This is a genomic window from Streptomyces sp. PL-29, from assembly GCF_058344425.1.
This window is the reverse complement of the sequence record NZ_CP136996.1, coordinates 3365052-3478484: the sequence shown is the minus strand read 5'-3', so window position 1 is coordinate 3478484 and position 113433 is coordinate 3365052. Positions and strand designations below refer to the sequence as shown.

Below are 113433 nucleotides of genomic sequence, written 5' to 3'. Positions count from 1 at the left end.
GTGCCCGACCATGCCCCGGTCCAGGACCTTCGGCTTGCTGATGCCCTCGGCCACCGGGACCTTCACGTCCAGCTTGGGGATGTGGAGGATGGCGAAGCCCTGGCCCGGCTCGAAGGCCGTCACCGGCGGGGCCGTCCCGCCGCCGTCCGGTTGCCGCTCCCAGGTCTGCAGCAGCGAGCCTGCGGCGCCGTTCGCCGTCCGCTCCGCCACCACGTTCGTGTACCAGAGCTGATAGGCGACGAACAGCAGCATCACCAGGCCCGCCGTGATGAACAGCTCCCCGCCCAGCCGGCTCGCGATGACCACCGGGCCGCCCGACGCCGGCCGCTTGCGCCGCCGTCCGCCCCGCCGCCGTCCGCCCCGCCGCCGGGTGTTCCCGGCGGCCCGTTTCGCGGCCTCCTGAGCTGCCCTGCGTCGCGCGGCCCGGCCCTCCGTGGGCGCGGACGGCGCGACCGTCGTCACGCGACGGCCTTGCCCACCACCGGGGCCAGCCCCACCGAGCGCTCCACCGCGCCGGCGTCACCGCACCGGACCAGCCAGTTCGCGAGCATCCGGTGGCCCCATTCGGTCAGCACCGACTCGGGGTGGAACTGCACGCCCTCGACGTCGTGCTCCCGGTGGCGCAGGCCCATGATGATCCCGTCCTCGGTCCGTGCCGTGACCTCCAGCACGTCGGGCAGGGTCGCGGGCTCGGCCGCGAGGGAGTGGTACCGGGTCGCGGTGAAGGGCGAGGGCAGTCCCTCGAAGACGCCGAGCCCGCCGTGCACCACGGGCGAGGTCTTGCCGTGCAGCAGCTCCGGGGCCCGGCCCACCACGCCTCCGTAGGCCACCGCCATCGACTGCATGCCCAGGCACACGCCGAAGACGGGGACGCCGGTGCCGGCGCAGTGCCGGACCATGTCGATGCAGACGCCGGCCTGCTCGGGCGTGCCCGGTCCGGGGGAGAGCAGCACCCCGTCGAAGCCGTCCTGCGCGTGCGCGAGGGCGACCTCGTCGTTGCGCAGGACCTCGCACTGGGCTCCCAGCTGGTAGAGGTACTGGACCAGGTTGAAGACGAAGCTGTCGTAGTTGTCCACGACCAGAATGCGTGCGCTCACGGACTGGCTCCCGATCCCTCGTCCACCGTCACATCGTTGAACGGAAGGAGTGGCTCGGCCCACGGGAAGACGTACTGGAACAGCACGAAAACCACGGCGAGGACCAGTACGAGGGAGATCAGGGCGCGCACCCACGCGTTGCCCGGCAGATGCCGCCAGATCCAGCCGTACATGCCGCCTGATTCCTTTTCGTCCATATTCGTTCAACGCACCGCGGGGGCGGTACGCGAACAGACTAAAGGCAGCGGCCCGGCGGAGAGGGTCACCTGGACGAACCCCCCGGCCCGCTCTGCGCCGCGGGGTGCGTTCCGGTCAGTTCCGCCCAGACCACCAGCCGGTGGCTGTGTCCCCACTCGGGGTCGCAGGTGGTCAGCGTCAGGTACCGGCCCGGCGCCGTGAAGGGGGACCCGCCGGGGACCGGGTCGACCACTCCGACGTCGGTGGGCAGGATGCGCAGGGGCCCGCCCCGGATCGTGTACGTGTACCGGGTGCCCGCGTCCTTGAGGATCACCTCGTCCCCCGGGCGCAGCTTCGGGAAGTCCTTGAAGGGGTCTCCGTAGGTGCGGCGGTGGCCGGCCACGGAGAAGTTCCCGACGGCCCCGAGGGGGGCGGTCGCGGTGTAGTGGCCCAGGCCCTTCTTCAGCAGCTCGGGGTCCGTGCCCTCCAGGACCGGCCGGACCCAGTCCGGGCCGAAGCGCGGTACGTACATCTCGGCGAAGGCCCGGCCCGCGGGGTGGCGGGGCGGCGGCTCGGCTGCGGTGGACTCCGGCGGCAGCGGGGCGGCCCCGGGCGCGGCGGCCAGCGCCGCCCGCGGTGCGCCGGCCGCCCAGCTGTCGCGCAGCCGGGCCATCTCGCCGGCTGCGGCCCGGTCCGCGGTGACCCCGGTCCACAGCAGGACGTAGGCGACGAAGAGCACGATCAGCGCGCCGGCCGTCAGGCACGCCTCGCTGAACGTCCGTACCGCCAGCCGCAGTACGGCGTCGGAACGGACCCGGTCACGGGGTGGCGCCCACCGGCTTCGCATAGTGGAGGTCCACTGTGCCGGAGTAGGCGGGAAGTGTCAGCGCCTTGTGCTCGTCCACTTTCCAGCCCAGGCCGTAGGCGTTCACGTACGCCTGGTAGTTCTGCAGGGCCGGGGAGGCGGCGAGGGCCTTCTTGAGCGCCGCCGGGTCGCCGACGGCGGAGATCTTGTACGGGGGCGAGTAGACGCGGCCCTGGAGGATCAGGGTGTTGCCCACACAGCGCACCGCGCTGGTGGAGATGAGCCGCTGGTCCATGACCTGGATGCCCTGGGCGCCGCCCTGCCACAGGGCGTTCACCACGGCCTGGAGGTCCTGCTGGTGGATCACCAGGTCGTTGGGCTGCGGCTCGGGCACGTTGGGAATGCGGGCGGTGGCGTTGGGAGGGGCGTCGTTGAGGGTGACGGTCAGGCCCTTGCCGGAGAGCTCCTCGGTGCCCGAGGCGGCCCGCAGGGCGGCCAGCTCGGCGTCCTGTGCCCGGCTGCTGCCGTTGTCGCGGGCGGCGAGGGCGTCCACGCGGCGGCGGGCCGCTCCGGTGCTCTCCTCCAGCTCCGCGTTGTCCTGGCTGCGCTCCTCGATGAGATCGGACAGTTTCAGGAGGGAGGCGTCCGTCCGGATGTTCGTACCCTTGGAAGTGTTGAAACTGGTGACGAAGAGCAGCCCGGCCAGGGCGAAGACGGCGGCCGTCAGCAACCGGACCGGCCTGGCCCGGCGGCGGGTACCCGCGGAGGAGTCGTCTGAATTGCTCAACGTACCCTTCTCCTTCAACGCCACAGGTCCACTACGCTAACGGACGCCCGGGGCAGGCAAGGTCCCCAGCGCATCGACAGGAGAGCCCCTCGTGCCGAAGTCACGTATCCGCAAGAAGGACGACTACACCCCGCCGCCCACGCGGCAGCCGCAGAGCATCCGGTTGACGAACCGCAGCTGGGTGGCCCCGGTCATGTTGGCGTTCTTCCTGATCGGTCTCGCGTGGATCGTCGTCTTCTACGTGACCGAGACCCAGCTGCCGGTCGAGGCGCTGGGCAACTGGAACATCGTGGTCGGGTTCGGCTTCATCGCGGCGGGATTCGGCGTTTCCACGCAGTGGAAGTAGCACCCGGCCGTCCCTGACGGAAGCTCTCCCCAGGAGTTATCCACAGCGTCATCCACAGCTGAGGAAAAGGCAGAAGATCTGTGGATAACTCTGTGGAGAGTTGACGCCGGTGTGATCAGGTGAGTTCCGCCGTACGGAGCATGATCAGCGCTGCTGCCAGCAGGAACACCGCCGCACAGGTGCCCCACTGGACGAGTGCGCGATGCCGGGCGGCGGTCGGCGTGAGCATGCCGAGCCCGACCAGCGCGCCGGTGACCAGACCGCCCACGTGGGCCTGCCAGGACACGTTGAGGGCACCGCCGAAGGGGAAGAAGGTCAGCACCAGCATCAGCACGACCATGACGATCACCGGCCGCATCTCGTACCGCAGCCGTCGCACCAGCACCACCGTGGCGCCGAGCAGGCCGAAGACCGCTCCGGAGGCGCCGAGGGTCGGGGTGTTCGGCGGGGTCAGCAGGTAGACGAGGACGCTGCCGCCCAGGCCCGAGAGCAGGTAGACGGCGAGGTAGCGGGCGCGGCCCAGGGCCGCCTCCAGAGGGCCTCCGATCACCCACAGGCCGATCATGTTGCCGGTGATGTGCCACCACTCGACGTGCAGGAACACCGAGGTCAGCAGCCGGTGGTACTGGCCGGTGGAGACCCCTTCCAACGGAGCGCCGAAGTACTCGACGTAGCGGCCGAGCAGTTCGAGCTGGATCACGATCGCGGGTGCTGCGAGGCCGGCGAGGAACACCGCCGCGTTGATCCCGATGAGGATCTTGGTGACCAGGTGGGGATCGTCGGCGACCACCCCGCCCGCGAGGGTGCGGGGCGCGTTCGCGGCGGGCCGGTGCCCGGTCCCGGAGCCCTCGCGTACGCACTCGGGGCACTGGAAGCCCACCGAGGCGCTGATCATGCACTCGGGGCAGATGGGGCGCTCGCAGCGGGTGCAGCTGATCCCCGTGTCGCGGTCCGGGTGGCGGTAGCAGCCCGGCAGACGGTCGGTGTCCATCGGTCCCCTCGGTCGGCGGCAGGGCAGGCGGTGCGACCCCGCCGGTCCGGTACGTATCCGGTTCCGGTACGTATCCAGGACGGACGGGCGGGGCGGAAAGGTTCCCGGGGGCCTGGCGGAGCGGGCGGAGGGGTCAGCGCTTCTCGACGACGACGGACTTGATGATCACGTCGTCCAGCGGCCGCTCGGTGCGCGGGTTGGTGGCACTGGCGGCGATGGCGTCCACGACCTTGCGGCTCGCCGGGTCGGCGACCTCGCCGAAGATGGTGTGCTTGCGCGTCAGCCAGGCGGTCGGGGCGACGGTGATGAAGAACTGCGAGCCGTTGGTGCCCGGGCCGGCGTTGGCCATGGCGAGCAGGTAGGGCTTGGTGAAGGCCAGATCGGGGTGGAACTCGTCCGCGAAGGCGTAGCCCGGGCCGCCGGTTCCGTTGCCCAGCGGGTCGCCGCCCTGGATCATGAAGCCGCTGATGACGCGGTGGAAGACGGTGCCGTCGTAGAGCGGGTCGGTGGTCTTCTGGCCGTCCGTGGGACGGGTCCACTCGCGGGCGCCCGTGGCGAGCTCGACGAAGTTCCGAACGGTCTTCGGAGCGAAGTTCTCCAGCAGCTCGATCTCGATGTCGCCGTGGGTGGTCTTCAGGGTGGCGTAGAGCTTCTCGGCCACGGATCTGCCTTCCATAGTCATCACTGTCGGTCCAGATGGTCGCACGGAGCGCTCCGCGGCACTGAAATCGTCCACCCGTATGCCCTGTCGCGCATGCCGCTCGGCGCTGTGGCAGGCATGATCCGACAAAGGGTGGAAAGGTGAACTGTGTCCGCCACCGAGGAGGAGGATCCCGTGACCGGCAAGGACAGCGCGCGCCTGGCAGCCGAGAGCGCCAGGGAGAGCGTGCGGTACGCGGCTGAAATGGTGGCGCCGTACGCGGAATCCGCCAGGGACGCTGCGGTGCACTACGCGCACGAGGCCAACGAACGGCTGACGCCGATGATGTCCCAGGCTGCCACCGGCGCGGCGCGCCAGGCCCGGATGACCTACGACTGCCATCTGCACCCGCGGCTGAAGGCGGCGCGGGCGCACGTGCCGCCGCCCGTGGACCGGGCTGCGACGAAGGCGGTCCACCAGACGCTGCTGGCGGCCCGTCAGGCGGCCGACTACACGCAGCCGAAGATCGAGAGCGCGATCGCAGCCGCCACGCCCGTGGCCGAGGAGGCCGCGTCGCGTTCGACGGCCGCCCTGGCGGCGTTGCGCGGCCAGGTGACCGCCAAGGAAGTGCAACGGCTGGTGCGCAAGCACGAGCGGGCACGGCGCCGCGGCAAGGTGCTGCGCGGAGCCGCGCTCGTCGGCCTGGTCGCCGCCGGCGCATACCTGGCGTGGCGGTGGTGGGACCAGCAGTCGAACCCGGACTGGCTGGTCGAGCCGCCCGCGGCGACCGAGCTGTCGGACCGCGATGCCGCACCGGCGAGCTTCGACGACGAGCTGGCGGAGAAGGAGCGCGAGGCGGGGTCGGGAACCGACCCGCTCGCGTAGCGGCTTCGCGCGGAAGGGGCGGCGGCCGGACCATCGGTTCCGGCCGCCGCCCCTTCCGCGCGTGCTCAGGTGGGGAGGGTCAGGACCATGCCCGGGCTGACGCGGTCCGGGGTGTCTCCGATGACGCCCCGGTTCATCGCGTAGAGCTCGCGCCAGCGGGCCTCGTTGCCGAGCTCACGGTGGGCGATCCCGGCCAGCGAGTCACCGGCCCGGACGGTGTACGTGCGGTGCCCGGCCGAGACGGGAGGCCTGGCCACCGGAGCCGCGGGCACCGCCTTGTGCGCGGCCGAGTGCGGTGTGGGGGTGTGCGCGGCGCCGCGCGCCGTCGAGAGCGGCGCCGGCTTCGGCCTCGTGGCCGGCCTGGGGGCGGCCGGCACGGCCTTGTGGGCCGCCGAAGCGGGCGTGGGGGTCGCGGGGGAGGGCCGGGCCGGCGCGGCCGCCGCCATGCGTTCGGCGGCGGCCTTGGTGGCCGCCGCGGCGTCGGCCGCCGAGCCCGCCGGGGGCCGCGCCGCCGGGTCCGGCTGCTGGACCACCTGTTCCCGTGCCTTCGCGGCCGCCTCGTCGGCCTTGTGCCTGTCGGACTTCAGGAAGTCGAAGAGTCCCATGTGCATACGCCTCCGGCGTGCTGGTCCCCCCTGGTTCGGTGCCCTTCCCCACTGTCTGCCACCCGGCGCCGGCCGGCCCCGTGGCGGGGCCGTCCGGGGGACGTGGGCCCCCGCACCCCCATGGGAACACGTCGGGAAGGAAGCGGGAAAGCACGCCGCGAACATCGTGGGACACGATGGAGGAGAATTCTGTGATCATCAAACAGGCCGCGGAGCGGGTCGTACTGGTCGGGCCCGGGCCCGGGCTCCTGGACGCCGCGGTCACGGCGGGTTTGGACGTCTGGGTGGTGTCGGACACCGGCTCCGGCCCCCCGCACCCGCAGCCCCCCGCCGGCCTGCCCGCGCACCGGCTCCTGCGGGTCGACTTCGCAGACCCGCTCGCGCTGCGGGACGTGCTGGCGCGTGCGGTCGCCGAGCACGGCATCGGCCACGTCCTGTACCTCGCGAGCGACCTGGAGAGAGGGCTCGGGAGCGGCGCCGCCGCCGCCGAGGACCTGCTGCGGGAACTGTCGCCGGCGGTCGGGCAGCCGACGGGCCGGCTGCCCGACGCGGTGGCGATCCGGCGCATCCTCAACCAGAGCCGGACCTCCGCGGTCCGCGCGGAAGAGGCCCGTTCCATCGCCGAGGCGCGCACCCTGGCCGAGGACTTCCCCCTTCCGGTGGTCATCAAGTCAGCTGACAAGGCGGGCTGTTGGTGGACCGTACCGGTGCACGACCGCTCCGGACTCGACCAGTGGGCCGAACGGGCCGTCACCGCACGGCATTCCGCCCCCTACCTCGTCGAGGAGCTCCTGACGGGAGCCAAGTTCCAGGTGGAAACGCTCACGGTGGACGGCATGCACCTGGTCGCCGGGATCACCCCGGAGGGGAACGCGGCGCCGCTGCCCGACGGCGAGCAGGCGGGCGTTCGCGCGACCGTGCGCGCCCTGCTCGACCTGGCCGGGTACGAACGGGGCACCACGAGGACGGACGTGCTGGTCGGAGCCAGGGGATCGCGGATCGCGGCGGCCACCGAACCCGACCGGGAACGGACCGGGAACGGCCGTTCCCGCCCGGCCGTCACGAGCGGTATCGAGAGGGGAACGGACCGGTAATCGCCTCGACGAGTCTTTGTCCTGTCGAGAGCGGCCACCGCACCACACGGGAACCGCGCACCGGGCACCACACACCAGGGGGTTCAGAACATGCGCAGCAAGCTGGTCGGACTGATCGGGATCATCGCGGCGGCCCTGGTGATCGGCACCGGCGTGACGGTCGGTACGGCGGACGCCGGCCAGCCCTCCGGGTACGAGGTGCTCGCGGACGACCGGGGTCCCGGCCTCCCCTCCCCGGGCCCCACCGGCAAGTGACCGGCCTGTAGCGCACGCGACGGAAGTGCCCCGCACCACATCCCGGTGCGGGGCACTTCCACGTGCGGGGTCAGTAGGCCCTGCGATGCGCCGGCAAATCCATGAAGTCGAACAACTCCTCGGCGGCCGCCCGGTATTCGGCCGACGCCGCGGAATCGCCGAACACCTCGGCCGCATGGGCGAGGCCGACGAGCGCGAAGGCCTCCTCGGCCCGGAAGCTCATCGACGAGGCGATCGTGCGGGCATGGGAGTGCATCGCCATGGCCGCCTCGTGTTCCCCCCATCTCATGTGCAGCTGGCCGACGATGTTCTCGACCTTGGCGAGCCGGATCGGTGCTCCGCTCGCCCGCCCGAGGACCAGCGCCCGCTCGGCGAACGTCCGGGCCTGCGAGGTGTCGCCCCGTTCCATGGCGACCCGGGCGGACAGCGCGAACACCAGGGCGACGTCGCCCGGCGACCGGGTCTCGTCGCACAGGTCGCGGGCCCGCTTCAGGCCCGCGTCCGCGTCCGCGTACTCGCCGAGACCCACCTGGGCGAAGGCCAGATCGGTCAGGGCCATGATCTCGTTGCCCCGGCCGTGGGCGATCTCCAGCGCCTCACGGGCTGCGTCGGCCGCCTCCGGATAGCGTCCCCACCGCTCGTACAGGGTGCTGAGGATGGTCAGCGTCTCGGCGGCCGTCGCGGGGCCGCTCAGCTCCTTGGCCAGGCGGACGGCCCGCTCCAGGATGGGCAGGGCCTCCGCGTACCGCCCGAGCATCGTCATCAGCAGCCCGATGGTCGACTCGCTGTGCCCCTCGGTGTGCCGGTCCCCGGCGCGGATCGCCGTGTCGCGCGCCTCCGTGGCGACCTCCAGTCCTTCCTCGAACCGCCCCAGCTTCCAGCAGGCGGCTCCCAGGTTGGACAGGCTGATGCCGAGGAGCGAGAGGTCGTCGAGCCGCCGGGAGGCGGCCACCGCGAGATGCCCGACGCTCCAGAACGCGTCGAGCTGCCCCTGTGCGTACAGGTGGAAGCCGACGTTTCGGCTGAGGCAGGCCGCGTACCGGTCGTGACCGGACCGCTCGGCGAGGGCCACCGCCGCGAGCAGTCCCGCCTGCTCGCGGACGAACCAGTTCAGGGCCTGCTCGGCATCCCTGAAGACGGGCCGTTCACCCTCGTACGGCGCGATGCCGCTCGGCCTGCGCTCACGGCCCGGGAACAGCACCTCGCAGGCCGCGTCCGAGGCCGTCATGTAGTAGCTGAGCAGCCGCTCGACCGCCGCCGCGTCGTCGTCCGCCGTCGCCGGACCCCGCAGGCTCTGGGCGAAACTGCGCACCAGATCGTGGAAGGTGTAGAGACCGATGTCGGGCTGACGCACCAGGTGGACGTCGAGCAGGAACTCCAGCGCGTCCTCGGCGTCACGGACCGACGTCCCCAGGAGCGCGGCCGCCGAGTAGACGTCGGTGCCCGCGCACGGGTACAGGCTGAGGATGCGGAACGCGGTCCGGTACTCCTCGTCCATGGCCAGGTAGGACAGGCGCAGGGTTGCCGCCACGCTGCGCTCGCCCGAGCTCAGCTCGTCCATCCGGCGCGTCTCGTCGCGCAGCCGCTCGACCAGGTACCGCACCGTCCAGCGCGGCCTGTTGCGCAGCCGGGCCGTCGCGATGCGCAGGGCGAGCGGCAGGTGGCCGCAGAGCCGGGCCAGTTCGGCGGACGCCTCGGGCTCGGCCGCCACCCTGGCCTCGCCGAGCGTCTCGGTCATCAGGCTGGTGCTGTCCTCGGGCTCCATCATCCCGATGGACACCCACTCGACGCCGTCGAGGTCGAGGAGCCGGCCGCGGCTCGTGATCAGCGTCAGGCTGCCGGGCGAGACCGGCAGGAGCGGCCGGATCTGCGCGGCGTCGACGGCGTTGTCGAGCAGCAGCAGCATCCGCCGCCCGTCCAGCTTCGTCCGCCACAGTGCGCTGCGCCCCTCCAGGTCCTCCGGGATGCGGTCGCCCGGGGTGCCCAGGGTGCGCAGGAGGCTGTCGAGGGCGGCGGCGGCCGACACCGGCTTGCCGCCGGGAGTGAATCCGTGCAGGTCGATGTGGAGCTGCCCGTCGGGGTACCGGTCGGCCAGCTGGTGGGCGGCCCGCACCGCGAGGGTGGTCTTGCCCATGCCGCCCATGCCGTCGACGGCGACGACGCGGGCGTACCGGTCGCCGCCCCGGCCGCTGCCCCGGGCGTAGTCGAACAGCTCGGCCAGTTCGCGGGTGCGGCCCGTGAAGTCCGGCAGGTCGTAGGGCAGCGTGCACGGGGCATCCCCGGAGGTGGCCGCGGCGTGCGGTGGCGCCTGCGGCTGTCCGGGAACCCGCTCCGCCGGGGCCGGCGGCCCGACGGCGGGTACCGGGACCGGGAAGGCCGGTTCCGGTGCCGCCGCCGGTGCGGGAACATCCGGTTCGGGCACCGCGCCGGCTGGTGCCGCGGGCTCGGCTGCCGGGCGTTCCGGAGCGGCCAGTTCGGGGCTGTCCCGCAGGATCGCCTCGTACAACCTGGCCAGCCGCGGGCCCGGATCGATCCCGAGCTCGTCCACGAGCAGCTCGCGGACCTCCCCGTACTCCTTGAGCGCCTCCGCCTGCCGCCCCGACCGGTAGAGGGCCAGCATCAGCTGCCCGCGGAGCGTCTCCCGCAGCGGGTGCTGCGTGATCAGCGCGCGGAGGCCGGAGATGAGATCGCCGGACTCCCCCAGGGCGAGGCTGAGGTCGAAGAACTGGTCCGCCGCGGCCAGCCTGCGCTCTTCCAGCGCGGTCGCCGCGGCTTCGATCACCCGGCCGCCCATACCGGACAGTACCGAGCCCCGCCACAGTGCGAGGGCGCTCCGCAGCGCCTCGGCGGCCGCCGGGCGGCGACCCTCCCGCAGGGCCTGGCCGGCCTTCCCGGTCAGCGCGTCGAACTCCAGGAGGTCAACCTGGTCGTCCGTCACCACCGCCCGGTAGCCGGGCCCGTCGGTCGCGATCACCTCGGTGCCGGCCGGTATGCGCCTGCGCAGGTCCGCGACGGCCTTGCGCACCTGGTGCGCGGCGGTCACCGGCGGGTCCTGCTCCCACGTCGCCTCGACGAGCCGGGTGACCGGCACCACCCGGCCGGATTCCAGCAGCAGCATGCAGAGGACGCGTTCCTGAATCGCTCCCCCCAGCCTCAGCCGTGCCTGTCCGAACCACCCCTCAAGGGATCCGAGCACGTTGAACCGCAGCAGAGTCCCCCCTGCCCCGTCCGTTGGTCTCTCACCTGACTCCGCATCCGCCCCAGGCATGGGACATCCACCCCCCTCAACAGACCCCTGGCCAGGCCATGTCAACCGGATCATAGGGGTTACTCCTCGCTGGCGGTAAGCATCCGGTAGCAGATCAGGAAGCACGGCACGGACAGTTCACGGGCCGGCCTCGACGGGCCGCGGACAGAGCGAGTGCCAAAGGAGACGGGTGTGGGAAGACTGGAGCGACCGCTGGCCCCCGATGCCGGACCGGTCACCGCGTTCGCCCGGGAGTTGCGCAGTCTGCGTGCCGCGGCGGGCAGCCCCGGCTACCGCGACATGGCCATGCGGGCCCGGTTCTCCGCGTCGGTGCTCTCCGACGCGGCCGCCGGATACCGGCTCCCCACCCTCCAGGTGGCCCTCGCCTTCGCCGAGGCCTGCGGCGGTGACCGCGCCACCTGGGAACGCCGGTGGCACGAGGCGGCCCGCCCCGTGCCCAAGGACGGCAACCCCCGCCCCGCGGCCAAGGCCGTACAGCAGCACCAGGAGAACGAACTGCGCGCCGCCGACGTACGAGCCGTACTGCCCCCGCCGGCCCAGCTGCCGATGGCGCCCCGCGCCCTGGTGGGACGCGTCGAGCTGATCCAGCAGGCCAGGTCGCTGACCGCGCCCGCGCACGGCGGCCAGCCGGCCGCGGTCCCCCTGCTAATCAGCGGTCAGGTCGGTGCGGGCAAGTCCGCCTTCGCCCTGCGGCTGGCCCACGAACTGGCGACGGCCCTGCCCGACGGACAGCTCTACGCGAACCTCGACCCCGCCGCGGACGGCCGCAAGGACGCCGCGGGTATCGCGGGCGGTTTCCTCGAAGCGCTCGGTATCCCGGCCGACCGGATCCCGAACGACCCTGGGCAGAGAATGGGCTTGTACCGGTCTGTGCTCGACCGCCGCAGGATCCTCGTGCTGCTCGACAACGTGCAGCACGAACGCCAGGTGCGCGAGCTCCTGACCGCCGCGCCCGAGAGCCGCGTCGTGATCACCAGCCGCTCCCGGCTGCTCGGCCTCGACGGGGTGTGCCGGCTGCGGATGCCCGTCCTGGACCGCGACGAGTCCATGCACCTGCTCGCCCAGTCGCTGGGCGCGGACCGGGTCGGCACCGATCCGCGCTCCTGCCTGCGGCTGGCCGAGGCCTGCGGAGACCTGCCGCTGGCCCTGAACCTGGCCGCGCGCCGGCTGGCGGCCCGTCCGGAGTGGATGCTCCAGGACGCGGTGTCCGACCTGGTCGGCGAGGGGCCCGGGGAACCGGGCCGGTTCCTGGGCCGGCTGCAGGTGGGCGACGACGCCCTCGTCACCCGCCTGGACAGCGCCTACCGCCAGCTGACCCCGTGGGCCCGCCTGGTGCTGAGGCAGTTCGCCGGGTCGGACGGACCGCCCTCGGTGGACAACGTCGTGTACGAGTCCGCGGACGCGCTCGCCGTCCTGGTGGAGCGCTCCGCGCAGCCGGTCGAGGACCTCCTCGAACGCCTCCTGGACGCGGGCCTGCTGGACCACTCCGACGTGCCCGGGGAGTACGGGCTCACGCCCATGGCCCGGGCCTTCGCGCTGACCCAGCCGGACCCGACGGACGAGTCCCCGGCCGGGGCGCCGCGGTCGGCGGCGCAGGTGCCCGCACGGGCGGCGCGGTAGGCCGGCGCCCGCGGTCCGCGCCGCAGGCCGCGCCGCGGGCCTGGCCGCCCGGTCCGCGGGACCGCGCCGTTCTCAGCCGGCGGCTCCCGCCGGGGGCGGCGTCCGCGCGCCGTGGGTGATCGTCACGTACAGGTACTCGTCGAGGATCTTGGCCAGGGACACGTGCGGCCTGCCCAGATCGGCGCAGACGGAAGCCTCGGGCAACCCTCCGGCCTCGGCGAGCACTGCGCGCGCCCAGGCACCGCCGGTCCGCAGGTGGCGGGCGAAGGCGTCGCCGTCCCGGGCGCCGTGGAGTCGCTCCGCGATGGCCGCGTCCCAGGGCATGACCGAGGCGGGGCGCAGCGCGTACAGCGCCTTGGAGGCGGCGGTCGGGCCGAGGCTGCGGCGGCCGACCGGTACGGCCGCCAGCTCCGCGTAGGCCTTCGCGAGCCGGGAGATCTCGCGGGGGCCGAGCGCCGCCAGCGGCGCGTCCGGCATCCCCCGGTGGCGCTCCCACCAGGCCGCGAGTCCCGCCCCGAAGGCGTCGGGCTCGCCCTCGCGCGGGTAACGGATGCGGCATCCCCAGGAGTTGAGCCAGCGGTGCAGGGCGGTGCGGTGCGCGGCGGCGGAGAGGTCGAGGGCGCCGGTCTCCTCGCGCAGTGCCAGCCAGCTGCGGTCCACGCCGGCGAATCCGTTGAACACCTCCGCCGCGGCATGCAGCCGGGCCAGCGTGGGCGGTGACGGGACCGGGGCCGGGCCCGCCGGGTCTCCCGCCGCGGTCCCCGCCGGGGGTCGGTCGAGGTGTTCGCGGGCCACCCTCGCCGGCACCACCATCCGCCAGGCCTCGGTGACCAGTTCCGTCAGCTCCTCGCGGTCCAGGGCGGCGAGGTGGGCCTGCGCCCAGTGGAAGCGCAGATCCGACTCCCTGGGCAGGAAGAACTTCGCGGGTTCGGCGGCGACGAGCGCCGCCCGCTCCTCCTTGGGGAAGGCGAAGCCCAGTTCGCTCTCGTCCCGGGAGAGCGCGAGATAGACGATCCTGCCGATCCGGAACTTCACCCGGTCCCGGACGAGATGCTCCTGGGTGCGCGGCAGGGCGAGCGCCAGCCGACGCACGTCGTCCACCGTGACCGCGGCCCGCTCCTTCGGTGTCACGCCGGCCCCCCGCTCACAGGCCCGCGAGCTGCGGGGCGTGGACGTCCAGCGGCCCGTCGAGCGCGCCGACACCGATCGGTGCGGGGCTGCGGCCGCCCAGCCGGTCGGCGAGCGACCTTGCGATGAGCGGCGCGAACTTGAAGGACGTCCCGCCGCAGGCCGCGTACGCGTATCCCGCGCTGCCGAGGGCGACGACCAACGGGCCGCCGGTGGGCGCGAACGCCGAGTAGTAGGCGTCCTTGGCGGTGGCGACCCAGGCCGGCCCGAAGCCGGGGAGGACGTCCCCGAACTCCTTCTCCAGCTTGCGCTGCCAGTACGGGTCGGTGGCGTAGTCGGTGATCGCGTCCACCGCCCGGCAGGCGGTGGCCGAGGTGAGCTTGAGGGCCGTGCCCGCCACCGGGGGGATCAGCCAGGCTCCGCCCCTCGTACCGAGGGCGGGCACGGCCGGGGTGGCGGCCCAGGCGGCCGCCTGCCGCCGCGGCACCCTGCAATACAGGAGGGACTGCCGGTAGAGCGTGAGCTGTTCGGACATGCCCGCCGGCAGCAGGTCCCGCGACCAGGGGCCGACCGCCATGAGGACCGCGTCGCCGTGCAGCACCTGCCCGTCCACCAGCCGTACCGTGCCGCTGTCGGCGTCGACGGCGGTCACGGGCCGGTGTTCGATCAGCTCGATGCCGCGCTGCCACTTCAGCCAGCCGACGCATGCCGCGAGGACCCGTTCGGCCAGCAGGACGCCCGCCTCGGTCTCCAGCACCCCGCCGAGGCCGCCGTCCAGGTGCAGGTGCGGGTAGCGGTCGGCGAGGCCGGCCGAGGTCAGCTCCGTCGCCCTCCCCCCGGCCCTGACGATCATGGCTGCCCCGTCCGCGGCCGCCGCCGGCGGCACGACGGTGAGTGCACCGACCTGCTCGTAGAAGCGCGTCACGAGGAGCTCTTCCAGCTCGATCCACCGCCGGTGTGCCCGCAGGGCGGCGCCGGTGGTCTGCGGGTCCGCGGGATGCAGGGCTCGCAGGATCCGGTGCTGGTCGAAAGAGGTGGCCCGGCTGTGCGGGATGGGCCCCTGGTCGACGATCGTGACCCGGTGTCCGTCGAGCACGCACTCGACCGCCGTCAGCAGCGCGATCACGCCCGCGCCCACTACCGTTACCCTCGCCGACATCACCCTCCTCCTTTCTTGGTGTCCGGTTCCCGACGCGTCAGCTGTCGAGGACGATGGTGGTCAGCGCCTCGGCCTTGGCGAGGGACTCCTCGCAGCTCAGGAAGTCGTCGCCGGCGCAGATCAGGTTGGCGTAGCGGCTGAGGTAGCCGTCCGGCGGCAGCAGCAGCTCCGTGCCGGCGGGCACCATCACGTTGGCCTCCAGCAGCCCCGGCACGTCCGTGACGGCGGGTGCGTCGATCGACCGGACCGTGCCGTTCCGTGGCGGGTAGAGGAAGCGGATGCCGACCGTGCGGGACAGCGTCGGCTCCCGTTCCGGCAGGGTGCCCGAGGCGATCTCCGCGGCCAGTTCGCCCGGCTCGACGCCGGTGGCCAGGCTGCCCAGGTAGGGGATCAGGTCGCCGCCGAGGCGGGCGTTCACTTCGATGATCACCGGACCTCGGGTGGTGAGCTTCACCTCCGTGTGTGTGATCCCGTAGCCGATGCCCAGCTCCCGGTGTGCGGCCCGCAGCACGCGCAGCAGCTCCTGGTCGGCGAGCAGCGGGTCGGTGGCGCTGACGGTGTGCCCGGTCTCCTCGAAGTAGGGCGCGAGGCCGACTTCTTTGCGGGCGAGGAAGAGCGGGCTCCAGGCGCCGTCGAAGACCGTGCCGTCGATGCTGATCTCGGGGCCCATGACGCACTCCTCGACCAGCACCCCACCCTCGTAGTCGCTGTTCCCGCCGCGGCTGGCGGCGTCCGCGACCTCGAAGGCGGCACGGACCCCCTCGGGGCCGTCGACCTTGATGACGCCGATGCTGGCGCCCATGCCGCGGGGCTTCAGGACGACCGGGTAGCCGAAGGCGTCGGCCGTCGCGAGCGCCTCGTCCGCTCCCGTCACGTAGGCGAAGTGCGGCTGGGGCAGCCCGGCGGCGGTCAGCATCTGCCGGGTGTTGTGCTTGTTGCGGCAGTTGTCCGCCCCCCGGAAGGTCAGTCCGGGCAGGCCGAGCCGCTCGGCTATGAGGGCCGTGGTCACGACGAGCGTCTCGTCGTAGCTGAACACGCCGACCACGCGGTGCTCGGCGGCGACCGCTTCGGCAGCCTTGATCAGGCCTTCCGTGTCGGGCACGAGGCGTTGCGGGTCGAGCAGCTCCACGGTGGTGGAGCCCAGTACGTGGTCGCGCTGCCAGGTCGGTTCGGCCGCGTCCAGGATCCAGATCGGGCGCCGGCGGGCCGCGCCCGCGAGCAGGTACTCGCGGTAGGCGCGCTGTCCGCTGCCGACCAGGATCACCACGCCGTCATCGGTCGTGTGGGCGTCATCGGTCATGTTCGTCACCTCGCGGAGTTGGTCAGGACCCGGTCCCCGGCCGTCGCGATCGCGGCCAGCACGGGCTTGGCGATGGCGAGGTAGTCGGAGGTGGACAGGGCCACGGAGCGGTCCAGGCGGGCCGCGTTGAAGTAGATCTCTTCGGTGAGTGCCAGGCCCTCGTCCACGACGAGGTGGAGGTCGGGGTGGAAACTGAGCGGCATCACGGTGCCGCAGACGCTGCCGGCCAGCCGTTCGGCGATCTCCGGGGTGGCGAAGGCGGTGCGGCCTCCGCCGAACAGCGCGGCGACCGCGGCCAGGTCGACCTGGCGGTCTCCGGGGACCACCGCGAGCACGTACTTGCCGACCCGCTTGGTGATGCTGACGCGGACGATGATGCACTTGGCGGCCTGCTCCAGCGGGTGCCCGCGCAGCACGCTGGCGAGGTCCGTGCGGCCCTCGGCCGGGTGGTCGATCAGGCGGTAGCGGGCCTGGTGCAGGTCGAGCAGGTCGAGCAGCGTCCGGTACATCAGTGGGCCTCCGCCTCTTCCGCGGCCGTGCCGGCGTAGTGCCAGTCCTCGGGGTTGATCAGTCCGAAGGGGTTGATCGGGGCGACGCCCTGGAGGCCCTTGGCGACCTCCAGCAGGCGGAAGGGGAAGTTGGGCATCCAGATCACCGGAACCTGCTGTGCGATGTAGTCCTGGTAGGCGTACAGGTCCTCCAGGTCGTCGCTGACCACGGTCCGGGCGATCAGCTCGTCCGCCTTCGGGTCGCTGTAGCTGCCGAAGTTGACGGAGGATCCGCTGGAGTAGAGGGCCTCACCGGTGGGGTAGAAGCCCGGGCCGTAGCCCCAGCCGCCGTTCCAGTCGCTGAACTCCCACAGGCACGGGCTGTCGGGACCGGGGGTGCAGGTGGTGTCCTCCAGGACCAGGACGCTCGCCTCGACCTCGGTCAGCACGATCTCGATGCCGGCCCGTGCGGCGTCGGCGGCGAACTTTCGCATGACCTCGGTGAGGGTCTCGTGCCCCGCGGCGTAGCGCATCGAGAACCGCAGCGGAGTGCCGGCCGGGATGCCTTCGCCCGCCTCACCGGGGCCGGTGCCCTCACGGACGCAGACGCCCGGCGTGGAACTGATGTCCCACCCGTTCCCGGTCAGGAAGGTCCGGGCCGCCTCGACGTCGAAGGGGTACGGGTCGTCGTGCGCGGCGGGGGAGAGCAGCGGGCTGTCGGGCAGCGCCGGGATGGGCCCGGTGGTCGGGTAGCCGTAGCCCTTGTAGACGTCGCGGATGGCGCCCCGGGAGTCGAGGCAGGACTGCAGTGCCTGGCGGAAGTAGAGCTGCTTGAAGATTTTTCCGGCAACGGTGGGGTTGTTGAAGTTGATCGGGAAGTAATGGATTTTGTAGGTGAGCTGGGGGACGAGGTCGTAGTGCTCGCCGAGCGGGTTCGGCCCGCCGGCCAGCAGGTCCTCGGCCGGCTCCGTGACCTCGTCGAAGGGCAGGAATCCGACCTGTACGCCGTCGACCGCCTCGGGTCCGCGGCGCAGCATCTCGTACTGCTCGGTGTCCGAGCCGGTGGGAATCAGCCGGAACTCGTCCAGGTAGGGCTTGTTGGGGCCGCTGTAGCTCTCGTTGGGCGTCAGGACCGCTTCGCCCGACACCCCGTCGATGGTGTAACGCGTCAGCTTCCAGGGGCCGTTGACCACACCCCAGACGGGGCTGGTGTCCCAGCTCTTGCGCTCGTCGTTGCAGGCCCTCAGGTAGGCGTAGACCGCCGAGGCCTGGGACGGGTCGTGGGTGGCGTCGGCCGGCCGGTCGTCGCCGGTGCGGTCCCACGCCCTGGGCAGCGGGGTGATGGTGCTGAACTGGTTCATCAGGACCCAGTTGTGCGAGTAGGCGCGGTCGAAGGTGAAGCTCACCTTGTCCTCGGCGACCTTCTCGTAGCCGGTCAGGTTGTCCGGGAAGAAGCCCGGCGTGTATCCGCCGAAGCTGTCCTTCTCAGCCTCCAGCAGGTGCATCCACAGCATCACGTTGTCGGCGTTGACGGTCTCGCCGTTCGACCACCGGTAGGGCTTGACGGTGATGGTCGCCGTGCGGCCGTCCTCGCTCCACACCGGGGGCTCGGCGAGGCTGCGCTCGTAGTCGACCGTCGGCTGGCCGCCGGAGCCGTACCAGTAGAGCGGGCGGTACATCAGTGTCTGGAACTCGTGCAGGTTGGCCACCCCGTAGTACTCGCCGGGGGTGAAGGGGAAGATGAAGACCGGGCTGAATCCGCTGGTGCAGGCCCAGGTCACGCTCCCCCCGCGGAGCGGGGTCGTGGGCGGGGTCATGTCCGTACTTCCTCCAATGCGGATTCACCGCTGTCCGAGTGGGCCCCGTAGCGCTCCCAGCGCTCGTTGAGCCGGATCCGTCCGTCGTCGAGGAACTCGGGGGTGCTCCAGCACCTGCCCGCGATCACTTCACCGCTCGCGAGGACCATCGTGTAGGCGAATTCGAGGTTGCCGTCGGGCTCCACGCGCCCGTTGAGCGAACCGCGGCGGACGGGCCCCCCGTCGAAGTCGGCCCAGAGCAGGTCCCCTTCCTGGCGGTAGTGGCCGACGGGGGCGTCCTCGTCCTTCGGGTATCCGGTGTTGCGGAAACTCCTGCCGTCGTAGTCGATCACGTGGCCCGTATCTCCTGACTGCAGCACTTGACCGCGCCGCCGGCCTTCAGCAGCTCCGACATGTCCACGCCGTGGGGCTCGAATCCGCGGGCCCTCAGCTCATCGATCAGGCCGGTCGCGGTCTCCGTCAGGACCACGTTCAGTCCGTCGCTCACCGCGTTGAGGCCGAAGGCCTCGGCATCCTCCCGGGTCGCGAGGATCGCGTCCGGGTACAGCTCCCGCAGCACGGCCCGGCTCTCGTCGGAGAAGGCGGCGGGGTAGTACATCACCAGGTCGTCGTCGAGGACGCACAGCGCGGTGTCCAGGTGGTAGAAGCGGGGGTCGGTCAGGGCCAGGCCGACCACGGGCAGGCCGAAGAACGCGCGGAGCTCCTCGAACGCGCCGGGGTCGCTGCGGAATCCCGCGCCGGCCAGGATCCGCCGGCCGGCCGGGGCGAAGTCGCCCTCGCCCTCGTTGACGCGGTCCGGGACCTTGATGTCGGTGTAGCCGTGTTCCTCGAACCAGGCCCGGTAGGCGTCGGCCTCGGCCGCCCGTTCCTGGTGGCGGAACTTCGCGATCAGGACCTTCCCGTCGACCACGGTGGCGCCGTTGGCCGAGAACACCATGTCCGGCAGGCCGGGCACCGGGTCGATGTACGAGACCTCGTGGCCCAGGCCGAGGAACAGGTCCCGGACCCGCTCCCACTGGGCCAGAGCCAGAGCCGCGTCCATCGGCTTGTCCGGGTTCATCCACGGGTTGATCGCGTAGCTCACCTCGAAGTGGGTGGGCCGGCACATCAGGTAGTGGCGCCTGGTGGCGGTGCGCCGGACGGTCTCAGCCATGCTCGGGCCTCATCTCGGTACGGATGCGGCCGGCCGCGACGTGTGCGGCGGTCAGCGCCTCGGTCAAGGAGGTGCCGGTGGCCCCGATGAAGCCGAGGATGTTGTTGCCCGCGGGCGGCCGCTTGATGACGCTGCCCGGGGTGGCGGTGATCTTGAGGAAGAACAGCGCCGGGTCCTCGGCCACCTCGCTCGGCACGTCGATCGACTCGACCGTGCCGGCGCCGCTGATCAGGCACATCGCGGCGGTGTGCACCTCGGTCGGCGCGTAGTGGGAGACATCGGGCCGGATGCCGCGGGCCACGTCCGACACGCATTGGATGGGGTCGTGGCCGGCGCTGATGCGGGCCATGTGGTCGAGCCCGCCGCCTCCGGGGCGGATCGCGATCTCCAGGATGAAGGGCCTGCCCTGGTGGAAGCGCACCTCGGCGTGGAGCACCGACCGGCGCAGTCCCTGCGCGTGGGCCGCGTCCCGGACCACCTCGTGGACGGCGGCGACCTGCTCCGGGGTCAGCGAACTCGGCGCGTGGTGGACGTCGTCGTCGAAGGTTCCGCTCTCGACGGTGATCCGGTCCACGATGGAGCCGAGGTACACCTCCTCGTCCCAGGCCAGCGCCTCGATGAGGTGCTCGTGCCCGTCGAGGTAGCCCTCGACGATGATCCCGTGCGGACCGAGGTCCAGGCCGTCGGCCTCCATCAGCGCCCAGGTCATGGTCTCGATGCCCGAGGTGGCGTCCGCGAAGCGGGCGCGCATCTCCTCGGGGTCGTCGACCTTGAAGACGAAGTTGCTGGCGGCGCCGAGGGTCGGCTTGAGGATCAGCGGGTAGCCGAGCTCCTCGCCGGCGGCCAGGGCCGCCTCGACGTCGGGGGCGTAGCGGAACCCGGGATGCGCCGCGCTGCCGCGCTCGTGCGCCTGGCGCATGAGCAGCTTGTTGCGGCTGGTGCGGGCGGCCTCGAAGCCGATGCTCGGCAGTCCGAGCGCCTCGGCGACGACCGCCACCGTGACGACCCCGGACTCGGAGAAGGTCAGGACCCCCTCGAAGTCCTCCTCCGCGTGCCAGGCCTTGGCGGCCGTGACGATGTCCTCGATGTGCTTGGATCCGGCGATCCGGTAGCGGTCCGCGTCCCAGAAGTCCTCGGTTCCGATGCCGTTCAGTACGAAGACCTGGGCGCCGCGTTCCTCGATCTGCTGGTAGCGGGAGACGTAGTAGGTGGCGTTCTGGCTGGCCTCGATGGCGAGCAGCTTCATGTCCGGTCCTCCTCTCAGACCCTGGCCGGGACGGACTCGCGGGCCTCGGCCCCGGCCGTGACGGGCTCGGCGGCCTCGGCGGCCGCGACGGGCTCGGACTCTTCGGCGGCCTCGGCGGCCTTGGCGGCGGCCTCAGCGGCGGCGACCTCACGGTCGTGCTTGCGCAGCGACAGGATGGTGAGCGAGGCGATGACGACGACCAGGACGGAGAGGGCGTAGAAGCCGTTCTTGACGTTGGTGGAGTCGACGAGCAGGGAGATCAGGACGACGGCGGCGGTGCCGGCCGCGAGGCCGAAGGCGTTGGTGGCGCCGAAGACGAAGCCCGTCTTCTCCTCGGGGGCCGCGCTCATGAGGGCGGTGCGGGCGGAGATGCGCGCCACGCAGAAGGCGATGGCGGCGAAGGGGATGACGGCCATCATCGCGTAGAGGTGCAGGGACTCCAGCGACAGCAGCACCGCGAAGGCGAGGTAGCCGATCAGGGCCGTCTTCAGCACGGTGGCCCTGGAGCTGATCTTCTTGAAGGCCCAGGCCGCGAAGAGCGCACCGATGCCGAACAGGGCGTCGACGATGCCGAGGTAGCCGGCGTTGGACTTGAAGCCGTCGATGACCAGGACCAGCATGATGCTGTTGCCGACGATGATGACGATGTTGCCGATGATGTAGAGCAGCGCCAGACGGGCCAGCGGCGGGCGGGTGGCGGAGGCGGCGACCGTCGCGGCGGCGGCCTTGGCGGCGGCCTCGGTGGCACGGGTGGCCTCGCCCGCCGGACGGCGGCCGATGAAGAACAGCAGGGCGGCCGAGACCAGGAAGGTGATCGCGTTGAAGTAGAAGAGCGACGTGGTGCCGACCCAGACGATCACCCAGCCGCCGAGGGCCGCGGAAGCGAGCGTGCCGGCCTGGATGGCGATCTCGGAGTTGCCGTTGAACTGGGCGAGCCGGGACTCCGGGATGCGCTCCTTGATCAGCGCGTTGCTGGCCGGGAAGAAGAGGGCCGCGGAGATCGACAGGATGAAGCTGGCGACGTAGCTGACCGTCGAGGGGTTCCCGCCGAGGGCCAGCCAGACGGGCAGGCCGATCGCGGCGGCCGCGCTGGCCAGGTCCGAGATCATCGCCAGGGTGCGGCGGTCGAAGCGGTCGGCGAGCTTGCCGAAGAACAGGGACAGCGCCACCTGCGGAATGGTGACGGCGATCATCAGCCAGCTCACCGCGAGCATGGTGTTGGCTTCGGTGAACACCAGGTAGGAAGCGGCGGTGAGCTGGATGCCGTTGCCCAGGTTGGTGATGAACGTCGCGGGGATGAGCAGTCGTTCTGCCCGATTGGGTCGGGGCGGGGCGATCGTGGACACGGGTGCTCCTCGGGAGGTCAGGCTCGGACGTCGACCGGCACGGGCAGGGGCTCGAAGGCCCCCACGACGGTGGACAGGAGGGGGAGTCGCAGGGGCGCGACGGTGGTGGCCGCGGTCGTGCCGGCCGGGAGGGTCAGATCGGCGCCGGCCTGCTCGGCACGGGCCGCGAGGTCGACGAGCAGCGGGGCGGCGCACGCGATGAGGGTCCGGACGGCCAGCACCAGGTCGCCCAGGTCGGTGGGTACGTCCACCGCGACGCGGTCGGCCTGCTTCAGCAGCCGGTCCAGGTGGACGACCAGGAGGTCGGCGGCCCGGTGGAGGCTGAAGCTCTCCAGCTCGTAGTGGGAACGGAAGCGCTCGACGACGATGGCGGCGTGCTCGGCGCCGGTCTCGGACAGCGGCAGCACCGCGTCGGCCGGTGTTCCGGCCAGCATTTCCTCCAGGCGGCCCGCGAGCCGGTTCCACGGCTCGACCAGGCGGTCGGCCGACAGCTGTTCCAGCGCCTCGCGGCTGAAGTTCGTGCGGGAGTGCTCCGGAGCGGTCAGCGCCAGGTAGAAGCGGACCAGGTCCCGCGGTACCTCGGCCACCAGGTCGGCGGCCCACACCACGTGGCCCTTGCTCGTGGAGAACTTCTGGTTCTCCAGCTCGTAGAACTCGTTGGAGATGATCGCGTGCGGCTCGACGTACCGGTCGCCGTGCGCCATCAGCAGCGCGAGGTGCGTCATCCCCCAGAAGTAGACGTTGTCGAATCCGAGGAAGTAGACGAGCTCGATGCCGTGCTCGGCGAGCCAGTGCTCGTCGTAGCGGTCGGCGTGCTCACCGAGCTGCTCGGCGGCCCACCAGGTGCAGTACATCGAGGCGGCCATGCCCTCGGCCCAGGCGTTGAGGACCTGGTCCGGGGTCTCGGTGAAGGGGGCCGGGATGCCCCAGCCGGTCGGGTAGGTGATCGGGAAGTCCGGCAGGGGCCGGTCCAGGGCCTCCCGGATGAGCTGCGCGGTGTGCGGGCGCAGCATGTCGCGGTGGCGGACGTAGTAGTCGGCGAGCCGGTCGCGGTACTCCTCCATCGGCAGCACCAGGATCTGCGCCTCGCGGTGCGTGACGACGGCGTCCGGGTCGACGGTGGAGCGCGGGCGCAGCAGCTCGTCGAAGTTGTTGGGATGGCCGCAGGACTCGCAGAGTCCGCCGCGGCTCTCCACCAGGCAGACCGGGCAGTCGCCGGCGACGAGGCCCTCCATGAGGTACTCGCCCGTCGCCTCGACGTAGGGCAGCCGCACCGTCTTCAGCCGGAACGCACCGTCGGTGTGGAGGTCGGTGACGAAGTCGACGACGGTCTGTCGGTAGCCCTTGTCGAAGGGCGCGAAGCCGTCCACGGAGATCCCGGCCGCCTCCAGGGTGGCGCGGATCTGCGTCGCCGAGCGCAGCGCCAGCTCCTCCGGGGTCAGACCGGCGCGCGCGGCGCTGGAGACCACGTAGGTCTGGCTGTCGTCGGTGCCGCTGGTGAAGACCACCGGACGGCCGGACGCGCGCAGGTAGCGCGCGTACACATCGCCGGCGATGTACGGGCCCGCCAGGTGCCCGGTGTGCAGGTCCCCGTTGGGGGTCGGTGGGGGCGCGATGATGACCGTACGGGGTGTCATGCCGGGGCTCCTTCGTGGCGTGCTGCGAACCGCTGTGTCATGTCGAGGTCCCACCAGACCGAATACATTTCGAAGTCCGCGTCCGACTCGTTGATCACCCGGTGTGCGGTGCCGGGGGTGAAGTGGACGATGTCCCCCTTCACGAAGGGCTTGCGGACGCCCTCCGACTCCAGGACGGCGGAGCCGGCGACGGCGATGAAGATCTCGTACTCGTGGTGGGCGTGGGCCGTCGAGGCGGTTCCGGGGCGGATCACGCACCAGGAGCCTTCGAAGGGGGCGTTGAGTTCGGGCCAGGGCAGCAGGCGCTGGGCGTCCAGACCGTTCTCGTGCGTCAGTGCTTCGCGGTCGAGTTGCTTGGTGAGCATGTGGTTCGGTCTCTCCTCGTCATGCGGTGTGGCTCGTGGGGGCGTGCGGTGCTCAGACCGCGCCGGCGAGGGCGAGCTCCCGCGCCTCGGCCGTGAACTCCGCCGACCGGGAACGGCGGTGGGTGAGGATGTCCTGGGTGATCTCGGCGGAGCGTCCCGCGAGCACGCTGAGCAGCGAGTCGGCGATGCCGTGGGTGGCCTCGTTGACGCCCTGCAGGTAGACGGCGGCGGTCGCCGGGCGGCCGAGGTCGAGCCGGTAGTTGCGGCTGACGTTGATCTCGTCGAGCCCGATCGCCGCGGCGAGGGCCTTGACCGCCCACGGCATCGCGCGGACGAAGCCGGTGCCCAGCAGCACCAGGTCGGTGCGCATCTCCCGCTCGGTGCCCGACTTGCGGTCGACGAGGGTCAGGACGACCTCCTCGCCGTCCATCCGCGCGGCGGCCACGTCGGTCATCGGCTGCATGCCCAGGCGCTCCTCGCCGCTGCGGCGGTCCTGGTAGAACTGCCGGTAGAGGCCGTCGAGGGTGGCCGGGGCCAGGCCGCCGTAGTTGGAGCGGTACATCTCGGCGAGCAGTTGCTGACGGGCCTCGGGCGAGGACTCGTAGAACTCGTCGATGAAGGACGAGTAGTACAGCTCGTTGGTGAACTTGCTGCTCTCGTAACCGTTCAGGCCGATGGAGCGCATGATCATCGTGGGCTTGCACTCGGGCAGGTCCCGCAGGGCGGCGCCGAACAGCTCGGCCGCGCTCTGCGCACCGCCGACTACGGCGACCCGGTGCGGCAGGTCCTTGCGCACCTCGCCGATCCGCTGGCTGTACTGCGTGCTGTGGATGACCCGGTCGGCCGGCAGGCCGGCGAACACCTCGGGGACGTGGGCGTCGCGGCCCGCGCCGATGACCAGGTAGCGGCAGCTGATGGTGTCGCCGTCGGCCAGCGTCACCACCCAGCCGGAAACCTCCCCGTCCGTTCCGGTGACCGGCTCGACGGACGTGCATTCACGGCCGTATTCGACCTTCACCGTGTCGAGTTCGTCCGCCACCCATTGCAGGTACTCGGATATCTCACTGCGATAGGGCACGAAGCTGGCGAGATTGACGAAGGCGTCCAGGCGCTCCTGCGCGTGGAGGAAGTTGACGAAGGAGAAACGACTGGTCGGATTGCGCAGGGTGACCAGGTCCTTGAGGAAGGAGACCTGGCTGAGGGCATCGGGCAGGAGCATGCCGCGCTGCCACACGATGTCGCGCTCGCGCTCGATGAGCAGGGTGTCGCCGGCCAGCTCGGGAGCGAGCTCCTCGACGGCGATCGCCAGCGCCAGGTTCGCCGGACCTGCACCGACTGCGAGCAGTTCGACGTTGCGATGCGCCATGGAAGTACCTCCAGATGGAACAGGTGGACAGGTTGGTACGGTCAGGCAGGAGGCCTCGGGCCGTTGTGCGGCTCCGTTCCCCGCCTTGCGAAACCGGTTGATGACCTCATTCCACGGCGCCGTGCGATTGCCCGGAACACATCACCGGCACGGACAATCAACTCGGGTGCGGACCTGGTGAGGGGCGTTGATTGGCCGGTGTCCTCCGAGCCTTCCGGTCAATGCGGAGGCGTTTTTCCATGGGACGGAGCGATCAGCCGCTTCAGACGTATCCGGCCGGCCGACCATCCCTCGGCCGCCGGGCTTCCATCACCACCCCATGAGAAGGAGCCCTCCGTGCCGCTCACCGAGGCCATCACCCCCGCCGGCGCCCCGCACCTTTCCGGGTCCACCGCCCGTGTCGCCACGCGCCGCCGCCTGCTGATGTGCCGGCCCCGGCACTACGACGTCACGTACTCGATCAACCCGTGGATGAACCCGCAGCACGCCACGGACAACGCGCTGGCCGTGAGCCAGTGGGAGGGCCTGCGCGACCTGTACCTCGAACTCGGCCACATGGTGGAGGAGATAGAGCCGCTGGAGGGCATGCCCGACATGGTGTTCGCGGCCAACGGCGCCACCGTCGTGGACGGCAAGGTCTACGGCGCCCGCTTCCGCCACGCGGAGCGCACGGCGGAGGGTCCGGCGTACCTGCGGTGGCTGGAGGGCCGCGGCTACACGGACACGCTGTGGCCGGAGTACGTCAACGAGGGCGAGGGCGACATCCTCACCGTCGGCCGGCGCCTGCTCGCCGGTACGGGCTTCCGCACCGACCCGCGCTCGCACGCGGAGGCCCAGGAGTTCTTCGGGCTGCCCGTCACCTCGCTGACCCTGGTCAACCCGGACTACTACCACCTCGACACGGCGCTGTCCGTGCTGTCGGACGACGAGGTGATGTACTACCCGGCGGCCTTCTCCCAGGGCAGCCAGGCCGTGCTGCGCGCGATGTTCCCCGACGCGATCCTGGCCTCCGCCGAGGACGCGGCCGTCTTCGGCCTCAACGCCTTCTCCGACGGCCGCAACGTGCTCCTTCCCGCCGCGGCCACCGGCCTGCACGCGAAGCTGAGGGCGCGGGGCTTCGAGCCGATCGGCGTCGAGCTGTCCGAACTCCTCAAGGCCGGCGGCAGCGTGAAGTGCTGCACCCTGGAACTGCGCGACCGCTGATCCCCGCACGGCACGGCGAAGACCCCTTCCGGCCCCCCTCCCACGGGCCGGAAGGGGTCTCTCGTCGTACGGGGCCCCGCGCGCCGGTCAGAGGTTGGTGCGGATCAGCGCCAGCAGGCCGGGGAAGCGCTCCTCCAGGTCCTCCCGGCGCAGGGTGGCGGCCCGGCTGTTGCCGCGGTCCACCTGCCGCACCAGTCCGGCCTCGCGCAGGATCCGGAAGTGGTGGGTGATCGTCTCGACCGTCTTCGACGGCCCCGCCCGCGCCACCGAGATGTCCGGCGCCGTGGACACCGAGGCGTTCGGCCACTTCCTGGCCCAGTCCTACGACTCCGCCTTCCACACCGTGCTCTGGGGCCTCGCCGTGGTCTGCGTCGCCCTCTGCGCCGTGGTCGCCGCCCTGCTGCGCGGCGGATCCGCCGAGCGCACGGCCTGACGGCCGGCCCGGCGGGCCCGTGAGCCCGCGGCCGAAACGACCCGGCCAAACCGTCGCCGCCCCCGTCGACTTGGGGACGGGCGCCCTGCACACACCCCCAGGCATATAGATGCATATACCATACAGATGGTCGCCCCGAGGGCGCGCAAAATGCCCCCCGACCTGCGTTTCCGCAGGTCGGGGGGCATGTGGTGTGGAGCCTAGGAGATTCGAACTCCTGACATCTGCCTTGCAAAGGCAGCGCTCTACCAACTGAGCTAAGGCCCCGTGGAACTGGACGCACCTGTCCCGTGTGAGGGATGCGGTCGTTCCGCAGAACAGAGTACCGGGTTTACCCCCTCATCTCGCAAAATGATAGGGACTCCCGCCTCACGACCACTCTCCGTAAGATGCTCGCGAGGTTCGCACCAGCGAAGGGGAGTAGTAAGAGTGGACGCAGTACAGCAAGAGGCCACGGCCAGAGCCAGAGAGCTCCAGCGCAGCTGGTACGGAGAGCCGCTGGGAGCGCTCTTCCGCAGGCTCATAGACGACCTCGGCCTGAACCAGGCCCGCCTGGCTGCCGTACTCGGCCTGTCGGCGCCCATGCTCTCCCAACTGATGAGCGGCCAGCGCGCCAAGATCGGCAACCCCGCGGTGGTCCAGCGCGTCCAGGCCCTCCAGGATCTGGCCGGACAGGTGGCCGACGGCAGCGTCAGCGCCGCCGAGGCGGCCGACCGCATGGACGAGATCAAGAAGACCCAGGGGGGATCCGTCCTCAGCAGCAGCGGCCAGACCACCACCGGGTCCGGCGCGCCCACCGTCAAGCGCGTGGTCCGCGAGATCCAGTCGCTGCTGCGCTCGGTCTCCGCGGCCGGCGACATCATCGACGCGGCCAACAGCCTCGCCCCCAGCCACCCGGAACTGGCAGAGTTCCTCCGGGTGTACGGAGCCGGCCGCACCGCGGACGCGGTCGCGCACTACGAGGCACACCAGAACTGACGCGCACGGGGGCGGACGACAGGTGACGGGGGACAAGGCGTGACGGGGGACGGGCGCAGCGATGGGTGAGGTCTTCGCCGGCCGGTACGAGCTGATCGATCCGATCGGGCGCGGCGGCGCGGGTGCCGTGTGGCGGGCCTGGGACCACCGCCGTCGCCGGTACGTCGCGGCGAAGGTGCTTCTGCAGAGCGACGCCCACACGCTCCTGCGGTTCGTACGGGAGCAGGCGCTGCGGATCGACCACCCGCACGTACTGGCACCGGCCAGCTGGGCGGCCGACGACGACAAGGTCCTCTTCACCATGGACCTGGTCGGCGGCGGCTCCCTCGGCCATGTGATCGGGGACTACGGTCCCCTCCCGCCCCGCTTCGTGTGCACGCTGCTCGACCAGCTCCTGTCGGGCCTGGCGGCGGTGCACGCGGAAGGCGTCGTGCACCGGGACATCAAACCGGCCAACATCCTGATGGAGGCGACCGGCAGCGGGCGGCCGCACCTGCGGCTGTCCGACTTCGGCATCTCCATGCGCAAGGGCGAGCCCCGGCTGACCGAGACCGACTACGTGGTCGGCACGCCGGGCTATTTCGCGCCCGAGCAACTCATGGGCGCCGAGCCCGACTTCGCCGCGGACCTCTTCGCCGTCGGGCTGGTCGCGCTGTACCTCCTCAAGGGCAGCAAGCCCGACTCCCAGGCCCTGGTGGACCACTTCCGCGCGCACGGGACCCCGGACGCCCCGCAGGGCGTCCCCGGCCCGCTCTGGGAGGTCGTCGCGAACCTCCTGCAACCCGACCCCCAGAACCGCTTCCGGACGGCCACAGGGGCGCGCAAGGCCCTTGCCGGGGCCGTTGAACTCCTGCCCGCGCCCGCCCCCGGCGAGGAACCGGTGGAGGTGTTCGACCAACTCGGTCCGCTCCCAACCGGATTCGGCCCCGACGGCCCGACGGGCACGGCCCGCTCGGAGCCCGCTTCCGCTCCGTCCGCTCCGTCCACGGCCTCCGCGCCGTCCGCTTCCGGAGCGGCTTCCGGCGCGGGCCCTCAGCCGCCCACCGCGGCGCCGGGCGGCTCGGCCGCCACCTGGGCGGCGGAGCCCACCCGTACCGACCCCCGCGGCGCTTCCGCCACGGCGCACCCGGTCCCTCGGCAGGCCGCGGCCCCGGTCCCTCCGCCCGCATACGGGCCGCCCGCCTACGGCCCTTCGGAGACGGGCAGCTTCCACCTGCCCCCGCCGACCGCGCCGGGGACCTCGGGGGCGCCCACCACGGTGGCCCCGGCCTCCCCGGCCGGCGCGCCGGCCGGCAGGCGCGGTGGTATCGCCCCGCCTCCGCCGAAGGCGGTGGCGTCGCTGCTCGCCGCGGCGCTGGTGTGCTTCGCGGTCGGCGTCTGGGCCCTCACGCAGATGTAGTCCCTGCCCGCCGGGCGCCTCCGGGGACGGCGCGCGCCCCCGCCCCTACGGCCCCGCAGGGCCCCGCAGGCCCCCACTGCACCGGACGACGCGGCACCGGACGACGCGGGTTCAGCCGGCCCGACCCGGAAGGGACGGGCCCGCGCCGCGGTCCCGCCGGCCGAGCAGGACCCAGCCGCCCAGCACCGCCAGCAGCAGGGCCCCGGTACCGAAGCCTGCGCCCGCCACGACGCGCATCAACGAGCGGGTCCCGGCAGCCTCGGCGGCCTCCGGGGCGGTGAGCCCCTCCCGTGCCGCCGTCCGGTCATCGGCCCCGACCGCGAATCCGCCCGACGCCGGATCCTCCTTGTACGCGGGCCCCCTTGGCCGCGGTACCGGTGACCTCCAGCCGCAGCGTCAGCGGGACCGGTACCGCGTCCTCGGTGAAATCGGCGACCTTCGCGCCCATCGTCACAGCGACGTAGTACCAGCCTGCGACGCTCACGGGCCGCACCCCGCGGTCGCCGGAGAAGCGGTTTCCGTAGTCGACCGGAGCGGTCTTCTCCAGGGTGAGCCCGGCCTGCACGCCGTCGTAGGACACGTCCTTGCCCGAGACCGGGCCCCGGAACGGGCTGTAGAGCCTGACGCTCAGTCCGCCCGACGCGGAGGTGTAGTCCTTCGTCTTCTTCGCGGCGGAGAGCTCCGCCCCCAGGCCGAGCCGCTGCCCCCAGTCCAAGGGGACGCGGTACCAGCGGGTTTGCCCGGGTCGCATCTCGTCGCGCCACACGCCGGCGCCCAGGGCGCGCGCGTCGTTGAAGCTGGTACCGCCGGCCCGACCGACCGCCTCGGTGCCGGGCAGCGACGGGGCTCCCGTGGGCCAGCCGCTGGGCGCGGTGGTGGGGGCGCCGGGCCCGCGGCCCGGTTCGCGCTGGACCTTGAGTTCGATCGGCCAGGGGCTCTGGTCGGATCCCTTGGCCGAAGTCCGGGTGACCTTCGCGTAGTAGACGCCGGCGGGCGCGCAGTCGCCGTCCTCGGAGCCCCGGCGGACCCCCGCGGCGGCGAGGGGCACGGCGTCGTAGCCGAAGGTCGCCCGCCCCATGCTCGCCGGGCAGGAGCGCCCGGCGGTGGTCATGAGTTCCACCGCGACGCCGTCGCTGCCGGAGACCTTGGCGCCCGCCGGGGGTCGGAGCACGGCGGAGACGTAGGCGTCGGAGCCGTCCTGCTCCAGGACGAGCCGGTAGAGGCGGTCCCCGGGCCCGATGGTGTCCTCGTAGGTGTTTCCGGCCTCGATGAGCGGGGCGTCCGCCGTGGAGGGCGTGCCCTCGATCGTCCTGGCGCCGTCAGCGGCACGGTAGGTGGGCGGCGGCTGGGGCGCGCTCTCCCCGGCGTACGCGGCGGCGGGAACACCGGCCAGCGCCGTGCCGAGGGCCGCCGCCCACACTGTCGTCCGTACCCGACCCATCACACCCACCCCGTTTTTGCTACCGCAAGCCAAATCTTTGCAGAACGTAAGATTTCGTCACAGAGCAGCACAAAGCCCCGGCCGCAGCGGCAGCCGGGGCTTCATGAACTCGGCCTTCGGTCTCACACACCGGAACCAGAGGGCACGGAGTCGGTTGCCTCCGTCCACAGGTCCTGCTCGGCGCGGTCCGCCTGGATCTGGCGGTACACGAGGAGCCCGCCGATGGCGGCCAGTGCGACCAGGAGCAGCTTCTTCACCGCGCGACCTCGTCTTTCGTTGACGTAGGGGACTTCTGGCGCCCAACAATACACACCGACCGATACCGATCGGTGACCTGGCGGCTCACCAACTGGCCCAACGAAGAAGACCCCCAGGCCTTTGGCCTGGGGGTCTTCAACACTGTGGGGCTAACAGGATTTGAACCTGTGGCCTCATCCTTATCAGGGATGCGCTCTAACCAACTGAGCTATAGCCCCTCCGCGCTGCGCGCTGACTCCTGAAGATTAGCGCACAGACCCGGTCAGGCCAAAATCGGTTACCGGCGGGCGTCTGCGCAGGTCATCCGACCCGTCACCGGCGCTTCCCCGGAAGGCCTACTCGTCCTCGGCGAGGGTCAGCTCGACGCCGCCGACGAATCCCGCCGACAGGTTGTAGATGAACGCGCCCAGCGTCGCCAGCGCCGTCGCCAGCACCACGTCGATCACCGCGATCACCGACGTGAAGATCAGCACGCGCGGCAGCGACATGAACGCCTGCAGGTCGAAGCCGTTGCCCTCGTTCGAGCCGGTCGCCTCGCTGATCGTGCCGCCGACGGTCGAGAAGACGCCCATCGCGTCCATGACCATCCACAGCACCGCCGCCGCCACGACCGTGCAGATGCCCAGCGCGATCGACAGCAGGAAGCTGACCTTCATCACCGACCACGGGTCCGCCTTGGCCACCCGCAGCCGCGCCTTGCGCGTCCTGGGGGCCGTACGGACCTGCGTACGCGGCTTGCGCTGGGTGGCGGCCGCGCCGCCGGCGCGCGGCGCGCCGGGGCCCGCGGGCGCCGAGTAGGCCTGCGGCGGCTGATACGGCTGCGCAGGCCCGTCCTGCTCCGCCCCGGCGGCGGACTTGGCCTCGGCCTCGTCCGGCGCCTGCGGTCCTCGGGTGTCCGTCACGGTTCCCCCCTGGGAGTCCGCGGCGGGGCCACGGGCACCGTTCGCTCCAGTTCTGGCCGGTCCGGCGCCCGTGGCTCCACTCACGACTTACTCCTCGTGCTCCCCGGCCGAAGGCTGCGTGCCCTCGGCGGCCTCGGCGGCCGGTGCGTCGGCCCCCTCGGTCTCGTTCTCGTCGACCTCGACCTCGTCAGCTTCCTGACCGGCCTCGGCGTTGCGGGCGATACCGACCACGGCATCGCGCTTGCCCAGGTTGATCAGCTGGACGCCCATGGTGTCACGGCCGGTCTCCCTGACTTCATTGACGCGCGTACGAATCACACCACCGCTGAGCGTGATGGCGAGAATCTCGTCCGATTCGTCCACCACGAGCGCCCCGACGAGCGACCCGCGGTCCTCCACGATCTTCGCTGCCTTGATGCCCAGACCGCCACGGCCCTGGACGCGGTACTCGTCGACCGCCGTCCGCTTGGCGTAGCCGCCGTCGGTCGCGGTGAAGACGAACGTACCGGGCCGGACCACGCTCATGGAGAGCAGTTCGTCGCCTTCCCGGAAGCTCATGCCCTTCACGCCCGAGGTCGCGCGGCCCATCGGACGCAGCGCGTCGTCGGTCGCGGTGAAGCGGATGGACTGCGCCTTCTTGCTGATCAGCAGCAGGTCGTCCTCGGAGGACACCAGCTCGGCACCGATCAGCTCGTCGGCGGTGCCGTCGGCGCCGTCGGCACCCGTCTCGCGGAGGTTGATGGCGATGACGCCACCCGAGCGGGGCGAGTCGTAGTCCTTGAGGGCCGTCTTCTTCACCAGGCCGCCCTTGGTGGCCAGGATCAGGTAGGGCGCCGCCTCGTAGTCGCGGATCGCGAGGATCTGCGCGATCTTCTCGTCCGGCTGGAAGGCCAGCAGGTTCGCCACGTGCTGCCCGCGCGCGTCGCGGCCGGCGTCCGGCAGCTCGTACGCCTTGGACCGGTAGACCCGGCCCTTGTTCGTGAAGAACAGCAGCCAGTGGTGGGTGGTGGAGACGAAGAAGTGGTCGACCAGGTCGTCTTGCTTCAGCTTCGTACCGCGCACGCCCTTGCCGCCGCGCTTCTGCGAGCGGTAGTCCTCGGTCTTGGTGCGCTTGACGTAGCCGCCGTGCGTGATGGTGACGACGATGTCCTCTTCGGCGATCAGGTCCTCGATGGACATGTCACCGTCGAAGGGGACCAGCTTGGAGCGCCGGTCGTCGCCGAACTTCTCGACGAGCGCCGCCAGTTCCTCGCTCACGATGGAGCGCTGGCGGTCCTCGGAGGCCAGGATCGCGTTGTACTCGTTGATCCGGGCCTGCAGCTCGTCGTGCTCGGCGACGATCTTCTGCCGCTCCAGCGCGGCGAGGCGGCGCAGCTGCATCTCCAGGATCGCGTTCGCCTGGATCTCGTCGATCTCCAGCAGGCCCATCAGGCCCTCGCGCGCGATCTCGACCGTGTTGCTGCGCCGGATCAGCGCGATGACCTCGTCGATCGCGTCCAGCGCCTTGAGCAGGCCGCGCAGGATGTGGGCGCGCTCCTCCGCCTTGCGCAGGCGGAAACGCGTGCGCCGGACGATGACCTCGATCTGGTGCGTCACCCAGTGGCGGATGAAGGCGTCGATCGACAGCGTGCGCGGCACACCGTCCACCAGCGCCAGCATGTTCGCGCCGAAGTTCGTCTGCAGATCGGTGTGCTTGTAGAGGTTGTTCAGCACGACCTTGGCGACGGCGTCGCGCTTGAGCACGATCACCAGGCGCTGGCCCGTGCGCGAGGAGGTCTCGTCGCGGACGTCGGCGATGCCGCCGATCTTGCCGTCCTTGACCAGGTCGGCGATCTTCTGCGCGAGGTTGTCGGGGTTGGTCTGGTACGGGAGCTCCGTGACCACCAGGCACTGGCGGTTCTGGATCTCCTCGACCTCGACCACCGCGCGCATCGTGATGGAGCCGCGGCCGGTCCGGTAGGCCTCCTCGATGCCCTTGCGGCCCACGACGAGCGCGCCGGTCGGGAAGTCGGGGCCCTTGATCCGCTCGATGAGCGCGTCCTGGAGCTCCTCGTGCGAGGCGTTCGGGTGCTCCAGCGCCCACTGGGCACCGGCCGCGACCTCGCGCAGGTTGTGCGGCGGGATGTTGGTGGCCATTCCGACCGCGATGCCGGCGCTGCCGTTGACCAGCAGGTTCGGGAAGCGGGCCGGGAGGACGGTCGGCTCCTGGTTGCGGCCGTCGTAGTTGTCCTGGAAGTCGACGGTCTCCTCGTCGATGTCCCGGAGCATCTCCATGGCCAGCGGCATGAGCTTGCACTCGGTGTAGCGCATGGCGGCCGCCGGGTCGTTGCCCGGCGAGCCGAAGTTGCCGTTGGAGTCCACCAGCGGCATGCGCATCGACCACGGCTGGGCCAGGCGGACCAAGGCGTCGTAGATGGAACTGTCACCGTGCGGGTGGTAGGTGCCCATGACGTCGCCGACGACGCGGGCGCACTTGTAGAAGCCCTTCTCGGGCCGGTAGCCGCCGTCGTACATCGCGTACAGCACACGACGGTGGACGGGCTTGAGGCCGTCCCGTACGTCGGGCAGCGCACGCGAGACGATGACGGACATCGCGTAGTCGAGGTAGGAGCGCTGCATCTCCGTCTCGAGCCCGACGGGCTCGATGCGCAGCTGCGGCTCCTCGTCCGCGGGATTCTCTGCGGTGGGGGTGGTCTCGTCGGCCATTGCTGGTCAGAAATCCTTTCAGGCGGCGGTCAGCGTCGGGCCGACTCAGATGTCGAGGAAGCGGACGTCCTTGGCGTTGCGCTGGATGAACGAGCGCCGGGCCTCGACGTCCTCACCCATCAGCACCGAGAACAGATCGTCGGCCTGCGCCGCGTCGTCGAGGGTGACCTGGCCGAGCACGCGGTGGTCCACGTCCATGGTGGTGACGCGCAGTTCCTCGGCGTTCATCTCGCCCAGACCCTTGAAGCGCTGGATCGAGTCTTCCTTGATCCGCTTGCCGTTCTGCTTGCCGAGTTCCACGAGGGCGTCGCGCTCGCGGTCCGAGTACGCGTACTCGAAGTCGTCACGGCCCCACTTGATCTTGTAGAGCGGCGGACGCGACAGGTACACGTGGCCGGCCTCGACCAGCGGGCGCATGAAGCGGAAGAGGAAGGTCAGCAGCAGGGTGTTGATGTGCTGGCCGTCGACGTCGGCGTCCGCCATCAAGATGATCTTGTGATAGCGGAGCTTCTCGATGTCGAAGTCCTCGTGCACACCGGTGCCGAAGGCGCTGATCAGCGCCTGGACCTCGGTGTTCTGGAGGATCTTGTCGATGCGCGCCTTCTCGACGTTCAGGATCTTGCCGCGGATGGGCAGGATGGCCTGGTACATCGGGTTGCGGCCGGACTTGGCCGAGCCGCCGGCGGAGTCGCCCTCGACGATGAAGATCTCGCACTTGGTCGGGTCGTTCGACTGGCAGTCGGACAGCTTGCCTGGCAGCGAGGCGCTCTCCAGCAGGCCCTTGCGGCGCGTCAGGTCGCGGGCCTTGCGGGCCGCGACGCGCGCCGTGGCCGCCTGGATCGCCTTGCGGACGATGTCCGCGGCCTCGACCGGGTTCCGGTCGAACCAGTCGTTCAGGTGCTCGTGGACCACCTTCTGCACGAAGGTCTTGGCCTCCGTGTTGCCCAGCTTGGTCTTCGTCTGACCCTCGAACTGCGGCTCGCCCAGCTTGACCGAGATGATCGCCGTCAGACCCTCGCGGATGTCCTCGCCGGCGAGGTTGTCGTCCTTCTCGCGGAGCAGCTTCTTGTCCCGCGCGTAGCGGTTGACCAGACCGGTCAGCGCCGCGCGGAAGCCCTCCTCGTGGGTGCCGCCCTCGTGCGTGTGGATCGTGTTCGCGAAGGAGTAGACGCCCTCGGTGTACTGCGAGTTCCACTGCATCGCGATCTCGACCGAGAGCATGCGCTCCTTGTCCTCGGCCTCGACGTCGATGACGGTCGGGTGGATCAGCTCGCCCTTGCGCGAGTTCAGGTACTTCACGAAGTCGACGATGCCGCCCTCGTAGTAGTACTTCACCGTGCGCGCCTGGGGCTCGGCCGTGTCCGCGTCCGGGTCGTCCGCGCCCGCCGTGGCCTTCGCCGACTCGCGCTCGTCCGTCAGCGTCAGGGTCAGGCCCTTGTTGAGGAAGGCCATCTCCTGGAAGCGCCGCGACAGCGTCTCGAAGGAGTACTCGGTCGTCTCGAAGATGTCGCCGTCGGCCCAGAAGGTGACCGAGGTGCCGGTCCTGTCCGTCTCCTCGTTCTTGGCCAGCGGGGCCGTCGGCACGCCCAGCTTGTAGTCCTGGGTCCAGCGGTGCCCGTCCGTCTTGACCTCGACCGCGACCTTGGTCGACAGGGCGTTCACGACGGAAACACCGACACCGTGCAGACCGCCGGAGACGGCGTAGCCGCCGCCACCGAACTTGCCGCCCGCGTGCAGCACGGTCAGGACGACCTCGACGGCCGGCTTGCCCTCGGACGGAACGATGCCGACCGGGATGCCGCGCCCGTTGTCGACGACGCGCACCCCACCGTCGGCGAGGATCGTCACGTCGATGGTGTCCGCGTGCCCGGCCAGCGCCTCGTCGACCGAGTTGTCGACGACCTCGTAGACGAGGTGGTGAAGACCACGCTCACCCGTCGAGCCGATGTACATACCCGGCCGCTTGCGGACCGCGTCCAGGCCCTCGAGGACCTGGATCGCATTGGCGTCGTAATTCTTCTCGTTGGAGTCGCCGGAATCGGCCACGAAGCGCCCTTTCTGGCACAGCGCAGCCCGTACTCCGGACCAGCAAGTGCGCCGGCGGGAGCGGCCGCGTCGATCTGCGTTGTCTGCGTAATCCCGCGAACGGGCGGGATTTGCTCCAGTCTACCGGCACCACGGACATGAATGGGGGTTTGCCGGTACCTGAGTCCGCATGTGCCGCCCTGAACCTCCACTCTCCGACTCCCCACATCCGGGCAGGGGCTCTAAGTGGCTCACGCGGGCCTCCAGCGCTTCGGGCTGTCAACCTCCGGCTACCGTGAGGGACGCCACCCGCCGAGGCGGCCGCGAAGGCCGCCCGTGGACGCTACTCACCCGTAGGTGTCGCCCGGTCCGGTGCTCCCGGGAGCCCGCCAGGGCCCGTACCCCTTCGGACGTCCACCCGGGCCCTGCACCTTGATCAGGCGGACCGTGCCCTGCCCCAGATCCGCGTTCAGCCGCGCCACCAGCTGCGGGGCCAACAGCTTCAGCTGCGCCGCCCACGCCGAGGAGTCGCACCTCACGACCAGCTCACGGTTCTCGTACCGCTGTGGTTCACAGTGCGCCGCGATCTCGGGGCCGACGATCTCCGGCCAGCGCTCCATCACGCCCGCCACCGCCATCGGCATCTCCCAGCCGCGCTCGGTGCGCAGCCGGTCCAGCGCGGCCATCAGCGGCATCGGGTCGCGGCCGTCCGCACGGGCGCCCGACCTCAGCCCGGGCTGCTGGTGCTTGCGGCCGATCGCCGCGTTGCCCCGGGCCCGCGCCTGCTCCCGCGCCGCGGCGAGGGCCTGGCGGGCCAGATCCACCCCGGAGGCCTCCGGAGCCCTGCGCCGCTGCTGCGGGTCCTTGCCCTGCTCGTTCACAACCGGGTCACCTCGCCGCCGGACACCCCGAACCGTGCCCCCACCAGCACCCCCGGGACGTCGTCGTCCACGGCCGCCGTCACGAGCACCTGCTCGCCCGGCGCCACCAGCTCCGCCAGCCGCTCCCGGCGGCGGGCGTCCAGTTCCGCGAAGACGTCGTCCAGGATCAGCACCGGCTCACTGCCCTCGGAGCGCAGCAGCTCGTAGGAGGCCAGCCGCAGCGCCAGCGCATACGACCAGGACTCGCCGTGGCTGGCGTAGCCCTTGGCGGGCAGCTCCCCCAGCCGCAGAACCACGTCGTCGCGGTGCGGGCCGACCAGGGTCACCCCGCGCTCGATCTCCTGCTTGCGCGCCTCGCCGAGCGCGGCCAGCAGCACCTCGTAGAGGGCCTCGCGGGTGCGTGCCGCGCCGCCGTCCACCGGCTCGCCGGCCGAGCACTTGTACGCCAGCCCCAGCGGGCCGCCGCCGGGTGCGAGCTGCTCGTAGGCCTTGTCCGCCAGCGGCAGCAGCGTCCCGACCAGCTCCAGGCGCTGCGCGAGCAGCTCGGCGCCGGCGCGCGCGAGGTGCTGGTCCCACACGTCGAGCGTGGACAGGTCCGCCCCCGAACCCCGTCCGGAGGATGCCCCCTGGCGGCCGCCGTGCCGGCGGGCCATCGCCGCGGACTTCAGCAGGGTGTTGCGCTGCTTGAGGACGCGCTCGTAGTCGGAGCGGACCCCGGCCATCCGCGGGGAGCGCGCGGTGACCAGCTCGTCCAGGAACCTCCGACGCTCGCCCGGGTCGCCCTTGACCAGGGCCAGGTCCTCCGGCGCGAACAGCACCGTCCGCACGATCCCCAGCACGTCCCGCGGCCTGACCTGGGAGGACCGGTTGATGCGGGCCCGGTTGGCGCGGCCGGGGTTCAGCTCCAGCTCGACCAGCTGCTGGCGCTCGCCCTGGGTGACGGCCGCGCGGACGACCGCCCGGTCCGCGCCCATGCGGACGAGGGGCGCGTCCGAGGAGACGCGGTGGCTGCCCAAAGTCGCGAGGTAGCCGACCGCCTCGACGAGGTTGGTCTTGCCCTGGCCGTTGGGGCCCACGAAAGCGGTGACGCCCGGGTCGAGGGGAACCTCGGCCCGGGCGTACGAGCGGAAGTCGGCCAATGAGAGATGCGAAACATGCATACGGCGCCGACCTCCCCCGGCTTCCCTACTGCTCTTCGTGGTGCTGTGCTGCTGCCCGGCCGCGGGCGGCTAGGCCTTCTCGACCGCGTGCCCGCCGAACTGGTTGCGCAGGGCGGCGATCATCTTCATCTGCGGGGAGTCCTCCTGGCGCGAGGCGAACCGGGCGAACAGCGACGCGGTGATCGCGGGCAGCGGCACGGCGTTGTCGATCGCCGCCTCCACCGTCCAGCGTCCCTCACCGGAGTCCTGCGCGAAGCCCTTCAGCCGCTCCAGGTGCTCGTCCTCGTCGAGGGCGTTCACGGCCAGGTCCAGCAGCCAGGAACGGATGACCGTGCCCTCCTGCCAGGAGCGGAAGACCTCGCGGACGTCGGTGACCGAGTCCACCTTCTCCAGGAGCTCCCAGCCCTCGGCGTAGGCCTGCATCATGGCGTACTCGATGCCGTTGTGAACCATCTTCGCGAAGTGGCCCGCACCGACCTTGCCGGCGTGCACCGCGCCGAAGTCGCCCTCGGGCTTGAGGGCGTCGAAGACCGGCTGGACGCGTGCGACGTGGTCCTTGGCGCCGCCGTACATCAGCGCGTAGCCGTTCTCCAGCCCCCACACGCCGCCGGAGACACCGCAGTCGACGAAGCCGATGCCCTTGGCCGCCAGCTCCTCGGCGTGCTTCTCGTCGTCCGTCCAGCGGGAGTTGCCGCCGTCGACGACGACGTCGCCGATCGAGAGCAGCTCGCCCAGCTCGTCGATGGTGGACTGCGTCGCCGCGCCGGCGGGGACCATGACCCACACGACGCGGGGGGCCTGCAGGCTGTCCACGAGTTCCCGGAGGCTGTGGACATCCGCGAGGTCCGGGTTGCGGTCGTATCCGATGACGGTGTGGCCTGCGCGGCGGATGCGCTCGCGCATGTTGCCGCCCATCTTGCCGAGACCGACGAGACCAAGCTCCATCAGGTGGTTCCTTAAGCGTTGTGGCCGTCTTTGCCGGGGCTGCCCCGGCCGTGTCCTCGCAGGACGCGCAGGGGTCGCCCACCGGATCCGAGCCTACGCCGGGCCGCGTCGGCCGGCCCCGCGGGCGCTCCATGGCGACCGGTCCGGCTTTCCGGGTTTCCTGGTTTCCCACGGTGCCCTCACCGGCCCGTGGACGGCGCCGGGCCCGGACCGCAGCAGCGTGCGGGACCCGGGCCCGGCGTCGAAGGGTGGTGCGTCAGCCGGACAGCCGCACCGGCATGATCAGGTACTTGTAGGCCTCGTCCGCCTCGGCGTCGACCGCGGGGCGGCCGCTGAGCAGTGCCGGCTTGGTCGACGTGGTGAAGCTGAGCTGGGCCACCGGCGAGGCGATCGCGCTGAGGCCGTCCAGCAGGAAGGTCGGGTTGAAGGCGATCGAGATGTCGTCGCCGTCCAGCTGGGCGTCGACCCTTTCCACAGCCTGTGCGTCGTCGGAGGAGCCGGCCTCCAGGATCAGGACGCCCTGCTCGAAGCTCAGGCGGACCGGGGTGTTGCGCTCGGCCACCAGGGCCACACGCTTGACGGCCTCGACGAAGGGGGCGGTCTCGATCACGGCGACGGAGTTGAACTCGGTCGGGAAGAGCGTCCGGTACTTGGGCAGGTCGCCCTCGAGCAGCCGGGTGGTGGTACGGCGGCCGGCGCCCTCGAAACCGATCAGGCCCTCGCCCGCACCGGAGCCGGAAAGGGCCAGGGTCACGGTGTCACCGCTGGTCAGCGAGTTGGCGATCTCTTGGAGCGTCTTGGCGGGCACCAGGGCCACCGCCGACGCCTCCGGGTTCTCCGGCTTCCACAGGAACTCGCGGACCGCGAAGCGGTAGCGGTCGGTGGAGGCCAGGGTGACGCGGTCGCCCTCGATCTCGATGCGCACACCGGTCAGCACGGGCAGCGTGTCGTCGCGACCCGCGGCGGTGGCCACCTGCTTGGCAGCGGCGGCGAAGACCTCGCCGGACACGGTGCCGGTCGCGGTCGGCATCTGCGGCAGCGCCGGGTACTCCTCCACAGGAAGGGTGTGGAGTGTGAATCGCGAGGAGCCGCAGACCACGGTCGCCCGCACACCGTCTGTGGAAATCTCCACCGGCCGGTTGGGGAGGGCGCGGCAGATGTCGGCGAGCAGCCGGCCGGACACCAGGACGGTGCCGTCCTCCTCGACGTCCGCCTCGACCGAGACCCGGGCCGAAACCTCGTAGTCGAAGCCGGAGAGGCTCAGGGTGCCGTCCTCGGCCTTGAGCAGCAGGCCCGCGAGGACGGGCACCGGCGGCCGGGCCGGGAGGCTGCGGGCCGCCCAGGCCACCGCCTCCGCGAGTACGTCGCGCTCCACCCGGATCTTCACCGGAACCGCCTCCTGCTGTTGCTCGCTCGTCTGCCGGCCTTCGTCGTCGGCTCGTCGATGCCTCGACCGACGCCGGGGACCAGTCTGACGTACGGCGCCGACACTCGCTGCGGCCGGAGGTCAAGTCGGGAGCGAGGTGCCGGGACGGACGACCGGCGAGTTGTGCACAGGTCCTGCTTGAAAACCGAAACCGGCCTCACTCTCCATGGGGGTAGTAGTAGGGCCTGTGGAAACGGTGGATAACCCTGTTGCTGCAGGTCAGAGGGCGTTTTTTATCCACCGGCCCTGTGGGTGGCACCGGTGGACAACACGGTGTCCCTGTGGAGAACGAAAAGTTCTGCACAGGCTGTCCCCAGGTGGCCCCGACTACTCCACAGGTGTGTCCCCAGCTTTCCCCCGTTACTCCACAGCCCAAACGTCTACATCCGTGTGACGGCTTTCACTCCGGGCGGTGAGAGGGGGTGGCGGGTTGCCGAACAGTGGACAAGGGTGTGGAGAAGTCCGGGAAACCTGTGCACAGCATGAGGGAACCTGTGGGGTGGCGGTGGACAACGGCGGGGGCGGGGGTGTGGACGAGATGGTTGTCCACAGGGTGTGGATGGCGGTTGCGCACAAATCCACAGGGTCCTGACCTGGTCTGATGGATCCTCACCCGGCACCCCTGTGGACAGATTGTGGGTGACGCGGACAGTCCCCAGGGTGTGGACGGAAGAAAGTCGCCGAATCTGTGGATGAGTTGCTCCCCAGGGGGCGTATTCGAACAGGTCAGGGGCGCACGCACGAAGAAGGGCGCCCCCGTTGTGGACCGGGAGCGCCCTCTGAATGTGTTTGAAGGAGGGTTGAGGCGGGACCTGTCCAGCCGACCAGGGGCTCGCGCTCAGCCGTTCTTGATGCGGTTGGTGAGCTCCGTGACCTGGTTGTAAATGGAGCGCCGCTCGGCCATCAGAGCGCGGATCTTGCGGTCCGCGTGCATGACCGTGGTGTGGTCGCGGCCGCCGAACTGCGCCCCGATCTTGGGCAGCGACAGGTCGGTGAGCTCACGGCACAGGTACATGGCGATCTGCCGCGCGGTGACCAGCACCCGGCTGCGCGAGGAGCCGCACAGGTCGTCCACGGTCAGGCCGAAGTAGTCCGCGGTGGCCGCCATGATGTCGCTGGCGGTGATCTCCGGTGCGCTGTCCTCGCCGCCGGGGATCAGGTTCTTCAGAACGTCCTCGGTGAGGCCCAGGTCGACCGGCTGCCGGTTGAGGCTCGCGAAGGCCGTGACCCGGATCAGCGCTCCCTCCAGCTCCCGGATGTTGCGCGAGATCCGGGAGGCGATGAACTCCAGCACCTCCGGAGGGGCGTTGAGCTGTTCCTGGACCGCCTTCTTGCGCAGGATCGCGATGCGGGTCTCCAGCTCGGGGGGCTGGACATCTGTGATCAGGCCCCACTCGAAGCGGTTGCGCAGCCGGTCCTCCAGGGTGACGAGCTGCTTGGGCGGCCGGTCGGAGGAGAGGACGATCTGCTTGTTCGCGTTGTGGAGCGTGTTGAAGGTGTGGAAGAACTCCTCCTGCGTCGACTCCTTGCTCGCGAGGAACTGGATGTCGTCGACGAGCAGGATGTCCATCTCGCGGTAGCGCTTGCGGAACGCGTCGCCCTTGCCGTCGCGGATCGAGTTGATGAACTCGTTGGTGAACTCCTCGGAGCTCACGTACCGCACGCGGGTGCCCGGGTAGAGGCTCCTGGCGTAGTGCCCGATGGCGTGCAGCAGGTGCGTCTTGCCGAGGCCCGACTCCCCGTAGACGAAGAGCGGGTTGTACGCCTTCGCCGGCGCCTCGGCGACCGCCACCGCGGCGGCGTGCGCGAAGCGGTTGGACGCACCGATGACGAACGTGTCGAAGAGGTACTTGGGGTTCAGTCGGGCGGTCGGCTCCAGCGGGCCCGACGTGGAGCCGCCGGACGGGACCGGGGGCGGTGCGGGCCGGCCGGGGGCCGGGCGCGGTGCGGGCTGCTCGTACGACTGCTGCTCGTATTGATGGGATTGATGGGGCTGGTGCGACTGCTGCTCGTACGGCGACTGCTCGTACTGCTGCTGTTCGTAGGAACCCTTGTCATAGGAGGGCGGGTCGTACTTCTGCTGGTCGTAGCCCGAGGACTCGGCCTGCTGGAGGTAGCCCGGCTGCGGGGAAGCGTAGGGGTCGCGTTCGGGGAAGCCGCCCAGCCGCGGCTGCTGCCAGCCGTAGTCGTCCTGCTGCCCGCCGCGGGGCCACGCGCCGGGCTCGGGGCGTGGCTGCTGGTAGTCCGGATAGGCCGGGCGGGCCGCGGGGAGCTGGTCGTCCGGGGGACCGCCGCCGCCCGGACGCTGGCCGCCGTACGGTTCGTAGCCGCCGGGCTGCTGGGCGGGAGGAGCGGCGGGGGCGGGCTCGCCGGCGGAGTCGTCCACGGTGATGGCGATCCGGATGGGGCGGCCGCACTCCCGGCTGAGCGCATCGCTGATCAGCGGGGCGAGGCGGCCTTCGAGGACGCGCTTGCCCCATTCGTTGGGGACGGCGAGCAGGGCGGTGTCGGCGACGAGTGCCAGGGGCTGACACCGCTCGACCCACTGCTTGTCCTTGGGCTCGATGCCCGGCTGTCCCTCACCGAGGAGCTTCTCGAGCACCCTTGGCCACACTGCGGCAAGATCGGCAGGTACGTCAGCCACAGAGCACGCTCTCTCACAGGGGTCCCACGAATGTGTGGTTCTTTGGGACGGTCGGGACAAAAAATCCGGGGTCAGGCAACGGTAGTCAGGCCAGAGGCCGCGGTTCAAGTCGTTGTCCACAGCCTGTGCACAGTGGAGGGTGGGGCAGGCTCGGTTTGACCGGATGGCGTAGCCGCGCGTACCGTAACGAGGTCGAGTTGTCGATGGCTGCTGCCGCCTGCCTACCGATGGGCGAAGGTCACTGATAGTGATCAATTAGCGGTGCCACTCGGGCGAACACGCGAGTTTCCTCGTGGGCGCACGGTGACAGCCAGGCGATGTCCCGCCACAACGATTCATTCTCTGGAGCCCCCGAGTGAGCAAGCGCACCTTCCAGCCGAACAACCGCCGTCGCGCCAAGACCCACGGCTTCCGCCTGCGGATGCGTACCCGTGCCGGCCGCGCGATCCTGGCGAACCGCCGTTCCAAGGGCCGCGCCGCCCTGTCCGCGTAACAACGCTCAGGTCGTGACGTCGTGCTGTCTCCCGAGAATCGGCTGAGGCGGCGCGAGGAATTCGCGAGCGCGGTACGCCGAGGACGTCGGGCCGGTCGCCCACTCCTCGTCGTCCACCTACGTACAAGCGGTGCAACGGACCCGCACGAGTCGGGGGGAGATCGATCCCTCGTCGCGTGCGGGTTTCGTCGTCAGCAAGGCCGTCGGCAATGCCGTCACGCGGAACCGGGTGAAGCGCCGCCTTCGCCATCTGGTGCGCGAGCGGCTGTCTCAGCTGCCCGCCGGTAGCCTGGTGGTGGTACGAGCCTTGCCCGGAGCGGGTGATGCCGGCCCCGAACTGGCCCGGGACCTGGATGCCGCTCTGGCGCGGCTCCTGGGAGGCGTGGCTCGATGAAGTACCCGCTGCTCGCTTTGATCAAGCTGTACCAGTGGACGATCAGTCCGCTGCTCGGGCCGGTGTGCCGCTACTACCCGTCGTGTTCGCACTACGGGTACACGGCCATCGACCGGCATGGTGCGGTGAAGGGGACAGCCCTGACCGCCTGGCGGATCCTGCGGTGCAATCCGTGGTCCCCGGGTGGCGTGGACCATGTCCCACCCCGTAAACGCCCGCGTTGGCACGAGCAGCTGCGCAGTGCGTTGCGTAGATCTCGCAATGCTCAAGGAGCCTGATTAGTGGACACGATCGCCGGTCTGTTCAGCTTTATCACCACACCCGTTTCCTGGATCATCGTCCAGTTCCACTCGTTGTACGGGGCGGTCTTCGGGCCGGACAGTGGATGGGCCTGGGGCCTGTCCATCGTGTCCCTGGTGGTCTTGATCCGTATCTGCCTGATCCCGCTCTTCGTGAAGCAGATCAAGGCGACGCGTGGCATGCAGGCGCTCCAGCCGAAGATGAAGGCGATCCAGGAGCGCTACAAGAACGACAAGCAGCGTCAGTCCGAAGAGATGATGAAGCTGTACAAGGAGACGGGTACCAACCCGCTCTCCTCGTGCCTTCCCATCCTGGCGCAGTCGCCGTTCTTCTTCGCGCTCTACCACGTGCTGGCGAACATCGCCGACGGCAAGACCATCGGTGTCCTCAACCAGCAGCTCGTCGACAGTGCCCGTGAGGCCAAGATCTTCGGTGCGCCGATCGCCGCCAAGTTCATGGACAGCTCCGAGAAGGTCGCCGCCCTCGGCGCCTCGCTGACGGACGTCCGGATCGTGACCGCGGTCATGATCGTCATGATGTCGCTGTCGCAGTTCTACACCCAGCGTCAGCTGATGCAGAAGAACGTCGACCTGTCGGTCAAGACGCCGTTCATGCAGCAGCAGAAGATGCTGATGTACATCTTCCCGGTGATCTTCGCGGTCATGGGTATCAACTTCCCCGTCGGTGTCCTCGTCTACTGGCTCACCACGAACGTCTGGACCATGGGTCAGCAGATGTACGTGATCAACCAGAACCCGACGCCGGGCAGCAAGGCGCAGGACCAGTACCTGACGCGGCTGCTCAAGCACGCCAGCTCGCACGGTGAGGTCAAGGGCCGGGGCAAGAAGAAGATCGTCGCCGACATCGTGGCCAAGGGCCCGGACCGCAACGACAACGAGCGGAAGTTCATCACGGCGCTGTCGAAGCAGGGCCTGGCCGCGCAGGCTGACGGCTCGGTGATCAAGAGTTCCGAGGCCACGGCCGATTCGGATGCCGCGAGCGGTGGTGCTGCGAAGAGGCAGCAGCCGAAGCGGCAGACGAAATCGCAGCGCCAGACGCCCAGCAAGCCCTCTTCCAAGAAGTAAGAAGGAGTCCCTCCCGTGACGGAAGGCACCACCACCGCCGCCGCTGAGAGTGGCGACACCCTGACCCGCCTCGAGCAGGAGGGTGAGATCGCGGCCGATTACCTTGAGGGTCTGCTGGACATCGCAGACCTGGACGGCGACATCGACATGGACGTCGAGGCGGACCGTGCTGCGGTGTCGATCGTCAGTGACTCCGCCAGCCGCGACCTGCAGAAGCTCGTGGGCCGCGACGGTGAGGTCCTGGAAGCCCTGCAGGAGCTGACCCGCCTGGCCGTCCACCGGGAGACCGGGGACCGCAGCCGGCTGATGCTCGACATCGCCGGGTTCCGCGCGAAGAAGCGTGAGGAGCTGGCGGCTCTGGGCGCGAAGGCGGCAGCTGATGTGAAGGCGTCCGGCGAGCCGCTGAAGCTGGCTCCGATGACCCCGTTCGAGCGGAAGGTCGTCCACGACGCCGTGGCGGCCGCCGGTCTGCGGAGCGAGTCCGAGGGCGAGGAGCCGCAGCGCTTCGTCGTTGTGCTCCCGGCCTGATCGCCGGCATGAATGCTCGGCCCCGTCTGTGTCGCAGGCGGGGCCGATGTTTGTCAGCCTGGCATGTGAACGACACGGCATCTTGAATACGTGGTCCTCAGAACCACGAGGTACGGAAGGACGGTCCCGTGACGGAGGCAGCTGAGCTTCCCGAGGCGCCCGAGGAGGCGCGCGCGGTGTTCGGTGAGTTTTTCCCGGAAGCTGTGCGGTATGCCGAGCTGCTCGCGGACGCGGGAGTCAAGCGCGGCCTGATCGGGCCGCGTGAGGTGCCGCGGCTGTGGGAGCGGCACCTGCTGAACTGCGCAGTGCTGTCGGAGGTGGTGCCCCAGGGCGTCACCGTGTGCGACGTGGGCTCGGGTGCGGGTCTGCCCGGTATCCCGCTCGCGCTGGTGCGACGGGATCTCAAGATCACATTGCTTGAGCCGCTGCTGCGGCGGACGACCTTCCTCCAGGAGGCCGTGGAACTGCTGGGCCTCGACCACGTCACGGTCATGCGCGGACGGGCCGAGGAGGTCCTCGGCAAGCTCCAGCCGGTGCACGTGGTGACGGCGCGTGCAGTGGCTCCGTTGGACCGGCTGGCCGGCTGGGGCGTGCCCCTGCTGCGTCCGTACGGCGAGATGCTGGCCCTCAAGGGCGACACCGCCGAGGAGGAGCTGGTGTCGGCGAAGACGGCGCTGACCAAGCTCGGTGTGGTGAAGACCTCGGTGCTGCAGGTGGGCGAGGGCCTGGTGGATCCGCTGTCGACGGTGGTCCGGGTCGAGGTCGGAGAAAGCCCCGGTGGGGTGAGGTTCGCGGCCAAGCGGGCTAAGGCTGCCAGGGTCGGCAGGTCTCGCCGGCGTCGTTGATTCGCTGGTTGTGTGGGGCCCGCACGGAGATTTCGTCCGTGTTGGGCCCTGTAGGTATGCATTTCGGAGTGTCGTAGAGGCCTGAAGACTCCGTCCGGGCATCGTGTTTCACGTGAAACGTCGCTCTCTGCTGCACGGAATCATCAGCCGCGGTCGTGCGGCTGCGTCCCCCCTCCAGCGCAAGGAGGGAAGGGGGACGGAGTTGTCCACATCGGTGGATTCATCCACAGGAGTACGGGCCCCGCTGGTTCGCGACCCCGGTGACATGGCAGGCTCTGCTCATCGCGAGCCTGATGTCGAGGAGAGTGACACCGTGCGGTCCGACGCCAACCTCGCGGGGCCGATGGCCGACCCGGTCCCCGGTCCCCGCTCTGAACGCGTGGGTGAGGATGTTTCACGTGAAACATCACCCCCACCTCTCGTGGACAACGAGACGCCTGTCGGCCGATCCGCCCAGCTGGCGGTAGAGGCGATGGGACGTTCCGGTGCGGCCATGCCGCGCCCGGAGCGGACCCGCGTCATCGTGGTCGCCAACCAGAAGGGCGGCGTGGGCAAGACCACGACGACCGTGAACCTGGCGGCCTCGCTGGCTCTGAACGGGGCCCGGGTCCTCGTGGTCGACCTCGACCCGCAGGGGAACGCATCCACCGCTCTGGGCATCGATCACCACGCCGACGTTCCGTCCATCTACCACGTCCTCGTGGATAGCCGGCCCCTGCTGGAGGTCGTCCAACCGGTGGTCGACGTGGAGGGGCTCTTCTGCGCTCCGGCCACGATCGATCTGGCGGGTGCGGAGATTGAGCTGGTGTCGCTGGTGGCGAGGGAGAGCCGGCTCCAGCGGGCGATCCAGGCGTACGACCAGCCCCTCGACTACATCCTGATCGACTGCCCGCCCTCGCTCGGCCTGCTGACGGTGAACGCCCTGGTGGCCGGCGCTGAAGTCCTCATCCCGATCCAGTGCGAGTACTACGCGCTGGAGGGCCTGGGCCAGCTGCTGCGCAACGTCGATCTGGTGCGGGCCCACCTCAACCCGGCCCTCCATGTGTCGACGATCCTGCTGACGATGTACGACGGCAGGACCCGGCTCGCGTCGCAGGTGGCGGACGAGGTGCGCAGCCACTTCGGCAAGGAAGTGCTCCGGACGAGCATCCCCCGGTCGGTGCGCATCTCCGAGGCACCCAGCTACGGGCAGACGGTGCTCACGTATGACCCGGGTTCCAGTGGTTCCCTCTCCTACTTGGAGGCGGCGCGAGAGATCGCGTATCGGGGGGTCGGAATGCAGTACGAGTCCCAGCACGCCCATCTGGGCGCGGGTATGAACAGCACGCAGAGTATGGCGGAGGGGATCCAGTGAGTGAGCGACGTAGAGGTCTGGGACGGGGGCTCGCCGCGCTGATCCCGCAGGCTCCGCAGGAGAAGGCGTTGCCGGCGAGTGGAGCCGGCTCCGCGTCACCGACGGCGGTGCCGGAGCTGGCCTCCGAGCGCGGGATCGCGGCGGCGAAGCTTGCGGCTCTGTCGCAGGCCGATGTTTCACGTGAAACATCGCTCGCGGTTCTCCCGGTGGACGAGCCTGCTGCGGAGCCGGCGGCCGAGGCCAATGAGGTGGCGGGAGCGACGTTCGCTGAGCTTCCGATGGACACGATCACCCCGAACCCGCGGCAGCCGCGTGAGGTGTTCGACGAAGACGCGCTCGCCGAGCTGGTGACCTCCATCCAGGAGGTGGGTCTGCTCCAGCCGGTCGTGGTGCGCCAGTCTGCACCTGGCCGGTACGAGCTGATCATGGGTGAGCGGCGCTGGCGTGCCTGCCGGGAAGCCGGACTGGAGGCCATTCCGGCGATCATTCGTGCGACGGACGACGAGAAGCTGCTGCTGGACGCCCTGCTGGAGAACCTTCACCGGGCCCAGCTCAACCCGCTGGAAGAGGCCGCGGCCTACGACCAGCTGCTCCAGGACTTCAATTGCACGCACGACCAGCTGGCCGATCGGATCGGCCGTTCCCGCCCTCAGGTGTCGAACACCCTGCGACTGCTGAAGCTGTCGCCGCCGGTGCAGCGCCGGGTGGCTGCCGGTGTGCTCTCGGCGGGGCACGCGCGAGCGCTGCTCTCAGTGGAGGATTCTGCGGAGCAGGACCGGCTGGCGCACCGGATCGTGGCCGAGGGGCTGTCGGTACGTGCGGTCGAGGAGATCGTGACGCTGATGGGTTCGGAGCCTTCGAGCGCGGTGAAGCCGAAAGGCCCGCGTGCGGGAACCCGGGTGTCTCCGGCGCTCAGTGAGCTGGCGACGCGGCTGTCGGATCGCTTCGAGACGCGGGTGAAGGTGGACCTGGGCCAGAAGAAGGGCAAGATCACGGTCGAGTTCGCTTCGATGGAGGATCTGGAGCGGATTCTGGGGACCTTGGCACCGGGCGAGGGCCGGGTGCTGGACCAGGGCCTGCCTGGAGAGTGATCCCGGGCAGGCCGAGGGGCGGATCGTGCCGGTGCGAACCGGCGTGACCCGCCCCTTCGTCTTGCTGTCGAAGAACGAGGGACCAGTGGATACGATGCCGTCATGGGTCGTCGGCTGGTACCGCTCACGCTGGACAACCTCCAAGACCTGCCGCGTCGTTGCCGGTCCTGCGTCTTCTGGGAACTGGATCCGGTCAGCGGTGAGGCCGCCGTCAAGACGGGCACCGCGGCGACGGAGAAGGAGGCCTGGATCTCGGCTGTCCTGCTGGAGTGGGGATCCTGCGGCCGTGTGGTCTACGTGGACGACGTTCCGGTGGGGTTCGTGCTGTATGCACCACCGGCGTACGTCCCCCGGTCCACCGCTTTCCCGACGAGTCCGGTCTCGCCGGACGCCGTCCAACTGATCACCGCGTGGATCATGCCGGGATATCAGGGACAGGGACTGGGCCGGGTCATGGTTCAGACAGTGGCCAAGGACCTGCTGCGCAGGGGGTTCCGGGCGATCGAGGCGTTCGGGGACGCGCGGTGGGAGGGCCCGGCCTGCCTGCTTCCGGCGGACCATCTCCTGGCCGTTGGCTTCAAGACCGTACGCCCCCATCCGGCTCATCCCCGGTTGCGGCTGGAATTGCGGTCTACCTTGTCCTGGAAGGAAGACGTCGAGCTGGCTCTGGACCGGTTGTTGGGCGGCGCGCGCAAGGAGCCGGCCCTACGGCCGCTCTGATGGCAAACACGGAAACGGGCCCAACCCCTACGAGGGGGGTGGGCCCGTTTCACGTGAAACATCGGCCGTCGTCAGACGGTCTTGACCTCGACGAAGTCAGCGAGATCACGCAGGATGGCGGCCTTCGGCTTGGCGCCGACGATGGTCTTGGCGACCTCGCCGCCCTTGTAGACGTTGAGCGTCGGGATGGACATGACGCCGTACTTGGCCGCGGTGGCCGGGTTCTCGTCGATGTTGAGCTTGACGATCTCGATCTGGTCGCCGTATTCGGCGGCGATGGCCTCCAGAGACGGGGCGATCTGGCGGCACGGTCCGCACCAGGCGGCCCAGAAGTCGACAAGTACGGGCTTGTCGCTCCTGAGGACCTCGGCGTCGAAGTCGGCGTCGGTCACGTTCTTGAGGGTGCCGGCCACAGCGGCCTCCTTGTTCTTCCTGCGGGGTGGGGTGTGTGGGGCTGGTGCGGGGTGGGACCGGTCAGACCGCTGCGTGAGCCTTCTCGGCGTCCGCGAGGGCGGCGAGGAAGCGCTCGGCGTCGAGGGCGGCGGAGCAGCCGGTGCCCGCGGCGGTGATGGCCTGACGGTAGGTGTGGTCCACGACGTCGCCGGCGCCGAACACGCCGGTGACGCTGGTGCGGGTGGACGGGGCGTCGACCTTGAGGTAGCCCTCGTCGTCAAGGTCCAGCTGGTCCTTGAAGAGCTCGGTGCGCGGGTCGTGGCCGACGGCGATGAACAGGCCGGTCACGGGCAGCTCGGAGGTCTCACCGGTCTTGGTGTTGCGCAGGGTGAGGCCGGAGAGCTTCTGCTCACCGCGGATCTCGGAGACCTCGCTGTCCCAGGCGAACTTGATCTTCGGGTCGGCGAAGGCGCGGTCCTGCATGGCCTTGGAGGCGCGCAGGCTGTCGCGCCGGTGGACGATCGTGACGGACTTGGCGAACCGGGAGAGGAAGGTGGCCTCCTCGATCGCGGTGTCACCGCCGCCGACGACGGCGATGTCGTGGTCCTTGAAGAAGAACCCGTCACAGGTGGCGCACCAGGAGACGCCGCGGCCCGAGAGGGCGTCCTCGTTGGGCAGACCGAGCTTGCGGTGCTGCGAACCCGTGGTGACGATGACGGCCTTCGCACGGTGCACGGTGCCGGCCGTGTCGGTGACGGTCTTGATCTCGCCGGTGAGGTCCACGGCCACGATGTCGTCCGGAACCAACTCGGCGCCGAAGCGCTCGGCCTGGCCCCGCATGTTGTCCATCAGGTCCGGGCCCATGATGCCGTCCTGGAAACCGGGGAAGTTCTCCACCTCGGTGGTGTTCATCAGCGCGCCACCGGCGGTGACGGCGCCCTCGAAGACCAGGGGCTTGAGCGAAGCGCGTGCGGTGTACAGGGCGGCGGTGTAACCGGCCGGCCCGGAGCCGATGATGATCACGTTTCGAACGTCGCTCACGGGTTTCTTCCTCGTCTCTGCGGACTGCGTGCTGCCTACCGGGGGCCGGTGCGGACTCTCACCCCACCCAACGGATCCTACGGCGCCTGCATTCCCCACCTGTCGCAGTGCGGACCTGAACGGGTCAGCTTCGCGGATAGGTGTTCTTCAGGAGGACCTTTCCGGGAGCGGCGGAGCCCGTGCTCTCGCACGTGGTGTCGACGAGGTAGGCGTCCACGCGCGAGTCGTCGCCGGCGTGGGGCAGGACGAGCAGATGGACCGGGGCGCCCTGGTAGCTGCCGCGCTCCGCGGCGAGTGGGGCGTCCGATCGGCCCGTGGCGTCCTGAACGCAGGAGGCGACCGCGGGCGCCACCCGCTTGCCCTCGGGAGCGACTCCGGAAGCGCCGGCGGTGTCGTCCAGCCCGAAGGGGGTGTTCCGCTCGCCGGGGTCACTCTTGGCGGCCGCTCCGGGCGCGATGAGCCGCTGAACGCTGTCCTGCAGGCCCTGCGCGGTGAAGGTCCCGCCGGCGGCCTCGCCGACGGGTGGGTGGGCGGCGGAGTCCGAGGCCGCGGTGTGCGGGTGCGGGGCACCGGAGAAGTCGACGAAGAGGAAGAGGCCGAGAGCACACGCGGCGGCGCCGGCCAGACCGCCGAGGACGGCGATCCGGCGACGGGCGCGGCGACGCCCCGGACCGGTTGGGCCGGTCGGGTGACCGGAGGGCGCTGCTGCACGGGAGACGGCGCGGTCCGCAGCGCGGGGGCGGGGGGACGGACCGGCCTGGTCCCGCGGCTGGGTCGCGTCGAGCAGGGCCTCGGCGGCGAGGGCCGCGTCGATCCGCCCGGCGATGTCCGCCGGCATGCGGGCAGGACCGGGCAGGGTGCCGAGGAGCCCGCGGATCTCCTCCAGGGAGGAGCGGACATCGGCGCACAGGGCGCAGCCTTCCAGGTGACGGCGGATTTCCCCGGTACGGGACGGGGAGAGGAGCCCTTCGGTCAGGTCGGAGATCTCCGAGACGTCCGGGTGCCGGATCGTTCCGGTCGTGCCGGGCGTGCCCGTCGCAGGGCTCACGGTCGTCCACCTCCGCCCTTCACAGCGTCTGTGTCTGGTTGCCGGGGTTGTGCCGTCGCCGGTGGGACGGGCGTGCCCGGCGTCCGGTTCCTTCCCCGCTCGGCGGCGGTGTTATCCCCGGCATTCGCGCGCAGATGAGTGAGGAGCGGCAGGAGCTTTGCCCTCCCGCGTGCGCACCGGCTCTTCACCGTGCCGATGGGTACGTCGAGGACATCGGCGGCCTCGGCGACGGGGTATCCCTGCATGTCGACGAGGACCAGCACGGCCCGCTGCTCGTCCGGGAGGGTACTCAGGGCGGCCAGGAGCTGGCGGTGGAGGTCCTGGCGCTCGGCGGGTGCCTCGGCGGACTCGTGGGGCTCCAGAAGGCTCTCCAGGCGCTCCGTGTCGTTCAGCGGCGCGGTCCTGCGCGAGGCGGCCTTGCGGGCACGGTCGAGGCACGCGTTGACGGTGATCCGGTGCAGCCAGGTGGTGACGGCCGACTCCCCCCGGAAGGTGTGCGCGGACCGGTAGGCCGAGACCAGGGCGTCCTGCACGGCGTCCGCGGCCTCCTCCCGGTCCCCGAGCGTCCGCAGCGCCACGGCCCACAACCGGTCCCGGTGCCGCCGCACGAGCTCTCCGAAGGCATCGGGATCACCACCCACGTGCAGCGCCAGAAGCTCCTGGTCGCTGCACGCGCCGGGTGTCGTGTCGTCCAACGGTGAGCCCCTCCCGGTTGTGCGGTCAGCCCGAGAACTTCACGTCCGTGATGGCCTGCTTGTAACCGGCGTCGCTGAACATGTCGGCCGGTGCCTGCGGCATGGCGGTGATCCACACAAGCACGTACCGCGTCTTGACCGGTTTCTCGGCGGCCAGCTGGAGATTGGTGTCCGAGGTGGTAATTCCGGCGATCTTCACCATGGAGTCGACGGAGCCCTTGGGGGACTTGGAGTCGGTCGCGTACAGCGTGAGGGTGGTGTGCGAGCCGCCGTGCTTCAGCGCTATCGAGGCTGCGCTGACCTCCTGCTCGGACCCGAGATCGTAGACGATGCCGAGGCCGTCCTTGATCTTCACTTCGGGGCCGTCGAAATAGCTCTTGGTGCGCCAGTAGCTGGAGGCGTCCTCGTCGTACGTCTTTGAGACGTCCTCGGGGTTCTGCGGTTTGCCGTCGGGGGCGTATTCCTGGGCACCCGTGATCGCGATCTGGGTCGGCTCCTTCTTCTCCCCGCTGTCGTCCGTGCCGGGCTTGGTGTTGTTGTTGCTCGTGCCGCTGTTGCCCTTCTGGGTGCCGCGTTCCAGGAGGGTGTCCGCCAGTTGCCAGCTGCCCAGGCCGAGGGCGGCGATGAGCAGGGCGGCGACGCCCCACTTGAGCGCGCGGCCGGTGCGGCTCTGCAACGGCGCCGGCGGGGGCACGACGGTGCGCTGGACGGTGGTCACGCCGGACGGCGTGGTGCGGCCGTAGCTGCCCTGCTGGTAGGTGGTGTGCTGGTACTCCGGCGGGGCCGTGAAGGCCGGCTCCGGCGGCCGGATACGGGGCATCGCGGCCACGGCCTTGGACAGCTCTTCCGGGGTGGTGCAGGCCGGCTCCTGGCGGGAGGCAGTGGCCCCGTCGTTGGCGAGCGCACGCATGGCGAGCTCGCCCAGGCCCCGGTGGACGCCCGCGCGGACCTGGTCGGGGGCGATGAGACCGACGCCCTTGGGCAGACCGGTGAGACCGTACGCATCGCTCTCGTAGGGCCAGCGCTGGGTGAGGGCCGCGTACAACAGGGCGCCGATGGCTTCGGTGTCGGCCCGCTGCGGGGTCTCGCTGGTGATGCCGCGCAGCGCGGCGTTCACGGCCAGGCCTCGGATGCGCCATTGGCCCGTGGACGTGCGCAGTATCGCGCTCGGCGTGAGGCGAAGGTGGGCGAGGCCCTCGCGGTGCGCGGCTGCCATCGCCTGGGAGACCTGGCTGACCAGTTGGTAGGCCTCGTGCGGCTCCAGCGGGCCCACGGCGAGCAGGGCGGTGAGCTCGGTGGCGTCGGGCAGCCACTCGTGGACGACGTAGACGAGGTCGTTCTCCTCGACGGCATCGAGGACCTGGACGAAGCGCGGGTCGCCGAGGAGGGCGGACGAGCGGGCGGCGGCCAGTACGGCGCGCGCCCGTGAGTGGTCGGCCGGCATCAGATGGACGCCCACGGCCCGGCGCAGCTTCTCGTCCATCGCGCGCCAACTGCTGAATCCGTCCACACGGGTGACGCACTCTTCCAGCCGGTAGCGTCTGGCGAGCTTGTGACCGCTGTGGAGTTCGGGTGCGGCCGTGGAGGCCGTGTTCGTGCGTTCGCCGTCCTTGTCGGGCATGGGTCCGTCCGCGGCTCGTCCGTTCTGGGTGTCCACCCCGTCGGACGTGGCCTTCGCCGCCTGAGCGGCAGACGGCTCGTCGCCGTCGTTGTCGGCCACGTCGACGGCAGCCGTGCTACGTTCCGCCACCGTCGTTCCTGCCTCCCCATCCGTTGCGCGCTGTAGGCCAGTCTGCGAAGCCATGCCAATTGTGCCCACAGTCCGACGCTATGCACGACACACGAAAGGGGGCGACGGTTGTGCGCATCAGCGCCCCAAACGCCCGCGGACCATCCCGACCATCGCGTTGAGCTCTTCGATCCGCATCCGCTTGGCCGCGATGAGGAACACGGCAGCCAGGGCGATACCGCCGACGACCAGGGACGTGGCGGAACCGAATACTCCGCTGCCCAGCCACTGGGTGACCGCGTAGGCTGCCGCTCCGGCCACGGCGGCGGCCGGGACGCAGGCTCCGGTGAGTCGGGCGTAGGTGCGCATCACGTGGGCGCCGTCGAGGTCCCCGCCGAGCCTGGTGCGCAGGCGGCGCCAGGCCACGCCCACGCCCACGGCGTAGCCGAGACCGTAGGAGGCCGCCATGCCGACGACCGCCCAGCGGGCGGGGAGGGCGAAGAAGGAGACCGCCGATCCGGCCGCGTTCACGGCGGCGACGATGACGGTGTTGTAGAAGGGCGTCCGGGTGTCTTCGTAGGCGTAGAACCCGCGCAGGACGACGTACTGGACGGAGTACGGGATCAGGCCGAGGCCGAAGGCCATCAGGACGTAGCCGATGTTCTGGGCACCGGATCCGGAGCCCGCGTAGAGCAGGGTCGCCATCGGGACGCCGAGCGCGAGGAACGCGAAGGCACAGGGCACGATCGCGACGGCCGAGGTGCGCAGTCCGTAGGAGATGTCGTCGCGGACCGCGGCGGCGTCGCCGTCGTGGGCGGAGCGGGAAATGCGGGGCAGGACGGCCGTCATGACGGAGACGGTGATGATCGCCTGAGGCATCTGCCACAGCAGCAGCGCGTAGTTGTAGGCGGTGATACCGGTACCCGGGTGACCCTGCTTCTCGGCGACCGAACCGGCCCAGGTGGCGAGCTGGGTGACGATGACCAGGCCGACCTGGTTGGCCAGGACGAAGAAGAACGTCCACTTGGCCAGGCGGGCGGCCTTGCCGAGGCCGTGGCCCTTCCAGTCGAAGCGCAGGCGCGGTGTGAAGCCTGCGTCACGCAGGTACGGGAGCATTGCCAGGGCCTGGACGGTCAGGCCGAGCAGGGTGCCGAGCCCCAGCAGGCGGACGCCTTCCGGGGTGACGGTCGTGGCGTTGACGCCGGAGGTGGTGAAGCCGCCGAAGGCCCAGATGAAGGCGCCGAAGGTGGCGATGACCACGATGTTGTTGAGGACCGGAGTCCACATCATCGCGCCGAAACGTCCCCGGGCGTTGAGGATCTGACCGAGCACCACATGAACGCCCATGAAGAACATGGTGGGCAGGCAGTAGCGCGCGAACGCGACGGCGACGTCCATCTGCTGCGGGTCGGAGGCGATCTTCGGCGACATCATCGTGATGAACACCGGCGCCGCCAGGACGCAGATGGTGGTGATGCCGGCCAGCAACACCACGACCAGGGTCAGCAGCCGGTTGGCATAGGCCTGTCCCCCGTCGTCGTCGTTCTTCATCGCGCGGACCAGCTGCGGGATGAAGACGGCGTTGAGGGCGCCGCCGCCGACGAGCACGTAGATCATCGTGGGCAGCGTGTTGGCGATCTGGTACGTGTCGTTGAAGGTGCCGACGCCGATCGCCGCGGCGATCACCAGGGTTCTCAAGAAGCCGGTGATGCGGGAGACGATCGTGCCCGCGGCCATGAGCGCGCTGGACTTGAGCAGGCTCGCGGCACGTCCGGCCGGCTTGCTCGGGGCCGGAGCGGCGACGGGGGCGTCCTCGGCGGGGATGCGGGGCGCCGCCTCCTGGTCCCGGTAGAGGTGCGCGAAGGCGTCCGGCTCGGGCTGTTCCTCCGAGGCACGTGTGACGAGCGAGTCCACCCCCACGAACTCGGTGGTGGAGGCGCGATCGCCGTACGGAAGGTGCCGGGACGGGCCGTCCGGTTCCGGCGGCGGGGTCTGGGCCCAGACGCGAGGATCGGGGGAGTACATGGGCGCGCTCGGGGCCGCGTAGAGCGGACCGGGCTCCTGGAAGGTGCCGGGCGCCGGCGGCGGGTGCGCGGCACGGTCGTAGAGAACCTCGTCGACCGGGTCCTGGGCGGACAGGTCCTGGGACCGGTACGGGTCGTAGTCGTAGGCACCCTGGACATACGGGTCGCGGTCCGGCGCGGGCGCAGGCACGGGAACCTGCCCGGGCACCGGGGTGCCCGGGGCAGTGCCCTGGGAGGGCGCGGGCCCGCCAGTGCCCTGCGCGCGGTCACCGTCGTACGGCGCGTTCATCGAAACCCCACCTCATCGTCCCCAGGCCGACCGGCCACGGCATCGCTCAACGGTCCACTGTCTCACTCGTGCCGGACCCCTCGGTGCTTTGCGGTTCGGTGTCCGGGGACTCGTCACTCGGCTGCGTGCTCTCCTCCGCGGCGGCACGGGCTGCCACACGCTTGCGGCTGGCGTACATCTTGATGCCTGCCAGGACCAGCAGGAGCACGCCGCCGGCGATCACGAGCATCACGGTGGGAGTGATCTCGGTGGCCTCCACGGTGAACCGGCGTTCCTTGCCGTAGGGGATGCCGTCCTTGGTGAAGAGCTGTGCCGTGACCTCGACGGGCCCGCTCGCGGTGGCGTTGGCGGGGAACTTCACCGTCTGGGTGTGGTCGCCCTGGACGGTGACCTGCTGCTCCGCCTGGCCGCTGTCGCCGAACATCAGGCGGGACGGGTTGGCGGACTTCACCCGCAGCACCAGGTCGTGCACGTCCTGCACCAGGCTGTTCTGCACGCTGACCGGGATGGTGGCGCTGTGTCCGGACAGGGTGGCGTCGGACTTGGGGATGACCTTGACCTTCTCGGTGAGACCGATCAGGTAGTCCTGCACCTGGTCCCGGTAGAGGCGGGCTTCGTCGGGACGTCCTCGCCAGGAGGTCGACATCTCCCGGTTGATGGTGTTGCCGAAGGGGATCTCCACGCGGTCGGGCGCTGCGAGGATCACTTTGAAGTGGTCGAGGGTGTTCTGCGTCGTGCGGATCTTCTCGAAGGCCGATACCGGCAGCTCCTGCTTGCGCAGGTCTTCCGGATACTGGCCGGCGCCCGGCACCTGGGTGGCGGCCCCGGGGTCGGGCTTGGCGGTAGCCGCCGCCTCGAGGTCGGCCGGCTGCGTCCAGCGGCCCCCCTGGAGGCCGCGCAGGGCGGCGGCCATCGACCGGGCCTGGCTGACGGTGGGCATTCGCTGCGGGGCCACGACGAAGCTGCGCTGCTCGTCGGTCTTCTGCAGGTTCAGGGCCAGGCTGTGGGCCAGGAACCGCTGCACGGCGAGGGTGGAGCTGCCGGCGTTCAGCATGTCGCCCTCGAAGGCGGTGGACAGTTCGGCATCCGCCACGACGGCGGTGGTACCTGCTCCGATGGGCCGGGCCGCCGACGGCGTGTAGCCGAGGGCACCGCTCTCCACCAGGCTGTCGCTGCGGGCCAGGACGTTGTGGGCGCCGGCCGATGTGGCCACGTTCACGATCGAGGGGTCGATGGCGCCGTTCACGGGCCAGGAGAAGTCGGTGGACGCCGGGACGTGCAGGACGGTCTGCACCGCGTCCTTTGCCTTGTCGGTGGCCGGGTGTAGCTGTCCCAGAGTGCCCGAGACGTCCTTGCCGCGGTGTGCGAGGGAAGCCAGGTCGGGGTCCGCGAAGGGCAGCGCGACGACCTTCTTGCCCTGCACGGCCGCTTCCAGTGAGCTCAGCCACTGCTCGGCCACGGCCTTGTTCTTGCCCTGGACGGACTTTCCGTTCGGGCCCCTGACCCGGTAGCCCTTGGTCATCGCGTCGACCGTGTAGAGCAGGTCGGGATCGATGACCCAGGTGACCGGGAGGTCCCTGCCGAGCGTGACCATCTGTTCCAGGCGGCCTCCCGGCTTGAGCTCCTCGTAGAGGGAATCGTCGAGGAAGACCGGTGTCTGGAGCTCGTCGGATCCGGTCTCGGCCGTGACACGGGTGGCGGAGATCAGGGGCCAGACGTAGGTGAGCTGTGAACGCTTGGAGGCGGCCTCGGGCTGCCAGGGCAGGAAGGTCCGCTTGATGCCCAGCACCTGCTCGGACGGCCGGCTCTCGGTCACGCCGGACAGGGACACACCGAGCTGGTAGACGCCGTCCTTGTCGAGCTCGAGCTTGTTCACCGGGACGGTGAGGGTGAAGTTCTGGGTGACTTTCGACGGCAAGGAGGCGATCTTCACTGCGTAGGCCGAGTCGATCTCGCCGGGATCCGTGCCAGCCCGGAAGCCGTTGCGGTCCGCGGTCTCGTCGATGGACGAGCGGTCCGTGAGTGCGGGGCCCACCCGCAGGCCGACATGGGCGTCCGTGATCGTTTCGGACCCGGTGTTGACCACGGTGCCCTCGATGGTGAGGGTGTCGCCCTTCACCGGGGCGCTGGGTGCCATCGAGACCAGCTGGACGTCGACGGAGGAGGCCTGCACGGCCTCCGCTTGCGGGGCGGGGGCGTAGACGAGAGCGGCCAGCACGGGGGTCCCGGCGAGCAGGACGATCGCGCGCCGCAGCCATCGGCGCCGGACAGGGGCGGGTGAGACCCCTTGGATGTCTGCCGCCTCGGCCACGCGCTAGCCCGTCCCTAGAAGTGTCAGTGGTCGTCTTTCGTGCGTCCACGAATGGTAACGAGGTGCGCTGTGTGCGAGTGCCGCCCCTTGCTCCACATGATCGGTACAGCCCGGCGGCGGCCGCATACCGGGGTCGCCGATAAACGGGGCGGTTACCGGTGGACCGGGCACGTACCCTTTTCAGTTGTGCCGAACGCCAACGAAGACAACCCCAGTGCCCTGAGTCAGGTGCAGCGCCGCGCGGTCAGTGAACTGCTGCAGGTCGCTCCTGTCGCCGACGAGCTCGGCCGCCGGTTCCAGGAGGCGGGCTTCCGCCTGGCCCTGGTCGGCGGGTCCGTCCGCGACGCGCTGCTGGGGCGTCTCGGCAACGATCTCGACTTCACCACCGACGCCCGACCCGAGGACGTTCTCAAGATCGTCCGGCCGTGGGCGGACGCGGTCTGGGACGTGGGCATCGCCTTCGGCACCGTCGGGGCCCAGAAGAACGCGCGCGTCGGCGATGCCGTGCGGAACTTCCAGATCGAGGTGACGACGTACCGCTCGGAGGCCTACGACCGTACGTCGCGCAAGCCGGAGGTCTCCTACGGTGACTCAATCGACGAGGACCTCGTGCGCCGTGACTTCACGGTGAACGCGATGGCCCTGGCTCTGCCGGAGCAGGAGTTCATCGACCCGCACGGCGGCCTGGAGGACCTGGCCGCCGGAGTGCTGCGGACCCCCGGCACCCCCGAGGACTCTTTCTCCGACGATCCCCTGCGCATGCTGCGGGCGGCGCGGTTCTCGGCGCAGCTGGACTTCGAGGTCGCACCCGAGGTCGTGGCGGCGATGAAGGCCATGTCCGACCGGATCGAGATCGTTTCCGCGGAGCGGGTCCAGGGCGAGCTGAACAAGCTGATCCTGTCCGCCAACCCGCGCCGCGGCCTGGGACTGCTCGTGGACACGGGGCTGGCCGACCGTGTGTTGCCCGAGCTGCCCGCGCTGCGGCTGGAAAGCGATGAGCACCACCGGCACAAGGACGTCTACGACCACTCGCTGATCGTGCTGGAGCAGGCGATCGCGCTGGAACAGGACGGCCCGGACCTCGTACTGCGGCTCGCTGCCCTGCTGCACGACATCGGCAAGCCCCGTACCCGCCGCTTCGAGAAGGACGGCCGGGTCTCCTTCCACCACCACGAGGTGGTGGGCGCCAAGATGACCAAGAAGCGGCTGACCGCGCTGAAGTACTCCAACGACATGGTCAAGGACGTATCCCGGCTGGTCGAGCTGCACCTGCGTTTCCACGGCTACGGGGACGGCGAATGGACCGACTCCGCGGTGCGGCGCTACGTCCGTGACGCCGGGCCGCTGCTGGACCGCCTGCACAAGCTGACCCGGTCCGACTGCACCACGCGCAACAAGCGCAAGGCGAACGCGCTCTCCCGCACCTACGACGGGCTGGAACGGCGCATCGCACAGCTCCAGGAGCAGGAGGAGCTGGACGCGATCCGTCCCGACCTGGACGGCAACGAGATCATGCGCGTGCTGGACGTGGGCCCCGGACCGGTGATCGGCAAGGCCTATGCCTTCCTGTTGGAGATGCGGCTGGAGAATGGGCCGATGGGGCACGATGCCGCCGTGGCCGCGCTCAAGGAGTGGTGGGCGGCCCAGGACTGATCCTCGGGCGCCGGTGTCGATGTTTCACGTGAAACATCGACACCGGGGGTGCCGTCATGGGCGATGTTTCACGTGAAACATCGCCCATGACGGCTGAGGAGCACCGCGGTCAGCGCGTAGAGCACGGACACGCAGACGAGCAGCACTACGGACCGGCCGTCGGCGGGCAGCATGAGTGCGGCCACGGCCGCCGCACCGACGAACGCGACGTTGAAGAGCACGTCGTAGACGGAGAACACCCGGCCGCGGTAGTCGTCGTCCACACGGGACTGCACTTCGGTGTCGGTGGAGATCTTGGTGCCTTGGGTGGCCAGGCCCAGGACGAACGCGGCGACCAGCATCGGACCCGGGGCGAAGAACAGGCCGAGGGCCGGCACCAGCACGGCGGAGCCCGCCGCGCAGGCGGTGATCCAGCCGAGGGTGCCCAGTCGCCCCACCATCCACGGAGTCGCCACCGCGGCCGCGAAGAATCCGGCTCCGGACGCGCCGACTGCGATGCCCAGGAGAGTCAGCCCCTCGGCTTCGTTGTCCGACCAGGCGTAGCGGCAGAGCATCAGCAGCATGACGAACAGTGCTCCGTAGCAGAACCTCATCATGGTCATCGCGGTGAGCGCCTGGGCCGCCGGCCTCCGGGCGGCGAGGTGCCGGAGGCCTTCGGCCATGCCCCGCACGGTGAGGGCGATGCCCTGGGCCACTGAGGGGTGTGCCTGCCCTGCGGAGTGTTCGGGGCCAAGCAGTCCGACGGCCAGGCGCAGGGAGACGAGGGCCGCACACAGGTAGAGACCCGCTCCGAGTAGCACGACGAGGGCGTTGGAGCCGGACGCGAGCAGCCGGACGAGGAAGGCCAGCCCTCCGCCGGCCACCGCCGCGAGCGTCCCCGCGGTGGGGGAGAGCGCATTCGCGGTGACCAGCTGACCGGCTCCGACGACGCGGGGCAGCGAGGCAGCCACCCCGGCCAGTACGAAGCGGTTGACCGCCGTCACGGACAGCGCCGAGGCGTAGAACAGCCAATCGGGTACGTGCGCGACGATCAGCACCGCGGTGATGCAGGCGAGGAAGGCCCGCAGCAGATTGCCGTAGAGGAAGACCTGGCGTCGGCGCCAGCGGTCGAGCAGCACTCCGGCGAAGGGGCCGATCACCGAGTAGGGCAGCAGCAGCACCGCCATTGCGGAGGCGACGGCTGCCGGGGAGGTCTGTTTCTCGGGGGAGAAGACGACATAGGTGGCGAGCGCGACCTGGTACACGCCGTCCGCCGCCTGGGAGAGCAGCCGTACGGCGAGCAGGTTGCGGAAGTCCCTCAGGCGCAGGAGTACGCGCAGATCACGTACGACAGGCATGAGGGAAAGGGTCACACACGCGGAGGGTCCCCGGGCACATTGCCCGGGGACCCTCCGCGGAAGAACAGCCGAAGTCCAGGTGTCGACAGGACGTGCGGGGGTTCGACTAGCGCTCGACCTCGCCCTTGATGAACTTCTCGACGTTGGCCAGGGCCTCATCGTCGAAGTACTGGACCGGCGGGGACTTCATGAAGTAGCTGGACGCCGACAGGATCGGACCGCCGATACCCCGGTCCTTGGCGATCTTCGCGGCGCGCAGGGCGTCGATGATGACACCGGCGGAGTTCGGGGAGTCCCACACCTCAAGCTTGTACTCGAGGTTCAGCGGGACGTCGCCGAAGGCACGGCCCTCGAGGCGGACGTAGGCCCACTTGCGGTCGTCGAGCCACGCGACGTAGTCGGACGGGCCGATGTGGACGTTCTTGTCGCCCAGCTCGCGGTCGGGGATCTGCGAGGTGACGGCCTGCGTCTTCGAGATCTTCTTCGACTCGAGGCGCTCGCGCTCGAGCATGTTCTTGAAGTCCATGTTGCCGCCGACGTTGAGCTGCATGGTGCGCTCGAGACGGACACCGCGGTCTTCGAAGAGCTTCGCCATCACGCGGTGCGTGATGGTGGCGCCGACCTGCGACTTGATGTCGTCGCCGACGATCGGGACACCGGCCGCGGTGAACTTGTCGGCCCACTCCTTGGTGCCGGCGATGAAGACCGGGAGGGCGTTGACGAAGGCGACCTTGGCGTCGATGGCGCACTGCGCGTAGAACTTCGCCGCGTCCTCGGAACCGACCGGCAGGTAGCAGATCAGGACGTCGACCTCGCGGTCCTTGAGGACCTGGACGATGTCGACCGGGGCCTCAGCGGACTCCTCGATCGTCTGGCGGTAGTACTTGCCCAGACCGTCGTAGGTGTGGCCGCGCTGAACGGTCACACCGGCGTTCGGGACGTCGCAGATCTTGATGGTGTTGTTCTCGCTGGCGCCGATGGCGTCCGAGAGATCGAGGCCGACCTTCTTCGCGTCGACGTCGAACGCGGCGACGAACTCGATGTCACGCACGTGGTAGTCGCCGAACTGGACGTGCATCAGCCCGGGGACCTTGGACGCCGGGTCGGCGTCCTTGTAGTACTCGACGCCCTGCACCAGCGAGGCGGCGCAGTTGCCCACGCCGACGATGGCTACGCGAACCGAACCCATTCCGGTTGCTCCCTGTTTGTTCTCGGACGAGGTCTGCAAGCTGCAGTCCTCATTTTTCGGTTTCGTCGGACGGACCTGATCGTCTCCGATCGCGTCCCGCCCGCTCACTCTCGATGAGCTCGTTCAGCCAGCGCACTTCGCGCTCCACGGACTCCATGCCGTGCCGCTGCAGCTCAAGCGTGTAGTCGTCGAGGCGCTCCCGCGTCCGGGCGAGGGAGGCGCGCATCTTCTCCAGGCGCTCCTCCAGCCGGCTGCGGCGGCCCTCCAGCACTCGCATGCGCACGTCTCGTTCGGTCTGGCCGAAGAAGGCGAAGCGGGCGGCGAAGGACTCGTCCTCCCAGGTTTCGGGGCCCGTGTGGGAGAGGAGCTCCTCGAAGCGCTCCTTACCCGCGGCCGTCAACCGGTAGACGATCTTGGCGCGGCGCCCTGCGAGTGAAGCGGCGAGAGCGTCTTCCGGGGCGTTGCCCGGTTCTTCGATCAACCAGCCGTTGGCGACGAGCGTCTTGAGGCAGGGGTAGAGCGTCCCGTAGCTGAAGGCCCTGAACACTCCCAGCGAGGTGTTGAGCCGCTTGCGCAGCTCATAGCCGTGCATGGGGGATTCGCGGAGCAGTCCGAGGACGGCGAACTCGAGGATGCCGGAGCGTCTGCTCATCCGCCTGCCTCTCCTCCACCCCTGAGTCTTTATGTCGAGCTGATGTATCGACTCGATACATCCAGACGATAGAACGGGCCGGGTCCATCGACAAGGGGAGACATGGTGACCGGCATCACATCACCGATTCGCGCCGGGCAGGTTGCCTGATTTGGGGTGAACTTCGGCACTGGGTGGGTTTTGAGCCTGCGTAGTCTGTGCGCCATGACACCGGGGGGAACCGGAATTCATCTGCCGCTTCCAGGCCACTCGCCTGCCCGAGGAGTAGTCGTTCGATGAGCGAGCACCGCCGCAAACCGCCGCAACCGCAGGGCGGGGGGCGGGCTTCTGCCCGCCGCGCCGCCCAGCAGCACCCCGGCAGGGGTGCCGGACGTGACGTCCCCACCGCGTCACACAGCGGTCCGTACGCACAGCAGCCCGCCCGGGGCAGTCGCGCCGACGCCCGCCGGGCCGCGCAGAGAGGGTCTTCGGGCCGTGGCAGAGGCGGAGCAGGCAGCGCGCGCGGCGCCGGCCGCCAGGACAGGCGGCTGATCAACTACCCGCGGTCCGACCGGGACGGCTGGAAGCGCTTCGTCCCTTCCTGGAAGCTGGTGTCCGGAACCGCCCTGGGCTTCTTCGCGGTGATCATCGCCGGAGCCGGCATCGGCATCGCCATGGTGAGCACGCCGGACCCGAACAAGGCGGCCGAAGCGCAGAACAACGTCTTCTACTGGGCCGACGGCAGCCAGATGGTGGCCACGGGCGGTTCGATGAACCGGCAGATCGTCCCCATCTCGAGCATCCCCCGGTCGATGAGGGACGCCGTGATCGCGGCGGAGAACGAGTCCTTCGAGTCCGACAAGGGCGTGGACCCGATGGGTATCGCCCGCGCCGTGTGGAACATGGGCACGGGCGGCTCCACCCAGGGCGGCTCGACGATTACCCAGCAGTACGTGAAGAACACCTACCTGGACTCCGAGCAGACGCTCAAGCGGAAGGTCACCGAGCTCTTCATCGCGATCAGGCTGGGTGTCTCCGAAGAGAAGGACACGGTCCTCGCGGGATACCTCAACACCGCCTACTACGGCCGTGACGCCTACGGCATCCAGGCTGCGGCCCGCGCCTACTTCGGCAAGGACAGCCAGGACCTGAACCCCTCCGAGTGCGCCTTCCTGGCCGCCATGCTCAAGGGCCCCAACCTCTACAACCCGGACGGCGGCATCGGTGCCGCGGCCACTCCCGCCCTCAACGAGGACCGCGCCAGGAAGCGCTGGGCCTGGGTGCTGGACCGCGAGGTCGAGGTGGGCCGCATGGACCCGGCCGAGCGGGCTAAGTACACGCAGTTCCCCGAGCGCGTCGAGTCGGAGCAGGCCCGCGGCATGACCGGCCAGATCGGCTACCTGGTCGACACGGCCAAGGCGTACGTGATGAAGACCAAGGGCATCACCGTCGAGCAGATGGCCCTCGGCGGCTACCGGATCAAGACCACCTTCGAGAAGCCCAAGGTGGACGCCATGGCCAAGGCGGTGGAGGACATCCGCGCCGGGCTGATCGACGAGAAGAAGCGCCCCGACACCGACACCTTCGTACAGTTCGGCGCGGCCTCCGTGGACGTGAAGACCGGCGCGCTCGTGGCCCTGTACGGCGGCCCGGGCTGGGACCAGAAGTACTTCGCCAACAACGCCAACACCAGCGGTGTCCCGGTCGGCTCGACCTGGAAGCCGTACGTGCTGGCGGCGGCCATGGAGTACGGCACCCAGAACTCCAACGGCAAGGGCATCTCGGCCGACAGCAAGTACCAGGCGAACGACCTCACCGTCATCAACAACCGTGAGGGCAAGCCGCTGCGCGACGCCTCGGGCAAGCCCTTCAAGCAGAAGAACGAGAGCCCGACCCCCTTCGGGTACGTGACCCTCAACGAGGCGATGGAGAAGTCCATCAACGTTCCGTTCGCCCAGCTCGTCTTCGACGTCGGCCACGACAAGGTCAAGACCGTGGCGAAGTCCACGGGCATCCTGGAGGAGTCGATCAACCCCAACAACGACGCCTCCTTCGCCCTGGGCACCTCCACCCCCAGTGCCATCCGCATGGCCGACTCCTATGCGACCTTCGCCGCCTCCGGCACGCACCGCGAGCCGTATTCCGTGATCGCGGTCGAGAAGAACGGCGAGAAGCTGTCCGGCTTCGAGGCCCCCAAGGACCAGCGGGCCATGGACCACGCGGTCGCGGACAACATCACCAAGGTGCTGCAGAACGTCGTCGAGAACGGCACCGGCAAGAAGGCCAAGAAGCTGGGCAGGCCCGCGGCGGGCAAGACCGGTACCACGGACGAGAACAAGTCGGCCTGGTTCGTCGGGTACACCCCGGAGCTCTCCACCTCCGTGGTCCTCTTCCGCACCGACCCCAACTCGGCGGAGAAGAACCTGATCTCCATGAAGGGCGTGGGTGACATCCCCTCCCTCCACGGTGGCGACATCCCGGCCGAGATCTGGACCGAGTACATGGGGGAGGCCCTCAAGGGCACCCCGGTCAAGCGGTTCCCGGAGGCCGAGGACATCGGCGTCACGGCCGATTCGGCCGGCGCCCCCTCCCCCACCCCTGAGGCACCCGTGACGCCGTCCTCCTCCCCGTCCTCGGTCCCGCCGAGCACTCCGCCGCCCTCCCCGACGCCTTCCAAGGGCGGTGGCCGGCCGTGCAAGCCGTGGGAGCTGTACTGCGACCCGGACACCACGCGCGGCGGCACCAACGACGGCACCACCACCGGAAGCAGTACGGGCATCATCGGCGGGCCCAGCGGATCACCGTCCCCCTCGCCCAGTGCCAGACCGGGACGCCCGGGCGGCCTCACCGGATCGACCACCGGTACCGCCACGCAGTGATCGGCGGGCACCGCCCTCCGGTGAAGCCGAGGAAGGCCGTCGCACCCACTGTGCGGCGGCCTTCCCGCGTCCCCCGCCCGGTACGGCAGGATGACCCCCATGACCCAGGTGCACGAGGACCGCCCCGTACTGCCCACGCAGCAGGACGAGGTCGCCGCAGCCGGCAGTGAGCTGATCGGCGGCCCGCTCGGCCGCCACGCCCGCCTCGGCGGCCACTGGCTCGGACCGGTGCGCGTCGTGGCCCTCGTCGCCATCGGCATGTTCGCGCTCGGCATGGTGCAGAAGCTGCCCTGCTACGAGTGGGCCTGGTTCCGCGGGGCGTCCTCGCAGTACACCCACGCCTGCTATTCCGACATCCCGCATCTGTACGCGGTCCGCGGCTTCGCCGACAATCTGACTCCGTACTTCGACCGGCTCCCCGGCGACATGGAGTACCTGGAGTACCCGGTCCTCACGGGGCTCTTCATGGAGATCGCCTCCTGGCTGACTCCCGGCAGCGGTTCCATGCAGCACCGCGAGCAGATGTACTGGATGGCCAACGCGGGCATGCTGATGGCCTGTGCGGCGGTCATCGCCGTCTGCGTCGCCCGTACCCACCGCCGCCGGCCCTGGGACGCCCTGCTCTTCGCCCTCGCACCCGCTTTCGCCCTGACGGCGACGATCAACTGGGACCTGCTGGCCATCGCCCTGACCGCGGCCGGGATGCTCATGTGGTCCCGCGGCCGGACGGTCCTCTTCGGAGCCCTCATCGGCCTGGCCACCGCCGCCAAGCTGTACCCCGTCCTGCTGCTCGGCGTCCTGTTCGTGCTCTGCTGGCGGGCCGGCAAGTGGCGTTCATTCGGCGCGGCCACTGCCGCGGCGGCCGGAGCCTGGCTCGTGGTGAACGTTCCCGTCATGCTCTTCGCCTGGGAGGGCTGGACGAAGTTCTACACCTTCAGCCAGGAGCGGCCCATCGACTTCGGCTCCGTCTGGCTGCTGATCTCCCAGCGCTCGGGCAACCCCTTGCACGACGCCAACACGTATGCCACCGGGCTGACGCTCCTGCTGTGCGGGGCCATCGGCCTGCTCACGCTGACCGCCCCCCGCCGCCCCCGCTTCGCCCAGCTGGCCTTCCTCGTCGTCGCCGCGTTCATCCTCTGCAACAAGGTCTACTCGCCGCAGTACGTGCTGTGGCTCATCCCGCTCGCCGCGCTGGCCCGGCCGCGCTGGCGGGACTTCCTGATCTGGCAGGCCGGCGAGGTCGCCTACTTCCTCGGGATCTGGTTCTACCTCGCCTACATCAACAGCGGGGACAAGCACCAGGGCCTGCCCGTGGAGGGCTACCAGCTGGCGATCGCCGCCCACCTGCTGGCCACGCTGTACCTGTGCGCCGTCGTCGTCCGCGACATCCTGCTCCCTGAGCACGACGTCGTACGCCGGGACGGCTCGGACGACCCCTCCGGGGGCGTCCTGGACGGGGCGCCGGACGTGTTCGTGCTGTCGGACGCAGCGAGGGCGCCGCGCTACGCGGCGCCCTCGGAGGGACAGCGGGTCGACTGGGGCACCGGCCCCCGGGACTGAACGGGACGGCTCAGGCGTCGAGCATCCGGTCGAACTGCGTGGTGGTGTGGCGCAGGTGCGCCACCAGCTCGTCCCCGACCTTCGGCTCGGTCGCGTCGGCGGGCACGAACAGGATCGACACCTGCATGTGCGGCGGCTCGGCGAACCAGCGCTGCTTGCCCGCCCACACGAACGGCGAAAGGTTCCGGTTGACCGTGGCAAGGCCCGCCCGGGCGACGCCCTTGGCGCGCGGCATCACACCGTGCAGCGCCTTCGGGGCTTCCAGGCCCACACCGTGCGAGGTACCGCCGGCCACCACGACCAGCCAGCCGTCGGAGGCCGCCTTCTGCTGGCGGTAGCCGAACCGGTCCCCCTTGGCCACGCGCGTGACGTCGAGCACCGAGCCGCGGTACTCGGTGGCCTCGTGGTCGCCCAGCCACAGCCGGGTGCCGATCCGGGCCCGGAAGCGGGTCTGCGGGAACTGCTGCTGGAGCCGTGCCAGCTCCTCGGCCCGCAGGTGGCTCACGAACATGGTGTGCAGCGGCAGTCGGGCCGCGCGCAGCCGGTCCATCCAGCCGATGACCTCCTCCACGGCGTCCGAGCCGTCCGGGCGGTCCAGCGGCAGGTGCAGGGCGAAGCCCTCGAGGCGCACGTCCTCGATGGCGCTGTGCAGCTGGCCGAGGTCCTGTTCGGAGATTCCGTGGCGGCGCATCGAGCTCATGCACTCGATGACCACACGGGCGCCAACCAGGCTGCGGACGCCTTCCAGCGAGGACACCGAGCGGATGACGCGGTCCGGCAGGGGTACCGGCTCCTCGCCCCGGCGGAACGGGGTGAGGACGAGTAGGTCGCCGCCGAACCAGTCCTTGATGCTGGCCGCCTCGTACGTGGTGCCGACCGCGAGGAGGTCGGCACCCATCCGGGTCGCCTCTTCGCACAGCCGCTCGTGGCCGAAGCCGTAGCCGTTGCCCTTGCAGACCGGGACCAACCCGGGGAACTGGTCCTGGACCTGCTTCTGGTGCGCACGCCAGCGCGCGGTGTCGACGTAGAGCGTGAGCGCCATGCCCGTCCGGGACCTCTCCTGTGCAGCTGCCTGGTGCAGCGGGACTGTGTGGGGAAAGCGGGTGGATCTGGGGGTCGTCAGCGACGCGACATGTAGATGTCGAGCGCCTTGTGCAGCACCTTGTTCAGCGGGAAGTCCCACTCGCCGACGTACTCCACGGCTTCGCCGCCGGTACCGACCTTGAACTGGATCAAACCGAACAGGTGGTCGTTCTCGTCCAGCGTGTCAGAGATTCCGCGCAGGTCGTAGACGCTCGCACCGAGTGCGTACGCGTCGCGCAGCATCCGCCACTGCATCGCGTTCGAGGGCCGGACCTCACGCTTGTGGTTGGCGGACGCGCCGTAGGAGTACCAGACGTGCTGGCCGACGGTGAGCATCGTGGCCGCGGCCAGCGGCTCGCCCTCGTGCGTGGCGATGTACAGGCGCATCCGGTTGGGGTCCTCGGAGTTGAGGGCCGTCCACTGACGCTGGAAGTAGCTGAGGGGGCGCGGGCGGAACTTGTCGCGCTCGGCCGTGATCTCGTACAGGTGCTGCCAGGTCGGCAGGTCCTCGTAGCCGCCCTGGACGACCTCGACGCCGGCCTTCTCCGCCTTCTTGATGTTGCGGCGCCACAGCTGGTTGAAGCCCTTGAGGACGTCGTCCAGCGAGCGGTTGGCCAGCGGCACCTGGAAGACGTAGCGCGGCTGGACGTCGCCGAAGCCGGCGCCGCCGTCCTCGGCCTGCTGCCAGCCCATGCGGCGCAGCTTGTCGGATACCTCGAAGGCGCGCGGCTCGATGACCGAGGCCTCCACATCGCGCAGCCGCTTCACGTTCGGGTCCTGGATGCCCGCCTTGATGGCGGCCGCGTTCCAGCGCCGGATGACGACGGGCGGGCCCATCTTCACGGTGAAGGCGCCCTGCTGCTTGAGGTGGGCCAGCATCGGCTGGAGCCACTCCTCCAGGTTCGGGGCGTACCAGTTGATGACCGGCCCCTCGGGGAGGTACGCGAGATAGCGCTTCACCTTGGGCAGCTGGCGGTACAGCACGAGTGCCGCTCCGACGAGTTCCTCGGACTCGTTGAACCAACCGAGGTTCTCGGAACGCCACTCGTTCTTCACGTCGGCCCACGCCGGGACCTGGCAGTGGCTCGCCGAGGGCAGGCTCTGGAGGTAACCCAGATGCTGCTCTCGGCTGATGGTCCTCAGGGACAGGCTCATGCGGGGCGTCTCCTCGGCGGCTTCGCTGGCTATGGCGCGAAGCCTACTGCGACAGGGGCGCCACCCTTCTGGGGGACGGGCCGCAGGCCCGGGCCGGTGTGCCGCCGGCGCCCTGCCGAGGAGGTGCCCCGGTCGGCCCTGTCAGCCCCCGAAGAGGCCACCGTGGAACATACCGAGGTAGAAGCCGATGGCAGACGCGCCAAGGCCGATGATCAGCGCGAAGCGCTCGCGTGTCGTGACGGAGACGAACTGTCCGTACGCGCCGGTCAGGATGCCGATCAGTCCGGCCCACGAACTGATCAGGTGCAGGTTGTGGAAGAAGGCCGTGACGAACGCCACGGCGCCGAGGGTGAGGGTGACCGCCATCAGGGTGTCCTGCAGGGGATGGGGCTTTCCGTCGGTCGAGAGCAGGGAGATCTGAGGGGGCCGCATTGCCTGTGCCATCGGAAGGCACCTCCTGGCTGAAGCTGGCGGTGCTGCGGGCTGCCTCCGGCAGGGCGCCGAGGACATAGCACCGAGCACACCCGATGGATACAGATTGTGGACCTCTCCTGCCGGATTTCAACCGGAAGGACGCGAGCAGGTAGTCTGTACAGCTGCGCGGTGTCTGCTCTGTGGATGCCGTGCTCACGCATCACGACCCTCCTGCCACGGAACGACCGTGGCCGCTGAGTCCAAAGGAGGTGGGTTCCACATGCGTCACTACGAAGTGATGGTCATCCTCGACCCCGATCTCGAGGAGCGCGCTGTCTCCCCGCTGATCGAGAACTTCCTCTCCGTCGTCCGTGAGGGCAACGGAAAGGTCGAGAAGGTCGACACCTGGGGCCGTCGTCGTCTCGCTTACGAGATCAAGAAGAAGCCCGAGGGCATCTACTCGGTCATCGACCTCCAGGCCGAGCCTGCGGTCGTCAAGGAGCTTGACCGACAGATGAACCTGAACGAGTCGGTTCTCCGGACCAAGGTCCTTCGCCCCGAGACCCACTGAACTTCGGTTCAGCGGTAACCGGGAACGAGTAGCACAGCAGCCCAGCAGCAATCCCCGCCGAGAGGTTCATCCATGGCAGGCGAGACCGTCATCACGGTCGTCGGCAATCTCGTCGACGACCCCGAGCTGCGCTTCACCCCCTCGGGTGCGGCGGTCGCGAAGTTCCGTGTCGCGTCCACCCCCCGCACCTTCGACCGTCAGACCAATGAGTGGAAGGACGGCGAGAGCCTGTTCCTGACCTGCTCGGTGTGGCGGCAGGCGGCGGAGAACGTCGCCGAGTCCCTTCAGCGAGGCATGCGCGTCATCGTGCAGGGTCGGCTGAAGCAGCGGTCGTACGAGGACCGTGAGGGTGTCAAGCGCACGGTCTACGAGCTGGACGTCGAGGAAGTCGGCCCCAGCCTGAAGAACGCCACGGCCAAGGTCGCCAAGACCACCGGTCGCGGTGGCCAGGGTGGATACGGCGGCGGCGGTCAGCAGCAGGGTGGCGGCGGCTGGGGCGGAGCCCCCAGCGGCGGCCAGCAGGGCGGCGGAGCTCCCTCCGACGACCCGTGGGCCTCCAGCGCGCCGGCCGGTGGCCAGCAGCAGGGCGGCGGCGGGGGCGGCTGGGGCGGAAGCTCCGGCGGCTCCGGCGGTGGCTACTCGGACGAGCCGCCCTTCTAGGGCAGCTCCATCCAAACTTCTTGATCACACAGGAGAGACACAATGGCGAAGCCGCCTGTGCGCAAGCCTAAGAAGAAGGTCTGCGCGTTCTGCAAGGACAAGACCGCGTACGTGGACTACAAGGACACGAACATGCTGCGGAAGTTCATTTCCGACCGCGGCAAGATCCGTGCCCGCCGCGTCACCGGCAACTGCACGCAGCACCAGCGTGACGTCGCCACGGCCGTCAAGAACAGCCGTGAGATGGCGCTGCTGCCCTACACGTCCACCGCGCGATAAGGAAAGGGTGACCGACTAATGAAGATCATCCTGACCCACGAGGTCTCTGGCCTCGGTGCCGCCGGCGATGTCGTCGACGTCAAGGACGGTTACGCTCGCAACTACCTGGTCCCGCGTGGTTTCGCGATCCGCTGGACCAAGGGTGGCGAGAAGGACGTGGCGCAGATCCGCCGCGCCCGCAAGATCCACGAGATCGCGACCATCGAGCAGGCCAACGAGGTCAAGGCCAAGCTCGAGGGTGTGAAGGTCCGTCTGGCCACCCGCGCGGGTGACGCCGGTCGTCTCTTCGGCTCCGTGACCCCGGCCGACATCGCCACGGCGATCGAGGCTTCCGGTGGCCCGAAGGTCGACAAGCGCCGCGTTGAGCTGGGCTCCCCGATCAAGACCCTCGGTTCGTACCAGGTCTCCGTGCGTCTGCACGCCGACGTGGCCGCGAACGTGGGCATCGAGGTCGTCGCCGCCTAAGGGCTGCACGTGATGGGCCGCACCCCGATCGGGGTGCGGCCCATCACCGTTCCCGGAGGTTCTCGGGGCGTGCTGGCAGGCATGTTTCACGTGAAACATGCCAACCGGCGCCGCGCTCCCTCACGCCCAGCGCTGTCCACGTGAAACAGCTATCGGGTGGCACCCGCGATCGCCCATCGTCCAGAGCGGGCACGCAGCTGAAGGGTGACCATCCGGACCAGCATCATCAGGGTCATGGCCCACCACAGTGCCGTCAGGCTGCCCCCCAGGACCGGGACCAGCAGCGCGACCGGGGCGAACACGGCCAGCGTCACCATCATGGCCCGGGCCAGGTAACCTCCGTCGCCCGCGCCCATCAGGACCCCGTCCAGCACGAAGACGATGCCGGACACGGGCTGGGAGAGGGCTACGACCACCAGGGCGGGCAGTAGGGCCTGCTCCACGGCCGGGTCGCTGGTGAACAGGGGGATGAACACGGGCCGGGCCAGGACCACCAGCAGGCCGAGCACGATGCCCGTAGCGATACCCCACTGGACCATCCGGCGGCAGACGGCCTTCGCGCCGTCCGTGTCACCCGAGCCCAGGTAGCGGCCGATGATCGCCTGTCCGGCGATCGCAATGGCGTCCAGGGCGAAAGCGAGCAGGCTCCACAGGGAGAGCAGGATCTGGTGCGCCGCGACGTCGGCGTCGCCGAGCCGAGCGGCCACGGCGGTCGCGATCATGAGGCTGGCGCGCAGGGACAGGGTGCGCACCAGGAGCGGGGTCCCGGCCCGCGCACAGGCACGGATGCCGGAGGCGTCGGGCCGCAGGGATGCACCGTGTCGGCGGGCCCCGCGGACGACCACGAAAAGATAGGCAGCCGCCATGCCGCACTGAGCCAGGACGGTGCCCCAGGCGGAGCCGGCGATACCGAGCCCCGCGCCGTAGACCAGTGCGGCGTTCAGGCCCGCGTTGAGGGCGAAGCCCCCGACGGCGACGTAGAGCGGTGTGCGGGTGTCCTGGAGGCCTCGGATGACCCCGGTGGCGGCCAGCACCACGAGCATGCCCGGGATTCCGAGGGCGGAGATCCGCAGATACGTGATCGCGTGCGGGGCGACTCCGTCCGAGGCTCCGAGGAGGGAGATCAGCGAGGGTGCGGCCGGCAGCATCACGGCGATGACGGTGATGCCGAGCAGAAGGGCCAGCCAGATGCCGTCCATGCCCTGCCGGATGGCCGCCGACAGATCTCCGGCACCGACGCGGCGGGAGACGGCCGCGGTGGTCGCGTAGGCGAGGAAGACGAATACGCTCACGGCTGTGGTGAGCAATGCGGCGGCGATGCCGAGGCCGGCCAGCTGGGATGTGCCGAGGTGCCCCACGATGGCGCTGTCGGCCATCACGAAGAGGGGCTCGGCCACGAGGGCGCCGAAGGCGGGAACGGCCAGTGCGAGGATCTCGCGGTCGTGCCGTCTCGGCCCCGCCGTGGGTGCTGCGAGGGCCTGTGTCATGCGCCCAATCTAATCTTCCACAGGTAACGGATGCAACCGCCAGTTGCTCCTTACCTGGGAGTTGGCTTGGGCGTTCTTCCCGCCTCGTCCGAGGTGTTCTGGAAACCCCGCCGAAGATTTTTCCCCCACCCTGTCGGTGGACGGTGAAATCGCAGCTCAGGCTGGGTATCCGGGTGGCCCGGGTGATTTTGTCCACAGCGTCGTCCCCCGGTCCGTGCACAGCTTGGGGGGAGTTACCCACAGCATTGGAGCCGTCATCCACATCTCATCCACAGGGCCTGTGGATAACAAGATTGGCTGACGCCGCTCCCGGCCCTACCGTGGTGCGTTGCCCGACTCGCCGACAGCCGATTCGGGTGCCCCAAATGTCAGAGCCGTGTCGTAGAAAGAGTTGCACGGCGAGGTCCGCGTTGCGGACGGGAGGAGGCGGCCCGGTGAGCATGCCCGAGCCCATGGACGACCCCTGGGCCGACAGCGGTCCGAGTGACCGTCTGCCCGCCCGCCCGCGCCGCAACAGCGAGGGCCGGGGCCGCGGCGACGAGCAGCACGACAGGGGCCGCGAAGGCGGCTCCTGGGACGGTGGCGGCGGTGGCTTCGAGCGTGTCCCTCCGCAGGACCTCGACGCCGAGCAGTCGGTGCTCGGCGGCATGCTCCTCTCCAAGGACGCCATCGCCGATGTCGTCGAGGTCCTCAAGGGCCACGACTTCTACCGGCCCTCGCACGAGACGATCTACCAGGCCATCCTCGACCTGTACGCCAAGGGAGAGCCGGCCGACCCGATCACTGTGGGCGCCGAGCTCACCCGGCGGGGTGAGATCAGCAAGGTGGGCGGGGCCTCCTACCTGCACACGCTGGTCCAGTCCGTGCCGACGGCGGCGAACGCCGAGTACTACGCGGAAATCGTCCACGAGCGGGCCGTCCTGCGCCGCCTCGTTGCCGCCGGGACGAAGATCACGCAGATGGGCTACGCGGCCGACGGTGATGTCGATGAGATTGTCAACAGTGCCCAGGCCGAGATCTACGCAGTCACCGAGCAGCGGACCTCCGAGGACTACCTGCCGCTCGGCGACATCATGGAGGGCGCGCTCGACGAGATCGAGGCCATCGGCTCGCGCAGCGGCCAGATGTCGGGGGTGCCCACCGGTTTCACCGACCTGGACTCCCTGACCAACGGCCTGCACCCCGGCCAGATGATCGTCATCGCCGCACGTCCGGCCATGGGCAAGTCCACCCTCGCGCTGGACTTTGCCCGGGCCTGCTCCATCAAGAGCAACCTGCCCAGCGTGATCTTCTCGCTCGAAATGGGGCGCAACGAGATCGCCATGCGCCTCCTGTCGGCGGAGGCCAGAGTCGCGCTGCACCACATGCGTTCGGGCACGATGACGGACGATGACTGGACCCGGCTGGCCCGCCGGATGCCGGACGTCTCGGCCGCCCCCCTGTACATCGACGACTCCCCCAACCTGTCGATGATGGAGATCCGGGCCAAGTGCCGTCGGCTCAAGCAGCGCAACGATCTCTCACTCGTGGTCATCGACTACCTCCAGCTGATGCAGTCGGGCGGCTCGCGCCGTCCCGAGAGCCGTCAGCAGGAGGTCTCGGACATGTCCCGAAACCTGAAGCTGCTGGCGAAGGAGCTTGAGGTCCCGGTGATCGCGCTCTCCCAGCTGAACCGTGGTCCGGAGCAGCGGACCGACAAGAAGCCGATGGTCTCCGACCTGCGTGAGTCGGGTTCCATCGAGCAGGACGCCGACATGGTGATCCTGCTGCATCGCGAAGACGCCTACGAGAAGGAGTCCCCTCGCGCCGGTGAGGCCGACCTGATCGTGGCCAAGCACCGTAACGGCCCCACCGCGACGATCACGGTGGCCTTCCAGGGCCACTATTCGCGCTTCGTGGACATGGCCAACACGTAGCATCCGATCATGGATGAGCTTGCCGAGGACTGTGAACTGCTCCCCGCCACCCGGCGTGCGCTGAGGCACCGGATCGCCGTCGCCCAGAGCGCGGGGCGAGCACCGTCCGTCGTGGCGGCCGTACTGCGTGGTGGGGAGGTGGTCTGGGAGGGCTCCCGGACCTCCGTCGCGGGGCACGGCCCGGACGGGAACGTCCAGTACCGGATCGGGTCGATCAGCAAGACCTTCACGGCCGTTCTCGTCATGCGCCTTCGGGACGAAGGGCTGCTCAGGCTCGAGGACCCGCTGGAGAAGCACCTCCCGGGGACCTCCGTCGGCCGGGTGACCATCGCCCAGCTGCTGGCCCACACCGGCGGGCTGGCCGCGGAGACCCCCGGCGAGTGGTGGGAGCGGACCCCCGGCGCGCTGCGGCCCGAACTCGCCGACGTGCTGGGTGAGGAGCCCTTCAAGCTCACCCCGGGCAGCAGGCACCACTACTCCAACCCCGGCTACACCCTGCTGGGTTCGCTGGTGGAGGCGCTGCGGGGCAGGCCCTGGGAAGAGGTGCTGCGGGCCGAGGTGCTGGAGCCCCTCGGCCTGGATCGTACGAGCGGACTGCCTCAGGCCCCGCACGCGGGCGGCTGGGCCGTGCACCCGTGGGCCGACGTGATGATGCCGGAACCGCTTGAGGACCTGGGGCTGATGGCCGCGGCGGGTCAGCTATGGTCCACGACGCGGGATCTCGCGCGATTCGCCGGCTTCCTGCTGCACGGTGACGAGCGGGTGCTCGGCGCGGAGTCCGTACAGGAGATGCGCCGGCCGGCGGCGCCCCCCGAGCCCGGGTTCGCCGATCTCGGCTACGGGCTCGGGATGCAGTTGATGGCCCAGGGCGCGCGCAGGCTCGTGGGACACAGCGGCTCGCTGCCCGGGTTCGTCGCGGGGCTGTGGCTGAGCGAGGCAGACGACGTGGCGGCGGTGGTGCTGGCCAACTGCACGTCGGGGCTGCCGGCCGCGGCCGTCGCCGCCGATCTCGTCGGGATCGTGGCGGATGCCGAGCCCCCGTTCCCGCGGCCGTGGCGGCCCTTCCGGGAAGCCGATCAGGTGCCCCTCGAGTTGTGCGGCCCCTGGTACTGGGGAACCGCGGCACACGTGGTGCGGTTGATTGCGGACGGTTCGCTGGAACTGGGGCCGGTCGGGGTGACGGGCCGTACGGCCCTGTTCCGGTCCGAGCCAGACGGCACCTGGACCGGCTTGTCCGGGTACTACGCAGGCGAGACGCTGCGGGCGGTGCGCCGCGAGGACGGCTCGGTCAGCCACCTCGATCTGGCCTCCTTCGTGTTCACGAGGGAGCCCTACGACCCCGCCGCCCCGGTGCCCGGCGGGGTCGACCCGCAGGGTTGGCGCGGCGTCGGCTGACAGCGCGGTGACCTGCCTCAGGCGACGAATTCACGTTCCAGTGGAGTTCGCAAGCGCGGGGTGACCCGGGCCTCGCCCACCCAGACGGCCAGGCGGGAGACGAGGACTCATCCTCCCGTTCGTAGGCCGGACCGTCGACCTGTGGGCCCGGCCTACGGCGCGGCCTTCAGAGCTGGAGCTTGAACCCGAGGTGCGAGGCGGTGAACCCGAGCCGTTCGTAGAAGCGGTGGGCGTCGGTCCGGGTCGCGTCCGACGTGAGTTGTACGAGCGTGCACTGCTCGGCACGGGACTTCTCGATCGCCCACTCGATGAACCGCGTGCCCAGTCCACTGCCGCGCTCGTCCGCGTGGACGCGGACGCCTTCGATGATGGCGCGGGTGGCTCCCTTGCGTGAGAGGCCGGGCACGACCGTCAGCTGGAGGGTGCCCACGACGCGGTCGTCCCGTACGGCGACGACCACGTGCTGGTTGGGGTCGTCGGAAAGGCGCTTCAGGGCCGTCCGGTAGGGGGTGAGGTCCTCCGGGGACTCGCGGGTGGCGCCGAGCGGGTCATCGGCCAGCATGGCGACGATGGCGGGCAGATCGGCTTCGGTGGCGGGCCGGATCGCCGGTTCGGGGGTGTCGGTCACGATAGGGGGTCCTTTCTCAGCCCGCGGCCACGGTCAGCGGTGCCCAACGGCGGGTCCAGTCGCCGGGGAGGTCGGCGAGGTTCCGGGCCATGACGGCGTTGAAGGCGACGGATTCCAGGCCGCGTTCCTTGAGCCAGGCGAGGAGCTCCTCGTGCCGCACGTCGACATCGGTGCGCAGCGGGCGGTCCGTGCCTCTGGCAAGCCCGGCGGCCAAGGACTTGGCGGTGTCGGTGTCTCGGGCGATCAGCGGGCCGATGACATGGGTGTGCATGTTGGGCCAGGCCGCGGCGTATCCCGTGAGTGCGCCCTCCGCGCGGGAGTCCTCGGCGACGAGCAGTTGGTCGGCGAAGGCCGGGAGCCGCGTGATCATGTGTGTGCGGTCGGCGCCGAAGACCTCGGCGTCCAGGCGCAGGATGTGCGCGAGGTCTTCCGCGACCGCTCGCCGGATCCGAGTGGTGCTCTGTGTGTCAGAGCTTTCTTCCTCCCGGAAGGTCCCCACCAGCATCTCGGCGCGGCCTGTGGTTTTGAATCCCAGCTCCTCGTACAGCGGGCGTCCATAGGGGGTGGCGTGGAGGGTGAGGGGAACGCCCTTGAGCACGTTGTTGCAGACATGGGTCATCAAGGCGCGCCCCAGGCCTTGACGGGCGTAGCGGTCGGCCACGAGAACCATGCCGATGGCAGCGAGTCCGGGGCCTGAGGCGAGACTGCCGTACCGGGTGACGATGCAGGCGGCGGCGAGGCCCTGGCCGTCTGGGGCGTCGACGCCGTAGCCGTTGCCTGCCGCCAGAAGCAGTCCCCACTTGTGGTCTTCGCGGAGCCAGCCACGATCTTCGGACAGGTCGGCGCAACGGTGGAGATCGTCCACGTGCAGCGCCCGGATCGGCAGATCGGTGATGTGTGGTGGTGTCACCGGGCCAGACTGGATCATGAGCTGGGAGTCGTCCAGAGGATTTGGGGACGATGTTTCACGTGAAACCTGACGACCGGGAATCCTGCACCGGGCGACGTTTCACGTGAAACGCGGTGTTTCACGTGAAACGAACCCACTAGCCTCGATGCCTATGACGCGCCTGCACCTCTTCGACCTCGATGGAACGCTGATGTACGGCTCGGCGGCTCCCGTGGAGATCTCCCGTCAGCTGGGTGTGAGTGCCGAGATCGCCATGCTGGAGCGGGCCTTCTCCGCGCGCGAGATCGGGCCCCACCAGTTCTCGGTTGCCGTGCACGCGCTGTGGGCCGAGCTGACGCCGGAGCACGTCAGGGCGGCGTTCGACGGGGCTCCCTGGCTCGCCGGGATCCGGGATGTCTGGCAGGAGATCCGGCAGCGCGGAGAGTACTGCGCGGTGGTCTCCCTTTCGCCGTCGTTCTTCGTGGAACTTCTGCTGGAGTGGGGCGCGGATGCCGCCCATGGGTCGGTCTTCCCGGAAGTGCCGTTCACCCGGCCCGTGGAGGAGGCCGGGATTCTGACGCCCGAAGGCAAGGTCATGGTGGCCGACCGGCTGTGCGCGCAGTTCGGCGTGACGCGGGGCGACTGCGTGGCGTACGGGGACTCCGGGACCGACATCCACCTCTTCGAGGCGGTGTCCGTTTCGGTGGCGGTCAACGCGCGGCCGCATCTGGCCGCTCGTGCGACCCATGTCTATGAAGGGCGGGATCTGCGGGAGGTATACCAGCTGGTGGCTTTGGCACGCCCGGGAGTTGACGCATCTTAGGAGGAAAGTGGGTTCGAATCGCGGATTTTCTGCGTTTCCCCGCAGGCCTCCGAGTCGGCTGGCACGCTGTGAAACCGGGAACCACGGATTCATGACCGTGGCGTGTGCAATCCGACCGAGATGCTCGAAGCGAGGCACCGCATGGACGCTCCGCCCACCAGATCGGCCAGACGCGAAGCGGCCCGGATACCGTCCGAGGACGGTGCGGCCGAGCCCTCACCGGATGCCGTACTCATCCGCCGGACCCTTGCGGAGATCGCCCCGGTCGCCGACAAAGTGACCTCGTACTTCTACGCCCTGGTCTTCACCGGGCACCCGGAAGTGCGGGGCATGTTCCCGGCGGCCATGGACACGCAGCGCGACCGGTTGCTGAAGGCGCTGCTGACCGCCGCCGAGCACATCGACCATCCTGAGGTGCTCGCTCCCTACCTCTGCCGACTCGGCACCGGGCACCGCAAGTACGGCACCATGCCCGGTCACTACCCCGCGGTCGGCGAAGCCCTCGTCGGGGCGCTCGCCCGGTTCGCGACGTTGAGCTGGGGGCCCGAGACCGAGGCCGCCTGGGTGCGGGCGTACACGGCCATCTCCCAGATCATGATCGATGCCGCGGCGGAGGACGAGGCCAAGGCCCCCGCGTGGTGGCACGCGGAGGTGGTCTCGCACGAACTGCGCACCCCGGACATCGCCGTGCTGACCGTCCGCCCCGACCAGCCCTACGCCTTCCTGGCCGGCCAGTACGCGAGCCTGGAGACCCCTTGGTGGCCGCGTGTGTGGCGCCACTACTCCTTCGCCTCGGCCCCCCGGGCCGACGGGCTGCTCTCCTTCCACGTCAAGGCCGTCCCCGCGGGCTGGGTCTCCAACGCGCTGGTGCGCCACGCACGCCCCGGGGACGTCCTGCGCCTGGGACCGCCGGCCGGGTCGATGGTGGTGGACCACACCACGGACAACGGGATGCTCTGCCTGGGCGGGGGCACCGGCATCGCGCCGATCAAGGCACTGATCGAGGATGTGGCCGTACACGGCGAGCGGCGGCCGGTGGAGGTGTTCTTCGGGGCGCGCAGCGACAGCGGCCTGTACGACAAGGACACGCTGTTGGGGCTGCAGCGCTCGCACCCGTGGCTGTCGGTCCGGCCGGTGGTCGGAGACGGGCTGGCCGGACAGCTGCCGCAGGCCGTGGGCGAGAACGGGCCGTGGAGCTCGTACGACGCGTTCGTCTCGGGCCCGCCCGCGATGATCCGCAGCGGGGTCGACGAGCTCCTGCGCATCGGCATTCCCGGCGAGCGGATCCGGCACGACGCCGTCGAGGAACTGGCGGGCATCGCCGGGTGACCGCCGGCCACGGCCGCTCGGGGAGGGGCGCCAGCCGGCCGGCCCCGGACGGGCCTCAGCCCAGGTCGGGTGCGTGCATGGCGCGTACGCCTTCGATGTTGCCGTCCAGGTAGTGCCGCAGGGACAGGGGGACCAGATGGACCGCGGCGATGCCCACCCGGCTGAAGGGCACACGGACGATCTCGTACTCGCCCGCGGGTTCGTCGACTTCGGGTCCGTGCCGGAGCCTCGGGTCCATCGATTCGAGACGGCAGACGAAGAAGTGCTGCACCTTCACGCCGGTCACCCCGCCGCCGGTGATGTGCTCGACGGTGTCGACGAAGCAGGGCACGACATCGGTGATCTTCGCGCCGAGTTCTTCGTGGACCTCCCGGTGGAGGGCGTCGACGACGGAGGCGTCCGATGATTCCACTCCCCCGCCGGGGGTGACCCAGTACGGGTCGACGCCGGGCTTGGTGCGCTTGATGAGGATCAGGTCGTCACCGTCGAGCAGGATCGCGCGAGCGGTGCGTTTGACCACGGGACGTTCGGTCATGGGAGAAGAGTGGCCCACCGCTCCGCTTCTGAAACGCGCCGCGGGCGGAAACCGGGGGCTCACCAGTGTGCGGCGGCGTCCAGCAGCCGAGCGCGGGCCCGTGCCAGGTGGGCCAGGGCCGGGCTTCCCGTTCGCAGGACGAGGAACCACGTGCGCAGCGGGGGTACGGCAGGCTCCGCCACGGCCGTGATCCGGCCGCTGTCGAGGGCCTCCTGGCACAGGTAGCGGGGCAGCACGGCGAGCCCCGCGCCCGCGAGGATGCATTCCAGTACGGCGCGCAGGTCGGGTGCGACCACGGTCGCGGAGAGCGACCTGGCGTCCGGCAGGGTGTCGAAGACGGCGCTCCAGTACCGGGTGACGAGCGGCAGGGTCTCGTGCACCTCGACGAGAGGGATGCCTTCCAGGGCCGCGGGACCGTCGTCTCGTAGCCGGTCCGTGTCGACGAGGGCGGCCCAGTAGGGCGCGCCGACCAGGACGTGCTCCTCGTCGCAGAGGGCGGTGGAGGTGAAGGGCCCGCCGCGAGGGTGGGCGGTGGTGACGACGAGGTCGTGGTGGCCGGCGGCGAGTCCGTCGAGGACGGTTTCGGCATCGCTCTGCAGGGTGGCGCGCAGAGTGTGGCCCTGGCCGACGAGGGGCGCGAGGGCGGGTAGCACCCGCAGGGACAGGAACTCGGGCGGACCGGCGACGTGGAGGGACCGGATCGCGCCCGCGTCCTCCCGCTCGGCCTCGGTGATTCGGAGCAGGGCGTCGAGGTGCGGGGCGGCCTTGTGGGCGAGTTCGTCCCCGACGGCCGTGGGGGTGACCCCGCGGGCCCGACGGTGGAAGAGCGGCCGGCCCAACTGGCGCTCCAGGGTGCGGATCTGCGAGGTCACAGCGGGCTGGGACAGCCCGAGGAGAGCGGCGGCGCGTGTGAACGAGCCCGCCCGGTGCACGGTGACGAAGGTGCGCAGCAGGGCCAGATCCATCGCGACACCTCTCGGAGGGGCCTACAACTATAAATATGCAGATAGGCCCCTGTCGCTACCGTGATTGGACTCTGACGCACAGTCAACTAGCCTTGTCGCGTGGTTCTTCGCTAGCGGAACCCGGGGCGGTCCGAGCCACTAGGGGGGAGGCTCGGACCGCCTTTCACGTCCTGGGCAGAGACTGTGATCAGCGGTCGTGACCGGCCGGATCGAGGGCGTGGTCGAGTGCACGCAGCACATCCGCGACCAGGTCCTCGGTGTCCTCGGCCCCCGCGGAGAAGCGGATGAAGCCCTCGGGCACCGCATCGCCGCCCCACCGTCCGCGCCGCTCGGCGGTGGACCGCACGCCGCCGAAACTCGTGGCGTCCTCGACCAGGCGTAGCGCGGACATGAACCGCTCCGCGTGTGCCCGGTCGGGCAGGGTGAAGGAGACCACCGAGCCGAATCCCCGCATCTGGCGGGCGGCCGTCGTGTGGGAGGGGTCCGTGGTCAGCCCCGGGTAGCGCACCCCGCTCACGTCCCGGCGGTCGACCAGCGCCTCCGCGAGGGCCAGTGCGTTGGCCCACTGGCGCTGCGCGCGCAGCTGGATCGTGGCCAGTGAGCGATGGGCGAGCCAGGCCTCCATGGGGCCGGGGATCGCACCGACGATCTTGCGCCATCCCCGGACACGGGCCGCGAGTTCCCGGTCGCGGCACACGACGTACCCAAGCAGCAGGTCGCCGTGGCCGGTGAGGCCCTTGGTGCCGCTCGCCACGGAGAAGTCCGCCCCGAGCTCCAGGGGCCGCTGCCCGAGCGGAGTGGCGAGGGTGTTGTCCACGGCGACCAGGGTTCCGCCGGCGTGCGCGGCCCGTGCGAGGCGCCGTACGTCGCACACGTCGAGCCCTGGGTTGGACGGCGTCTCGATCCACAGCATCCGGGCCCCGTCGAGGGCGCTGAGCTGGGCGTCTGCTCCGGTGGGTGCGGTGCGCACGTGGATCCCGTACGCCTCCAGCTGCTCACGCAGCAGGGGCAGTGCCTGGTAGCCGTCGTCGGGCAGGACGACCACGTCGCCCGTTCGCGTCTGCGAGAGGAGGACGGCGGAGACCGCTGCCATGCCGGAGGCGAAGACGACGGTGTGCACCTCCTGGCCGGGGGCTTCCAGCTCCCCGATCGCCCGTTCCAGCAGGGTCCAGGTCGGATTGGTGTCGCGGCCGTAGGCATACGGGCCTTCGACGTCGCCCGGGAGGTGGAAGTGGGCGGCGAAGACCGGCCCCGGCAGGGGTGGTTCGTTCTTGACGGCCTCGGGCAGGCCGGCGCGCACGGCACGGGTGCCGTCGCCGATCGGCCCGCCCGGGCCTCGGTGGGCGTATTCGTTCACGTGGTGTGCTCCTTCATGACCCGGCGTACGGCGTCCAGCAGACCGGGGCTCGCAGCCTCGACCAGTGCCAGGCACTCCTCGAACCCGTCGAGCGGCCCGTAGTAGGGGTCCGGTACGTCGTGCACCCCGGCCGGGGCGGCCGGATCGTAGGAGCGCAGCAGCTGGACCTTGGCGGCGTCCTGAGGCGTGGGTGCGAGCGCCCTCAGGTCCCGCAGGTGCCCGGAGTCGAGCGCGACGACGAGGTCCAGCCGGGAGAACCAGGAGGGATGGAACTGGCGGGCCCGGTGGTCGTGGGCGTAGCCGGCGGCCTCCAGGACGGAGACGGCGCGCGGGTCGGCGCCGTCGCCCTCGTGCCAGCCGCCGGTCCCGCCGCTGTCCACTTCGACGAGGGCATCGAGTCCGGCCCGTTCCACATGGGCGCGGAAGACGGACTCGGCCATGGGGGAGCGGCATATGTTGCCCGTGCAGACGAAGCAGACGCAGTACATGCGCAGCCCGCTCAGTCGTTGTCGGGAAGGACCAGGTTCGCGGCCCAGGAGACGATGGAGATGATCAGGCCGCCGATGAGCGCCGACCAGAAGTTGTCCACGTGGAAGCTGAGGTCGAACTGATCGGCCAGCCACGAGGTCAGCAGCAGCATCAGCGCGTTCACGACCAAGGTGAACAGGCCGAGCGTGAGGATGAACAGCGGCAGTGACAGCAGCTTCACCACGGGCTTGACGATGAGGTTGACCAGGCCGAAGAGCAGGGCGACCAGGATCAGGGTCAGCGTCCGGCGGCCCAGCGTGCTGCCGTCGTCCAGGGTGATGCCGGCGACCAGCCAGATGGCCACGGCCAGGGCTGCCGCGTTGGCGAGCGTCTTGACTACGAAATTCGTCATGTGTCTGATCGTGGCAGAGAAGATCCCGGTGGGACATCCGCAGAGCAGCGGATGCGAGGGAACGATCGAGTACAAGGGGCACAACGACGATGAAAGCCTTCCGGCTTGACGAGCTCGAAGCGGAACGGTCCGCCAACGACGGCGCCTATCTGCAGTTCCTGCGCGAGCGGAACATGTCGGTCGGGCTGTACGCGCTCGACGCCGGCCAGACCGATCCGCAGCAGCCGCACGGTCAGGACGAGGTGTACTTCGTGGTGAGCGGGAGGGCCTCGATCACGGTCGGCGAAGAGACCACCACCGTGGCGCGCGGCAGCGTCGTCTACGTCCCGGCGGGCGTACCGCACAAGTTCCACCACATCACCGAGGACCTGAAGGTGATGGTGGTGTTCTCGCCGCCGGAGGGCTGAGCCCACTCCCGGGTGAGGGTCGGGCCCCTGATCCCCCTAAGGGGAGGATCAGGGGACTCCGGGGGCTCGCGGGCCCCGATCGGATCCCGCGGGCTCCTAGCATCGACAGCAGCACGTCGCAGACGGGACGACCAGCAACCAGGAAGAGGTCGAGGACATGAGTGGGATCCGGGAGATATTTGCAGGCACGCCCTGGTGGGTGAAGTGGGTGGCCGTTCCGCTGCTGGCGGTGTTTGTCTTCGGTGGTGTCATCACCAGCGTCCTGGGCGCGCTGATCTCGTTCGCCTTCAAGCTGCTGCTCTTCGTCGGCCTCGTCGGCGGTCTGATCTTCGTGGTGAAGAAGCTCGGCGGAGGCCGTTCGAAGTCCTCCTCCGGCGAGTGGTAGGTGACGGGCCGGGGCGGTTCCCTCGTTAACCCGCCTGAGGGAACCGGACACCCCAAACCACCCAGAGCCCTGGAAAGGGTGGATAGAGTCGCGAACTGTGCCGTTCCCTGGGCACTTGGAGCCCGTGGCACCGCCTGACCTGTGGTGACGCCGACTACCTGCCGAGCGCTGCCCCAGGACCCGGCATCAGCGGGGGCGGCCCCCGCGGGGCGGTCCACCTCTGAAGGCCCGCCGCCACGCCTGGGGGTGAGCTTGTCTCCGGTCCACAATGCGGGTGTGCCGACACTGATCGGTTCGGTACAGAGGGCGCTGAGGCTGCTCGAAGCGGCGGGATCCCACCGCGAGGGAGCCCCGGCGAAGCAACTGGCGCGTGAGGCCGGGCTTCCGCTTCCCACCGCCTACCACCTGCTGCGCACTCTGACGCACGAGGGCTATCTGCGCAGGGAGAGCGGAGTCTTCGTACTGGGCGCGGCGGCAGGGCGACTGGCCGGCGGCGGACTCCAGCAGAAACGTCGCACCATGATCCTCGACTCGCTCGCTCACTTCCGCGACGCGGTGGGGGCGCCCGTCTACTTCGCGGTCTACCGCGAGGGTGAAATCGAGGTGGTGGGGGTCTCGGACACCCCGGGCCGTCCGGCGTGCGAGGAGTGGGCCGACTTCCGCGCCACCGGATTCGCGCACGCCATCGGGCAGTGCCTGCTCGGCCAGCTCGACGAGAGTGCGCGCAGGGACTATTACGACCGCCATCCGGTAGAGGCCATCACTCCTTATACCGTGCGCGATCTGCATGCCTTGGAGAACCGGATCGGGGCCCTCGGGCGAATGCAGCCTGTAATCGAGCGTCAAGAATATGCCCTGGGCACAGTCTGTGCCGCGATCCCCATCACGGCCGGCGATACGGCCGCGACGATGGCCATTTCCTTGCCCCTGCACCAGGAAGATCGATTGCTGTATGTAGTCGATCGACTACGGAGTGAAGTAGGCGCGCTGTTGAGCACCCTCTCGTTCTCTATCAGTATCTGAAAACTCACTCCTTGTGATCTGCTCGCGCTTCCACCACTCTTGTCAAGAGGGTCCTGGGGGGTCATTCCTGGCCACTTCCACTACAGCGGGGTAGGCAATGCGCGAGTCGGTACAGGCAGAGGTCATGATGAGTTTCCTCGTTTCCGAGGAGCTCTCGTTCCGGATCCCGGTGGAACTCCGGTACGACGCCCGTGATCCCTACGCAGTCCGCCTGACCTTCCACCTTCCCGGAGACGCGCCCGTGACCTGGGCGTTCGGCCGGGAGCTGCTCCTCGACGGCATCAACAAGCCGTGTGGTGACGGCGATGTGCATATCGCCCCCACCTGCCCCGAGGAGCTGTCCGACGTCCACATCCGGCTTCAGGTCGGCGGCGACCGTGCCCTGTTCCGGGCCAGCGCGGCACCGCTCGTCGCGTTCCTCGACCGCACCGACCGGCTCGTGCCGCTCGGACAGGAACGGAACACGGGCGACTTCGAGGAACACCTGGACGAGGCACTCGGCAGAATCCTGGCCGAGTCGCGGCAGAACGAGCAGAACGAGCAGAACGCGGGCTGAACCGCAGTCCGGGTCCGCTCGCTCCCGCGCGCCGATGAGTGGTCCTTGCCCGCTCACCCTTCGGGCCGAAGCGCGGTCCCGGCCCGCTCATCCCTCGGGCCGAACCACCGTTCAGCGCTTGCGCCGCCGGCCCCGGCCGCCGCGTGCCGGCCCCGAGCCCGGTGCGGCGTCCGGGGATTCCGGCCGGTCGGCTGACACGACCAGCGCCGCGAGTGCCGTCGTCACGGGCACCGAGGCCACGAGACCGATCGAGCCGACGAGGGTCCGTACGATCTCCACCGCGACCAGTTCGCTGTTCGCCACCGCTCCCATGCTGCTGTTGGCGATCGAGAACAGCAGGAGCAAGGGGAGCGCGGCGCCCGCGTAGGCCAGTACCAGGGTGTTGACCACCGACGCGATGTGGTCGCGGCCGATCCGGATGGCGGCCCGATACAGGGCCCGGGGGCCCATCGACGGGTCGGCCTGGTGCAGTTCCCAGACCGCCGAGGTCTGGGTGACCGTCACGTCGTCGAGGACGCCCAGCGATCCGATGATGATCCCGGCGAGCAGCAGACCGCTCATGTCGATGTCCGGGTACAGACCGTGGATCAGACCGGTGTTGTCGTCGGTGTTCCCGCTGAGGAACGCCCAGTCGATGAACACCGAACCCAGCAGGCCGATCAGCAGCAACGACACGAGCGTCCCCAGGACCGCCACGGAGGTGCGTGCGGTCAGGCCGTGGCACATGTAGAGCGCGATCAGCATGATGGCGCTCGCCCCGACCACCGCGACCACCAGCGGGTTCGATCCCTGGAGGATGGCGGGGAGGATGAAGAGCGTCAGCACGCCGAAGCTGACGACGAGTGCGATCAGCGCGAAGAGCCCGCGCATCCGGCCGACGAGGACGACCGAGAGCGCGAAGATGCCGGCCAGTGCCGCCAGCGGAAGCTTGCGGTTCACGTCGATCACCGAGTACTGGAGGTCGCGCGGCGCGTCGGGGGCGTACGCGACCACCACCTCCTGGCCGTCCGCGAGCTGCCGTGGTGCGCCCGGCTGGACGATCTCCACGAAGGTGCGTCCCCGGTCCGGGCCGCTCCCGACCTCGACGGTGGCCTTCTTGCACTCTCCGGTCTGCGCGGCCCGGGCCTCGCGCCCCGTCGGGGTCGACACCTCGCCGGTCGGCGGCACCTGCCCGGCGTTCACGGACGCGCAGTCGACGCGTTCCAGTGAGACGACCTTGGCCTGCTGGGTCTGCCGGTCGAAGCCCACCCCGGTCCGCTCGTGGTCCGGGGCGCCGCCCGGCCAGAGGACCGCCAGACCGGCGAACACGGCGACGGCAAAGGGGATCAGCACCGCCGCGATGACCTTGCGCAGGTGCTTCGAGACGGGGGCGGCCGGTCCGTGACCGTGGCTGTGGGAATGGCCGGAGGAGTGCCCGTGTCCGGCGTGCGCGTGGCCGGAGTGGCTGCCGGTCTCGGTGGGCTCGGTGGGGGGCTGCGGCGAGGACGTCACCAGCAGATCATCGCAAGAGATGAGGGGGGCCCACTGTTCAGCACGCCATGGATGACGCTAGCGTGGGGGCTACTTTGCACAACGCGGGAGCTCGGAGCACCGGGCTGAGAGGGCGCTGATCACCGTACGCGGGCACGGATGCGTAGGGGAAGAGGCTGCGTCGACCGCCGAACCTGTTACCGGGTAATGCCGGCGTAGGGAGATCAGGTCTCATGACCATTCAGGACGCACGCACGCCTGCCGTCAGCCAGGACGCCGACGGCTCGACCGAGCGCAAGCCGGGCTGGCACAAGGGCTACGTGGCGGGCTCCCGCCCCGACATCCGGGTGCCGGTCCGCCAGGTCCACCTCACCAACGGCAAGGACGTGACGCTCTACGACACGTCCGGTCCGTACACCGACCCGCAGATCGAGACCGATGTGCGACGAGGCCTCGCGCCGCTGCGCGAGAACTGGATCATCGGCCGCGGCGACACCGAGGAGTACGCCGGACGCCCGGTCCGCCCCGAAGACGACGGCATCAAGCACACCTCGCCGCGCGGCGGCCTCAAGAACCTCGACGCGGTCTTCCCGGGCCGCCCCCGCCAGCCCCGCCGGGGCCGCGACGGGGCCGCCGTCACGCAGCTCGCGTACGCCCGCCGGGGCGAGGTCACCCCGGAGATGGAGTACGTCGCGATCCGCGAGAACGTCTCCGCCGAGGTCGTCCGTGAGGAGATCGCGGCAGGTCGCGCGGTGCTCCCCGCGAACGTGAACCACCCGGAGATCGAGCCGATGATCATCGGCAAGAAGTTCCTGGTGAAGGTCAACGCCAACATCGGCAACTCCGCCGTCACCTCCTCGATCGAGGAGGAGGTGGAGAAGATGACCTGGGCGACCCGCTGGGGCGCCGACACGGTCATGGACCTCTCGACGGGCCGCAACATCCACACCACCCGCGAGTGGGTCCTGCGCAACTCCCCCGTGCCGATCGGCACCGTGCCGCTCTACCAGGCACTCGAGAAGGTCGACGGCCGTGCCGAGGAGCTGACCTGGGAGATCTATAAGGACACGGTCATCGAGCAGGCCGAGCAGGGCGTCGACTACATGACGGTCCACGCCGGCGTGCTGCTCCCGTACGTGCCGCTGACCGCCCGCCGCAAGACCGGCATCGTCTCGCGTGGCGGCTCGATCATGGCCGCATGGTGCCTCGCGCACCACAAGGAGAACTTCCTCTACACGAACTTCGAGGAGCTCTGCGAGATCCTGGCGACGTACGACGTCACGTACTCGCTGGGTGACGGCCTGCGCCCGGGGTCCATCGCGGACGCCAACGACGCGGCGCAGTTCGCGGAGCTCAAGACGCTGGGCGAGCTCAACACCATCGCCAAGCGCCACAACGTGCAGACGATGATCGAGGGTCCGGGCCATGTCCCGATGCACAAGATCAAGGAGAACATCGACCTCCAGCAGGAGATCTGCGAGGAGGCGCCCTTCTACACGCTCGGCCCGCTCACCACGGACGTGGCGCCCGCGTACGACCACATCACCTCGGGCATCGGCGCCGCGATGATCGCCTGGTGGGGTACGGCGATGCTCTGCTACGTCACGCCCAAGGAGCACCTGGGCCTGCCCAACCGGGACGACGTCAAGACCGGCGTGATCACGTACAAGATCTCGGCGCACGCCGCCGACCTCGCCAAGGGACACCCGGGTGCCCAGGAGTGGGACGACGCCCTGTCCGACGCGCGGTTCGAGTTCCGCTGGGAGGACCAGTTCAACCTGGCCCTGGACCCGGACACGGCGCGTGAGTTCCACGACGAGACCCTTCCCGCCGAACCGGCCAAGACCGCGCACTTCTGCTCCATGTGCGGTCCGAAGTTCTGCTCGATGAAGATCTCGCAGGACATCCGCCGCGAGCACGGCGGGGACCTGAAGGCGGAGGAGATCCAGGCCGGCATGGCGGAGAAGTCCGCCGAGTTCGCGGCCTCGGGCAACCGCGTCTACCTCCCGCTGGCCGACTGAGACCGGCCGTCAGGTACCGGATGCGGCGCGGACCCGCGACCCATGGGGGGAGTCGCGGGTCCGCGCCGTCAGGCCGCCGCCCGGTACTCCGGACCCAGCTTGGCCAGGGCGAACGCGCGGTTCTCGAGCACCCGTTCCCGCTGGCTCTCCGGGAGCCCGTCCTCCCGCAGGAGGCGTTCGCAGCACTCCAGCGACTCCTCGTACGCGCCGACCCAGTAGGCGGCGACCGCGAGCTCGTCGAGTGCACGCCACTCGTACCAGTCGAACTCGACGAACAGGATGTCCTCGGGGCGCGGGATCCGCGCCGCCTGACGGGCGAACAGGTACGCCAGCTCGAAGCGGCCGTCCAGACGGCACAGGCGGGCCAGGTCGCCGAGCGCCTCGGCCCGGCCGGGCCGGCTCTCGTGGGCGCGGAGGTAGCGGTCCGTCACCTCGGCCGGCGGGCGCCGGAGACCTGCCGCGAGCCGTGCCGCGTAGAGCCGTGCGCAGAACGCCTCCTCGGCGAAGCCGCCCATGGCCGCCCGTCGGTCGTATGCGGCGAGGGACTTCTCCGGCTCGCCCGCGTCGCGCCAGCTCTGGGCGAGGTAGAAGGCGTAGCGGGCGTTTTCCGGTTCCTCCAGGAGGCCCTTCTCCAGGATTCCGGCGTCGCGGAGGTACTTCTCCCGGTCGCCCCCCTCGCCCTGCCGGGCTCCGCCGCCGATGACGCGGATGTGGAAGCCCTCCAGGACTCCGCGGGTGAACGGGTCCGCGCAGTCGAGGTACTCGTGCAGGACACCGACGTATGTCCAGGGCAGCCGGGTGGTGACCAGAGCGGGGCGCCAGTGGATGACGGGCTGGTGGTGCACCGCGATGCCGTACGAATCGGAAGTGAGCTCAGGCATCTGGAATCCGGGATCCACCTCGATCACGTCGTCCGCGTCCACGAAGAGCAGGTAGTCCGCGTGGGAGCGGGCCAGGTCGATCGCCTCGCTGCGGCTGCCGTCGAATCCCTTCCAGGGCCGTTCGTACAGGGTGCCCGGGAGGTCGGCGAGGAATTCACGGATGATCTCCTGGGTTCCGTCCGTCGAACCGGTGTCGACGATCACCCAGGTGTCGATCAATGGGCGCACGGATTCGAGACAGCGCCTGATCACCGCGGCCTCGTTCTTCACGATCATGTTCAGACAGACTTTTGCTTTCAAGGATCCCGTCCACGGTGGTGGTGAAGACGACCGTGAGGCGACCGTAGGGACCGGGGCAGGGGGGGTGCAAGGAAGCCACGGTGCGCGCCGCCATTGGGGCTCTGTCGCTGGTCCGATGAGATGACTGCAGAGCGAGGCGATCGGCGCGCCCGGTCCGATTTACCCACTATGGGCGAGGCGGCCCATCCGGGCCGATCGCACATCGTTCGACTCGGTTTCCAGAAGGAGCGGCTTATATGAGCCCCGTGAACAGGACCAGGTCACCCCTCGGCCCGGTGGCCCGGCGAAGTGCCGTGGTGAAGGGAGGCACGCTGGCGTCGCTCGCCCTGGTGGTGGTGGGCATCGCCAGCCCTGCGTTCGCCACCGCACAGAGTGTGCAGTCGGCCGCTACGGTCCGGCCGGCGACTCCGACCGGCGGGGGAGACTGCACGACGCAGAAGAGCCGGAACCACGATCCGAGGACGGTGGACACCCAGGCCGGCCCGCGCGGCGGCGGCGACAAGTGCGACGGGCAGCGGGGCCCGACCGGTCCCACGGGACCCACGGGTCCGCGCGGCCCACAGGGGCCGAAGGGCGATCCGGGAGAGGACGGAGCCGACGGCGCGCCGGGTGCCACGGGTGCCACGGGTGCGACCGGCGCCACCGGCGCCACCGGCGCCACGGGCGCCACGGGCGCGACCGGTGCCGGCGCCTGCGTGGACGTCGATGCCGTCCGGGACAACAACGACCGCGAGTTCAAGGCGGCCCTCACTCCCGACGGCATCACGTACGCGGGTGTCCGCGAGGTCCAGGGCGTCACGGTGGGCCCCTGGATCTGGTACGACCTCACCACCAACGAGGAGGGCAACTACCCGGATAACGCCTGCGGGGTCTCCATCTCCCACCAGGCCAACCGGCTGGAGATCGAGGTGATCACCGAGACGGGCACGATCTGGGACACGTTCTGCGACGTGGTCCCGGGCACCCCCGACACGCTCACGTGCGACGGGGAGTGGACCGCGGCGGACCCGCAGCCCATGCCGGGCGACGGGCCGACGCCGGTGCGCGCCATCGCCGAGCCGGTGCGCCCGATGGACCCCAACCACCTGCCGAAGACGCTGAAGTAGGCCGCCGGGCCGGCCGGAGTGCCTACTCCGGCCGGTGCTCGGGGCCCCCGAAGTCCGGGCTGGTGAAGTCCGGCGGTGTGTAGCCGGGCGGGGACTCCCGCGACGAGGGTCCCGGACTGGAGAAGTCGGGCCGGGTGTACCCCAGGCTGGGGATGCGCCCGGCCCCCGGCGTGCGGGGGGTCGGGAAGCCCGGGACCGCACTCGGATCGGCCAGCGCGTCCCGCAGGAACGGAATGATGCCGCGCTCCAGCAGGGCGTGCCGCCATGCCTCACGGGCCCGCGCCACCTCGTCGGGTATCGCCTCGGTCTCGTCCGCCGGCACCTCGGTGGCACTGTTGCGGACGGCTGTGACCAGCAGCCCGATCACGGCGCAGAGCAGGGCCACCGCGGTGAGCGCCCCGAAGAGCCAGCCGGCCGTCAGCATGGTCCGGGCGAAGGCCGGTTCGGGCTCGATCATCTTCAGGATGTAGCCGACGAGCAGGAAGATCAGCATCGCGGTGCCGGCCAGGACCGGTGCGAGGACCGCGACCACGGCGCTGACGCCCGCGCCGCCGCTGCTCCGGTCGTCGTTCTCGTCCCCCGCCGTGCCGGGCGCGGAGAGCGCCTCGTCGCGGCGTTCCTCGCGGACCTTCACGTAGTGGACGTACTCGGCGGCTGCCGCGGCCGCCAGCAGGGCGCTGGCGCCCTGGGCCATGGTGCGCAGCTGTTCAGCGTTCAGCCGCTCGCCGAGTGCGGCGAGCTCGGGCCGTTCGCCGGCGGCGCGCAGTGCCTCGTCGATGAGCCGGTCGAACTCCGGTCGGTCTTCGGTCAGCAGGTGCGGAGCGCTGGTCATGTGCATCCCCCGATGCTCCGTAGAAGCCGGTTTCCCCGCGTAGACCCGGGTGCCGGCCGAAACGGAGGAGAGCCTGCTACGGATAGTGCGATGGTAGAGCGCCCACACCACGCCGTGACAGGGGCTTTCCGGAAATACCCCTCTGCGTAAGCTCTCAGTCGCTCAGCGGAAACCGTACGACGAGCAGCTTGCCCGCCATCGTCACCCCGCCGTCCATCGCGATGGCGAGCCCGTCCGCGTACACGTGCGGGCCGTCCACGGCCTCGGGTCCCCGGGTGTCGTCGCCGTCCTCGGTGCCCACTTCGCCGAGCAGGTAGGGGATGGGGCTGTGGCCGTGCACCACCCGGCTGCCGCCGTAGGTGTCGAGCAGTTCGCGGACGGCCTGGGGGCCGGTCTCCTCGTCGCGGAAGGCGAAGCGCTTGGTGAACTTCCGGAAGAGGTCCCAGGTGATGTCCACGTCGCCCCGGTTGAGGAGCTCGTGGATGGTGTCGTTGACGTCCTCGATGGAGTCGCCGTAGTCCAGGTAGGCCGTGGTGTCGGAGTGCAGCAGCAGGTGGTCCTCCTCCAGCACGGCCGCGTCCAGCCGCGACATCCACTGGATGTGCACGTCCTGCAGGCGCTCCATGTCGCTGCGCTGGCCGCCGTTGAGCAGCCAGGCGGCCTGGAAGGTGGCGGTGCCGGCGCCGGACACGACGGGGGTGTCGCCGAACCGCTTGGCGCCGATGAGCAGCAGCTCGTGATTGCCCATCAGGGCCTTGCAGTAGCCGCCGGCGGCGGCCGCCTCGGCGGACAGCCGCATCACGAGGTCGATGACGCCGATGCCGTCCGGGCCGCGGTCGGTGAAGTCGCCGAGGAACCAGAGCCGTGCGTTGCCCGCGGACCAGCTGCCCTCCGCGTCGATCAGCCCCTGGGCGTGCAGCTCGGCGACGAGTTCGTCGAGGTAGCCGTGTACGTCGCCCACGACGTACAGCGGGCCGGGGCCGGCGGTGTCCTGCGGGACGTACTGGACCTGGACGGTGTCGCCGGGGCCGCCGAGCGTGCCGCGGCCGATGACGGGGAGGTCCCGGTAGGTCGGGGTGTAGCCCTCGAGGTCGTCCTCGTCGGGGCCCCGGCCCGTCGCGTGCACCGGTTCGGCATCCGCGTGCGCGTGGCCCTGCGGGTCCCCGTGCGGGGGCTCCTCGCGGCGCGGGTCGTGGTGCGGCTCGTGGTGCCGGACCGGGGGCGCCGGGGGTGTGGGCGGCTGCGGCGGGTGGCCGGGCTGCGGGGGCACGGAGGATCGTGCGCCGTCCTCGTAGTACGCGGGGTACTCGCCGTACACGGGAGCCTCGTTCGGCAGACCGGTGGATACGGCGTACGGGGCGGCGGGTTCGGTGACTGGCACCCGGAAGTCCCGCAGCGTCTCCGTCCGCATCGCGGGTCCCTGACCGGCCCCCTGAGTCATCGACCCCTCCACCACCGTCGCGCTGCCGTACACCTGCGGACCCTCCTGACCTCCTGGGAGGAGGGTCCGTGATGTCGTGCGCCCATCATAGGAATGCGGCTCGCGCTGTGTGACGCACCAGGGGTGGTGAATCCTTTGCGGAGCGTATCGTTCCTACCGTTTTTGCCCGATATTGCCGTTGCTGAAATCCTGGACCGACCGCCGATCAGGCCGACCGGACGGTCTGCCGGTCAGTCCTGGGCCGGAGATCGGGGCGGGCTGACGGTCCTTCGGGGCTGCCTGCGCTGCGACGAGGTACGGATGATCAGCTCGGTCGGGACCACCTGTTCGACCGGACGTCCGGTGTCCACGCCCTCGATCGCGTCGATGAGCAGCTGGACGACGGCGGTGCCGATGCGGCGCGGCTTGAGGGACAGGGTGGTGATGGGCGGTTCGGTGTTGGCGTACACAGTGGACTCGCTGCAGCAGACGAGCAGCAGGTCCTCGGGGACGCGCAGGCCGTAGCGGCGGGCGGCGGCGAGCAGGTCGGTGCCGTTGGGGTCGAAGAGCCCGTAGACCGCGTCGGGGCGGTCCGGGCGGGCGAGCAGCCGGTCGGCGGCGACGGCGCCCGCGCACGGGTCGTGGGCGGGGTAGGACTCGTAGACCGGGTCCTGGCCGACGCGCTCGCACCAATTGAGGTACGCGGTGGTGGACAGGCGGGTGTAGGTGTCGGTGGTGGTGCCGGTCAGCAGGCCGATCCGGCGGGCGCCGGCGGCGGCGAGGTGGTCGAGGAGGCCGAGCACGGCGGCCTCGTGGTCGTTGTCGACCCAGGCGGTGACGGGCAGGGATCCGGCGGGCCGGCCGTCGGAGACCACGGGGAGGCCCTGGCGGACCAGCTCGGAGACGACGGGATCGTGGTCGGAGGGGTCGATGACGACGGTGCCGTCGAGGGCGACGTTGGACCAGACATCGTGGCGCGAGGTGGCGGGCAGGATGACGAGGGCGTAGCCGCGGGCGAGCGCCGCCGAGGTGGCGGCCCTGGCCATCTCGGCGAAGTAGGCGAACTCGGTGAAGGTGAAAGGTTCATCCCCGTAGGTCGTCACGGTCAGGCCGATGAGGCCGGACTTGCCGGTACGGAGGGTGCGGGCTGCGGCCGACGGGCGGTAGCCCAGCCGGTCGGCGACCTCGCGAACGTGGCGACGGGTGGCGTCGGGCAGCCGTCCCTTGCCATTGAGCGCGTCGGAGACGGTCGTGATGGAGACGCCGGCCGCGGCGGCCACGTCCCTGATGCCGGCCCGGCCCTGTCGGCCGGCGGCCCGCCGGGTGGTCTCGGTCCGGCTCACCTGGTGCTTCCCTGCTGCTGTCATGGCGAGCCGATAGTAGGGCTCGGCGGGGGGCGCGGGCCGGGTGCATATGCACGCGTTGACAGGCACGTTTCTGCATGGTTAGACACCCTCAATGACCTTGGAAATAAAGGCATTTCATGGCGTGGGTTGATGGTGGAGCCTGTCGGCGGGTCCGAGCATGCCAAACCGATGCGGTTGCGGCCCGATCGCAACTCACCTGCACGAGGGATGCGCGCCACGGCGCAGGCCACCGGCGCACGCATATATGCGTGCGCTCCCCCTCATTCCAGGCGCCCCCATTCTCGGAAGGGCGGAATCCTCATAAGGTGAGCAGTATTGAGTCGACGGCGACGTCGTACGGGACGGTCGAGGAGGACCTGCGGTGAGCGAGAACAGCCCGAAGCTGCGCGCCGAGCTGGACGGCATTCCGACATACAAGCCCGGCAAGCCGGCTGCCGCGGGCGGGCCCGTCGCGTACAAGCTGTCCTCCAACGAGAACCCGTACCCGCCGCTGCCGGGGGTGCTGGAGAGCGCCGTCACGGCGGCCGGGGCCTTCAACCGGTACCCGGACATGGCATGCACCGGCCTGCTGAACGAGATCGCCGAGCGGTTCGGCGTGCCGGTCGAGCACGTGGCCACGGGCACCGGCTCGGTGGGCGTGGCCCAGTCGCTGATCCAGTCCACGGCGGGCCCGGGTGACGAGGTCATGTACGCCTGGCGCTCCTTCGAGGCGTACCCGATCATCACGCAGATCTCGGGCGCGACCTCGGTGCAGGTGCCCCTCACCGAGGGCGACGTGCACGACCTGGACGCCATGGCCGCGGCGATCACCGAGCGGACCCGGCTGATCTTCGTTTGCAATCCGAACAACCCCACGGGCACCGCAGTGCGCCGGGCCGAGCTGGAGCGGTTCCTGGACCGGGTGCCCTCGGACGTCCTGGTGGTCCTGGACGAGGCGTACCGCGAGTTCGTGCGCGACGCCGACGTCCCGGACGGCATCGAGCTGTACCGCGACCGCCCCAATGTCGCGGTCCTGCGTACGTTCTCCAAGGCATACGGCCTCGCCGGCCTGCGGGTCGGCTTCGCGGTCGCGCACGAGCGGGTGGCGGCGGCGCTGCGCAAGACGGCGGTGCCCTTCGGGGTCAGCCAGCTCGCCCAGGACGCGGCGGTGGCCTCGCTGCGCGCCGAGGACGAGTTGATGGGCCGGGTCGGGGCACTGGTGGGCGAGCGGGCGCGGGTCCACGAGACGCTGCTGGCGCAGGGCTGGACCGTGCCGGACACGCAGGCGAACTTCGTGTGGCTGCGCCTCGGTGAGCGGACCGCGGACTTCGCGGCCGCCTGCGAGAAGGCCGGTGTGGTGGTCCGGCCCTTCGCGGGCGAGGGCCTGCGGGTCACGATCGGCGAGCCCGAGGCGAACGACCTCTTCCTGCACACGGCGGGGGAGTTCTTCAAGGAGCTCTAGGCCCGGGGAGCACTGGGCTCTTCTCAGGCGAGTTCCACGCGGATGGGATCGCCATCGCGAACGGTGGACAGCAGGCGGGGGTCGCCGTCGAACGAGCCGAGCACGTTGCACGGACTCGCCAGGCGACTCTCGCCTCCGCGTGAGATGGGCGTCGGACCGTAAGGCAGCGCCAGGGCGTCGCCCTCGGTCCAGAACGCGACGGTGCCGGGCTCGACGACCTGCTGGGCGTCGTCTTCCAGAGCCACGGAGACGCCCGTGTCGAAGTAGACCTCCTCGCCCCACGTATGCGCGGAGGCGGAGATCGGGAGAGCCTCGGCGAGCGCCTTGCCGGTCGGGGTCTCGTCGAGGGTTGCGGTGAGCTGGCCGGCAGGCCAGGAGATTCGAATCTGCATGAGCCGAATTCAACAATCTGTTGAATGGATTGGCTAGAGGGGTACCCCAGGTGAAGCTGGCCGAAAGGTGTGCGTCATAATGCTTGTGAATGTGAACGCGTTCACAAGCGTGTCTGCTTCCTCCCGGAATGGGCGTGCTTGGGAGGCGGACTTCCCCTGTGACCACGGCGATGCGAAGGAGACGAGGACGTGGACCTGGCTCTGGCGCCAGAAACCCTGGCGCGATGGCAGTTCGGCATCACCACCGTCTATCACTTCCTCTTCGTGCCCTTGACGATCTCGCTCGCCGCGCTCACGGCCGGCCTGCAGACCGCTTGGGTGCGCACCGAGAAGGAGAAGTACCTCAGAGCCACCAAGTTCTGGGGAAAGCTCTTCTTGATCAATATCGCGATGGGTGTCGTCACCGGCATCGTCCAGGAGTTCCAGTTCGGTATGAACTGGTCCGACTACTCGCGGTTCGTGGGTGACATCTTCGGTGCCCCCCTCGCCTTCGAGGCGTTGATCGCCTTCTTCTTCGAGTCCACCTTCATCGGACTGTGGATCTTCGGCTGGGACAAGCTGCCCAAGAAGATCCACCTGGCCTGCATCTGGATGGTGTCCATCGGCACCGTCCTGTCCGCCTACTTCATCCTGGCGGCGAACTCCTGGATGCAGCACCCGGTCGGCTTTCGGATCAACGAGGAACGAGGTCGGGCGGAGCTCACCGATTTCTGGCTGGTGCTCACCCAGAACACCGCGCTCACCCAGTTCTTCCACACCATCACGGCCGCCTTCCTCGTCGGCGGCGCGTTCATGGCCGGCATCTCCGCCTACCACCTGGCGCGCAAGAAGCACATCCCCGTGATGCGCAGCTCGCTGCGTCTGGGACTCGTCGTCCTGATCATCGCCGGCCTGGGCACCGCGATCAGCGGTGACCTGCTCGGCAAGGTCATGTTCAAGCAGCAGCCCATGAAGATGGCCGCCGCCGAGGCCCTCTGGGACGGTGAGGCGCCCGCGCCCTTCTCCGTCTTCGCCTACGGCGACGTCGAAAAGGGCCACAACAAGGTGGCCATCGAGATCCCGGGCCTGCTGTCCTTCCTGGCCAACGACGACTTCACCTCGTTCGTCCCGGGCATCAACGACGTCAACAAGGCCGAGCAGGAGAAGTTCGGACCCGGCGACTACCGGCCCAACATCCCGGTCGCCTACTGGGGCTTCCGCTGGATGATCGGCTTCGGTATGGCCTCGCTCGGCGTGGGTGTGCTGGGACTCTGGCTGACCCGCAAGAAGTTCCTGCTGCCGCCCGGTCTGCGCACCGGGGAGGACGAGGTTCCGAACCTGGTGCTCTTCAAGAAGGCGCTGAGCCCCAGAATCGGCAACCTCTACTGGATCGTCGCCCTGTGGACCACGGGCTTCCCGCTCATCGCCAGCTCCTGGGGCTGGATCTTCACCGAGATGGGCCGCCAGCCGTGGGTGGTCTACGGAGTCCTGCGCACCCGCGACGCGGTCTCGCCGCACGTCTCCCAGGCCGAGGTGCTCACCTCGATGATCGGCTTCACCCTGCTCTATGCGGTGCTGGCCGTGATCGAGGTCAGGCTCCTGGTCAAGTACGTCAAGCTCGGCCCGCCCGAGCTCACTGAGGCCGACCTCAACCCGCCCGCCAAGATCGGCGGGGACGACAAGAACCCCGACCGGCCGATGGCCTTCTCGTACTGAGGCTGAGGAGAACGCACCATGGAGCTCCACGACGTCTGGTTCGTGCTGATCGCCGTTCTGTGGATCGGCTACTTCTTCCTGGAGGGCTTCGACTTCGGTATCGGCGTACTGACCAAGCTGCTCGCCCGCGACCGTACGGAGAAGCGGGTCCTGATCAACACGATCGGCCCGGTGTGGGACGGCAACGAAGTGTGGCTGCTCACGGCGGGCGGCGCGACCTTCGCCGCCTTTCCCGACTGGTACGCCACCCTCTTCTCCGGCTTCTACCTGCCTCTGCTGCTCATCCTGGTCTGTCTGATCATCCGCGGTGTGGCCTTCGAGTACCGGCACAAGCGCCCCGAAGAGCGCTGGCAGACCAATTGGGAACACGCGATCTTCTGGACGTCGCTGATTCCCGCCTTCCTGTGGGGTGTGGCCTTCGCCAACATCGTGCGGGGAGTGAAGATCGACGAGAACAAGGAGTACGTCGGCAGCTTCCTCGACCTGCTCAACGTCTACTCGCTCCTCGGCGGTCTGGTGACCCTCACGCTGTTCACCTTCCACGGCGCGGTCTTCGCCTCGCTCAAGACCGTCGGCGACATCCGGGACCGGGCGCGCAGGACGGCGACCGTGCTGGGTCTCGTCACCGCCGTGCTGGCTCTGGCCTTCCTCCTCTGGACGCAGGTCTCGCTCGGCGACGTGAAGAGCCTGATCGCGATGGCCGTGGCGGTGCTTGCCCTGCTCGGCGCGCTCGGCTCCAACCTGGCGGGCCGCGAGGGCTGGTCGTTCGCCTTGTCCGGGATCACCATCGCGGCCGCCGTCGCGATGCTCTTCCTGACGCTCTTCCCGAACGTGATGCCCTCCTCGCTCGATCCGGCCTGGAGCCTTACGGTCGCCAACGCATCGTCCAGCCCGTACACGCTGAAGATCATGACCTGGTGTGCCGCCGTGGCCACCCCGCTCGTGCTGCTCTACCAGGGCTGGACGTACTGGGTGTTCCGCAAGCGGATCGGGACGCAGCACATCGCCGACGCGCACTGAGCGCAGGCCGGTGGACGCGTCCGCGTCCTCGCGCCACCTGACCCGCCGGCCCGACCGGCCCTCCCCCGGAGGATGTTTCACGTGAAACCGATCGACCCGCGCCTGCTCCGGTACGCCCGTTCCACCCGCCTCTTCCTGGGGGCGGTGGTGGCCCTGGGGCTGGCCGGGGCGGGGCTGGTCGTCGGTCAGGCGATGCTCATCGCCGAGATCGTGGTCGGAGCCTTCGAACGGGGCCTCGACGGCGCGGCACTCAGGGTGCCGCTCCTGCTCCTCGCGGCGGTGGCGCTGGGTCGCGCTCTGATCGCATGGCTCACGGAGCTGGCCGCGCACCGTGCCAGTGCGGCGGTCAAGTCGGAGCTGAGGCGCCGGCTGCTGGACCGGGCCGCGGAGCTCGGGCCCGGGCGCCCGGGCGGGCAGCGCACCGGATCGCTGGTGTCGCTGGCCACCCGGGGCGTGGACGCGCTCGACGACTACTTCTCCCGCTATCTGCCCCAGTTGGGGCTCGCGGTCGTGGTGCCGGTCGCGGTGCTCGCCCGCATCATCACCGCGGACTGGGTGTCGGCGGCCATCATCGTGGTCACGCTCCCCCTCATCCCGGTGTTCATGGTCCTCATCGGCATGGCCACCCAGACCCGGATGGACCGCCAGTGGCGGCTCCTGTCGCGGCTGTCGGGTCACTTCCTCGACGTGGTGGCCGGCCTTCCGACCCTGAAGGTCTTCGGCCGCGCCAAGGCTCAGGCCGAGTCGATCCGCAAGATCACCGACGACTACCGGCGGGCGACGATGCGGACGTTGCGCATTGCCTTCCTGTCGTCCTTCGCACTGGAACTGCTGGCGACCTTGTCGGTCGCGCTGGTGGCCGTGACGATCGGCATGCGACTGGTCCACGGCGAACTCGACCTCTATACCGGCCTGGTCATTCTGATCCTGGCGCCCGAGGCCTACCTGCCGCTGCGACAGGTAGGAGCCCAGTACCACGCGGCCGCAGAGGGGCTGGCGGCCGCCGAGGAGATCTTCGAGGTCCTGGAGACCCCCGCCACCGGCCGGGTCGGTACGGCGGAGCTGCCGGACGGCGCTCCCCTGCGGATCGAGATCGACGGGCTCGCCGTTCGCTACGAGGGTCGTGACGAGGACTCGCCGCGGCCCGTTTCGCTGGCCGTCGGACCGGGCGAGTGCGTGGCCCTCACCGGCCCGAGCGGGGCCGGCAAGTCCACGCTGCTCCAGGTGCTGCTGGGGTTCGTGCAGCCGACCGCCGGACGGGTGCGGATCGCGGGGGTGGACCTGGCTGAGCTGTCGCCTGAGCACTGGCGGCAGCGGATCGCCTGGGTGCCCCAACGTCCGCACCTCTTCGCCGGGACCGTCGCCGAGAACGTACGGCTGGCCCGCTCCGGGGCCCGTGACAGCGAGGTGACCGCCGCCCTGAAGGACGCCGGGGCCTGGGAGTTCGTCTCCGCCCTGCCGCGCGGTGCCGAGACCCTGCTGGGTGAGGGCGGCGCGGGTCTGTCCGCCGGGCAGCGGCAGCGGCTGGCGCTGGCTCGGGCTTTCCTGGCGGACCGGCCGGTGCTGCTGCTGGATGAGCCGACGGCGGCGCTGGACGGCGAGACCGAGGCCGGCATCGTGGACGCGGTCCGGCGGCTCTCCGAGGGGCGGACGGTACTGCTGGTCGTGCACCGGCCGGCCCTGCTCGCCGTAGCGGACCGGGTGGTCCGCATGACGTCCGGTTCCCTCCCCGACGGATCGGGCCCGCTCCCCCGCACCGCACGGCCCGCGGTGGCCGGCGAGGAGCCGGCTGCCGGTGGGCTTGGCCCCGACGCCGGGGAGTGGATCCTCGGGGCCGCTCCCGAGCGAGTGAGGCCCGGCGGGACCTCGTCCGATGCGGGGGAAGCCGATCCGCTGCGCCGGGTGCGGGCGGTGGCTCGGGCATGGCAGGGCCGGTTCAGACTGGGGCTGCTGCTCGGGGCGCTGGCCGTCGGCTGCAGCGTCGGCCTGATGGCCGTGTCGGGCTGGCTGATCTCAAGGGCCTCCGAACAGCCCCCCGTCCTCTACCTGATGGTGGCCGTCACCGCGACCCGCGCCTTCGGAATGGGCCGTGCTGTCTTCCGGTACGCCGAACGGCTCGTCTCGCACGACGCCGTCCTGCGGATGCTCGCCGACCTCAGGGTGTCGGTGTACCGCCGGCTGGAGCGCATCGCGCCCGCCGGGCTGCGCGAACACCGGCGCGGGGACCTGCTGGCCCGGCTGGTCGCTGACGCCGACGCGCTGCAGGACTACTGGTTGCGCTGGCTGCTGCCGGTCGGCACTGCCGTACTCGTCGGAACCGGCTCCGTCGCGTTCACCACCTGGCTGCTGCCCGAGGCGGGAGCCGTGCTCGCCGTCGGCCTCCTCGCTGCGGGAGTCGGGGTGCCGTTGGTCAGCGGTGCGTGCGCCCGTCGTGCTGAGCGCAGGCTCGCGCCGGCACGCGGCGAGCTCGCCACCCGGGTGGCCGATCTACTGACCGGCACCGCGGAACTCACCGTGGCCGGGGCGCTGGCGGACCGAAAGGGCCGGGTGCGGGAGAGCGACGGCGTGCTGACGCGCATCGCCGCGCGGGGCGCTGCCGCGGGCGGGCTGGGCGGCGGCCTGTCCGCCCTGGTCTGCGGGCTCACGGTGGTGGCCGCCGCGGCCGTCGCCGCGACCGCGGTCCACGACGGACGGCTGTCCGGGGTGGTCATGGCCGTCGCGGTGCTGACGCCCCTCGCCGCCTTCGAGGCGGTGACCGGACTCCCCCTCGCCGTCCAGTACCGCCAGCGGGTGCGCCGGAGCGCCGAACGGGTCTACGAGGTCATCGACACTCCCGTGCCCGTCGCTGAGCCGGCGCAGCCTGCCGCGGCTCCCGCCTCGCCCTTCCCGGTCAGGCTCGCCGGGCTCTCCGCCCGCCACCCGGGGCAGGAGCGCGACGCGCTGCGGGGGTTGGACCTCACCCTGGAAGCAGGCCGCCGCATCGCGGTCGTCGGCCCCTCGGGCTCCGGCAAGACCACACTGGCCCAGGTCATGCTCCGCTTCCTGGACCCGGCCGAGGGCTCCTACAGCCTGGGCGGCGCCGACGCGCGCACCCTCGACGGCGACGATGTACGGGCGCTCGTCGGCCTCTGTGCCCAGGACGCGCACCTCTTCGACAGCTCGATCCGGGAGAACCTTCGGCTGGCCCGGACCGCGGCGAGTGAGGAGCAGCTGCGGGAGGCACTGGCCGCGGCCCGGCTGCTGGAGTGGGCGGAGGGACTGCCGGACGGGCTGGACACGCTGGTCGGCGAGCACGGTGAGCGGATCTCCGGCGGCCAGCGCCAACGTCTGGCCCTGGCCCGGGCGCTGCTTGCGGACTTTCCCGTACTGGTGCTCGACGAGCCGGCCGAGCACCTGGACCTGGCCACGGCGGACGCCTTGACCGCGGACCTGCTGGCGGCGACGGAGGGCCGCACCACCGTGCTGATCACGCACCGGCTGGCCGGCCTGGAGACGGTCGACGAGGTGCTCGTGCTGGACGGCGGCGAGGTGGTGCAGCGCGGCGGGTACGCGGAGCTGGCCGCGGTCGAGGGGCCGCTGCGCCGGATGCTGGAGAGGGAGCGGGCCATGGACGGGACTTTGGCCAACTTTCCCCTCTAATGGGGACTAACTACTCTCAAGGGCATGTCAGCGCAGCCGTCGCAGGAGCCGCCGGATCCCCTGCCGGATTCCTCACGGGGGACACCGGACCCCCTGGCCGCCGCCACCGAGGCCACCAGAAGCCTGCACGGACTGTCCACCGAGCTCACGGTGCGGGTACCGCAGCTACTGGAGGCCATGCGGTCGGTCGGTACCGGCCTGGAGCTGCACTCCACGCTCGACCGCATCTGTGAGACCGCGGCCGAGCTCGCGGACGCACGGTATGCGGCGATCGGCGTCGTCGATACGGAGGGCCGCGGGCTCTCGGACTTCGTCACCCACGGGATCAGCGCGGAGGTGTCCCGGAAGATCGGACACCGTCCGGACGGGAAGCGGGGCCTGCTCGGAGCGTTGATCTCGCACTCCGACACCGTACGGCTCGCCGACCTGACGCAGGACCCGCGCTCGGCCGGCTTCCCGGCGCACCATCCGCCCATGAAGACCTTCCTCGGCGTCCCGATCCGGGTGCAGGGGGAGATCTTCGGCAACCTGTACCTCGCCGAGAAGAACGGCGGCGTCGAGTTCAACGACTACGACGTGGACATGGTCCGGGTGCTGGCCACCGAAGCGGGTATCGCCATCGGCAATGCCCGGCTGTACGAGGCTGCCACCCAGCGCGAGCGCTGGATCGACGGCTCGGTCGCCGTCACCACGGCCCTCCTCTCCGGCGGGGACGCCGACGACGCGCTCTCGGTGGTGGCCGAACAGGCCCGCCGGCTGGCGGACTCCGACGCCGGGATCGTCCTGCTGCCGGCCGAGGACGGCGGGATGGAGATCGTCGCCGTATCGGCGGAGAACCCGGCCACCTCGCTCGGCGTCGTGCTCCCGGGCGAGAGCCCCGTGGTCGACCATCTGCTGCGCGGCGAGCCGGTCTTCACGGACGACGCCTCGGCGGATCCTCGTATGATCAGCCGGCTCACCCGCCAGTACGGCCCCTGCATGATGCTGCCCCTGCACAGCGGCGGGCGGGTGCTGGGCGCGCTGGTCACGCCCCGAGCCCGAGGCAAGCGGCCCTTCAGCGAGGCCGAGCGGACCCTGGCCACTCAGTTCGCCTCGCAGGCGGCGCTCGCGCTGATGATGGCCGAGGCACAACGCGACCGGGAGCGGCTCGCGGTTTTCGAGGACCGTGACCGGATTGCCCGCGACCTCCACGATCTGGTCATCCAGCGGCTGTTCGCCACCGGGATGATGCTGGAGGGCGCCCAGCGCCGGTCGATCGTCCCCGAAGTTCGCAGCGGAGTGGGCAAGGCCGTGGACGAGCTGGACGTGACGATCCAGGAGATCCGTACGGCGATCTTCGCCCTCCAGCAGGGGCCTGTGGAAGCCCCGTCCGGGCTGCGCACCCGCGTCCTGAGGGAGATCAACATGGCGGCCGTTCCACTGGGCTTCAAGCCTGCGCACCGCTTCCTCGGGGCGGTCGACACGGTCGTCGGCGAGCTGGTCGGCAAGAACCTCATCGCCGCGCTGCGGGAGGCGCTGTCCAATGCCTTCCGGCACGCCGACGCCTCCCGCATTGAGGTGGTCCTGGACTGCACCGTCACCTTGCCCGACGGCAGGCCCGGAGTCAGGCTGGAGGTCGCCGATGACGGGGTGGGCATCCCCGCGAGCGGCCGCCGCAGCGGTCTGCGCAACCTGCGGCGCAGGGCGGAGTCGCTCGGCGGTACGAGCTCCTACGGGCCGGGCATTGGGGAGGACGGCGGTGGGACCACCCTGGTGTGGGAGGCCCCGCTCCAGTAGCTGCGTTGCCTAACCCAGGTGTCGCGCGAGGCGCTCGGCCAGGATCCGCTCGATGACGAGGGCGACCCCGTCCTCGTTGTTGGCGACCGTACGGCCGGATGCGGCCGCGATCACATCGGGGTGGGCGTTGCCCATCGCGTAGGAGGTGCCGGCCCAGCTGAGCATTTCCACGTCGTTCGGCATGTCCCCAAAGGCGACGACCTCGGAGGGGGAGATGCCCCGCTCGGCGCAGCACAGTGCCAGGGTGCTCGCCTTGGACACGCCGTGGCCGCTGACCTCCAGGAGGGAGGTGGGGCTGGAGCGGGTGATCGACGCGAATGCCCCGGCGGCGGAGCGCGCCAGTGCGAGGAACTCGTCCGGGGTGATCTCGGAGTGGTGTGCCAGCAGCTTGAGGACGGGTGCGGCGCTTTCGTCCGCGTGCTCGTGGAGCAGTTCCTCAGCGGTCGCGAGTCGGGCGCCCGGATCCTTGAAGAAGGGCGGGTATCCCGGCTCGTAGTTGATGCCGGCGGTCAATTCGACCGCGAAGGACGTGCCGGGTGCCGCCTCGCGCAGGGCTTCCACGACGGAGAGCGCGGCCATCCTCGGGAGGGCCCTGACCTGTACGAACTCGCGTCCAGCATGCAGGTCGACCACCGCCGCGCCATTGGCGCAGATCGCGAGACCGTGGCCGTGGACATGGTCGGCGACCACGTCCATCCACCGGGCCGGGCGGCCGGTGACGAAGAAGACCTCGATCCCCGCCGCTTCGGCGGCTGCGAGTGCCGCGACGGTACGAGGCGAGACGGACTGGTCATCGCGCAGCAGGGTGCCGTCGAGGTCGGTGGCGATGAGCCGAGGCATGGGGGTTGGCCCGTCCGGGCGCTGAGAAGCCGAGGTCACCGCTCCATCTTCGCCCATGGGGAGGGAGGGGCGGACCATGATCGAGCCAGGCTGTGGCCCGGCCGATGTTTCACGTGAAACGTATCGGGGGGCGATGTTTCACGTGAAACCTCGCCCCCACCGTAGGCTCGATGCATGAGTCTGCGTCTGAGCACGGTGATCCTTCCGGTACGTCGATGGCATGAGGGGGGCCGGGATCAGTGGCTGCGGGCCGAGCAGCTCGGTTTCCACACCGCCTACACCTACGACCACCTGTCGTGGCGGACCTTCCGCGACGGCCCCTGGTTCGGTGCCGTGCCCACGCTGACCGCAGCAGCCGCCGTCACCGAGCGGATGCGCCTGGGCACGCTCGTCACCTCGCCGAACTTCCGCCATCCGGTGACCCTCGCCAAGGACCTCATCACCTTGGACGATGTGTCGGGCGGCCGGATCACGCTGGGTATCGGCGCCGGTGGCAACGGGTTCGACGCCACGGCCCTGGGGCAGGAGGCATGGTCCCCGCGTGAGCGCGCCGATCGCTTCGCCGAGTTTGTGCCGCTGCTGGACCGGCTGCTGACGGAAGGTTCCGTGACCCATGAGGGCGCCTTCTATTCCGCCGAGGAGGCCCGCAACGTCCCTGGTTGTGTGCAGGGGCCGCGGCTGCCGTTCGCGGTCGCCGCGACCGGTCCGCGCGGTCTGCGGCTCGCCGCCCGGCACGGGCAGGCATGGGTGACCACGGGCGATCCGAAGCTCTTCGAGAACGGCACGCCCGAGCAGTCGCTGGAGGCCCTGCGCGGGCAGATCGAACGGCTCGAAAAGGCCTTCGTGGAGATCGGCCGGGCCCCCGAGCCCATGGAGAAGATCCTGCTGACCGGCTTCACGCCCGAGGCCAACACCGTGCTGGAGTCGGTGGACGCGTTCGTCGACTTCGCGGGCCGACACCGCGAGCTGGGCTTCACGGAGCTGGTGGTGCACGCACCGATCCCCGACTCCCCCTTCGCAGCGGACGAGGCGGTCTTCGAGAAGATCGCCACCGAGGCCCTCCCGCAGCTCGATGGCTGATCCTCCGGTCGTCGCCGTTCCCGGGCGGAGCGGCGACGACCGGAGCCGGACACGGGGCTGTTATGCGTCCCGGCCGTTCAGCTGTGCCAGCAGCCGCTCGGCGGAGGGCAGGAGCCAGTCCGGCACCTGGTCCTCAGGAAGGGCGCGTGCCTCGTTGATCAGCGCGGTGACGCGGGCCTCACCCGCTTCCGCGTCGTCGCGCTCCTGTTCCGTCCAGGCCGCGTTGTTCAAGCACTGGAACTGCTCCCGCAGGTACTCGGGGCCCAGTTCGGCGTAGGTCCGGCCGGCTCGGTCCCACAGCTCGATCTGCTCCAGACGCAGTGCGTCGACCTGTGCCGGGCTCGGCGACGCGGACCCGGGCCCACCCGCGTTCTCGTCGTCGCCGTCGCCGTCGTCGTCGCCGTCGTCGCCGTCGTCGCCGTCGTCGCCGTCCTCGGCTCCGTCGGTCTCCCCGGCGGTGGCGGCGTACCGGTCGAGCACCTGCGCCAGCTGGTGCCAGGTCTGGGCGAGTTCGGACCGCAGGACGCAATCTCCGGGATCGGCGGTGAGCGCCTGCTGCAGTACTGCCGCGGCTTCCCCCATACGGCCCCGGGCGCGGTCCACCGTTGTGGCGGAGATCGCCTCGCGCAGCCCCAGCCAGGCCAGGGAGCGCAGCACCCGCACCTCGGCGACAGGGTCCGCGCCCGTCCTGCGGTGCAGTTCCAGGGCCCGTTCGTAGGCGGCGACCGCCTCCTCGGCCAGTCCTGCGTCGTCCAGGGCGTCGGCGGCCGACTGGGCGAGGCTCGCCTGCGGCCGGGGGTCCTCCCAGTCCTTGGCCACCTCCGCCGCCAGAAGGTACTGCTCGGCCGCCGGGCGGAGCTCGCCCAGCCGGCGCAGCAGGTCGCCCAGGAACTCGCGTGCGAACACGGTCTGCCCGTCGCCGTGTTCCAGCAGGTCCGGCAGGGCCGACTGCAGTACCTCGGCGGCCTCGGCGGTACGTTCGTCGCGTGCGTACGCCCTGGCCAGGAGCAGTCGGGCCTGCGCCCCGCCGTCCGCCCCCAGGCCGGCCCGGTCGAACCAGTGGGCAGCGGTGAGCGCGAGTGCCGCCGCCTCCGCCGCCGCCCGGTCCCCGTCCCGCCGCAGGAGGATGTCCGCGAGGGTCAGCCGTACCACGCCCTGCGCCTCGGCATCGGTCAGCTCGGCGGCATGCTCCAGGCCCGACCGTGCCGCCTGCTCGGCCTCCTCGGTGTGGTCGAGCGACATCAGCACTCCGGCCCGCAGCACCAGCGGGTCCACCGCCTGCCAGGGGCGCCCTGCCTCGATCGCCCGGGCAGCGCTCGCCGCCAGCAGGGGCAGAGCCCGTTCCGGGCCGCCCTGCGCCAGGGCTACCCGGCCCAGCATCTCCTCGGCCTCCGCCACCAGGTCCGGCGCCGTCTCTAGGTGGGCGGCGATGAAGGCGGTCAGGTCGGCGGCGAGCTCAGCGTGACCGTGCTCCTCAACCCCATGGTGGGAGTGGACTTGGCCGTGATCGTGGTCGTGGTGCCCGCCCGGGTCGGCGGACTCCACCGTGCGCAGGTACGACTCCAGACGGAGCGTGGAGAGCTCGGCGAGGGCGATCCGCCGCGCTCGCCGCGGCTCGGCGTGGTCCAGTGCCTCGGCGGATCGCCGGGCGGTCCGCAGCAGTTCGCGGACCTCGTCGGGTGCGGCGCCGGACTGAGCGGCCGCGCCCGCGATCCGCAGCTCCGCGAGGGCGGCCCGTTCCGCCCGGCCGAGCGCCCGGTACTCGTCCCGGATGGCGGCCAGGAGTTCGCCCGCCTCCGGTGCCCCGCCCCGGGCGGCGGCCAGGGCCCGCTGGTCCGCGAGGTCGGCGCGTACCAGCGGATCCGCCCCTGGCTGTGCGTCCAGTCGTAGGGCCACCTCCGCCCACAGCGCGTCCGCGCCCGGATGGCCCAGGTCCCGGGCATCACGGGCCCGCTCCACCAGCTCGGCGAACCCGATGGACGCTGCGACGGCCGTCCCGGGTGCGGCGGGGCCGGGGACGGACATGACGGAGGTGTCGGCGGGCCGGGGCAGTCCTGTGCTGCGCACCCCCAGCGGCAGGTCCACCGCCAGCGGCTCGCGGACGACCCGCGCGAGGAACCGTTCCGAAACCCGAGTGGTGCCGTTGCGCGCGTCGAACTGCCCGGCGATGTCGAGGCAGCCCGCGTACAACACCTCGTACAGCCCGGAGACGGTGCGGGGGGTGCCTTCGTAGGAGACCGCCGGGAGGTCTCCGTGCCCCAGTTCCCGCAGGCGGTGCAGCAGGGCGAGGATGCCGCCGTGGAAGGACAGCCGGTCGTCGAGGTTGGCGAGGGGCGCCACGTGAGAGGCGTGTTCGGCCAGGATCTCCAGGCCGCGCGAGGTGTTGCCGGTCAGCGCGCAGAACTCGATGTGTTCGCCGACCGACGGCAGGAGGCTGTCGTTGCCGCGGGCCAGGCGGTAGCCGCGCAGGTGGTTGGAGCGTGCCTCGTCGGTCCGGCCGAGCCGAAGTAGCGGGAGGAGCGAGCTGGCGAGGACGCGGTGCGGTTCCTCGGCGCAGATCAGCTCGCCCGTGAGGACCGGCCGCCACAGCTCCAGGGCCTCGGTGTCGTCGCCCTGCAGGATGGCGTAGTGGCCCTGGTCCCCGAGCTCGCAGGCCTGGCAGTCGCTCATGTCGTCCCGCTCCGCCGCCAGCCAGCTCCGGAAGGCGCGCTCCGCACGCTCGTCGTCGCCCGTGGCATGGGCCAGCCACAGTTCGGCGTCGCGTACCGGGCGCTCGCTGTATCCGGCGATCCGGTAGCGGCGGTCCATCTCCTCCAGCCAGCCGGTCGCCGACTCCAGGGGTATGTCGGGCGAGTCGGCGATGGCCGTGGCCACCCACTTGAACTGCCAGAACAGCGAGTGGGTTTCCCATTCGCAGAAGGCCGCCGGGTCCTTGTCGTACTCCTGGAGCAGCCGCGCGAAGGGGACGAGGATCTTCGGTGACTCGGAGCTGTAGAGGTAGGCGTTGATCAGGTTGTTCAGGGCCTCGCGGAACAGGGCGCGGTTACCGCAGGCCTCGGCCGCGCCGGCCAGCGCCTCGGCATGCGCGTTGCGCGCCGCGCCGTTGGGCGCCTCGCGGTTCTCCGCCAGTCCTCGCACGATCTCCTCGTGCGTCAGCGTCGTCACTTCGGGTCCTCCTCGCCGTCACGGGCATCGGTGGGGTTCGCGGATGAGTGCGTCGCCCACTCCAGGAGCCCGAGGAAGGCCCGGTTGAGCAGCGCGGAGTCGGCGGGGCGCAGCGGCCGCTGGGACATCAGCAGGGCCTGTCCGTACAGCGATTCGACGGCGGTGCCGGTCAGCGCCTCGTCCTGCAGGCCGGAGATCCGCCGGATCAGCGGGTTGTTGTG

General features: G+C 70.2%; 101 protein-coding genes, 2 tRNA genes and 3 pseudogenes (2 of these 106 running past the window's edge). 41 read left to right on the top strand and 65 right to left on the bottom strand.

The genetic code is table 11. From position 1 onward, the window contains the following. The 5 genes and pseudogenes from R4Z63_RS15945 to R4Z63_RS15925 all read right to left on the bottom strand — a co-directional run. Nucleotides 1-504: pseudogene (locus R4Z63_RS15945) on the bottom strand (class E sortase); its annotated part reaches 375 nt to the left of the window's first position; the annotation flags it as partial. Further along, a complete protein-coding gene (locus R4Z63_RS15940; protein WP_384448068.1) occupies nt 459-1097 on the bottom strand; it encodes an aminodeoxychorismate/anthranilate synthase component II in 639 nt (212 codons plus the stop codon). The gene R4Z63_RS15940 and the pseudogene R4Z63_RS15945, both read right to left, overlap by 46 nt. Continuing rightward, entirely contained in the window at nt 1094-1270 is a 177-nt protein-coding gene (locus tag R4Z63_RS15935; RefSeq protein WP_037920490.1) for a hypothetical protein, read from the bottom strand. Before R4Z63_RS15935 ends, R4Z63_RS15940 begins: the two co-directional genes overlap by 4 nt. Before the next feature lie 89 nt (nt 1271-1359). Beyond that, a complete protein-coding gene (locus R4Z63_RS15930; RefSeq protein ID WP_384448065.1) occupies nt 1360-2121 on the bottom strand; it encodes a class E sortase in 762 nt (253 codons plus the stop codon). Next, nucleotides 2093-2866: a DUF881 domain-containing protein gene (locus R4Z63_RS15925; RefSeq protein ID WP_037920487.1), complete on the bottom strand. Its 774-nt coding sequence runs from the start codon at nt 2864-2866 to the stop codon at nt 2093-2095. The genes R4Z63_RS15930 and R4Z63_RS15925 overlap by 29 nt, the downstream gene beginning before the upstream one ends. Before the next feature lie 91 nt (nt 2867-2957). Here R4Z63_RS15925 and crgA point away from each other — a divergent pair, with 91 nt between their 5' ends. Further along, entirely contained in the window at nt 2958-3212 is a 255-nt protein-coding gene (gene crgA, locus R4Z63_RS15920; protein WP_030762414.1) for a cell division protein CrgA, read from the top strand. Between the two features lie 115 nt (nt 3213-3327). On the opposite strand, the gene R4Z63_RS15915 is transcribed toward crgA, so the two are convergent. Together R4Z63_RS15915 and R4Z63_RS15910 are read right to left on the bottom strand one after the other, a co-directional pair. After that, complete coding sequence (locus R4Z63_RS15915; RefSeq protein ID WP_037920485.1) at nt 3328-4203, bottom strand: rhomboid family intramembrane serine protease; 876 nt, start codon at nt 4201-4203, stop codon at nt 3328-3330. A 133-nt stretch (nt 4204-4336) separates the two neighbouring features. Continuing rightward, a complete protein-coding gene (locus tag R4Z63_RS15910; RefSeq protein ID WP_384448253.1) occupies nt 4337-4864 on the bottom strand; it encodes a peptidylprolyl isomerase in 528 nt (175 codons plus the stop codon). A gap of 147 nt (nt 4865-5011) precedes the next feature. Here R4Z63_RS15910 and R4Z63_RS15905 point away from each other — a divergent pair, with 147 nt between their 5' ends. Further along, nucleotides 5012-5728 carry a DUF5324 family protein gene (locus R4Z63_RS15905; protein WP_052030353.1) on the top strand — a complete coding sequence of 239 codons (717 nt, stop codon included), beginning with the start codon at nt 5012-5014 and terminating at the stop codon, nt 5726-5728. Between the two features lie 65 nt (nt 5729-5793). Here the strand turns inward: R4Z63_RS15905 and R4Z63_RS15900 are convergent, their stop codons facing one another. Further along, the gene (locus tag R4Z63_RS15900) at nt 5794-6333 is read right to left on the bottom strand and encodes a LysM peptidoglycan-binding domain-containing protein (RefSeq protein WP_384449150.1); all 540 of its coding nucleotides are present in this window, start codon (nt 6331-6333) and stop codon (nt 5794-5796) included. 191 nt (nt 6334-6524) lie between these two features. On the opposite strand from R4Z63_RS15900, the gene R4Z63_RS15895 reads away from it, so the two are divergent. Both R4Z63_RS15895 and R4Z63_RS15890 read left to right on the top strand, forming a co-directional pair. Then, on the top strand, nt 6525-7427 hold the full coding sequence (locus R4Z63_RS15895) for an ATP-grasp domain-containing protein (RefSeq protein WP_384449147.1): 903 nt from the start codon (nt 6525-6527) through the stop codon (nt 7425-7427). A 90-nt stretch (nt 7428-7517) separates the two neighbouring features. Then, nucleotides 7518-7682, top strand: a complete 165-nt coding sequence (locus tag R4Z63_RS15890) for a hypothetical protein (protein ID WP_157840211.1) — start codon at nt 7518-7520, stop codon at nt 7680-7682. Nucleotides 7683-7752: 70 nt separating this feature from the next. Here R4Z63_RS15890 and R4Z63_RS15885 read toward each other — a convergent pair whose 3' ends face one another. Continuing rightward, nucleotides 7753-10800, bottom strand: coding sequence for an AfsR/SARP family transcriptional regulator (locus R4Z63_RS15885; RefSeq protein WP_384449144.1), 3048 nt, complete (start codon nt 10798-10800; stop codon nt 7753-7755). 321 nt (nt 10801-11121) lie between these two features. Between R4Z63_RS15885 and R4Z63_RS15880 the strand changes: the two genes are divergently transcribed. Next, complete coding sequence (locus R4Z63_RS15880; RefSeq protein ID WP_384449141.1) at nt 11122-12570, top strand: helix-turn-helix domain-containing protein; 1449 nt, start codon at nt 11122-11124, stop codon at nt 12568-12570. Between the two features lie 72 nt (nt 12571-12642). Here R4Z63_RS15880 and R4Z63_RS15875 read toward each other — a convergent pair whose 3' ends face one another. The 12 genes from R4Z63_RS15875 to R4Z63_RS15820 are packed head-to-tail and all read right to left on the bottom strand — an operon-like array spanning nt 12643 to nt 25575. Further along, nucleotides 12643-13701, bottom strand: a complete 1059-nt coding sequence (locus R4Z63_RS15875) for an MmcQ/YjbR family DNA-binding protein (protein WP_384449139.1) — start codon at nt 13699-13701, stop codon at nt 12643-12645. 13 nt (nt 13702-13714) lie between these two features. After that, the gene (locus R4Z63_RS15870; protein ID WP_384449136.1) at nt 13715-14857 is read right to left on the bottom strand and encodes an NAD(P)/FAD-dependent oxidoreductase; all 1143 of its coding nucleotides are present in this window, start codon (nt 14855-14857) and stop codon (nt 13715-13717) included. 37 nt (nt 14858-14894) lie between these two features. Then, nucleotides 14895-16157: an ATP-grasp domain-containing protein gene (locus R4Z63_RS15865; RefSeq protein ID WP_384449133.1), complete on the bottom strand. Its 1263-nt coding sequence runs from the start codon at nt 16155-16157 to the stop codon at nt 14895-14897. 5 nt (nt 16158-16162) lie between these two features. Then, the gene (locus tag R4Z63_RS15860) at nt 16163-16666 is read right to left on the bottom strand and encodes a YbaK/EbsC family protein (RefSeq protein ID WP_037920470.1); all 504 of its coding nucleotides are present in this window, start codon (nt 16664-16666) and stop codon (nt 16163-16165) included. After that, nucleotides 16666-18462 (bottom strand): ABC transporter substrate-binding protein, encoded by a 1797-nt coding sequence (locus tag R4Z63_RS15855; RefSeq protein WP_037920468.1) that lies wholly within the window; start codon nt 18460-18462, stop codon nt 16666-16668. Before R4Z63_RS15855 ends, R4Z63_RS15860 begins: the two co-directional genes overlap by 1 nt. Further along, a complete protein-coding gene (locus R4Z63_RS15850) occupies nt 18459-18794 on the bottom strand; it encodes an avidin-fold protein (RefSeq protein WP_037920467.1) in 336 nt (111 codons plus the stop codon). Before R4Z63_RS15850 ends, R4Z63_RS15855 begins: the two co-directional genes overlap by 4 nt. After that, nucleotides 18791-19615 carry a dimethylargininase gene (gene ddaH, locus R4Z63_RS15845; RefSeq protein ID WP_037920466.1) on the bottom strand — a complete coding sequence of 275 codons (825 nt, stop codon included), beginning with the start codon at nt 19613-19615 and terminating at the stop codon, nt 18791-18793. Before ddaH (R4Z63_RS15845) ends, R4Z63_RS15850 begins: the two co-directional genes overlap by 4 nt. Next, nucleotides 19608-20861: an ATP-grasp domain-containing protein gene (locus R4Z63_RS15840; RefSeq protein WP_384449128.1), complete on the bottom strand. Its 1254-nt coding sequence runs from the start codon at nt 20859-20861 to the stop codon at nt 19608-19610. Before R4Z63_RS15840 ends, ddaH (R4Z63_RS15845) begins: the two co-directional genes overlap by 8 nt. Nucleotides 20862-20875: 14 nt before the next feature. After that, nucleotides 20876-22207, bottom strand: coding sequence for an MFS transporter (locus R4Z63_RS15835; RefSeq protein WP_384449125.1), 1332 nt, complete (start codon nt 22205-22207; stop codon nt 20876-20878). 17 nt (nt 22208-22224) lie between these two features. Beyond that, a complete protein-coding gene (locus R4Z63_RS15830) occupies nt 22225-23844 on the bottom strand; it encodes a class I tRNA ligase family protein (RefSeq protein ID WP_384449122.1) in 1620 nt (539 codons plus the stop codon). After that, nucleotides 23841-24209: a cupin domain-containing protein gene (locus tag R4Z63_RS15825; protein WP_037920456.1), complete on the bottom strand. Its 369-nt coding sequence runs from the start codon at nt 24207-24209 to the stop codon at nt 23841-23843. The genes R4Z63_RS15830 and R4Z63_RS15825 overlap by 4 nt, the downstream gene beginning before the upstream one ends. A gap of 52 nt (nt 24210-24261) precedes the next feature. Next, complete coding sequence (locus tag R4Z63_RS15820; RefSeq protein ID WP_384449119.1) at nt 24262-25575, bottom strand: lysine N(6)-hydroxylase/L-ornithine N(5)-oxygenase family protein; 1314 nt, start codon at nt 25573-25575, stop codon at nt 24262-24264. 336 nt (nt 25576-25911) lie between these two features. Here R4Z63_RS15820 and ddaH (R4Z63_RS15815) point away from each other — a divergent pair, with 336 nt between their 5' ends. Further along, entirely contained in the window at nt 25912-26778 is an 867-nt protein-coding gene (ddaH, locus tag R4Z63_RS15815; RefSeq protein ID WP_037920448.1) for a dimethylargininase, read from the top strand. Nucleotides 26779-26865: 87 nt separating this feature from the next. Here the strand turns inward: ddaH (R4Z63_RS15815) and R4Z63_RS15810 are convergent. Then, nucleotides 26866-27012 (bottom strand): annotated as a pseudogene (locus R4Z63_RS15810) (transcriptional regulator); the annotation flags it as partial. Nucleotides 27013-27061: 49 nt separating this feature from the next. On the opposite strand from R4Z63_RS15810, the gene R4Z63_RS15805 reads away from it, so the two are divergent. Next, nucleotides 27062-27211 (top strand): hypothetical protein, encoded by a 150-nt coding sequence (locus tag R4Z63_RS15805; protein WP_157840210.1) that lies wholly within the window; start codon nt 27062-27064, stop codon nt 27209-27211. 194 nt (nt 27212-27405) lie between these two features. Here R4Z63_RS15805 and R4Z63_RS15800 read toward each other — a convergent pair. Beyond that, nucleotides 27406-27478: transfer RNA gene (locus tag R4Z63_RS15800), tRNA-Ala, on the bottom strand. A gap of 162 nt (nt 27479-27640) precedes the next feature. Between R4Z63_RS15800 and R4Z63_RS15795 the strand changes: the two genes are divergently transcribed. Together R4Z63_RS15795 and R4Z63_RS15790 are read left to right on the top strand one after the other, a co-directional pair. Then, nucleotides 27641-28189, top strand: a complete 549-nt coding sequence (locus R4Z63_RS15795) for a helix-turn-helix domain-containing protein (RefSeq protein WP_031156000.1) — start codon at nt 27641-27643, stop codon at nt 28187-28189. A gap of 61 nt (nt 28190-28250) precedes the next feature. Next, nucleotides 28251-29588, top strand: coding sequence for a serine/threonine-protein kinase (locus R4Z63_RS15790; RefSeq protein ID WP_384449114.1), 1338 nt, complete (start codon nt 28251-28253; stop codon nt 29586-29588). A gap of 111 nt (nt 29589-29699) precedes the next feature. Here R4Z63_RS15790 and R4Z63_RS15785 read toward each other — a convergent pair whose 3' ends face one another. The 12 genes from R4Z63_RS15785 to dnaA form a co-directional block, all read right to left on the bottom strand. Next, complete coding sequence (locus R4Z63_RS15785; protein ID WP_491522555.1) at nt 29700-29825, bottom strand: hypothetical protein; 126 nt, start codon at nt 29823-29825, stop codon at nt 29700-29702. A gap of 67 nt (nt 29826-29892) precedes the next feature. Next, nucleotides 29893-31029 (bottom strand): hypothetical protein, encoded by a 1137-nt coding sequence (locus R4Z63_RS15780; protein ID WP_491522554.1) that lies wholly within the window; start codon nt 31027-31029, stop codon nt 29893-29895. 122 nt (nt 31030-31151) lie between these two features. Beyond that, on the bottom strand, nt 31152-31286 hold the full coding sequence (locus R4Z63_RS15775) for a DLW-39 family protein (protein ID WP_208809277.1): 135 nt from the start codon (nt 31284-31286) through the stop codon (nt 31152-31154). A gap of 145 nt (nt 31287-31431) precedes the next feature. Next, a tRNA-Ile gene (locus R4Z63_RS15770) sits at nt 31432-31505 on the bottom strand. Nucleotides 31506-31622: 117 nt separating this feature from the next. Beyond that, nucleotides 31623-32273: a DUF3566 domain-containing protein gene (locus R4Z63_RS15765; protein WP_384449108.1), complete on the bottom strand. Its 651-nt coding sequence runs from the start codon at nt 32271-32273 to the stop codon at nt 31623-31625. 3 nt (nt 32274-32276) lie between these two features. Next, nucleotides 32277-34895 (bottom strand): DNA gyrase subunit A, encoded by a 2619-nt coding sequence (gene gyrA, locus R4Z63_RS15760; RefSeq protein WP_037920409.1) that lies wholly within the window; start codon nt 34893-34895, stop codon nt 32277-32279. Between the two features lie 45 nt (nt 34896-34940). Further along, nucleotides 34941-36962: a DNA topoisomerase (ATP-hydrolyzing) subunit B gene (gyrB, locus tag R4Z63_RS15755; RefSeq protein ID WP_037920407.1), complete on the bottom strand. Its 2022-nt coding sequence runs from the start codon at nt 36960-36962 to the stop codon at nt 34941-34943. Between the two features lie 305 nt (nt 36963-37267). Next, entirely contained in the window at nt 37268-37801 is a 534-nt protein-coding gene (locus R4Z63_RS15750) for a DciA family protein (RefSeq protein ID WP_384449105.1), read from the bottom strand. After that, nucleotides 37798-38961: a DNA replication/repair protein RecF gene (gene recF, locus R4Z63_RS15745; protein ID WP_037920404.1), complete on the bottom strand. Its 1164-nt coding sequence runs from the start codon at nt 38959-38961 to the stop codon at nt 37798-37800. Before recF ends, R4Z63_RS15750 begins: the two co-directional genes overlap by 4 nt. Before the next feature lie 69 nt (nt 38962-39030). Continuing rightward, nucleotides 39031-39906 carry a phosphogluconate dehydrogenase (NAD(+)-dependent, decarboxylating) gene (gene gnd, locus R4Z63_RS15740; RefSeq protein WP_037920403.1) on the bottom strand — a complete coding sequence of 292 codons (876 nt, stop codon included), beginning with the start codon at nt 39904-39906 and terminating at the stop codon, nt 39031-39033. Between the two features lie 256 nt (nt 39907-40162). Then, the gene (gene dnaN / locus R4Z63_RS15735; RefSeq protein ID WP_384449101.1) at nt 40163-41293 is read right to left on the bottom strand and encodes a DNA polymerase III subunit beta; all 1131 of its coding nucleotides are present in this window, start codon (nt 41291-41293) and stop codon (nt 40163-40165) included. Between the two features lie 877 nt (nt 41294-42170). After that, nucleotides 42171-43718, bottom strand: coding sequence for a chromosomal replication initiator protein DnaA (gene dnaA, locus R4Z63_RS15730; RefSeq protein WP_491522632.1), 1548 nt, complete (start codon nt 43716-43718; stop codon nt 42171-42173). A gap of 613 nt (nt 43719-44331) precedes the next feature. Between dnaA and rpmH the strand changes: the two genes are divergently transcribed. From rpmH to R4Z63_RS15685, 9 genes and pseudogenes are all read left to right on the top strand, one after another. After that, nucleotides 44332-44469 carry a 50S ribosomal protein L34 gene (gene rpmH / locus R4Z63_RS15725; protein ID WP_018547628.1) on the top strand — a complete coding sequence of 46 codons (138 nt, stop codon included), beginning with the start codon at nt 44332-44334 and terminating at the stop codon, nt 44467-44469. A gap of 21 nt (nt 44470-44490) precedes the next feature. Further along, a pseudogene (gene rnpA / locus R4Z63_RS15720) lies at nt 44491-44863 on the top strand (ribonuclease P protein component). Further along, nucleotides 44860-45141, top strand: coding sequence for a membrane protein insertion efficiency factor YidD (yidD, locus tag R4Z63_RS15715; protein WP_076043740.1), 282 nt, complete (start codon nt 44860-44862; stop codon nt 45139-45141). The pseudogene rnpA and the gene yidD overlap by 4 nt, the downstream one beginning before the upstream one ends. A 3-nt stretch (nt 45142-45144) precedes the next feature. Beyond that, entirely contained in the window at nt 45145-46248 is a 1104-nt protein-coding gene (gene yidC, locus R4Z63_RS15710; RefSeq protein ID WP_037920393.1) for a membrane protein insertase YidC, read from the top strand. Nucleotides 46249-46263: 15 nt separating this feature from the next. Then, a complete protein-coding gene (locus R4Z63_RS15705; RefSeq protein ID WP_030025736.1) occupies nt 46264-46776 on the top strand; it encodes a Jag family protein in 513 nt (170 codons plus the stop codon). Nucleotides 46777-46904: 128 nt separating this feature from the next. Continuing rightward, nucleotides 46905-47621 (top strand): 16S rRNA (guanine(527)-N(7))-methyltransferase RsmG, encoded by a 717-nt coding sequence (gene rsmG / locus R4Z63_RS15700; protein ID WP_384449089.1) that lies wholly within the window; start codon nt 46905-46907, stop codon nt 47619-47621. 265 nt (nt 47622-47886) lie between these two features. After that, nucleotides 47887-48975, top strand: coding sequence for a ParA family protein (locus tag R4Z63_RS15695; RefSeq protein ID WP_384449086.1), 1089 nt, complete (start codon nt 47887-47889; stop codon nt 48973-48975). Then, complete coding sequence (locus R4Z63_RS15690; RefSeq protein WP_078556264.1) at nt 48972-50066, top strand: ParB/RepB/Spo0J family partition protein; 1095 nt, start codon at nt 48972-48974, stop codon at nt 50064-50066. The genes R4Z63_RS15695 and R4Z63_RS15690 overlap by 4 nt, the downstream gene beginning before the upstream one ends. Before the next feature lie 102 nt (nt 50067-50168). Next, complete coding sequence (locus R4Z63_RS15685; RefSeq protein ID WP_384449082.1) at nt 50169-50786, top strand: GNAT family N-acetyltransferase; 618 nt, start codon at nt 50169-50171, stop codon at nt 50784-50786. A 71-nt stretch (nt 50787-50857) separates the two neighbouring features. On the opposite strand, the gene trxA is transcribed toward R4Z63_RS15685, so the two are convergent. The 7 genes from trxA to R4Z63_RS15650 all read right to left on the bottom strand — a co-directional run bounded on the left by trxA (nt 50858) and on the right by R4Z63_RS15650 (nt 60316). Further along, nucleotides 50858-51199: a thioredoxin gene (trxA, locus tag R4Z63_RS15680; RefSeq protein WP_037920382.1), complete on the bottom strand. Its 342-nt coding sequence runs from the start codon at nt 51197-51199 to the stop codon at nt 50858-50860. Between the two features lie 61 nt (nt 51200-51260). Next, a complete protein-coding gene (gene trxB / locus R4Z63_RS15675) occupies nt 51261-52220 on the bottom strand; it encodes a thioredoxin-disulfide reductase (RefSeq protein ID WP_037920381.1) in 960 nt (319 codons plus the stop codon). 124 nt (nt 52221-52344) lie between these two features. Continuing rightward, complete coding sequence (locus R4Z63_RS15670) at nt 52345-53268, bottom strand: RsmA family anti-sigma factor (RefSeq protein ID WP_052030349.1); 924 nt, start codon at nt 53266-53268, stop codon at nt 52345-52347. After that, on the bottom strand, nt 53265-53963 hold the full coding sequence (sigM, locus tag R4Z63_RS15665; RefSeq protein WP_384449077.1) for an RNA polymerase sigma factor SigM: 699 nt from the start codon (nt 53961-53963) through the stop codon (nt 53265-53267). Before sigM ends, R4Z63_RS15670 begins: the two co-directional genes overlap by 4 nt. 25 nt (nt 53964-53988) lie before the next feature. Next, nucleotides 53989-55713, bottom strand: a complete 1725-nt coding sequence (locus tag R4Z63_RS15660) for a protein kinase family protein (protein WP_384449074.1) — start codon at nt 55711-55713, stop codon at nt 53989-53991. A 117-nt stretch (nt 55714-55830) separates the two neighbouring features. Further along, on the bottom strand, nt 55831-58005 hold the full coding sequence (gene murJ / locus R4Z63_RS15655; RefSeq protein WP_384449071.1) for a murein biosynthesis integral membrane protein MurJ: 2175 nt from the start codon (nt 58003-58005) through the stop codon (nt 55831-55833). 46 nt (nt 58006-58051) lie between these two features. Continuing rightward, nucleotides 58052-60316, bottom strand: a complete 2265-nt coding sequence (locus R4Z63_RS15650) for a DUF6049 family protein (protein WP_384449068.1) — start codon at nt 60314-60316, stop codon at nt 58052-58054. A gap of 186 nt (nt 60317-60502) precedes the next feature. Here R4Z63_RS15650 and R4Z63_RS15645 point away from each other — a divergent pair, with 186 nt between their 5' ends. Next, entirely contained in the window at nt 60503-61969 is a 1467-nt protein-coding gene (locus R4Z63_RS15645) for a CCA tRNA nucleotidyltransferase (protein ID WP_384449065.1), read from the top strand. A gap of 68 nt (nt 61970-62037) precedes the next feature. Here R4Z63_RS15645 and R4Z63_RS15640 read toward each other — a convergent pair whose 3' ends face one another. The 3 genes from R4Z63_RS15640 to R4Z63_RS15630 all read right to left on the bottom strand — a co-directional run bounded on the left by R4Z63_RS15640 (nt 62038) and on the right by R4Z63_RS15630 (nt 65147). Further along, nucleotides 62038-63306, bottom strand: a complete 1269-nt coding sequence (locus R4Z63_RS15640) for an MFS transporter (protein ID WP_384682552.1) — start codon at nt 63304-63306, stop codon at nt 62038-62040. A gap of 106 nt (nt 63307-63412) precedes the next feature. Further along, entirely contained in the window at nt 63413-64495 is a 1083-nt protein-coding gene (locus R4Z63_RS15635) for an inositol-3-phosphate synthase (protein ID WP_037920370.1), read from the bottom strand. A gap of 49 nt (nt 64496-64544) precedes the next feature. Beyond that, nucleotides 64545-65147, bottom strand: coding sequence for a PadR family transcriptional regulator (locus R4Z63_RS15630; RefSeq protein WP_030839336.1), 603 nt, complete (start codon nt 65145-65147; stop codon nt 64545-64547). 275 nt (nt 65148-65422) lie between these two features. Between R4Z63_RS15630 and R4Z63_RS15625 the strand changes: the two genes are divergently transcribed. Then, the gene (locus R4Z63_RS15625) at nt 65423-68005 is read left to right on the top strand and encodes a transglycosylase domain-containing protein (protein WP_384449057.1); all 2583 of its coding nucleotides are present in this window, start codon (nt 65423-65425) and stop codon (nt 68003-68005) included. Between the two features lie 99 nt (nt 68006-68104). Continuing rightward, the gene (locus R4Z63_RS15620) at nt 68105-69565 is read left to right on the top strand and encodes a glycosyltransferase family 87 protein (RefSeq protein WP_384449054.1); all 1461 of its coding nucleotides are present in this window, start codon (nt 68105-68107) and stop codon (nt 69563-69565) included. Between the two features lie 10 nt (nt 69566-69575). Here the strand turns inward: R4Z63_RS15620 and R4Z63_RS15615 are convergent, their stop codons facing one another. The 3 genes from R4Z63_RS15615 to R4Z63_RS15605 form a co-directional block, all read right to left on the bottom strand. Continuing rightward, the gene (locus R4Z63_RS15615) at nt 69576-70607 is read right to left on the bottom strand and encodes an alanine racemase (protein ID WP_037920364.1); all 1032 of its coding nucleotides are present in this window, start codon (nt 70605-70607) and stop codon (nt 69576-69578) included. Between the two features lie 77 nt (nt 70608-70684). Then, the gene (locus R4Z63_RS15610) at nt 70685-71803 is read right to left on the bottom strand and encodes a lipid II:glycine glycyltransferase FemX (protein WP_037920360.1); all 1119 of its coding nucleotides are present in this window, start codon (nt 71801-71803) and stop codon (nt 70685-70687) included. Between the two features lie 141 nt (nt 71804-71944). Continuing rightward, complete coding sequence (locus tag R4Z63_RS15605; RefSeq protein WP_030008388.1) at nt 71945-72247, bottom strand: hypothetical protein; 303 nt, start codon at nt 72245-72247, stop codon at nt 71945-71947. A 250-nt stretch (nt 72248-72497) separates the two neighbouring features. Between R4Z63_RS15605 and rpsF the strand changes: the two genes are divergently transcribed. The 4 genes from rpsF (at nt 72498) to rplI (ending at nt 74192) form a co-directional block, all read left to right on the top strand. Next, a complete protein-coding gene (gene rpsF / locus R4Z63_RS15600; protein WP_004950685.1) occupies nt 72498-72788 on the top strand; it encodes a 30S ribosomal protein S6 in 291 nt (96 codons plus the stop codon). A 72-nt stretch (nt 72789-72860) separates the two neighbouring features. Next, nucleotides 72861-73448, top strand: coding sequence for a single-stranded DNA-binding protein (locus tag R4Z63_RS15595; RefSeq protein ID WP_037920357.1), 588 nt, complete (start codon nt 72861-72863; stop codon nt 73446-73448). Between the two features lie 42 nt (nt 73449-73490). Then, the gene (gene rpsR, locus R4Z63_RS15590; RefSeq protein ID WP_005315025.1) at nt 73491-73727 is read left to right on the top strand and encodes a 30S ribosomal protein S18; all 237 of its coding nucleotides are present in this window, start codon (nt 73491-73493) and stop codon (nt 73725-73727) included. A gap of 18 nt (nt 73728-73745) precedes the next feature. Continuing rightward, nucleotides 73746-74192 carry a 50S ribosomal protein L9 gene (gene rplI / locus R4Z63_RS15585; protein ID WP_031156063.1) on the top strand — a complete coding sequence of 149 codons (447 nt, stop codon included), beginning with the start codon at nt 73746-73748 and terminating at the stop codon, nt 74190-74192. Between the two features lie 149 nt (nt 74193-74341). Here rplI and R4Z63_RS15580 read toward each other — a convergent pair whose 3' ends face one another. Beyond that, the gene (locus R4Z63_RS15580) at nt 74342-75679 is read right to left on the bottom strand and encodes an MATE family efflux transporter (protein ID WP_384449046.1); all 1338 of its coding nucleotides are present in this window, start codon (nt 75677-75679) and stop codon (nt 74342-74344) included. Nucleotides 75680-76131: 452 nt separating this feature from the next. Between R4Z63_RS15580 and dnaB the strand changes: the two genes are divergently transcribed. Further along, nucleotides 76132-77595: a replicative DNA helicase gene (gene dnaB / locus R4Z63_RS15575; RefSeq protein WP_031156067.1), complete on the top strand. Its 1464-nt coding sequence runs from the start codon at nt 76132-76134 to the stop codon at nt 77593-77595. 9 nt (nt 77596-77604) lie between these two features. Then, nucleotides 77605-78990, top strand: coding sequence for a serine hydrolase domain-containing protein (locus R4Z63_RS15570; RefSeq protein WP_384449043.1), 1386 nt, complete (start codon nt 77605-77607; stop codon nt 78988-78990). Nucleotides 78991-79156: 166 nt separating this feature from the next. Here R4Z63_RS15570 and R4Z63_RS15565 read toward each other — a convergent pair whose 3' ends face one another. Together R4Z63_RS15565 and R4Z63_RS15560 are read right to left on the bottom strand one after the other, a co-directional pair. Further along, nucleotides 79157-79618: a GNAT family N-acetyltransferase gene (locus R4Z63_RS15565; protein ID WP_037920350.1), complete on the bottom strand. Its 462-nt coding sequence runs from the start codon at nt 79616-79618 to the stop codon at nt 79157-79159. 16 nt (nt 79619-79634) lie between these two features. Beyond that, nucleotides 79635-80528: a GNAT family N-acetyltransferase gene (locus R4Z63_RS15560; RefSeq protein ID WP_384449039.1), complete on the bottom strand. Its 894-nt coding sequence runs from the start codon at nt 80526-80528 to the stop codon at nt 79635-79637. 151 nt (nt 80529-80679) lie between these two features. Here R4Z63_RS15560 and R4Z63_RS15555 point away from each other — a divergent pair, with 151 nt between their 5' ends. Both R4Z63_RS15555 and R4Z63_RS15550 read left to right on the top strand, forming a co-directional pair. Then, a complete protein-coding gene (locus tag R4Z63_RS15555) occupies nt 80680-81330 on the top strand; it encodes an HAD family hydrolase (protein WP_037920345.1) in 651 nt (216 codons plus the stop codon). A gap of 120 nt (nt 81331-81450) precedes the next feature. Then, entirely contained in the window at nt 81451-82659 is a 1209-nt protein-coding gene (locus R4Z63_RS15550; RefSeq protein WP_078556398.1) for a globin domain-containing protein, read from the top strand. Nucleotides 82660-82714: 55 nt separating this feature from the next. On the opposite strand, the gene R4Z63_RS15545 is transcribed toward R4Z63_RS15550, so the two are convergent. From R4Z63_RS15545 to R4Z63_RS15525, 5 genes are all read right to left on the bottom strand, one after another. Further along, nucleotides 82715-83194, bottom strand: a complete 480-nt coding sequence (locus tag R4Z63_RS15545; protein WP_384449033.1) for an NUDIX domain-containing protein — start codon at nt 83192-83194, stop codon at nt 82715-82717. A 59-nt stretch (nt 83195-83253) separates the two neighbouring features. Beyond that, nucleotides 83254-84159 (bottom strand): LysR family transcriptional regulator, encoded by a 906-nt coding sequence (locus R4Z63_RS15540; RefSeq protein WP_384449030.1) that lies wholly within the window; start codon nt 84157-84159, stop codon nt 83254-83256. A 187-nt stretch (nt 84160-84346) separates the two neighbouring features. Further along, a complete protein-coding gene (locus R4Z63_RS15535) occupies nt 84347-85516 on the bottom strand; it encodes a cystathionine gamma-lyase (RefSeq protein WP_384449027.1) in 1170 nt (389 codons plus the stop codon). Beyond that, a complete protein-coding gene (locus R4Z63_RS15530; protein ID WP_384449024.1) occupies nt 85513-86004 on the bottom strand; it encodes a low molecular weight protein-tyrosine-phosphatase in 492 nt (163 codons plus the stop codon). Before R4Z63_RS15530 ends, R4Z63_RS15535 begins: the two co-directional genes overlap by 4 nt. An 11-nt stretch (nt 86005-86015) precedes the next feature. Then, the gene (locus R4Z63_RS15525) at nt 86016-86396 is read right to left on the bottom strand and encodes a phage holin family protein (RefSeq protein WP_037920330.1); all 381 of its coding nucleotides are present in this window, start codon (nt 86394-86396) and stop codon (nt 86016-86018) included. An 89-nt stretch (nt 86397-86485) separates the two neighbouring features. On the opposite strand from R4Z63_RS15525, the gene R4Z63_RS15520 reads away from it, so the two are divergent. The 4 genes from R4Z63_RS15520 (at nt 86486) to R4Z63_RS15505 (ending at nt 88767) form a co-directional block, all read left to right on the top strand. Continuing rightward, nucleotides 86486-86803, top strand: a complete 318-nt coding sequence (locus tag R4Z63_RS15520) for a cupin domain-containing protein (RefSeq protein WP_384449020.1) — start codon at nt 86486-86488, stop codon at nt 86801-86803. A gap of 157 nt (nt 86804-86960) precedes the next feature. After that, nucleotides 86961-87188 (top strand): DUF5326 family protein, encoded by a 228-nt coding sequence (locus R4Z63_RS15515; RefSeq protein WP_037920326.1) that lies wholly within the window; start codon nt 86961-86963, stop codon nt 87186-87188. A gap of 285 nt (nt 87189-87473) precedes the next feature. Then, nucleotides 87474-88211, top strand: a complete 738-nt coding sequence (locus tag R4Z63_RS15510; protein WP_037921326.1) for an IclR family transcriptional regulator — start codon at nt 87474-87476, stop codon at nt 88209-88211. Nucleotides 88212-88308: 97 nt separating this feature from the next. Then, on the top strand, nt 88309-88767 hold the full coding sequence (locus tag R4Z63_RS15505; RefSeq protein WP_037920324.1) for an SsgA family sporulation/cell division regulator: 459 nt from the start codon (nt 88309-88311) through the stop codon (nt 88765-88767). A 111-nt stretch (nt 88768-88878) separates the two neighbouring features. Here the strand turns inward: R4Z63_RS15505 and R4Z63_RS15500 are convergent, their stop codons facing one another. Then, complete coding sequence (locus tag R4Z63_RS15500; RefSeq protein WP_078556258.1) at nt 88879-90258, bottom strand: YibE/F family protein; 1380 nt, start codon at nt 90256-90258, stop codon at nt 88879-88881. A 212-nt stretch (nt 90259-90470) separates the two neighbouring features. Here R4Z63_RS15500 and thiC point away from each other — a divergent pair, with 212 nt between their 5' ends. Further along, on the top strand, nt 90471-92258 hold the full coding sequence (thiC, locus tag R4Z63_RS15495; RefSeq protein ID WP_384449016.1) for a phosphomethylpyrimidine synthase ThiC: 1788 nt from the start codon (nt 90471-90473) through the stop codon (nt 92256-92258). Between the two features lie 68 nt (nt 92259-92326). Here the strand turns inward: thiC and R4Z63_RS15490 are convergent, their stop codons facing one another. Next, complete coding sequence (locus R4Z63_RS15490) at nt 92327-93415, bottom strand: glycosyltransferase (RefSeq protein WP_384445850.1); 1089 nt, start codon at nt 93413-93415, stop codon at nt 92327-92329. Between the two features lie 260 nt (nt 93416-93675). On the opposite strand from R4Z63_RS15490, the gene R4Z63_RS15485 reads away from it, so the two are divergent. Continuing rightward, complete coding sequence (locus tag R4Z63_RS15485; RefSeq protein WP_384445848.1) at nt 93676-94545, top strand: hypothetical protein; 870 nt, start codon at nt 93676-93678, stop codon at nt 94543-94545. A 22-nt stretch (nt 94546-94567) separates the two neighbouring features. On the opposite strand, the gene R4Z63_RS15480 is transcribed toward R4Z63_RS15485, so the two are convergent. The 3 genes from R4Z63_RS15480 to R4Z63_RS15470 form a co-directional block, all read right to left on the bottom strand. After that, complete coding sequence (locus R4Z63_RS15480; protein ID WP_384445846.1) at nt 94568-95383, bottom strand: hypothetical protein; 816 nt, start codon at nt 95381-95383, stop codon at nt 94568-94570. A gap of 148 nt (nt 95384-95531) precedes the next feature. Beyond that, nucleotides 95532-96818: a metallophosphoesterase gene (locus R4Z63_RS15475; RefSeq protein WP_384445844.1), complete on the bottom strand. Its 1287-nt coding sequence runs from the start codon at nt 96816-96818 to the stop codon at nt 95532-95534. 230 nt (nt 96819-97048) lie between these two features. Continuing rightward, nucleotides 97049-98164, bottom strand: coding sequence for a LacI family DNA-binding transcriptional regulator (locus R4Z63_RS15470; RefSeq protein WP_037920304.1), 1116 nt, complete (start codon nt 98162-98164; stop codon nt 97049-97051). A gap of 361 nt (nt 98165-98525) precedes the next feature. Here R4Z63_RS15470 and hisC point away from each other — a divergent pair, with 361 nt between their 5' ends. Continuing rightward, nucleotides 98526-99605 (top strand): histidinol-phosphate transaminase, encoded by a 1080-nt coding sequence (gene hisC / locus R4Z63_RS15465; RefSeq protein WP_037920303.1) that lies wholly within the window; start codon nt 98526-98528, stop codon nt 99603-99605. 23 nt (nt 99606-99628) lie between these two features. Here the strand turns inward: hisC and R4Z63_RS15460 are convergent, their stop codons facing one another. Next, complete coding sequence (locus tag R4Z63_RS15460; RefSeq protein WP_037920302.1) at nt 99629-99997, bottom strand: cyclophilin-like fold protein; 369 nt, start codon at nt 99995-99997, stop codon at nt 99629-99631. 189 nt (nt 99998-100186) lie between these two features. Between R4Z63_RS15460 and R4Z63_RS15455 the strand changes: the two genes are divergently transcribed. The 4 genes from R4Z63_RS15455 (at nt 100187) to R4Z63_RS15440 (ending at nt 108127) form a co-directional block, all read left to right on the top strand. After that, entirely contained in the window at nt 100187-101692 is a 1506-nt protein-coding gene (locus R4Z63_RS15455) for a cytochrome ubiquinol oxidase subunit I (RefSeq protein WP_384445841.1), read from the top strand. Nucleotides 101693-101710: 18 nt separating this feature from the next. After that, nucleotides 101711-102712: a cytochrome d ubiquinol oxidase subunit II gene (cydB, locus tag R4Z63_RS15450; RefSeq protein WP_384445840.1), complete on the top strand. Its 1002-nt coding sequence runs from the start codon at nt 101711-101713 to the stop codon at nt 102710-102712. 81 nt (nt 102713-102793) lie between these two features. Beyond that, nucleotides 102794-106351, top strand: a complete 3558-nt coding sequence (gene cydD / locus R4Z63_RS15445) for a thiol reductant ABC exporter subunit CydD (protein WP_384445838.1) — start codon at nt 102794-102796, stop codon at nt 106349-106351. Between the two features lie 24 nt (nt 106352-106375). Further along, nucleotides 106376-108127 carry a sensor histidine kinase gene (locus R4Z63_RS15440; protein ID WP_384445836.1) on the top strand — a complete coding sequence of 584 codons (1752 nt, stop codon included), beginning with the start codon at nt 106376-106378 and terminating at the stop codon, nt 108125-108127. Nucleotides 108128-108136: 9 nt separating this feature from the next. Here the strand turns inward: R4Z63_RS15440 and R4Z63_RS15435 are convergent, their stop codons facing one another. Then, nucleotides 108137-109024: a Cof-type HAD-IIB family hydrolase gene (locus R4Z63_RS15435; RefSeq protein ID WP_384445834.1), complete on the bottom strand. Its 888-nt coding sequence runs from the start codon at nt 109022-109024 to the stop codon at nt 108137-108139. A 117-nt stretch (nt 109025-109141) separates the two neighbouring features. Between R4Z63_RS15435 and R4Z63_RS15430 the strand changes: the two genes are divergently transcribed. Then, a complete protein-coding gene (locus R4Z63_RS15430) occupies nt 109142-110047 on the top strand; it encodes an LLM class flavin-dependent oxidoreductase (RefSeq protein WP_384445832.1) in 906 nt (301 codons plus the stop codon). Between the two features lie 60 nt (nt 110048-110107). Here R4Z63_RS15430 and R4Z63_RS15425 read toward each other — a convergent pair whose 3' ends face one another. Both R4Z63_RS15425 and R4Z63_RS15420 read right to left on the bottom strand, forming a co-directional pair. After that, nucleotides 110108-113212, bottom strand: coding sequence for a tetratricopeptide repeat protein (locus tag R4Z63_RS15425; RefSeq protein WP_491522553.1), 3105 nt, complete (start codon nt 113210-113212; stop codon nt 110108-110110). Next, nucleotides 113209-113433 carry the end of an HSP90 family protein gene (locus R4Z63_RS15420; protein ID WP_384445828.1) on the bottom strand. It continues 1680 nt past the right edge of the window, so 225 of the gene's 1905 nt are visible here — the last part of the coding sequence; its start codon lies off the right edge, out of view; it ends in the stop codon at nt 113209-113211. The genes R4Z63_RS15425 and R4Z63_RS15420 overlap by 4 nt, the downstream gene beginning before the upstream one ends.

What these genes read in the sequence shown, in the direction of transcription:
- R4Z63_RS15545 (WP_384449033.1), bottom strand. Translation starts at nt 83,194, where the DNA reads ATGACCGAACGTCCCGTGGTCAAACGCACCGCTCGCGCGATCCTGCTC.
- R4Z63_RS15695 (WP_384449086.1), top strand. Translation starts at nt 47,887, where the DNA reads ATGGCAGGCTCTGCTCATCGCGAGCCTGATGTCGAGGAGAGTGACACC.
- R4Z63_RS15865 (WP_384449133.1), bottom strand. Translation starts at nt 16,157, where the DNA reads ATGACCGATGACGCCCACACGACCGATGACGGCGTGGTGATCCTGGTC.
- R4Z63_RS15550 (WP_078556398.1), top strand. Translation starts at nt 81,451, where the DNA reads ATGCTCGAAGCGAGGCACCGCATGGACGCTCCGCCCACCAGATCGGCC.
- R4Z63_RS15855 (WP_037920468.1), bottom strand. Translation starts at nt 18,462, where the DNA reads ATGACCCCGCCCACGACCCCGCTCCGCGGGGGGAGCGTGACCTGGGCC.
- R4Z63_RS15525 (WP_037920330.1), bottom strand. Translation starts at nt 86,396, where the DNA reads ATGACGAATTTCGTAGTCAAGACGCTCGCCAACGCGGCAGCCCTGGCC.
- cydB (WP_384445840.1), top strand. Translation starts at nt 101,711, where the DNA reads ATGGAGCTCCACGACGTCTGGTTCGTGCTGATCGCCGTTCTGTGGATC.
- recF (WP_037920404.1), bottom strand. Translation starts at nt 38,961, where the DNA reads ATGCATGTTTCGCATCTCTCATTGGCCGACTTCCGCTCGTACGCCCGG.
- R4Z63_RS15890 (WP_157840211.1), top strand. Translation starts at nt 7,518, where the DNA reads ATGCGCAGCAAGCTGGTCGGACTGATCGGGATCATCGCGGCGGCCCTG.
- R4Z63_RS15470 (WP_037920304.1), bottom strand. Translation starts at nt 98,164, where the DNA reads ATGACAGCAGCAGGGAAGCACCAGGTGAGCCGGACCGAGACCACCCGG.
- R4Z63_RS15485 (WP_384445848.1), top strand. Translation starts at nt 93,676, where the DNA reads ATGAGCCCCGTGAACAGGACCAGGTCACCCCTCGGCCCGGTGGCCCGG.
- R4Z63_RS15780 (WP_491522554.1), bottom strand. Translation starts at nt 31,029, where the DNA reads ATGGGTCGGGTACGGACGACAGTGTGGGCGGCGGCCCTCGGCACGGCG.
- R4Z63_RS15840 (WP_384449128.1), bottom strand. Translation starts at nt 20,861, where the DNA reads ATGAAGCTGCTCGCCATCGAGGCCAGCCAGAACGCCACCTACTACGTC.
- R4Z63_RS15595 (WP_037920357.1), top strand. Translation starts at nt 72,861, where the DNA reads ATGGCAGGCGAGACCGTCATCACGGTCGTCGGCAATCTCGTCGACGAC.
- gnd (WP_037920403.1), bottom strand. Translation starts at nt 39,906, where the DNA reads ATGGAGCTTGGTCTCGTCGGTCTCGGCAAGATGGGCGGCAACATGCGC.
- R4Z63_RS15540 (WP_384449030.1), bottom strand. Translation starts at nt 84,159, where the DNA reads ATGGATCTGGCCCTGCTGCGCACCTTCGTCACCGTGCACCGGGCGGGC.
- thiC (WP_384449016.1), top strand. Translation starts at nt 90,471, where the DNA reads ATGACCATTCAGGACGCACGCACGCCTGCCGTCAGCCAGGACGCCGAC.
- R4Z63_RS15625 (WP_384449057.1), top strand. Translation starts at nt 65,423, where the DNA reads ATGAGCGAGCACCGCCGCAAACCGCCGCAACCGCAGGGCGGGGGGCGG.
- R4Z63_RS15635 (WP_037920370.1), bottom strand. Translation starts at nt 64,495, where the DNA reads ATGGGTTCGGTTCGCGTAGCCATCGTCGGCGTGGGCAACTGCGCCGCC.
- R4Z63_RS15930 (WP_384448065.1), bottom strand. Translation starts at nt 2,121, where the DNA reads ATGCGAAGCCGGTGGGCGCCACCCCGTGACCGGGTCCGTTCCGACGCC.
- R4Z63_RS15555 (WP_037920345.1), top strand. Translation starts at nt 80,680, where the DNA reads ATGACGCGCCTGCACCTCTTCGACCTCGATGGAACGCTGATGTACGGC.
- dnaB (WP_031156067.1), top strand. Translation starts at nt 76,132, where the DNA reads ATGGACGACCCCTGGGCCGACAGCGGTCCGAGTGACCGTCTGCCCGCC.
- R4Z63_RS15515 (WP_037920326.1), top strand. Translation starts at nt 86,961, where the DNA reads ATGAGTGGGATCCGGGAGATATTTGCAGGCACGCCCTGGTGGGTGAAG.
- ddaH (WP_037920466.1), bottom strand. Translation starts at nt 19,615, where the DNA reads ATGGCTGAGACCGTCCGGCGCACCGCCACCAGGCGCCACTACCTGATG.
- R4Z63_RS15610 (WP_037920360.1), bottom strand. Translation starts at nt 71,803, where the DNA reads ATGAGCCTGTCCCTGAGGACCATCAGCCGAGAGCAGCATCTGGGTTAC.
- rpsF (WP_004950685.1), top strand. Translation starts at nt 72,498, where the DNA reads ATGCGTCACTACGAAGTGATGGTCATCCTCGACCCCGATCTCGAGGAG.
- R4Z63_RS15570 (WP_384449043.1), top strand. Translation starts at nt 77,605, where the DNA reads ATGGATGAGCTTGCCGAGGACTGTGAACTGCTCCCCGCCACCCGGCGT.
- R4Z63_RS15475 (WP_384445844.1), bottom strand. Translation starts at nt 96,818, where the DNA reads ATGACTCAGGGGGCCGGTCAGGGACCCGCGATGCGGACGGAGACGCTG.
- R4Z63_RS15825 (WP_037920456.1), bottom strand. Translation starts at nt 24,209, where the DNA reads ATGCTCACCAAGCAACTCGACCGCGAAGCACTGACGCACGAGAACGGT.
- R4Z63_RS15685 (WP_384449082.1), top strand. Translation starts at nt 50,169, where the DNA reads ATGGGTCGTCGGCTGGTACCGCTCACGCTGGACAACCTCCAAGACCTG.
- R4Z63_RS15605 (WP_030008388.1), bottom strand. Translation starts at nt 72,247, where the DNA reads ATGGCACAGGCAATGCGGCCCCCTCAGATCTCCCTGCTCTCGACCGAC.
- R4Z63_RS15915 (WP_037920485.1), bottom strand. Translation starts at nt 4,203, where the DNA reads ATGGACACCGACCGTCTGCCGGGCTGCTACCGCCACCCGGACCGCGAC.
- rpsR (WP_005315025.1), top strand. Translation starts at nt 73,491, where the DNA reads ATGGCGAAGCCGCCTGTGCGCAAGCCTAAGAAGAAGGTCTGCGCGTTC.
- R4Z63_RS15885 (WP_384449144.1), bottom strand. Translation starts at nt 10,800, where the DNA reads ATGCTGCTGCTGGAATCCGGCCGGGTGGTGCCGGTCACCCGGCTCGTC.
- R4Z63_RS15870 (WP_384449136.1), bottom strand. Translation starts at nt 14,857, where the DNA reads ATGTCGGCGAGGGTAACGGTAGTGGGCGCGGGCGTGATCGCGCTGCTG.
- R4Z63_RS15460 (WP_037920302.1), bottom strand. Translation starts at nt 99,997, where the DNA reads ATGCAGATTCGAATCTCCTGGCCTGCCGGCCAGCTCACCGCAACCCTC.
- R4Z63_RS15785 (WP_491522555.1), bottom strand. Translation starts at nt 29,825, where the DNA reads ATGCGCGTCGTGGCGGGCGCAGGCTTCGGTACCGGGGCCCTGCTGCTG.
- R4Z63_RS15860 (WP_037920470.1), bottom strand. Translation starts at nt 16,666, where the DNA reads ATGTACCGGACGCTGCTCGACCTGCTCGACCTGCACCAGGCCCGCTAC.
- R4Z63_RS15480 (WP_384445846.1), bottom strand. Translation starts at nt 95,383, where the DNA reads ATGCACATGACCAGCGCTCCGCACCTGCTGACCGAAGACCGACCGGAG.
- R4Z63_RS15820 (WP_384449119.1), bottom strand. Translation starts at nt 25,575, where the DNA reads ATGGCGCATCGCAACGTCGAACTGCTCGCAGTCGGTGCAGGTCCGGCG.
- R4Z63_RS15505 (WP_037920324.1), top strand. Translation starts at nt 88,309, where the DNA reads ATGCGCGAGTCGGTACAGGCAGAGGTCATGATGAGTTTCCTCGTTTCC.
- R4Z63_RS15790 (WP_384449114.1), top strand. Translation starts at nt 28,251, where the DNA reads ATGGGTGAGGTCTTCGCCGGCCGGTACGAGCTGATCGATCCGATCGGG.
- R4Z63_RS15530 (WP_384449024.1), bottom strand. Translation starts at nt 86,004, where the DNA reads ATGTACTGCGTCTGCTTCGTCTGCACGGGCAACATATGCCGCTCCCCC.
- R4Z63_RS15440 (WP_384445836.1), top strand. Translation starts at nt 106,376, where the DNA reads ATGTCAGCGCAGCCGTCGCAGGAGCCGCCGGATCCCCTGCCGGATTCC.
- R4Z63_RS15935 (WP_037920490.1), bottom strand. Translation starts at nt 1,270, where the DNA reads ATGTACGGCTGGATCTGGCGGCATCTGCCGGGCAACGCGTGGGTGCGC.
- R4Z63_RS15900 (WP_384449150.1), bottom strand. Translation starts at nt 6,333, where the DNA reads ATGGGACTCTTCGACTTCCTGAAGTCCGACAGGCACAAGGCCGACGAG.
- rplI (WP_031156063.1), top strand. Translation starts at nt 73,746, where the DNA reads ATGAAGATCATCCTGACCCACGAGGTCTCTGGCCTCGGTGCCGCCGGC.
- R4Z63_RS15830 (WP_384449122.1), bottom strand. Translation starts at nt 23,844, where the DNA reads ATGACACCCCGTACGGTCATCATCGCGCCCCCACCGACCCCCAACGGG.
- R4Z63_RS15630 (WP_030839336.1), bottom strand. Translation starts at nt 65,147, where the DNA reads ATGAGCAGACGCTCCGGCATCCTCGAGTTCGCCGTCCTCGGACTGCTC.
- R4Z63_RS15520 (WP_384449020.1), top strand. Translation starts at nt 86,486, where the DNA reads ATGAAAGCCTTCCGGCTTGACGAGCTCGAAGCGGAACGGTCCGCCAAC.
- R4Z63_RS15430 (WP_384445832.1), top strand. Translation starts at nt 109,142, where the DNA reads ATGAGTCTGCGTCTGAGCACGGTGATCCTTCCGGTACGTCGATGGCAT.
- R4Z63_RS15435 (WP_384445834.1), bottom strand. Translation starts at nt 109,024, where the DNA reads ATGGGCGAAGATGGAGCGGTGACCTCGGCTTCTCAGCGCCCGGACGGG.
- R4Z63_RS15490 (WP_384445850.1), bottom strand. Translation starts at nt 93,415, where the DNA reads ATGATCGTGAAGAACGAGGCCGCGGTGATCAGGCGCTGTCTCGAATCC.
- gyrA (WP_037920409.1), bottom strand. Translation starts at nt 34,895, where the DNA reads ATGGCCGACGAGACCACCCCCACCGCAGAGAATCCCGCGGACGAGGAG.
- R4Z63_RS15580 (WP_384449046.1), bottom strand. Translation starts at nt 75,679, where the DNA reads ATGACACAGGCCCTCGCAGCACCCACGGCGGGGCCGAGACGGCACGAC.
- R4Z63_RS15640 (WP_384682552.1), bottom strand. Translation starts at nt 63,306, where the DNA reads ATGCCTGTCGTACGTGATCTGCGCGTACTCCTGCGCCTGAGGGACTTC.
- R4Z63_RS15620 (WP_384449054.1), top strand. Translation starts at nt 68,105, where the DNA reads ATGACCCAGGTGCACGAGGACCGCCCCGTACTGCCCACGCAGCAGGAC.
- R4Z63_RS15615 (WP_037920364.1), bottom strand. Translation starts at nt 70,607, where the DNA reads ATGGCGCTCACGCTCTACGTCGACACCGCGCGCTGGCGTGCGCACCAG.
- yidD (WP_076043740.1), top strand. Translation starts at nt 44,860, where the DNA reads ATGAAGTACCCGCTGCTCGCTTTGATCAAGCTGTACCAGTGGACGATC.
- murJ (WP_384449071.1), bottom strand. Translation starts at nt 58,005, where the DNA reads ATGAACGCGCCGTACGACGGTGACCGCGCGCAGGGCACTGGCGGGCCC.